General features: G+C 52.5%; 92 protein-coding genes and 1 pseudogene (2 of these 93 running past the window's edge). 18 read left to right on the plus strand and 75 right to left on the minus strand.

The window, feature by feature from the left end:
• The 26 genes from AC0YOA_RS00670 to AC0YOA_RS00795 all read right to left on the minus strand — a co-directional run.
• A protein-coding gene (locus tag AC0YOA_RS00670) for a sialidase family protein (protein WP_475784961.1) crosses the window boundary here: on the minus strand, positions 1 to 470 show its 5' portion. 526 nt of this gene lie to the left of the window's left edge; 470 of the gene's 996 nt are visible here — the first part of the coding sequence; it begins with the start codon at positions 468 to 470; its stop codon lies beyond the left edge, outside the window.
• Between the two features lie 665 nt (positions 471 to 1135).
• Positions 1136 to 2062, minus strand: coding sequence for a pectinesterase family protein (locus tag AC0YOA_RS00675; RefSeq protein WP_475784962.1), 927 nt, complete (start codon positions 2060 to 2062; stop codon positions 1136 to 1138).
• 143 nt (positions 2063 to 2205) lie between these two features.
• Entirely contained in the window at positions 2206 to 3105 is a 900-nt protein-coding gene (dapA, locus tag AC0YOA_RS00680; RefSeq protein ID WP_475784963.1) for a 4-hydroxy-tetrahydrodipicolinate synthase, read from the minus strand.
• 36 nt (positions 3106 to 3141) lie between these two features.
• Positions 3142 to 5151 carry an alpha/beta hydrolase family protein gene (locus AC0YOA_RS00685; protein WP_475784964.1) on the minus strand — a complete coding sequence of 670 codons (2010 nt, stop codon included), beginning with the start codon at positions 5149 to 5151 and terminating at the stop codon, positions 3142 to 3144.
• Positions 5152 to 5210: 59 nt separating this feature from the next.
• Positions 5211 to 8330 (minus strand): glycosyl hydrolase 2 galactose-binding domain-containing protein, encoded by a 3120-nt coding sequence (locus AC0YOA_RS00690; RefSeq protein ID WP_475784965.1) that lies wholly within the window; start codon positions 8328 to 8330, stop codon positions 5211 to 5213.
• Between the two features lie 60 nt (positions 8331 to 8390).
• A complete protein-coding gene (locus AC0YOA_RS00695; RefSeq protein ID WP_475784966.1) occupies positions 8391 to 10778 on the minus strand; it encodes a glycoside hydrolase family 95 protein in 2388 nt (795 codons plus the stop codon).
• A gap of 7 nt (positions 10779 to 10785) precedes the next feature.
• The gene (locus AC0YOA_RS00700; RefSeq protein WP_475784967.1) at positions 10786 to 12252 is read right to left on the minus strand and encodes a DUF5060 domain-containing protein; all 1467 of its coding nucleotides are present in this window, start codon (positions 12250 to 12252) and stop codon (positions 10786 to 10788) included.
• Positions 12249 to 13715, minus strand: coding sequence for a DUF5060 domain-containing protein (locus AC0YOA_RS00705; RefSeq protein WP_475784968.1), 1467 nt, complete (start codon positions 13713 to 13715; stop codon positions 12249 to 12251). The genes AC0YOA_RS00700 and AC0YOA_RS00705 overlap by 4 nt, the downstream gene beginning before the upstream one ends.
• 236 nt (positions 13716 to 13951) lie before the next feature.
• Positions 13952 to 15310: an ABC transporter substrate-binding protein gene (locus AC0YOA_RS00710; RefSeq protein ID WP_475784969.1), complete on the minus strand. Its 1359-nt coding sequence runs from the start codon at positions 15308 to 15310 to the stop codon at positions 13952 to 13954.
• Positions 15311 to 15404: 94 nt separating this feature from the next.
• Entirely contained in the window at positions 15405 to 16787 is a 1383-nt protein-coding gene (locus AC0YOA_RS00715) for an ABC transporter substrate-binding protein (protein WP_210045956.1), read from the minus strand.
• A gap of 221 nt (positions 16788 to 17008) precedes the next feature.
• The gene (locus AC0YOA_RS00720) at positions 17009 to 17701 is read right to left on the minus strand and encodes a hypothetical protein (protein WP_475784970.1); all 693 of its coding nucleotides are present in this window, start codon (positions 17699 to 17701) and stop codon (positions 17009 to 17011) included.
• Positions 17702 to 17767: 66 nt separating this feature from the next.
• On the minus strand, positions 17768 to 18649 hold the full coding sequence (locus AC0YOA_RS00725; RefSeq protein WP_475784971.1) for an ABC transporter ATP-binding protein: 882 nt from the start codon (positions 18647 to 18649) through the stop codon (positions 17768 to 17770).
• A 2-nt stretch (positions 18650 to 18651) separates the two neighbouring features.
• Complete coding sequence (locus AC0YOA_RS00730; protein WP_475784972.1) at positions 18652 to 21585, minus strand: ABC transporter permease; 2934 nt, start codon at positions 21583 to 21585, stop codon at positions 18652 to 18654.
• Positions 21586 to 21589: 4 nt separating this feature from the next.
• Positions 21590 to 22621 (minus strand): efflux RND transporter periplasmic adaptor subunit, encoded by a 1032-nt coding sequence (locus AC0YOA_RS00735; RefSeq protein ID WP_475784973.1) that lies wholly within the window; start codon positions 22619 to 22621, stop codon positions 21590 to 21592.
• On the minus strand, positions 22611 to 23312 hold the full coding sequence (locus AC0YOA_RS00740; protein WP_475766807.1) for an ABC transporter ATP-binding protein: 702 nt from the start codon (positions 23310 to 23312) through the stop codon (positions 22611 to 22613). The genes AC0YOA_RS00735 and AC0YOA_RS00740 overlap by 11 nt, the downstream gene beginning before the upstream one ends.
• Before the next feature lie 139 nt (positions 23313 to 23451).
• Positions 23452 to 24426, minus strand: a complete 975-nt coding sequence (locus AC0YOA_RS00745; protein WP_210045961.1) for a carbohydrate ABC transporter permease — start codon at positions 24424 to 24426, stop codon at positions 23452 to 23454.
• 39 nt (positions 24427 to 24465) lie between these two features.
• The gene (locus tag AC0YOA_RS00750; RefSeq protein ID WP_210045962.1) at positions 24466 to 25332 is read right to left on the minus strand and encodes a carbohydrate ABC transporter permease; all 867 of its coding nucleotides are present in this window, start codon (positions 25330 to 25332) and stop codon (positions 24466 to 24468) included.
• The gene (locus AC0YOA_RS00755) at positions 25329 to 27608 is read right to left on the minus strand and encodes a DUF5696 domain-containing protein (protein ID WP_475784974.1); all 2280 of its coding nucleotides are present in this window, start codon (positions 27606 to 27608) and stop codon (positions 25329 to 25331) included. The genes AC0YOA_RS00750 and AC0YOA_RS00755 overlap by 4 nt, the downstream gene beginning before the upstream one ends.
• Positions 27605 to 29731, minus strand: a complete 2127-nt coding sequence (locus tag AC0YOA_RS00760) for a YIP1 family protein (RefSeq protein WP_475784975.1) — start codon at positions 29729 to 29731, stop codon at positions 27605 to 27607. The genes AC0YOA_RS00755 and AC0YOA_RS00760 overlap by 4 nt, the downstream gene beginning before the upstream one ends.
• 25 nt (positions 29732 to 29756) lie before the next feature.
• Complete coding sequence (locus AC0YOA_RS00765; RefSeq protein WP_475784976.1) at positions 29757 to 30656, minus strand: carbohydrate ABC transporter permease; 900 nt, start codon at positions 30654 to 30656, stop codon at positions 29757 to 29759.
• Positions 30653 to 31573 carry a carbohydrate ABC transporter permease gene (locus AC0YOA_RS00770; protein WP_475767318.1) on the minus strand — a complete coding sequence of 307 codons (921 nt, stop codon included), beginning with the start codon at positions 31571 to 31573 and terminating at the stop codon, positions 30653 to 30655. Before AC0YOA_RS00770 ends, AC0YOA_RS00765 begins: the two co-directional genes overlap by 4 nt.
• A gap of 31 nt (positions 31574 to 31604) precedes the next feature.
• A complete protein-coding gene (locus tag AC0YOA_RS00775) occupies positions 31605 to 34643 on the minus strand; it encodes an extracellular solute-binding protein (RefSeq protein ID WP_475784977.1) in 3039 nt (1012 codons plus the stop codon).
• A 25-nt stretch (positions 34644 to 34668) separates the two neighbouring features.
• Positions 34669 to 35790, minus strand: a complete 1122-nt coding sequence (locus AC0YOA_RS00780) for an ABC transporter ATP-binding protein (RefSeq protein WP_475784978.1) — start codon at positions 35788 to 35790, stop codon at positions 34669 to 34671.
• A gap of 179 nt (positions 35791 to 35969) precedes the next feature.
• Positions 35970 to 36848, minus strand: a complete 879-nt coding sequence (locus tag AC0YOA_RS00785; protein WP_475784979.1) for a helix-turn-helix domain-containing protein — start codon at positions 36846 to 36848, stop codon at positions 35970 to 35972.
• Positions 36849 to 36867: 19 nt separating this feature from the next.
• Positions 36868 to 39015, minus strand: a complete 2148-nt coding sequence (locus AC0YOA_RS00790) for an MGH1-like glycoside hydrolase domain-containing protein (protein ID WP_475784980.1) — start codon at positions 39013 to 39015, stop codon at positions 36868 to 36870.
• A 217-nt stretch (positions 39016 to 39232) separates the two neighbouring features.
• Positions 39233 to 42400 (minus strand): S-layer homology domain-containing protein, encoded by a 3168-nt coding sequence (locus tag AC0YOA_RS00795; protein WP_475784981.1) that lies wholly within the window; start codon positions 42398 to 42400, stop codon positions 39233 to 39235.
• Positions 42401 to 42930: 530 nt separating this feature from the next.
• Between AC0YOA_RS00795 and AC0YOA_RS00800 the strand changes: the two genes are divergently transcribed.
• From AC0YOA_RS00800 to AC0YOA_RS00815, 4 genes are all read left to right on the plus strand, one after another.
• Positions 42931 to 44274, plus strand: coding sequence for an ABC transporter substrate-binding protein (locus tag AC0YOA_RS00800; protein ID WP_475784982.1), 1344 nt, complete (start codon positions 42931 to 42933; stop codon positions 44272 to 44274).
• A 161-nt stretch (positions 44275 to 44435) separates the two neighbouring features.
• Positions 44436 to 45518 carry a GerAB/ArcD/ProY family transporter gene (locus AC0YOA_RS00805; RefSeq protein WP_475784983.1) on the plus strand — a complete coding sequence of 361 codons (1083 nt, stop codon included), beginning with the start codon at positions 44436 to 44438 and terminating at the stop codon, positions 45516 to 45518.
• Positions 45508 to 46950, plus strand: coding sequence for a spore germination protein (locus tag AC0YOA_RS00810; protein ID WP_475784984.1), 1443 nt, complete (start codon positions 45508 to 45510; stop codon positions 46948 to 46950). The genes AC0YOA_RS00805 and AC0YOA_RS00810 overlap by 11 nt, the downstream gene beginning before the upstream one ends.
• On the plus strand, positions 46947 to 48098 hold the full coding sequence (locus tag AC0YOA_RS00815) for a Ger(x)C family spore germination protein (protein WP_475784985.1): 1152 nt from the start codon (positions 46947 to 46949) through the stop codon (positions 48096 to 48098). The genes AC0YOA_RS00810 and AC0YOA_RS00815 overlap by 4 nt, the downstream gene beginning before the upstream one ends.
• A gap of 142 nt (positions 48099 to 48240) precedes the next feature.
• Here the strand turns inward: AC0YOA_RS00815 and AC0YOA_RS00820 are convergent, their stop codons facing one another.
• Entirely contained in the window at positions 48241 to 50100 is a 1860-nt protein-coding gene (locus tag AC0YOA_RS00820; protein ID WP_475784986.1) for an LTA synthase family protein, read from the minus strand.
• A 212-nt stretch (positions 50101 to 50312) separates the two neighbouring features.
• Here AC0YOA_RS00820 and AC0YOA_RS00825 point away from each other — a divergent pair, with 212 nt between their 5' ends.
• The gene (locus tag AC0YOA_RS00825; RefSeq protein ID WP_475784987.1) at positions 50313 to 51419 is read left to right on the plus strand and encodes a GerAB/ArcD/ProY family transporter; all 1107 of its coding nucleotides are present in this window, start codon (positions 50313 to 50315) and stop codon (positions 51417 to 51419) included.
• 292 nt (positions 51420 to 51711) lie between these two features.
• Here the strand turns inward: AC0YOA_RS00825 and AC0YOA_RS00830 are convergent, their stop codons facing one another.
• From AC0YOA_RS00830 to AC0YOA_RS00865, 8 genes are all read right to left on the minus strand, one after another.
• Positions 51712 to 52323: a nitroreductase family protein gene (locus tag AC0YOA_RS00830; RefSeq protein WP_475784988.1), complete on the minus strand. Its 612-nt coding sequence runs from the start codon at positions 52321 to 52323 to the stop codon at positions 51712 to 51714.
• Between the two features lie 76 nt (positions 52324 to 52399).
• On the minus strand, positions 52400 to 53221 hold the full coding sequence (locus tag AC0YOA_RS00835; RefSeq protein ID WP_475784989.1) for a GNAT family N-acetyltransferase: 822 nt from the start codon (positions 53219 to 53221) through the stop codon (positions 52400 to 52402).
• 310 nt (positions 53222 to 53531) lie between these two features.
• A complete protein-coding gene (locus tag AC0YOA_RS00840; protein WP_475784990.1) occupies positions 53532 to 53738 on the minus strand; it encodes a hypothetical protein in 207 nt (68 codons plus the stop codon).
• 609 nt (positions 53739 to 54347) lie between these two features.
• Complete coding sequence (locus tag AC0YOA_RS00845) at positions 54348 to 55604, minus strand: cytochrome P450 (protein WP_475784991.1); 1257 nt, start codon at positions 55602 to 55604, stop codon at positions 54348 to 54350.
• A gap of 402 nt (positions 55605 to 56006) precedes the next feature.
• Positions 56007 to 56801, minus strand: coding sequence for a Nif3-like dinuclear metal center hexameric protein (locus tag AC0YOA_RS00850; protein WP_475784992.1), 795 nt, complete (start codon positions 56799 to 56801; stop codon positions 56007 to 56009).
• A 272-nt stretch (positions 56802 to 57073) separates the two neighbouring features.
• Complete coding sequence (locus AC0YOA_RS00855) at positions 57074 to 57724, minus strand: succinate dehydrogenase cytochrome b558 subunit (RefSeq protein ID WP_475784993.1); 651 nt, start codon at positions 57722 to 57724, stop codon at positions 57074 to 57076.
• Between the two features lie 88 nt (positions 57725 to 57812).
• Positions 57813 to 58997 carry an NAD(P)/FAD-dependent oxidoreductase gene (locus AC0YOA_RS00860; RefSeq protein WP_475784994.1) on the minus strand — a complete coding sequence of 395 codons (1185 nt, stop codon included), beginning with the start codon at positions 58995 to 58997 and terminating at the stop codon, positions 57813 to 57815.
• A gap of 248 nt (positions 58998 to 59245) precedes the next feature.
• Complete coding sequence (locus AC0YOA_RS00865; protein ID WP_475784995.1) at positions 59246 to 60013, minus strand: sugar phosphate isomerase/epimerase family protein; 768 nt, start codon at positions 60011 to 60013, stop codon at positions 59246 to 59248.
• 350 nt (positions 60014 to 60363) lie between these two features.
• Here AC0YOA_RS00865 and AC0YOA_RS00870 point away from each other — a divergent pair, with 350 nt between their 5' ends.
• Entirely contained in the window at positions 60364 to 61071 is a 708-nt protein-coding gene (locus AC0YOA_RS00870) for an MBL fold metallo-hydrolase (RefSeq protein ID WP_475784996.1), read from the plus strand.
• Between the two features lie 4 nt (positions 61072 to 61075).
• The gene (locus AC0YOA_RS00875; protein WP_475784997.1) at positions 61076 to 61645 is read left to right on the plus strand and encodes a TetR/AcrR family transcriptional regulator; all 570 of its coding nucleotides are present in this window, start codon (positions 61076 to 61078) and stop codon (positions 61643 to 61645) included.
• Here the strand turns inward: AC0YOA_RS00875 and AC0YOA_RS00880 are convergent.
• The 4 genes from AC0YOA_RS00880 to selD all read right to left on the minus strand — a co-directional run bounded on the left by AC0YOA_RS00880 (position 61633) and on the right by selD (position 65821).
• A complete protein-coding gene (locus AC0YOA_RS00880) occupies positions 61633 to 62403 on the minus strand; it encodes an SDR family NAD(P)-dependent oxidoreductase (protein WP_475784998.1) in 771 nt (256 codons plus the stop codon). The genes AC0YOA_RS00875 and AC0YOA_RS00880 overlap by 13 nt on opposite strands.
• 11 nt (positions 62404 to 62414) lie before the next feature.
• Positions 62415 to 63572: a cysteine desulfurase family protein gene (locus AC0YOA_RS00885; RefSeq protein WP_475784999.1), complete on the minus strand. Its 1158-nt coding sequence runs from the start codon at positions 63570 to 63572 to the stop codon at positions 62415 to 62417.
• Positions 63573 to 63665: 93 nt separating this feature from the next.
• Positions 63666 to 64727, minus strand: coding sequence for a tRNA 2-selenouridine(34) synthase MnmH (gene mnmH / locus AC0YOA_RS00890; RefSeq protein WP_475785000.1), 1062 nt, complete (start codon positions 64725 to 64727; stop codon positions 63666 to 63668).
• Positions 64728 to 64771: 44 nt separating this feature from the next.
• Positions 64772 to 65821 carry a selenide, water dikinase SelD gene (gene selD, locus AC0YOA_RS00895; protein WP_475785001.1) on the minus strand — a complete coding sequence of 350 codons (1050 nt, stop codon included), beginning with the start codon at positions 65819 to 65821 and terminating at the stop codon, positions 64772 to 64774.
• 450 nt (positions 65822 to 66271) lie between these two features.
• Between selD and AC0YOA_RS00900 the strand changes: the two genes are divergently transcribed.
• Positions 66272 to 67048 carry a permease gene (locus AC0YOA_RS00900; RefSeq protein ID WP_475785002.1) on the plus strand — a complete coding sequence of 259 codons (777 nt, stop codon included), beginning with the start codon at positions 66272 to 66274 and terminating at the stop codon, positions 67046 to 67048.
• 196 nt (positions 67049 to 67244) lie between these two features.
• Here the strand turns inward: AC0YOA_RS00900 and AC0YOA_RS00905 are convergent, their stop codons facing one another.
• The 7 genes and pseudogenes from AC0YOA_RS00905 to AC0YOA_RS00935 all read right to left on the minus strand — a co-directional run.
• Positions 67245 to 68852, minus strand: coding sequence for a gamma-glutamyltransferase family protein (locus AC0YOA_RS00905; protein ID WP_475785003.1), 1608 nt, complete (start codon positions 68850 to 68852; stop codon positions 67245 to 67247).
• A 218-nt stretch (positions 68853 to 69070) separates the two neighbouring features.
• A complete protein-coding gene (locus tag AC0YOA_RS00910; protein ID WP_475785004.1) occupies positions 69071 to 69718 on the minus strand; it encodes a FusB/FusC family EF-G-binding protein in 648 nt (215 codons plus the stop codon).
• A gap of 277 nt (positions 69719 to 69995) precedes the next feature.
• Positions 69996 to 70655, minus strand: coding sequence for a peroxiredoxin-like family protein (locus tag AC0YOA_RS00915; protein ID WP_475785005.1), 660 nt, complete (start codon positions 70653 to 70655; stop codon positions 69996 to 69998).
• Positions 70656 to 70809: 154 nt separating this feature from the next.
• Positions 70810 to 71778, minus strand: a complete 969-nt coding sequence (locus tag AC0YOA_RS00920; RefSeq protein ID WP_475785006.1) for a helix-turn-helix domain-containing protein — start codon at positions 71776 to 71778, stop codon at positions 70810 to 70812.
• Between the two features lie 32 nt (positions 71779 to 71810).
• A complete protein-coding gene (locus AC0YOA_RS00925) occupies positions 71811 to 72143 on the minus strand; it encodes a hypothetical protein (protein ID WP_475785007.1) in 333 nt (110 codons plus the stop codon).
• Positions 72144 to 72281: 138 nt separating this feature from the next.
• On the minus strand, positions 72282 to 72881 hold the full coding sequence (locus AC0YOA_RS00930; protein WP_475785776.1) for a methyltransferase domain-containing protein: 600 nt from the start codon (positions 72879 to 72881) through the stop codon (positions 72282 to 72284).
• Positions 72882 to 73010: 129 nt separating this feature from the next.
• A pseudogene (locus AC0YOA_RS00935) lies at positions 73011 to 73157 on the minus strand (putative RNA methyltransferase); the annotation flags it as partial.
• A 337-nt stretch (positions 73158 to 73494) separates the two neighbouring features.
• Between AC0YOA_RS00935 and AC0YOA_RS00940 the strand changes: the two are divergent.
• On the plus strand, positions 73495 to 74358 hold the full coding sequence (locus AC0YOA_RS00940) for a pentapeptide repeat-containing protein (RefSeq protein ID WP_475785008.1): 864 nt from the start codon (positions 73495 to 73497) through the stop codon (positions 74356 to 74358).
• A gap of 90 nt (positions 74359 to 74448) precedes the next feature.
• Here the strand turns inward: AC0YOA_RS00940 and AC0YOA_RS00945 are convergent, their stop codons facing one another.
• Positions 74449 to 75237, minus strand: coding sequence for an aminoglycoside adenylyltransferase domain-containing protein (locus AC0YOA_RS00945; RefSeq protein ID WP_475785009.1), 789 nt, complete (start codon positions 75235 to 75237; stop codon positions 74449 to 74451).
• An 82-nt stretch (positions 75238 to 75319) separates the two neighbouring features.
• Entirely contained in the window at positions 75320 to 76711 is a 1392-nt protein-coding gene (locus AC0YOA_RS00950) for a phospholipase D-like domain-containing protein (RefSeq protein WP_475785010.1), read from the minus strand.
• Between the two features lie 325 nt (positions 76712 to 77036).
• On the opposite strand from AC0YOA_RS00950, the gene AC0YOA_RS00955 reads away from it, so the two are divergent.
• On the plus strand, positions 77037 to 79106 hold the full coding sequence (locus tag AC0YOA_RS00955) for a methyl-accepting chemotaxis protein (RefSeq protein ID WP_475785011.1): 2070 nt from the start codon (positions 77037 to 77039) through the stop codon (positions 79104 to 79106).
• A 117-nt stretch (positions 79107 to 79223) separates the two neighbouring features.
• Here the strand turns inward: AC0YOA_RS00955 and AC0YOA_RS00960 are convergent, their stop codons facing one another.
• The 5 genes from AC0YOA_RS00960 to AC0YOA_RS00980 form a co-directional block, all read right to left on the minus strand.
• Positions 79224 to 80234: a zinc-dependent alcohol dehydrogenase family protein gene (locus tag AC0YOA_RS00960; RefSeq protein ID WP_475785012.1), complete on the minus strand. Its 1011-nt coding sequence runs from the start codon at positions 80232 to 80234 to the stop codon at positions 79224 to 79226.
• Positions 80235 to 80373: 139 nt separating this feature from the next.
• Positions 80374 to 81045, minus strand: coding sequence for a DsbA family protein (locus AC0YOA_RS00965; protein ID WP_475785013.1), 672 nt, complete (start codon positions 81043 to 81045; stop codon positions 80374 to 80376).
• A gap of 182 nt (positions 81046 to 81227) precedes the next feature.
• Positions 81228 to 82082 (minus strand): M56 family metallopeptidase, encoded by an 855-nt coding sequence (locus AC0YOA_RS00970; protein WP_475785014.1) that lies wholly within the window; start codon positions 82080 to 82082, stop codon positions 81228 to 81230.
• Between the two features lies 1 nt (position 82083).
• A complete protein-coding gene (locus tag AC0YOA_RS00975) occupies positions 82084 to 82515 on the minus strand; it encodes a BlaI/MecI/CopY family transcriptional regulator (protein WP_475766727.1) in 432 nt (143 codons plus the stop codon).
• A gap of 34 nt (positions 82516 to 82549) precedes the next feature.
• Entirely contained in the window at positions 82550 to 83374 is an 825-nt protein-coding gene (locus AC0YOA_RS00980; RefSeq protein ID WP_475785015.1) for a DUF6597 domain-containing transcriptional factor, read from the minus strand.
• Positions 83375 to 83501: 127 nt separating this feature from the next.
• Between AC0YOA_RS00980 and AC0YOA_RS00985 the strand changes: the two genes are divergently transcribed.
• On the plus strand, positions 83502 to 83954 hold the full coding sequence (locus tag AC0YOA_RS00985) for an SRPBCC family protein (RefSeq protein ID WP_475785016.1): 453 nt from the start codon (positions 83502 to 83504) through the stop codon (positions 83952 to 83954).
• Between the two features lie 74 nt (positions 83955 to 84028).
• Here the strand turns inward: AC0YOA_RS00985 and AC0YOA_RS00990 are convergent, their stop codons facing one another.
• From AC0YOA_RS00990 to AC0YOA_RS01040, 11 genes are all read right to left on the minus strand, one after another.
• A complete protein-coding gene (locus AC0YOA_RS00990) occupies positions 84029 to 85249 on the minus strand; it encodes an MFS transporter (protein WP_475785017.1) in 1221 nt (406 codons plus the stop codon).
• The gene (locus AC0YOA_RS00995) at positions 85236 to 86417 is read right to left on the minus strand and encodes an MGDG synthase family glycosyltransferase (protein ID WP_475785018.1); all 1182 of its coding nucleotides are present in this window, start codon (positions 86415 to 86417) and stop codon (positions 85236 to 85238) included. The genes AC0YOA_RS00990 and AC0YOA_RS00995 overlap by 14 nt, the downstream gene beginning before the upstream one ends.
• A 133-nt stretch (positions 86418 to 86550) precedes the next feature.
• Entirely contained in the window at positions 86551 to 87360 is an 810-nt protein-coding gene (coaW, locus tag AC0YOA_RS01000) for a type II pantothenate kinase (protein ID WP_475785019.1), read from the minus strand.
• Positions 87361 to 87575: 215 nt separating this feature from the next.
• Positions 87576 to 88607, minus strand: coding sequence for a zinc-dependent alcohol dehydrogenase (locus AC0YOA_RS01005; protein ID WP_475785020.1), 1032 nt, complete (start codon positions 88605 to 88607; stop codon positions 87576 to 87578).
• A gap of 77 nt (positions 88608 to 88684) precedes the next feature.
• A complete protein-coding gene (locus tag AC0YOA_RS01010; RefSeq protein WP_475785021.1) occupies positions 88685 to 89677 on the minus strand; it encodes a hydroxyacid dehydrogenase in 993 nt (330 codons plus the stop codon).
• Between the two features lie 33 nt (positions 89678 to 89710).
• Positions 89711 to 90739 carry a Gfo/Idh/MocA family protein gene (locus AC0YOA_RS01015; protein ID WP_475785022.1) on the minus strand — a complete coding sequence of 343 codons (1029 nt, stop codon included), beginning with the start codon at positions 90737 to 90739 and terminating at the stop codon, positions 89711 to 89713.
• Positions 90740 to 90765: 26 nt separating this feature from the next.
• Complete coding sequence (locus tag AC0YOA_RS01020) at positions 90766 to 92298, minus strand: type 2 periplasmic-binding domain-containing protein (protein WP_475785023.1); 1533 nt, start codon at positions 92296 to 92298, stop codon at positions 90766 to 90768.
• A 29-nt stretch (positions 92299 to 92327) separates the two neighbouring features.
• On the minus strand, positions 92328 to 93209 hold the full coding sequence (locus AC0YOA_RS01025; RefSeq protein WP_475785024.1) for a carbohydrate ABC transporter permease: 882 nt from the start codon (positions 93207 to 93209) through the stop codon (positions 92328 to 92330).
• Between the two features lie 24 nt (positions 93210 to 93233).
• Positions 93234 to 94154, minus strand: a complete 921-nt coding sequence (locus tag AC0YOA_RS01030) for an ABC transporter permease (RefSeq protein WP_379113277.1) — start codon at positions 94152 to 94154, stop codon at positions 93234 to 93236.
• A 96-nt stretch (positions 94155 to 94250) separates the two neighbouring features.
• The gene (locus AC0YOA_RS01035; protein ID WP_475785025.1) at positions 94251 to 95042 is read right to left on the minus strand and encodes a sugar phosphate isomerase/epimerase family protein; all 792 of its coding nucleotides are present in this window, start codon (positions 95040 to 95042) and stop codon (positions 94251 to 94253) included.
• A 30-nt stretch (positions 95043 to 95072) separates the two neighbouring features.
• Entirely contained in the window at positions 95073 to 96011 is a 939-nt protein-coding gene (locus tag AC0YOA_RS01040) for a sugar phosphate isomerase/epimerase family protein (protein WP_475785026.1), read from the minus strand.
• Positions 96012 to 96226: 215 nt separating this feature from the next.
• Between AC0YOA_RS01040 and AC0YOA_RS01045 the strand changes: the two genes are divergently transcribed.
• Positions 96227 to 97432 carry an ROK family protein gene (locus AC0YOA_RS01045; protein WP_475785027.1) on the plus strand — a complete coding sequence of 402 codons (1206 nt, stop codon included), beginning with the start codon at positions 96227 to 96229 and terminating at the stop codon, positions 97430 to 97432.
• A 237-nt stretch (positions 97433 to 97669) separates the two neighbouring features.
• Positions 97670 to 98830, plus strand: coding sequence for an L-dopachrome tautomerase-related protein (locus AC0YOA_RS01050; RefSeq protein WP_475785028.1), 1161 nt, complete (start codon positions 97670 to 97672; stop codon positions 98828 to 98830).
• 21 nt (positions 98831 to 98851) lie between these two features.
• Here AC0YOA_RS01050 and AC0YOA_RS01055 read toward each other — a convergent pair whose 3' ends face one another.
• On the minus strand, positions 98852 to 99298 hold the full coding sequence (locus tag AC0YOA_RS01055; RefSeq protein WP_475785029.1) for a hypothetical protein: 447 nt from the start codon (positions 99296 to 99298) through the stop codon (positions 98852 to 98854).
• A 406-nt stretch (positions 99299 to 99704) separates the two neighbouring features.
• On the opposite strand from AC0YOA_RS01055, the gene AC0YOA_RS01060 reads away from it, so the two are divergent.
• Genes AC0YOA_RS01060 through AC0YOA_RS01070 form a run of 3 tightly spaced genes read left to right on the plus strand, consistent with a single transcriptional unit; the run spans position 99705 to position 101402 of the window.
• Positions 99705 to 100595 (plus strand): ABC transporter ATP-binding protein, encoded by an 891-nt coding sequence (locus tag AC0YOA_RS01060; RefSeq protein WP_475785030.1) that lies wholly within the window; start codon positions 99705 to 99707, stop codon positions 100593 to 100595.
• Entirely contained in the window at positions 100592 to 100729 is a 138-nt protein-coding gene (locus AC0YOA_RS01065; RefSeq protein WP_475785031.1) for a hypothetical protein, read from the plus strand. Before AC0YOA_RS01060 ends, AC0YOA_RS01065 begins: the two co-directional genes overlap by 4 nt.
• 4 nt (positions 100730 to 100733) lie before the next feature.
• Positions 100734 to 101402, plus strand: coding sequence for an ABC transporter permease subunit (locus tag AC0YOA_RS01070; RefSeq protein WP_475785032.1), 669 nt, complete (start codon positions 100734 to 100736; stop codon positions 101400 to 101402).
• A 132-nt stretch (positions 101403 to 101534) separates the two neighbouring features.
• On the opposite strand, the gene AC0YOA_RS01075 is transcribed toward AC0YOA_RS01070, so the two are convergent.
• From AC0YOA_RS01075 to AC0YOA_RS01105, 7 genes are all read right to left on the minus strand, one after another.
• Positions 101535 to 102305: a phytanoyl-CoA dioxygenase family protein gene (locus AC0YOA_RS01075; RefSeq protein WP_475785033.1), complete on the minus strand. Its 771-nt coding sequence runs from the start codon at positions 102303 to 102305 to the stop codon at positions 101535 to 101537.
• Between the two features lie 39 nt (positions 102306 to 102344).
• Complete coding sequence (locus tag AC0YOA_RS01080) at positions 102345 to 103220, minus strand: SMP-30/gluconolactonase/LRE family protein (protein WP_475785034.1); 876 nt, start codon at positions 103218 to 103220, stop codon at positions 102345 to 102347.
• 28 nt (positions 103221 to 103248) lie between these two features.
• Positions 103249 to 104901, minus strand: a complete 1653-nt coding sequence (locus AC0YOA_RS01085; protein WP_475785035.1) for a response regulator transcription factor — start codon at positions 104899 to 104901, stop codon at positions 103249 to 103251.
• Positions 104876 to 106645, minus strand: a complete 1770-nt coding sequence (locus tag AC0YOA_RS01090) for a sensor histidine kinase (RefSeq protein ID WP_475785036.1) — start codon at positions 106643 to 106645, stop codon at positions 104876 to 104878. The genes AC0YOA_RS01085 and AC0YOA_RS01090 overlap by 26 nt, the downstream gene beginning before the upstream one ends.
• A 79-nt stretch (positions 106646 to 106724) precedes the next feature.
• The gene (locus AC0YOA_RS01095) at positions 106725 to 107600 is read right to left on the minus strand and encodes a carbohydrate ABC transporter permease (RefSeq protein ID WP_475785037.1); all 876 of its coding nucleotides are present in this window, start codon (positions 107598 to 107600) and stop codon (positions 106725 to 106727) included.
• Between the two features lie 10 nt (positions 107601 to 107610).
• Positions 107611 to 108507, minus strand: a complete 897-nt coding sequence (locus tag AC0YOA_RS01100; protein WP_475766683.1) for an ABC transporter permease — start codon at positions 108505 to 108507, stop codon at positions 107611 to 107613.
• 30 nt (positions 108508 to 108537) lie between these two features.
• On the minus strand, positions 108538 to 110244 hold the full coding sequence (locus AC0YOA_RS01105; RefSeq protein WP_475785038.1) for an extracellular solute-binding protein: 1707 nt from the start codon (positions 110242 to 110244) through the stop codon (positions 108538 to 108540).
• A 313-nt stretch (positions 110245 to 110557) separates the two neighbouring features.
• Here AC0YOA_RS01105 and AC0YOA_RS01110 point away from each other — a divergent pair, with 313 nt between their 5' ends.
• Positions 110558 to 111055 (plus strand): hypothetical protein, encoded by a 498-nt coding sequence (locus AC0YOA_RS01110; RefSeq protein WP_475785039.1) that lies wholly within the window; start codon positions 110558 to 110560, stop codon positions 111053 to 111055.
• A 1-nt stretch (position 111056) separates the two neighbouring features.
• Positions 111057 to 111677: a TetR family transcriptional regulator gene (locus AC0YOA_RS01115; protein ID WP_475785040.1), complete on the plus strand. Its 621-nt coding sequence runs from the start codon at positions 111057 to 111059 to the stop codon at positions 111675 to 111677.
• Positions 111678 to 111727: 50 nt separating this feature from the next.
• Here AC0YOA_RS01115 and ald read toward each other — a convergent pair whose 3' ends face one another.
• The 3 genes from ald to AC0YOA_RS01130 all read right to left on the minus strand — a co-directional run.
• The gene (gene ald / locus AC0YOA_RS01120; protein ID WP_475785041.1) at positions 111728 to 112861 is read right to left on the minus strand and encodes an alanine dehydrogenase; all 1134 of its coding nucleotides are present in this window, start codon (positions 112859 to 112861) and stop codon (positions 111728 to 111730) included.
• A 154-nt stretch (positions 112862 to 113015) separates the two neighbouring features.
• Complete coding sequence (locus tag AC0YOA_RS01125; protein ID WP_475785042.1) at positions 113016 to 114245, minus strand: PucR family transcriptional regulator; 1230 nt, start codon at positions 114243 to 114245, stop codon at positions 113016 to 113018.
• A 38-nt stretch (positions 114246 to 114283) separates the two neighbouring features.
• On the minus strand, positions 114284 to 115343 hold the 3' portion of the coding sequence (locus AC0YOA_RS01130) for a hypothetical protein (RefSeq protein WP_475785043.1). The gene runs 314 nt beyond the window's last position; 1060 of the gene's 1374 nt are visible here — the last part of the coding sequence; its start codon lies beyond the right edge, outside the window — the gene reads right to left on this strand; its stop codon occupies positions 114284 to 114286.

Here is a 115343-nt window from a genome sequence, read left to right on the forward strand (position 1 = left end):
GCATCCCAGGCTGGCTCCAGCGATGCCGGCGCCGCAATCGTGCCGTCAGACAGGATAACCGGTTTATTTTTCACCGGTCCTCTTCCTCCGACATCCCCCTCGACGAGCTGTTTCGGAAGACTCCAGGTAATTCCGCCATCCACAGAGCTCATGACCATCGTCGTCCATGACGATATGGTTTTTCCAATTTTATAATAGAGCAGGATCAATCCATCGTCCCGGCGGAAAAGCACGGGATTCCAGTGCGGCATATCGTCTTGGTCCGCCAGCTTCTCCGGGGACGACCAGACGCCGTCGGTTCTACGTGCTGCCCAGATGGCCACATCTCCGGCTCCCTCCCGCGAACCGCCGAACCAGGCCGCAATGACCGTTTCATCCGGCAGCACGACCAGCGTAGATGCGTGGCAGCTCCGGAACGGCTGCTCTTCTTCAAAAATAAACTCCCTCGTCAATTCTCCATATGGACTCATCGCATTTGCTCCTTTGCCCGGTCCAGGGTACGCGTCGTGCGGCCCCTCGACCATCTGGAGTTCATTATAACTCGGGGTAAAATCCTATTTTTAGGCGGAATCCGCTTCTTCTATAGGGATATCCTGCGCAAGACGGCTGGCCGGAGATGGCGGCTGGCCCTTGCTGACCCCGGATTGGCGATGCTGCATGGTTTTTCCCGCTTACAGCACCTCAACCTCCGGGCAGCCGGCTTGCAAGAAGGATTTTGCTTGCTGGAATTGGCCGCTGGCCCCTACTGATGCCGGATTGATGATGCTGCACGGTTTTTCCCGTTTACAGCACCTGAACTAGGGGGCAGCCGTTCTGTAAGAAGGATTTTGCTTGCTGGAGATGGCGGCTTCACCGTGCCATACTTTCGCTTTCTGATATTGTAAGAAGAAACAGCGTCGTCGCGGACTTATGCCAGCAACCGCAATTTTCTTCATCTTATTCCAAATACTGTATTAATTGGGCCTGATTTATATTTTTTACAGCGTTCAAAAAAGATCGGCAAGACCATTTTCTATTCCAGGCTCATGAGATACATCCTGTAAAATGGATCTTACACACGCGCCGCAGCAGATCCGCCGTCTCCCATCATGACTATCCGGTTCGATCAACCACCAATGTTTCGGGATTCCACTCTTTACAATCCGCTGTAATCCACTGTCATTGCATCGGGATCCCATCCATCGCTTCCGCCCAGCGCGGACGACTTCAGCCCGTCGGCCTCCGGCCCCGGCAGCCGTTTCGCCCAGGCTGCGCGGCTTTCCGGCCGGGCACCCGGACCGGTGCTGCCGAATTCGGCGAACGAGGCCGTCTTTTCCCGGCTCGGATCGCGCCAGTTGTCCCAGCCCGCCGGCCGGATGTGGCGGTCCATCCACGAGCGGACAAACGCGACCTTGGCGTGCGGCCGCCAAGGCCTGCCGAGACTGACGCTGTACTCCGGCGCTGCGCCGGTCAGCTTGCAGTTGACAAAGACGTAGCCATAAGCCTGCTCCTCGGCTGTGGAGGCAGCGGTCACATATCCGCTATGTCTTCGGATGCTGTGAATTTCACATCGCTCGAACACCGCCGTCGCCGATCCGAATATAAAATCGACCGTTCCCTCGATGTAACTGTCTGCGTAATATTGTCTTCCCTGCCCGGGCGTGTACAAGGTATCCTGGTTTCCCCGGATGCAGACGTCGCGGAAGACGGCCCGGTCTCCGGCCACGGCCAGCGCCAGCGCCTGCCCTTTGTACAATCCGGCCTGATTGGAGAAGGTGAGTCTTTCCGCGTGGAAATCATCGGCGTAAACATAGGTGCTGGCGCTGTTGTCGTTGCCGATCTTCATGCCATCCTGTCCGATCATGTTCGCGTAATCCGAATAAACGAGCACAGTGCCCTCGCGGCTTTCCCCGATCAGACTAAGCCCCTTCTTGCTTGCCGGAACGATAACCTTCTCTTCGTAAATGCCCTTGCGGATATAAATAACCGTCCTCCCGTCGGAATGCTCCGGTGCAGCCGCCACCGCCTCCTGGACGGTCCGGAAATCGCCTTCCCCGCGGCCATCCACCACTATTGTCGCCACTTATCCTGTCCCCTTTCCCGATCCCATCCTCTAAACGCCTAACCCGCTTACTCGCATTTTCCGGACAACGGAGCATCCCCGGTTATCCGACTCGAATTTGAATATGAAGCTGTATCCTGTTGTCATTCATTTATTGACAATTACTATTCCTCACGTATGCAGCCCAGCTCCCGGTAGTATCCAAGCACATGATCGAGCTCTGCGGAAGCATCCGGATTAAGCGGAGCGATCGGTGACCGGCATGGACCTGCCTCAAGTCCCATACGGTTCATCGCTTCCTTGAATACCGACGGCAGCGTCGCCTTCTGATACACTTGCGACAGCGGAGCCAGCAGCGCCTGCGCCTTCTCGGCCGCCTCCTCATCACCGTTTTGCCAAAGGTTATAGATGGATACAAGCAGCTCCGGCAGCACGTTGGCCGACCCGCTGACGCCGCCTTTTCCCCCAGCTCTCAGCGTCTGCAGGAGCAGAGCGTCCGAACCGGAGAGGACGGCAAAATCCGGCCCCGCAGCGGCAATGTACTGCTTAATCAAATCCAGGCTGCCGCTGCTGTCCTTGATCGCGACGATATTGCCGACTTTCGCAAGCTCCGCGACCGTCCGCGGCTCGAGATTGACACCCGTCCGGGCGGGGAAATTGTACAGCACGATCGGCAGCGATACCGAAGCGGCGACACTCCGGTAATGGTCGATCAGCTCCTGCTGGGTGAAGGGAAGAAAGTACGGCGCAATGATCGATAGCGCATCCACTCCGATCTCCTCCATCCGCTCGGACAGCGCCGCGACCTCTCTTGTGTTGATGCCGCCCGTTCCCGCATAAATCGGAACCTTTCCTTTCGCTTCTTCCACGACAATCTTCATGATCCGGATTTTCTCCTCTTGCGTAAGGGAGAAAAATTCCCCGTTCGTGCCGAGACCAAACAGCCCGTGTGCCCCAGCGTCCAGAAAGCGCCGGACAAACCGGCGCAGCGCGCCCTCGTTTATTTCCTGGTTCTCGGTAAAAGGCGTCATAATCACAGGAATAACTCCTTGCAGCAGCTTCACTTGCTTCAACCTCCATCATTCGATTCTTGGAACAGATCAGTTGGCCCGGTTAAGATCAGCTTCGACTGCGGCGGGTTCCGCTTTCCGCTTCAAACGGCCTTCCGCCTCCAGCCACCGGTCCATGTCCGGCAGGTCGAAATACCGCAGCATGCCGGGAAGTATATAGCTGAGCGAGTCTTCAGGCTCGCCCCATGGACTGCGGATCCATTCCGCCAGGCTGCCGAAGGAGCGGTCCATCCTGACGCTTTTTACCTTCGGCTGGAGCATTGCGGCCCAGCCCGCATATACCGCATACCTGCCGCAGCCGTATAATTCGATATCCTCTTCGTCGACCACGTCAGCCATTCCCGCCGCCAGATCCACAGCGCGCAGAACATCATAGACGCGCATGGCCGCCAGACTGTCACCAAGCCACATCAATTCATCCGTATGCTTGTCGAGAACACCAAACAGCTTATACGGATCTTCATCCGGTTCGTCCAGATGCGGCAGAAGGGGGCCAACCGCTGTAGGATTGAGCACCATAACGATTCTACCCGCCGAACAGGCCTGCCGGATCCATGAAGCATGCGGCTCCAGGCAATGTGTCCCGCGGTCCCAAACTGCTATGGTTACCGGACGTTTGCCGCTTTCCGGACAGTCGTCGCTGAAAAACAGGGCATGATTCAACAAGCCGCGCTGGCTCCACCATACGGTGCGACTTACCAGCATCCCGTCATAAACGCCGCCTCCGGCATGGCGGGGATTCATGTCAACGGGGCACCGGCCCGCATAAACGGCTGATTGCAGCCATTCCACAGCTTTTTGCTTCAGCATACCGCCCTGAAGCTGCCGTCTCTCCGACTCGATCTCTGCAAGCAGCTTCCCATTCTCATCATATGTGCCCATTGCTCCGTCCAGCTCTCCGATCACCTGTCCGCTCCGGGTGCACCACAGCTGCTCCGGCGGCAGCAGCTCAATGCTTTTCTCAGCCGGAGGCCCGGAAGTCTCCAGCAGATGCTTCGAGAAGAACCGGACGGCCGCGCGCACCAACGGGACAGTGAAGCGGTGCGCGTTCTCGTCCTCGTACAATTCCAGACGATCGCCCTGTCCGAACAGCTCCCAGAACCTTTTGTTCACTCCGACCGTATGACGCGGCCCCTCGATCGGGACGGAATCGTATGTTGTCGCAAGCACAAGAACCGGACGGGGCGCCATGGCAAGCACGATATCTTCATGATCGAAGCCGGACGCCGAGAAGCCGGGCCATTTCTGCTCCGCGTCCTGCGTCTTGCCGGTAAGCAGGAAGTACGGGCGGTTCATGATGAATCCGCCGGGTGCGGCAGCCGCTAAACGGCGGTCGTACATCATCAGGAGCGAGGTCTGCATCCCTCCGCCGGAATGGCCGATTGCTCCGATCCGGTTCGGATCGACCTCCGGCCGGGTGCATAAATAGTCGATCGCCCGGACTGCGTCGTGCAGCATGAAGCGCGCCAGGCTGTCGCCCATCGGCAGGAGCCTGCGGCCGGCATTCTCATGATCCCGCACGCTTGACATGAGGGCCTGCCTCGTGACCGGATCAAACAAGTTCAACCGCTCTCCCTGGCCGATCGGGTCAATCACCAGTACGACAAGTCCGGCATGAACGAGGTGATGGCAGGCGGTCTGATATTCGTCGCAATGCTTGGCCTTCTCGCGGTGGCCGCATAACAGCAGCACCGCGCCGCGCGGCCGTTCGATGCCCGCTGGAACGTATAAGTTCGCGGTTACATGCACATTGGGCCTCGATTCAAAAATCACTTTCTCGATACGGAAGCCGCTGCCCTCGACGATCCCGGAAATCCATGGATTCAGCGGAGTGTCCATCGGCGGCATGCCCCCGATGGACCGCTCGATGCCTTCGCGGACGGCAATCTGCCGGCGCTCCACGTCCGCAATCGTTTGAAGCTTCGCTCGCTCCCGCTCACCTTCCGCCGCCGCGCGCATCGCCGCTTCGTATACCAGCCGCGGCAGCTGGCTTCTCACATCGAAGCCTGCAACCCGCGAGTTCTCGAGTTTTTCCCACATGGCCGAATAGTCGCCTCCTCCTTGAAATCGCTGGAAACGCTTGAATCGCTGCACCGGATTTATTCCTGCCTTTCCTGACTGGACACCGACTGCACCGCAGCGGCTTCATGACCGCGGCCGGAACTCCCCAGCAAGGAAATAAGGAACCGGTCAAGCACCGGATTGCAGCCAACCCGTCCGGCAAGCGGCAGAGCGATGAAATAGATGACGCCCTTCCCGAGAAGCTTGCTTGCAACGACAGGCAGCTTAACCTTCTCGCCGGCCGAGCGCCGGTACAGATAGGTGAACACAATGGTCTCCAGCCCTTCCCCGGTCAGCTGACTGTCGGCAATTCCCTCGATCCGCCCGCAGCTCTTGTCATAGAAGTAAGAGAAATCGTCTTCTCTCATCCATTCCAGGCCGGGCGTTCCTCGTTCAATCGCCAGCGTGTATCTGGTTTTCATTCTGACCGCTTCCACATCGGCCCCTTCAATCTCCCAGGCATCCTGCTCGCCTCCGCTGCCGCTGCCGCGGATCAGCAGGAGTGAAGCGCCTTCCCTCACCCGCTTCAGCAGGGAAGCCTTGCGGACCGCGAATTCCTTGCCTGACGAGACGATAAGCGGAATATCGCCGCGCCAGTCCGCACCCTCATCCGCCCCGGTCTCCGTAACCGCCTCCGCGGAGAGCCGCAATGAGGCGGCAAGCCGCTTGGCATCCTCCCCGATATAAGCGGCCTTAACCCGAAGACCTCCGGCTGCAATATCCGGAAACGCTTCGAATGCCAGGCGTTCCCGGTTCAGGGCATTTCCGCTATCGTCAAGCAGGGAAGCGTCCACATACAGACAACGCCTTTCCGTGACCTGAGGAATGGTGAACCGGATCGTGCCCGCATACTTCGAGGCCGTATGCGGGACGGACTCCGCAGGCAGCTCATAATGCCCATAATCGCCAGCTTCGTCCCGCAGCGTCGCGAGAATGCGGCAGTTCTGAAGCACATTTGCCGTGTCGTTCAGAAGCCACACCTCGATCTCCAGCTGCTCCCCCTCGTACGCCTTCAGCCTGTCGCAGCGCAGATGAACGCGGACCGGCTCCAGACAGGAGCGGTAAATGAAATAGGCCGGCTTCGGGACCCGGTCGACGCCGACCAACGCCTTCATCCAGCCGGAAGGCCATGCGTCAATCAGCAGATGCACGGCGGTGGAAACGACATAATCGGCTCTTCTTCTCCATGCGTCCGTCATCCATTTCGTCGCCAGGCTTTGATGCCGCTGGCTGGCGCGAATCCATTCCCCGATCGTCCGCTGCTCCGTATACCAGTCGCCGTGCATGCCGTATGTCTGCGCTCGGACGATTTTCTCGGGGGTCCAGGGCTCATTCTCGCTTTCGCCGGCTGGAAGCCATGCCTGGGGATAATAAGTCCTCATGACATCCAGATTATCGAGCCCCTCCGCTCCGTATTCGCCGCAACCCGCCTTCCATCCCTCCCGAATGGGGGGCAGGAAGCCTTGGTGCATTTTGCCGACGGGCATAATATTGTCGGTGTACCACATGGTGTAGCAATGAAAATCGGGAATCCCCTCGCGGGTCGGCGGGTCGTAATCTCCGTCGGTGTTCTTGACGACGCGATCCGGATTCTCGATATAAATCGCCTGCCGGGCCGCGACGAAGAACGCTTCCAGTTCATCGCGGAACAGAAAGCGATGGCCTTTCCTTCTCTTCTCCGTCCGCGAAGGCTCATTGATCAGCGATACGATGACGGAGGACGGATGGCTCCGGATAAGCCGCTCCATCTCCGCAGCCTGCCGCACCGCTTCGACGAACTGATTGCGCCGGATATGGCCGAACGTCGGCAAGTCGCTTTGGTGCAGCATGCCAAGACGGTCGAAATAATCGTAAATTTCTTCCTGCACGGGACGCTGCGTCATCCGGAAAAAATTCATATTTGCCAGCTTGGCGATCAGGATGTCGTCGATCAGCTGCCCGTCATCACCGCGCATCACACACTGCTGGAGATGGCCCATTTCATTGGCGCCTCGCAGTATAATCGGTCGGTTGTTGAAATAGAGAGACCCCTTCGGCAGCGACTGTTCATCCAGTTGAAATTTCCGCATCCCGAAATGTCGGTCCCGACAATCGGTCCATTGGCCGCCGCTCCCCAGAGAGACGCGGGCTATATACAAGCAGGGCGATTCCAGCTCCCACAACCGGTAAGCCGGCAATTCGATCCTGTACCGGAAATAGTTCATACCCGGGCCGGCATACGCTATAACGAACGGAAAAGGACCGTATGTCTCACCGGTGAAATTGTCCGGCAGGATTTCGATGCATATTTCCCTGTCCTCGATCAGTCCGTCCGTCGCGTTCTCCGCATCCACCCATACCTCCGCATACGCTTCGTCTATATTGGGCCTGACGAATATGTCCTTGATGAACAGCGGCGGCCTTTCCTCCACATACACCTTGTTATACAAGCCGGCCCCCGGGGGGCAGTGATGCCAGCCGCTTTCCGGATCGTCCCACCCCGGACCGGTCGCCGCATATATTTTGTCCCCGTCCAGCAGCGTTCCGCCGACACCCATCATGGGATAATCGTTTTGCACCTCGATCACAAGCGTATTGTTCTCCTGCAGCAGCTCCGTCACGTCGAATTCGAAAGGGGCGAAGAAGCCCTCATGCGCGCCTACGCATTTGTCATTGAAATAGACAGCCGCCTTGTAGTCGACTCCCTTGAATGCGAGATAAACGCGATTGTCCGGCGAAGCCGGGCGGAAAGCGAATTCGGTGCGGTAATATCCCGTCCAACGCCCTTCTTCATCCGTCGGTCCCCGAAAATCGGGAATGTCCGCCGTCTCCCATTCGCCCGCGCCCTCCAGGATACGCCGGAACCGGCTGTCCTCCTCCGCCTTGTAACGGAATTGAAATTCGGCGAGCTCTATCCGTGATCGCTCCAGGCTGGCCTCTGGCGCCAGCTTCCGCAGAAATGGCGCATATTGGCCGCGAAGCTGCTCAAGCTGTTCCTGGAAAAGGACAAGCTGCTGCTCATACGAGGCTTCCTCCGGTTGATCCGATGCTTGCCGGCCAGGCGCAAAATAGGTTTTCTGATAAGCTAACGGCGGGATCTCCTTAAAATGTTCCCCATTAGACGGATGTTCGCGGGAAGCGATTTCCGCAAACGGGTCGTGCTGACGATGTCGCTCCATTTCATGCCCCCCTGGCGGAAAATTATAATTCCGGCAGCACTGCGCTGCCGGATTTCTGCGTTAAAGAGCTTCACTCCTGTCCATCTCGCCTGCGTTCCCCATAAACGCTGAAGCGCGCAGCTCACGGCGCACCGGGGTCAGGAAATAAGTTCTTCCCGCTTCGGCTTCGAATTCCGTGATGAACCCATCCGAGGTTCGTGCGACCTCCGCCTGATCCGTAGCGATATGCAGCGTCATCAGCGGATAAGCGTATACGACCCGGCATAATCCGCTCTTCGACGCCATAATCCGGCAGCCTGCAAGCTGTCCATCAGCCCATTCCAGATCGACTGTATAACCGCCACGCGCCCTTAGTCCCTGAACGCTGCCCTGCTTCCATGCGCCCGGCAGCGCAGGCAGCAGATTCAATTGTCCGCGGTGAGACTGCAGCAGCATTTCCGCGACGCCCGCCGTTCCACCGAAGTTGCCGTCAATCTGGAACGGGGGGTGATTGTCGAACAGATTCGGCAGCGTGGAGTTGGCAATCAGCAGTTTCAAATGCTCATAAGCCCTCTCCTGCTGTTCCAGCCGCGCCCAGAAATTCACAATCCATGCCCGGCTCCAACCTGTATGTCCACCGCCGTTTTCCAGCCGGCGCTCCAGCGCCCGCACCGCCGCCGCCGCCCATTCCGGCGTATCGCGGACATGGATCATTTCCCCGGGGTAAAGGGCAAAGAGATGGGAGATATGCCGATGTCCCGCTTTGGCCTCATCCCAATCTTCCAGCCACTCCTGCAGCTGGCCGTATTTGCCGATCTGCGGCTGCGGCAGACGGCGCAGCGTATCCTCCCATTTGCGGCAAAGCATCTCGTCTGTCGGCACCGTCTTCGCCGCCTCCAGGCACGCGCTTAGCAGCGTATACACAATTTGCGTATCCATGGATGGAGCCATGCAGAGCGAACCCACTGCACCATTGGAACGGATAAAGCGGTTCTCGGGTGAAGTGGAAGGTCCGGTTATGAGCCGTCCCTGCTCATCCTCCGTCAAGTAGTCCAGGAAAAAATCCGCCGCTTCGCGCATGACCGGGAACGCCTTCTCACGCAGAAACGCCTCATCCATGCCGAACCGGAAATGCTCCCATAGATGCAGGGAGAGCCAGGCAGCGCCCATCGGCCATACCGATGCCGGCATATGATTGCCTTCGATTTGCGTCGATCCCCACATATCCGTATTATGATGGGCGACGAATCCGCTGCAGCCGTATATTTCGGCAGCCGTTCTTCTGCCATTGGGCCTCATCCGCTCGATCAGATCGAACAGCGGTTCATGGCATTCGGACAGATTGCATGATTCGGCTGGCCAATAATTCATCTCCGTGTTGATGTTGATCGTATACTTCGACTCCCAGGACGGGGTATAGCTCTCGTTCCATATGCCCTGCAAATTCGCCGGATTGCTGCCGGGGCGCGAGCTGGACATGAGAAGATAGCGCCCATACTGGAAATAAAGCGAAATAAGCGGAAGGTCCTCTTTTCCATCCTTGAAGCGTTCCAGCCGCACATTGGTCGGGACCTTCTGTGCAAGGGCGCCGCTGTCAGGGGACCCGAGCTCAAGCCGGACCCGCCGGAATTTGGCGGTGTGCTCCGCAGTATGGTCCCGCTTCACCTCCATGAAGCCTTTGCTTGCCGCCGCCTCCACCTGCCGGAGGCATTCCGCTTCGGGGTTGTCGAAACGGAATGTCGTTGCCGCCGACAAATAGAGCGTGACCTCCTCGGCATGGCGGACCAGCAGAAAATCCCCGATCGTCTGCACCGTTCCTCCCTTGGCGGATGCCTTGAGCGCGGTGCAGAAGGAGATGCCGTTCTTCCCGCATTCCCCCTTCATCAGCAGACTGTCGCCGGTGGGCGTAGCCGTGCCTTCGTCGAAGGGGCGCCGGCTCAATTGAAACCGGAGGTTCAATTTGCCCGGCGTTTCGCTGGCGATCCGGATGACGATCACCTGATCAACCGAGCTGCTGAACATCTCGCGCTCATAGCGTACGCCGTTCAAGCGGTACCTTACATGCGCGATTCCCTGCCCGATATCAAGATCCCGGTAATAATCCGAGATCATCTCCTTCTCCCCATTATGGTAAATGTTCAAATCACCGAGCGGCTGATACGGATTCAGCGATTTTGGAATCGACATCATCCCCATCTGGGCCAGCTCCTCCGCCTCCTGCTGCCGCCCTTCCCTGAGCAGCCGCCTGACTTCGGGCAAATTCCGTTTCGCCTCGGGATTATCTCCGTTCTTCACGCCTCCGTACCACACGGAATCTTCATTCAACTGCAGCCTTTCCAGATAGACCTTGCCGAAAATCATCGCTCCCAGCCGTCCATTGCCGATCGGCAGCGCCTCATCCCAAATTTTGGCCGGTTTGTCGTACCAGAGCTTTGATGAATAGGGTGCGGATTCCATTGTTTTATCCAAGGCCGTGTCACTCTCCCGTTATAGCGTTACTATCCTCGTTGACCCTTTGAATCCGTAAAGCATAATAAAGCTCCGACGGCAGCTCGATACGCGATCTTCCTTCAAACCGTCCCTCTAAAGGGGTTACCGTCATGTTCCAGGTGTCGATCAAATCCGCTTTGTACGTTCCTTCGGGGAAGGCAAATTCCCGGAAAGCGAAGCGGTGCGGTCCGAAATACTGAAAATAAAAGTCGCCGGCGATTTCCAGCGTCGAGGCGTCGTAGCGAGCGGTGCAGTATTTGATCGAATCCGGCGCCTCCGCGAGCAGCCGCGCCAGAAATGCGATCCGCGGCACGCTTGCTCCATGGAGCTCTCCTCCATGCGACCACCAGAGAATATCGTCTGGATGGACGTAGGTTTCCCCGTGCGTCACGTAGCCGCCGCGGAACGTCCCTTCCCAAATCCGGCATACCATCTCTTCCGGCGTAAGACTGCCCCATCGGGTATGGATGTTGCCTTCATAACCGCATTCGTCGATCACGACCGGCTTGCCATAATTGCGCGTACACCCGGAAACGGCCTTGACATCATTGGTTTGAATGCTGGCATGGGTAACCCAGGGCTTCCCGTAATCGTACCGTTCGCGGCAGTTATGGATCGAACGCAGATGATTGCCGTAATCGCATTCCTGAACGATGCGGAAATACCGGTCCCAATCCTCCGGCTTTTTCTCTGTCATCAAATCATATTCATTGGCGAGCGACCACCATACATTCCGATATGCGGCCAGTCTGGCCAGCGTATAGCGCAGGTAGCGCTCATCCTGCTCCGCGTTCATCCGGTCGAAGCCCCAGCGCCCCTTGTCGTACGGGTGAAACAGGATCAGATCCGCCTGGATGCCGAGCTCCGACAGCGCCAGAACATTACGCTCCAGCTCCCCGAAATATGCGGGATTGAATCTTGCAAGATCGAATCCGTCCCTTGGCGATCCGTCGAACGGATAATGTTCCGGCTCATCGGGATTAAACAGGTACGACTTTGGAAACAGACACATGCGAAGCTTGTTGAAAGGCGAAGACTTCAGTGTCTGCAGCGTCTTCTCCCGCAGCTTCCCGTCTTGCAGATGCCAGACATAGCATGTTGTGCCCAGCGGAAAATAGCGGGTACCGTCCGCATATCCGAATAGTGTCTCGTCCTTGACCCGCACTGGGCCGTGATTGCCGGCCGAAGGCGGTGTGCAGTGAAATTCCCCGACAATTTTGTCCAGGTACCGGCAGCCGCTTACGGTCGTATATGTCCAGACGCCCTCCGTTTCAGGCATGAAACGGACCCGGTACACGCCGTCGCCGTCATAGAAGCCGTCGGCCTCGAACTCCTGCGTTCCTATTCTGAACCGGGCTCCAAACTGTATGTCGACAAACGGATTGCCATCGTCCGGCCCCGCCAGACTGAGCTCAAACACGCCCCAGCGCTCTACCTCTTTCGTAACCTTCAAGCGATTTCACTCCTTGCGAAGCCATGATTGTTTTTGCGGATGCGCAGAGCCATATATGGGCGGCCGGGAAGCTCGACTCGGAAGCGTCCCCGGATCGAACCGATAACCGGAGTTACAGTCATGTTCCAGGCATCGATCAGCTCGATGGAATACGAGCCTTCCTCCGGCAGGGCTACTTCATAATAGGCATGCTGATGCCGTCCGAAATAATACAGGAAATACTCGCCATTTCTTGCGGAGCCCAGCCAATCCTCAGGTCCTTCCTCCATAATTCGGCGCAGGAAAGCGATTCTGTCCATGCTCTCCCCGTATAGCGCGCCGCCCGACGATACCCAAGCCCGCGTTTCCTTATCGGTGAAGGCTTCACCGTGAGTGACATATCCCCCACGCGCCGCCGTTTCCCAGCAGCGGTGCGCCATCTCCTCGCCGGAGATGTTTCCCCATCTCCGGGAGCTGTTTCCCTCATAGCAGATTTCATCGATCACGACCGGTTTCGCGGCCATGCTTCGCCACTGCGTCGTCAACTCGGGGTCCCAGTGCTGAATGCTCTGGTGGGTAATCCAGGACTTCGTATAATCGTACAGCAGCGAGGATTCGTACATCTTGGTGCCGTTGTGGATGGAACGCAGATGCTGGTAAGGATCGATGCGCTGGACGAATTGAATAAGCCTGTCCCAATCCTCCACCGTCTTGAATTTATTGAAATCGTACTCATTGGATAAGGACCACCATACATTCCGGTAGGCCGCCAGGCGTGCAATGATATACCGCAAATAGAAAAAATCGGCTTCCCGGTCCATGCCGTCGAATCCCCACTCGCCTTTATCGTATGGGTGGAACAGTATCAGATCGGCCTCGATGCCAAGCCGCTGCAGATCTCCGAGCCTTTGCTCCAAATGGGCAAAGAATACCGGGTTAAACCGCGAGCGGTCCGCATCCTCCGGACAGGTTCCGGCAAAAGCGATATGCGGTGGTCTCATCCCCCGTGTCGGCAGTATGCACATCCGCACTTTATTGAAAGGGGAGTCCCGCAGCGTCAGCAGCGTCAGCTCCTCATTCTTGTCATCCCCATGGTGGGTCCAATGATAGCAGGTCGTGCCAAAAGGCATGTACGAGCTGCCGTCCTCATAGACAAACCGGTAATCGTCCTTCACCCGAACGGGGCCGTGATTGCCAGGTGACGGCTGGATGCAGAGAAACTCGCCGCGATGGCCATCCAGCCCGGTGAGGCTGCTTGATGTTTCGTATTTCCACCGCCCGGTTTCATCCGGCATGAAGCGGATGCGGTAAACGCCATCGCCGTCATAGAAGCCTTCCGGCTCAACCGTGCGGTTTCTGTATTGAAAACGTGCGGAGAACCGGACGTCCCGGTACGGATTTTCTTCCCCTTCGGACGGGACATTAAAGCTTAGCTCCAACATTGCCCATCGTTCCACTTCCTGCATAGTTTGCCGGACTTCCATCAATCGTTTCGCACTCCTTTCATCCCGATCGTTGCCCTCATTATACTGCGATCCTTTTCGCCGATTATAGGTGATGATCACTTAATCTATAGGTGATTTATGCTATCAGCCCGCAGCAGAGATATAAGCTTTCCCGCGGGCTAAAGGAAGACACGCTGTACGGATTCGGTTCCCGATGCCAAATTTCGATAAAACCCGAAAGACAACATAGGTGGAATCAGTCTCATATGGCTGCCTTACTGGTATTGGGTTCCATCGCCCCCTGCCTCCACGGCCGCCTTCGTTTCCGCAAGCTGCTTGTCAATCATTTCATTGACGACCCGAAGCGCCGTGGAGCTGTCCTTGGACTGGTCAAATATATTGGGCTGAAACACCTGCTGCACCGGAGGGTTGATAAACGTCAGACCCGGCTTGCGTGATGCGGGCATGGCGCTTTTCAGAGCAAAAATACCTGCGGTATGCTTATCCTTCATCTGCGGAATATTTTGCGCGAAGGCCTGCTGGACAGACTCGCTGTTCAGCGAGCTGATGAGCGCGTCCCTTGATCTGGCCTCCTGAACCTCATCCGACAGCAAATACTGGATCACCTGAAAAGCAAGATCCTTATGCTTCGACTCCTTCGTGATAAACAGACCGTTCGCGTTCGGCTGGTATTTGTACGCCGGCGCTTCCGGAAATACAGGAACTGATGCGATGTCGAAGTTCAAATCGGGATAATCGACGGACCAATTCAGCACATTCTCGATCACATCCACCGACATCGCCATCTGCCCTTTGGGGAAGTCGGTTGTCGTGGTGAACTGGTTGCCGGGGATTTCATAGAAGCGTCTGATGTTGTTGACGATTTTCAGCCATTCCGGCGAATCCAGATCCCCCTTGTCTTCATTCGGATCCAGCACGGGCTCGGACAGCTGATTGTAATACATATAATGGCTCGGGTGCTGCTGGTAGCCCTTGTAGGTGATATCGCCATCCTGGCGGGTCATCTTCTGGGCCAGCGCATAGATTTCGTCGTAGGTCATGCCGTCCTTCGGATAATCCACGCCGTATTTATCGAACAGGTCCTTGTTGTAGACGAGAACATAATCGTTTAATTCGAATGGCAGCGCGTACAGCTTGCCGTCCGATGCCGTTTTGGTCTTTTCCATGCTTCCCGGGTCCAGCTGGTTGATATCGAAATTATATTTTTTGACCAAATCCGACATGTCATATTCCAGGCCGAACTTCTCGATCATGCGATGGGTATTGCGGTACGTTTCCTCGAGTACGATGTCGGGTATGGTTCCTTTGGCCATCAAATCCTCATACCTCGTGCCATCGTTCCAATGGACATGCTTCAGCGTAATATCGGGAAACTTCTTCCTGATATATTGGCCGATCAGGCGGTCGAAGCTGGCTTCATCCTCATAGGTTTTATTCTGGGCCGTATAGAAGAACAGCACGTTATCACCCGAATCTGTCCCGTCTGCGGCATTGTTGCTTCCTGCGTTTCCCGGCGTCTGGCCGAGAGTGTCCGCGGGCTCGGTATTATTGAAGCAGCCGGCGGTTCCAACGAGCATAATAAGTGATGCAAGCAGCAGCATAATCTTTTTCATTTTATGTATCCTCCTGATTGTTGGCAGATCGAATTTTATACTTTCTTATATGGATATAAAGACCTCCCCATTCAGGAGAGGCCTTCGCAAACTGTTATTGATAGGCGGTTCCGTCGCCTCCGGCTTCTATCGCCGCCTTGGTCTCGGCCAGCTGTTTGTTGATCATTTCATTGACGACCCTAAGCGCCGTCGCGCTGTCCTTGGACTGCTCGAAAATATTCGGCTGGAACACCTGCTGCACCGGCGGGTTAATGAACGTCAGGCCCGGTTTGCGGGGCGCCGGCATCGCGCTTTTCAGAGCGAACAGCGCTTCGGTATGCTTGCTGCTCATCTGCGGAATGTTCTGGGCGAATGCCTGCTGGACCACATCGGAGCTCAGCGGCCCGATAATCGCCTCCTTCGCTCTTTCGGCCTGCACTTCATCGGAGAGCAGGTATTGAATAACCTCGAAGGCAAGCTCCTTGTGCTTGGACTGCTGGGTAATGAAGAGCCCGTTCAGGTTGGGCTGATATTTGGCGCCGGGCGCTTCCGGAAATACGGGCACAGACGCGATGTCGAAGTTCAAATCCGGATTTTCGACCGACCATCTCAGAACGTTCTCCAATACATCGACGGACATGCCCATCTGCCCTTTCGGGAAGTCGCTTGTCGTGGTGAACTGGTTGCCGGGAATCTCATAGAAGCGTCTGATGTTGTTGACGATCTTCAGCCAATTGTCCGAATCCATCGCGCCTTTATCCTCATTGGGATCAAGCGAAGGCTCCGACAGCTGGTTATACATCATATAATGGCTCGGATGCTGCTGAAGCCCTTTATAGGTGATATCCCCGTCCTGGCGGGTCAATTTCTTCGCCAGCTCGTAGGCTTCATCATATGTCATGCCGTCCTTCGGATAGTCCAGACCGTATTTATCGAAAATATCCTTGTTATACGCCAGTACAAAATCGCTCAATTCAAAGGGCAACGAATAAATTTTGCCGTCCGAAGCTGTTTTCACAACCTCCATGCTTGCGGGGTCCAGCTTGCTGATGTCGAAGTTGTACTGCTTGATCAGATCCGACATATCGTATTCCAACTTGAATTTTTTGACCATCCTGGAGGTATTGCGGCGGACCTGCTCGAACACGATATCCGGAATCGTGCCTTTGGCGATCAAATCCTCGTATCTCGTGCCGTCGTTCCAGTGGACATGCTTGAGCGTAATATCCGGGAACTTCTTCTTGATATACTGGCCGATCAGCCGGTCGAAATTCGCTTCGTCTTCATAAACCGGATTTTGTGCGGTATAGAAGAAAAGAGTGTTGTCGTCCGCCTCACCGCCCGTATCATCGGGGGTCGTCGGTGTATTCTCTGTTCCGGGGTTCTCTGCGGTATTGGATTGCTCCGGCGTTCCACCGCCATTATTGCTGCCTGTGCAGCCGGCTATGCTTGTGAGCGTCAAAATAACCAGCAGAGCCGAGATGAACAATTTGTTCATGAACATGGATTCCTCCCTTATAGGATCAATCTGATTTAGAAGCGCTTTCATTACAAAGTGCGTGCCGCGCTCAACTTGGCCGCATCCCCCCTTTAAACATGGATTGAAAAGGCCAAACTCCATTCATTGCGAGCTCCTTACTAAAATTACCACGGAATAAAAGCAGAATTATGGGCTTATATTTTCACCTTTATAGGCGGTTTGCTTCATCTGAGGGCGGCTTATTCAGCGCCCGCCGCCCAATCGATGGCCGCATCGAAAAGCTTCCAGCCCTCGTCGGTATGATAGATAATGTCCTCCGGCGACAGATAGAAAAACACGCGGCGTGCGGGCGCTGCATTCCCGATCATATTCTTCGCACCCGTATCGTAGGCGCAGATGAGCGCTTTCTTGTCGTCATCCGGAGCCGTCGCAATCACCGACACCTCGCCGCCCGGCACCACGAACTGGAAGCTGCCGTCGGATTTGTAGACATCCACGCTGCCGCTAAGCCCGGCTGCCATCGGATGCTTGCCGTCCTTAATCGTAACGGTCCTGCCGATAAATTTGCCGTAGTCGGTATTCTCCTGCGTGCCGGATACGTCGTTATAGCTCATCACCTTCGGAGAAGCATAGATCACGGGAACAGGGGTATTATACAGCTTCGTGCCGATATTGCCGGCGCTGCTGATGGTGGAATTGATATAAACAAGCGAATAATCCTTCGCTTTCTCATCCGTAATCTCCCGGTCGGTCATCTCTGTCACTTCATAGCCAAGCTCCGTCAGATGACCCTTCGTCAGCGTATCTCCGATGGTATCGCTGCCGACATAGATAACCGTTTTCTTCTCCGGCTCATCCGAAGCGGAGTTTGAGCATGCTCCCAATGCCACCGTCATCAACACGGCAGCGAGCATCAGAATCATACGTTTCATTGATTCGATTCCCCCATCCCAATTCAAGATTGACTAGCTTATTCCAGCGTATTTCTGCCCTTGACGCTATTGCGGCGGCGACAGCACGATCTTTCCTTCTTCCAAGGTCACCCGGATCTTGTTCTTGTTCTTCATGCCGATCGCATCGAGATAGGCAGACGGAATTTGCAGACGGCACGCCCTGTCCAATACCGCATATTCAATATGCGACTGCTCCGACTGCTCCGCCCCGGCGCCGCTGCCCAGCTCCTCCAGCTCCTGCGCATAGGATTTGCGCCGGATCATTTCCGAAGACGTCTTGCCGTCGCGGATCGCGATGACGCGGTCCACTTTCCCGGCCAGCAGCGGATCATGGGTGACGATCACGATCGTCAGTCCGAGGCTGCGGCACAGATTCCGGAACAGATCGAGGATCTGATTGGCCATATTGGAATCGACCGAACCCGTCGGTTCGTCGGCAAGCAGCAGCTTCGGATGATTGGCCAGCGCAATGGCGATGGCCACCCGCTGCTGTTCGCCGCCGGAGAGCTGGTTCAGCCGGTTTTTCCGCCGGTGGCTCAGACCGACTGCATCGAGCAGCTCAAGAGCGCGGATCTGCTTTCGCCGTCCCTTCAAGAGAATGGGCAGCTCGACATTCTCCTGCGCGGTCAGGTACGGAATCAAATTCCGGGCGTTGTTCTGCCAGACAAAACCGACGCTTTCCCGCTTATACAGGACCAGCTCATTCTCCGATATTTGCAGCAAATCCTTCCCGTCCACAGTCACCTGTCCGGCGGTGGGGCGGTCCAGCCCCCCAAGCACATTCAGCAGGGTCGATTTGCCGCTTCCGCTGTTGCCGATAATCGCTGTCAGCTCGCCGGCCTCCACATGCAGATCAAGACCCTGCAGGGCCACCACTTCCAAATCGGCCCGCTTGTAAATTTTCACCAGATTTTCACACCGGATCATCTTCAATCCTCCCCCAGTTTGACAGCCTGGTGAATCCGGATGCGGGACACGGTATACCCAAGGATGAATATGCCGATGATCACCATTCCAGTAACAATGGCATACAGCCGCAGCTGATCGCGCGCATCGAAGGTTACTTCAAACGGCAGCACCTGTGTCTTGGGATCGAAGGACATTTCGAACAGCCGCACGAACAAGCGGCTCGTCACATTGCCACTCAGCATCCCCATTCCGATAGCCGCACCCGAAATCAGCAGCTGTTCGACGATCAGCATGCCGATCAGCTGGAAATATGAGATTCCCATCGCCCGCAAAATGCCGAATTGCAGCGTCCGCGAGAGAAGCGAAAGCACCCAATAGAGCAGAAATCCGAGAAACGTAATGACGATCGAAATCATAAAATCAAGCGTCATCACGCCGTTGATGGCAAGCTGGAACGGGTCGTTAAGCTCCTGGATCCGCTCCTGATTGGCATCCCGCAGCGAGAGAATATCATAGCCTTTATCCACAACGTCGTTGTACACGGTTTCGCTTGAAGTCCCCGGCTTCAGCCTCAGCCATACCTCATAGGGCTCAAGCCCAAGACTGTTCTGAATATAGGACAGATTCCCGATGACGAGATTCGGCCTGCCGGACTGGCTGGAATCACCGTCCTCCGCAGCCGTCTGCGTCTGGGCGCCGGCGCCGGGATTCCAGGACGGCCAGTAATCGACGATGCCGTATACGATGAAATCAACGGCTTCCACGCCATACCAGCCAAGTTGAATGAGATCTCCCGGCTTCACGCCGTGCTGCTCCGCCATCGAGCGGGAGATAAGCACGGCAGACGGATCAGAGGCAATCAGATTCAGATACGAGCTGAAGGAATAGTCGAGCAGACCGTCTCTCATCCACCCGGTTTGACCGAATTCATAGGTGTCGATCCCCATCATTTCGACCTTATCCTGTTCCCTACGCTGCGGATTGGCGTCGCCTCGTCCCTTCTCCTGCGTATAATAAGAGACTTCCTTCTTGATAAACACCTTCGCCGCATGCTCCACGCCCGGTATTTGGGTGAAGGGGAGAAAAGAAGGCTCGCTGTACTGCGTCTTTTGCGGCGCCGCAGCGGAAGCGGCGCTTTCTGGCGATCCCCCCTCTCCCCCCTCCTCGTCATCCGTCATCCCGGATAACAGAATGGGAGGCGCGTCGCTCTCCCAACGGATCTGCAGAGCCATATCGGCCCCGGTCCCGTAATTAATTTTATCCGCCACATTTTTGTTGATGGTGCGGTTTGCGCTCGCGCTGAAAATGCCGGTCGCGATTGTAATGATCAGAAATACCATAATAAACTTGAAGGAAGCAGACGTGCGGCCGATCTGGATCAGCGTGTAATACAGCGACGCCGGCCACCACCGCCGGCCGATCAGATAAATCAGCTTGATCAGCCATGGATAAAGCCGCAGCAGCGCAAGGCCAAGCCCCAGCACGAAAAACGCAGGAATGAGAAACAGCAGCGGATCGACGCTCAAATCAGAGGTGTTGATCCCGGATGCAAGCAGACGGCTCAGCCTCGTTTCGTAGCTCTGCAGACCATATAGCGAAATGCCGATCAGTATGATATCAATGAAGTATTTGTGCCAGAACGACGGCTTGTTGGCCTGCGACTGCTGCTGTTTATGCGCCACGATCGAGAAGCGGGTCGCGAGCAGCACCGGAAGCAGTGTCATCAGCAGGGAGACGACCACGGCGAGCGAGGCGTATCCGAACGCCTCCCGATTGACCGAGGCGTCCAGCCTGGCGCGCTGCACGAATTCCAGAAACCCGCTGGATGCCCCCAATACCCGGGTGATCAGGACGCCCAGATACGGTCCAATGAGAAAGGCAATCACCCCGAGCACCAGTCCTTCGGCCGTGTAGCTTAATATGATTTGCGTGCGGCTGGCTCCCCGGCTGCGCAGTACGGCGATCTCCGTCTTCTGCCGGTCCGTTATCAGGTTCGCCACCATGTACAGATAGAAGCCGAGCATCAGAAAAACGGGCACATTCAGCGACCAGAGCAGTATCCTCAGCTTCGCCTGTTTCTCCTTGTACTGATTCAATGTCGTCAAGGCGGGAACATTCTTGGAATAGCTCTCATAATTCCCCGCCATATGGGCGCTTACCGACCGGTTGCCGGCAATGAAATCGTTCATGGACCGCAGGGTCATCTTCGTGTAATCGAGAGCGAAATACCAGTAGCTTGCCTTGATCGCCAGCTTGCCTCCGGCCGTAAATTCCCGGTCGAACAGATCAAGACCGATCAGAAAGCTGCTCTTGTAGCTGCTCGACGTGTTGTACCAGAACAAATCCCCGGCATCCTTCGGTTCGATGACGCCGACCGGCTTCACGCGGATGCTCTGCTTGACCTTGTCATCCCTGATCGTAAAGACATTGCCGAGAACGAGGTTCATCTCGGACAGCGCATCCGGTACGACAAGCGCCTCATATACGCCATCGACGGGCTCATCCTTCGGCATCCGTCCGTCCACAAGCCGGCTGTGGCTCCCGGCATCGCTTATCGCGGTGAAATTTGCCCAGCGCAGCTTGTTGACATCCATTTTCTCGGTGTCGGAGGGCAGGAAGCTGTACACCTCGGTCGACCGTTCGCGAACAAATTGCTGCACAGGTATGCCAAAGCTTGCACCAGCCTTGTCTTTCATATAATCATCGGTAGCCCGATAGCCGGAGCCCTGCTGTGCGCCCGGGCCGCTCGCGGTCAGCCAGTAGGTGCCTGGATACTGCCCGCTGTCCGTCTGCAGATTCCGCAGCTGCTGACTCAGCATCCGCTGCAGAATGGCGCTCGTATAGATCGGCATGCTGCTGGTCAAGGCGACGGATAAGACAAGGCCGAGCAGCAGGCTGAGCTCCAGCCATTTATTGCTGACCATTTTGCGCAGGATCATGATCAATAACGCCATTGCTTCAGCCCCCCAAAATCACCTTCTGCCCTTTCGTCAGGCCTTTTCTGATTTCCACCTGCGTATCGGTTACAATACCTTTCTCCACATCGATCTCTTTGCGGCTTTCCCCTTCCAGCACCTGCACATAATCGCGCTCCATGTAGGAACGGAGGCCAGATCTTGGAATGATCAATATCGCATCCCTGTTTTCCGTGACGATGGTGATGTCCGCCTGGTCGCCGATGTTCACGTCCGATGGCAGCCCCGCCACATCGATGAGAACCGATTTGGCGTTGCGGGCTTCGATCGCTTCATTATCGTTTTTGGGCGCCGTCGACGGGATTTGCACCACTTTTCCCTGATAGGTTTTGTCCTTGATCTTGACGCTGACGTTCATATTGATCTGTACCCCCGCCAAATTGCCGCGGTCCGACGCCTCGTACACAAGCTTCATCTTGCCCGGATCGGAAATCGTCACCAATTTCTTGTAGGCGGTAACCTGTTCACCAAGCTCCATCGGTTCGATATACGTGACAAGACCGCTGACGGTAGATATGAGTCTCGTATTCTGAAGCTGCTTGCGCAGCAGATCCATCTGGATTTGGGCGCTCTTCAGATCAAGTGTAATGGTCCGGACCGACGGATCCTTGGCCCCGTTTGCTGCAATCGCCTGTTCCAGTTCGATCTTGATTTTCTCAATGGCGATTTCCTGGAGCTCCACCTTCGCTTCCAGTTCGTCTGTTTCCGTGGACAGCAGAATATCGCCCGCCTTTACCGTTTTGCCCGAACTGACATTTATTTGCGATAATCTGCCGCCGGACTCCCTGAAGAACAGATAGTCCATTTTGTCCGAAACGAAGGTCGCCACTCCCGTAATTTGTTTGACGATATCGCCTTGCACCACATCCGCCGTTTCGAGATTCTGCTTGACGGGCTTGGCAAGCGGCGGCTTGAGCACCTGTTCTTCGGCCGGAAGCAGCGAACAGCCCGACAGGCACAAGCTAACGACGAACACGCCGAGTACGGCTCGAAGCCGGTTTCCTCTAATCGACAATGCGACCATCCTCCAATGCATAGACATGATCGACGATTTCCATAATGGCTGCGTCATGCGTCGTCATTATAATCGTCATTCCCTCGTGCTTGACCAGATCCGTAAAAACCCTCATGACCTGAAGACCCATTCGGCTGTCGAGCTCCGCCGTCGGTTCATCCGACAGAATAAGCGAAGGCTTATGGGCGATGGCTCTTGCAATGGCGACCCGCTGCTGCTCGCCTCCCGACATTTCGAACGGCCGGTGCTTCATCCGGTCCTTGAGCCCCACCAGTTCAAGCGCCTTGACCGCATAACTCCGGTGGCTGGCGGCGGGAATGCCCGCAATGCGCAGGGCGAACTCCACATTCTCATAGGCGGACATCATCGGCACAAGAGCGAACGATTGGAAAATCAGCCCGATTTTGCTGCGTCGCAGCTTGTTGCGTTTGTGCTCGGACAGCCCGCCGATTTCCGCATCCCCGTAATACACCGCTCCTTCCGTCGGCCGGTCAAGCGCTCCCAATATATTCAGGAGCGTCGTCTTGCCCGAGCCCGACCTTCCTTTGATCGCCACAAGACTCTGCGGCCGGATCGCAAGGCTTGCTCCCTGCAGAACGGTCACCGCACCGGTTCCGTGTCCGAACACCTTGGTAATTCCCTCCGCTCTTACCAGCGGGCCATCATGACGCGGCCCCGCAGCTGTTTTCATTTATCCTCCCCCTGACTGTAAATTTCGTGCCCGCTTGGAATTCCACTTCCTTCCACTGCCCTTCTAATTTATCGCGAAAGCGCTTCCTGCTTGTAGGCGGATTATTTCACCTTTATAGGCGATATTTCTCAACTATGGCTTATTCCACAAGTCCCGTTCTCTCAACGCCTTCAATGAACCAGCGCTGTGCGAACATATACAGCACGATCGGCGGCAGGATCATCAGGAACGTCGTCGCCATGCTGATCGGTTCGGTGAAGATCGAAGGCCCGCTGAGCTCAGCCTGATCCCGGAGCATGGTAGCGATGCGCGAAATCCCCAGGGACAGGGGCGGCGTCTCCACATTGGACAGATACATGCTCGGCAGGTAGAAGTCATTCCACGTCCAGACGAAGGAGAACAGGAATACGACGAGAATGGCCGGCTTGGCCAAGGGCAGCATGACCCTGAGGAATACCTTGTATACGTTTGCCCCGTCGATTCTCGCCGCTTCCTCCAGCTCCTTGGGCTGGGTGGAGAAGAACTGCCGGTAGATGATGACAAACAGCGCTCCCTTAAGCCCCAGTCCGAAAATCGCGGGAACGATAATCGGAATGATCGTGTCCAGGACCCCCGTCACTCTGGCAAAAACCAGATTGGGCAGGACCGTCAGCTGGAGGGGAACGATGAACGTCAGCAGCAGAAAGAAGAACAAGACCGATTTGAAAGGCACTTTAAGCCTGGCAAAGGCATAACCCGCGACCGCGCAGGAGCAGGTCTGCAGCAGCGCCACGGAGCAGGATAGCAGCATGCTCAAGCCCAGCGCCTGCGGATATTTCAGCCACGTCCACGCCTCCTGCAAATTGCCAAGGTAGATGGCATTGGGTATCCAGTTCACCGAGGGATCCAGCAGATCCGACCCGTTCTTGACCATCGTTGTCACCATGTGCAGGACGGGCTTCAAGTAGATATAGGCAGCGTCGATCAGAATGAGATAAATAAACGCTTTGTAAATCAGACCTTTATCCGCTTCTCTGCCGAAAATCAAATAACGGATCCTGGTCAGCCGGTTCAGGAAGGAGGAAGCGTCCGGGCGTTTTGTTCGCAGAGCGATTTTGGCCAATATTTTCTCCATCTTGTCTCACCTCTTCAATTCGTTTTTTTGCAGGCATGTTTATACGGACCGCCGCTGCGACCTGGTTGCTCTGCTGAAGAACAGGAAAATAATAGCCAGAAAGAAGCTGATAATAATGAAGTAAATCCAGATCAGCGCACTGTACTGCCCGTATTCGCTGTCTCGGACCTGCATGATGATCGGGTTGGTGGGAAAAGTGAACAGATCGACGACCGTATAGATCATGTTCAGGAAAATAAACGGCGTCATGGCCGGAAGCGTAATTTTCCAGAATGTCGCCCAGGGACCGGCCCCGTCGATGCGTGCCGCTTCGTAGGCCGAATTGGAGATGGTCTGCCGGCCGCCCAGAAAAATCAGAATCTGGACCCCGGAATACCACAAAATCAGCACGAACGAGCTGAGTATCCACAAGAGCGGAGTCGACCAGGTGGAAGACAGGTTCCCGCTGATCAGACCCGAAACATTGTATTTGGACATAAAGCCGAGACCGCCCTCGCCCTGCGTCAGGAGCTCGCTGACGACCTGCCCCGTCGACAGAATGACAGGAAGAAAGAAAATGGCCCGGAACAGCGAGCGTCCGGCGAATTTCTGGTTCAGCATAATCGCGATCAGCAGTGCAAAAATAACGATGATGGGCACCATGAACAAGGTTTTCTGCAGGAAAGGGATCAAATCGTTATACAGGAGACTGCCGTCCTCCAGCAGTATCGTTTTGTAATTTTTCAGGCCTACGCTGGAGCTTGTGATCCCTGTCGCCACCACCATCACCTTGCGGAAGCTCATATACAGGGAGAAGCCCAGGGGAAAGGCCATAAACAACAGGAACCCGATAAACCAGGGGGCTATAAATATCGTGCCGTCCACATATTCCATCAATGTCGCCTTAAGCTTGATTCTCCGGTTCATCGGCCTGCCGCGCCTCCTTCCATGACAATGAAGTTTTGCGCCGGGACGTCCACATTTCCGCTGCGGAACGGCTCCGTATTATAATTGACGATAATCCGCTTGCCGTTCTCGTAGGTTGTTTCCTTCACGTTCGGCGCAAGCGATCTGTGGCCTACGATGAAGAGGTTCTGCACATCTCCCAGCGCTTCGTTGAACCGCTTGTATTCCTCCGCCGCGACCGATGCCCAGTCGGAAAACTTCGTGCTGTAGAAACGGATGCCGTACGCATTCAGAAAATCGCTTGTTTCCGCATGGGTGAACACATAAGAGGGAACGGAGCCGTATTCGATTTCGCGCAGAAAGCCGTTGATATTCTCGTCGCGGTTATTCGAATAATCGAATGAATAGGTAATCAGGCCATGCGTCGCAATTTGAGCGAAAGGAACCGCCTCATCGGAGAACAGATCATAGGAATAATCCGAGACCATGTTCTGAATATGATGCACGTAAGGCAATGCGTAGAAATTCGAGCTGACTCCCTCAACACCGCCCAAATTCTCTTGAATGGACTTCAAAATATCGGTCTGCACGTCCCTCGCATCGTCCCGGGATGAGCCATATTGGGTGTTGTAGTCGCTGTACAGCTCACTTCCGATCCTGTTGACGACAAGGCCGTCTACACCCAGCTTCTTGTAATCCGCCAGATCATCGTTCATGGATTTCATGGCGAATTTGTCGCTGACGGCAGATATGCTGTCGGTGTTGTAGAGCATGCGGACATCGATATTCTGGCCGGCAAGATTCGCCACGCCCGCGAATTTCTTCTCGAAGCCTCCCGCGCCTGTATTGTTCAAGCCATATTCGGTGTCCAGGAATACCGGAGCCCCAAGGCTGTGGGCGTAGTCGACAAACTTCTTCATCCCGTCGTCGCCGCCGATGGCCGGATCGACCGGCAGCGTCCGTCCAAATTCGCTGTAGCCGCCCGTCTGCCATCCCGAATACGTGACGGACATATTTCCGATCCCTTTGTCATGCAGAGACTTAAGCATCTGCTCCGCTTCGAGCGTGGTGGTTCCTTTAATATAGCGGTTGGTCAAGGTTCCCTTCTCCTGGTCCCCGCCGATAACGGTAACATGGAGCGGTACGCCTGACTTCCCGGCCTCCGTCTTCGCAAGTCCCTTCTCTTCCATTAAATACTGGCGGTATCTTGCGGCCATGCCGACATAATCCGTGCTGCCCTTGCCGAGGATGTAATACCGGACTACGCGGTCGCTTCCAAACAGCTCGTCCTTGTTGAAATCGACAAAGCCCGGATCCTCGGCATTGTTCCTCCTGGTATATTGCAGGAAGCTGGACCGGTAATTCATCTGCGGGGCGATCCAGTTATAGCCGCTGAACACCCCGGCCGGCGACGCCACGATATTGGCATATTCTTCGCCCTCGTGAAGGACGGCGACGAACCCCTTGTCATCCGATTTCATTCCGAAGACGGGCATGGCGACCGGATTCCGGTTGTTGTCCAGTCCGTTATAGACCATATCCGCCCCGTACACGCTCTCGTCATAGACCTTATTGACGTTCAACGTATTGTCTTTGAATTTGATTAGAGCCCCCGTTCCGTCGGGAATGAGCATATAGCCCTCCCGGCCGTCCGTATGGACTGCGCCGAAGAAGGGGAACAGCCGGATCCAGATGAGACCCAGGCGGTCTTCTTTAATGCCCTCCCTTACAATCTTCGTCTGGACGTAATCGCCTTCAATCGTGACCTGCACCGGAATCGCAAAACCCGCCTCAGGCAGCACATACGTGAGCTGGAATCCTCCGGGAATCAACTCGAGATTATCAATCCGGTCGATTCCCGGCGAGAAGCTCATATCCTTCGGATTTACGATCGGCTCCGAGAAGTCCGCATATTGAAGCATGAAAGGTGAAGACAAATGCTGCTTCCACGTGCTCGACACCTTCTCCTCCGACCAATATTCCGGATCGGGGTACGAGTAGTACTCTTCATTGCTTCGCTTGTCCTCCACAATAAAATGTCCGGTAGCCCGGTTCATCTTAAGCCGTAAAACATCCGTCTCCGCCGCCAGCTCGAACCCGTCCTGCTCTGGCAATACGGACGGCTTGGCTTGAGCGGTTCCCGCCGCCGTATCCGTCGGCACCGCCACGGTTGGCGCAGCCAGCCCCCATTCGATCTTGACGCGGGCCGAAGCGTACAGGATGAAGGCCGCAATAAGGACGGCAATGAGGATGGCGAACAAGCTCCGCTTGCCCGACAGCGCTTTAAGCCCCATCATCTTAGCGACACCTCCTGATAAATTTCATAAAGGAATGATATAAAATCGCTTGTCAAGCCAAGCGTAATGAAGAGCAGAATGCCGATTACAATCATCGTAACGAGCGTCAGGAAAATATTGATCAGCGTTTCCCCCACGCTGTAATTGTGGATCCACTGCGTATTCCAGAACATGAGCAGACCGATCCAGATGACCAGACCCTGGGAGATGAAATGATAAATGGACGATTCGGATAAGGTCATCGCATTCGACAGGAAAGCGAGCGGAATGCCGATCAGAATGTAGGGGACGAGCGCATAAGCGCTGCCGATAAAAATATCTCTGAACCGGCCTTCGCCCCGGTAGATCGAGCTGACCAGGTAATTGGCGATGACCCAGGTGATCCATACGATGAAGAATTGGGTGAACACCGTATAGACATTGACGAAAGCCGTGAGTTGAAACGAGAAGCTGGTCACGTATTCGCGGATCAGCAGCGCCGAATAGGTGCCGGCAATGAGAATGGCGGCGCTCCAATAGGTGCCCTTGCCCTCATAGCGGATGGCGGTAAAGCCGTCGACCGGATGGCGCAGGATATAGAAGGCATGCTTGAAATGCGTAATGAGCGGATTGCGCGAGCGTTCCCGGCTGCGCCACTTCGCCCGCAGCCTTCTCGTTACCGGCCATTTTTCCAGCCCAACCATCAGCAGGAAGCCGATCAGGATGACGCTGGCAATCCACGAGAAGTTTTTCTGAAACCACTGCAGGCGCGTTTGCCAGAACGACTCGGAATATCCTTCCTGGTTGCCGACTGCCTTGAATAATTTTCCCGCTTCAACATACTGCTCCTTCTTGAAGGCTGCCTGCGCCAGGCCTTCGATTGCCGGAGGAAATTCGGCATTCATCCGCAGCACTTCCCTCCACAGCTGCTCGCTCTCCGTATAGAAGCCGGACAAGGTCAGCTTGTTCGCTTGAATGACCTTGCTGCCAAATTCCGACATCCGGAATTTCTGAATAATATTTTCCTGGTCATCCAGCACATACAGCTCGTTCCTGGAGTTGAAGTCGAGCGCTGCCGGACTCTTCATGAGCCCGATCTGGGAGGTTCCCGCCGATGACGGCCCGCCCCAGAAATAAAGCAGGTTCCCGTTGCTGTCGTAGTGGCTGATATACTTGAATTGCTGATCGACCACGGCAATATTTCCGTCGCTGTCCACAGCCACGTCAATCAGCTGAGGCGTCTTCAGAGCGGTCGGCGCCAAATCCCGCGTATCAGCCGCACGGAATTCTCCGAACGAGCCCTGGGAGCTGCGAAGCATATTATCCCCGCGCGAATTCAGCTTTTTCAATTGATTGCCCGAAATTGCGCCTCCGGTGACGGTATAGATGAATCCGCTGCCGTCGGTGGCCAGACTGTTGATCGTTTCAGGCCTTTTCTGCACTTCTCTCGCATACATTTCCTCGGTATACAGCCATCGCTTCAAGGCATCCAGGGCAGACAGCACGGTCTGGTTCGTTCCGAAATATCCCTGCAGACTGCCGTCTGGGTCCAACACCAGCAGCCCTTCGTAGCTGCCCTGCGAAGCGACGTACAGAAAACCGCGTTCATCGACGATCAGCTTCACGGGAGTGAATACGAAGGTGTCGGAGATAAAGGGCGAAGAAGGCTTGGCGATCTCCTGGATCATCTTCCCGTTTTTGTCCAGCTTGACGATTCTGCGGTTGCCCGTATCGGCAATGAATATGTCGCCAGCCTCGGTCACAAACACCCCTTCGGGCTTGTTCAGCGGGCTCTCCGGAACTGTGATGTAGCGGATAAGCTTTCCGTCCCTGTCCAGATGGACGATCCGGTTGTTGCCCGTGTCGGCAATAAAGATTTGATCGCCTGAATCGATATAAATGTCCTTGGGATGCTGCATGGACGATACCATCATGACGGACGGGTCCTGCGGATCGGCAAGATACAGATCTTCTCCGATCACATCGATCGGGATGTAGGCTGGCTGCAGCCAGACCAGGTTTCCTGCGCTGTTCTTCGTGAACGTGTCATATTTCACATTGGCGTAAGCCGTTGCCGGCAATAATGCGGCGCTCAGCATGATCAGTATAAGGGCCGACCACAGCCTGCCGCGTTTGTTATTCATGCTTTAGACCTCCGTATACTTCTTGTCACTTGATGCCCGAATGAGCCATGGTGGCAATAACCTTGCTCTGGAAGAGCAGGAATATAATCAAATTCGGCAGGAACATGATCAGCGCCGCCGCTGTCGCCGCTCCCTGTCTGGCCACATTGTTGGCCATGTTGGAGGTCAGCGTCGAAATAAAGAAAGGAAAGGTCTTCATCGTCTCGTCCTGCATGAAGAGGCTGGACGTCTCCGTATTTCCCCAGGCGTCCTGGAAAGCGATGATGCTGATTGTCGCGACTGCCGGCATGCAGATCGGAATGACGATTCTCAGGAAGATGGTAAACTCCCTGGCCCCGTCCATCTTGGCCGAATCGAGCAGCTCGTTCGGGAGCTGGTCGATGAACTGCTTCATGAGGAAGACGCCGACCGGCACCGCCACCATCGGCAGCAGATGGCCGAAATAAGTGTTCATGATCCCCAGTTTGCTGACAACCAGATAGCGCGGAATGGCCACGGTTTCCGGTGCGAACAGGAGGGTGAGCAGAATGGCGCCGAAGACAATCTTATGTCCCGGAAATTTATGCTTGGAAATCGGATAAGCGCACATGGCGCTGACGCCTGTGACGAGAATAACCGTAAGCACAGCTACAAATACGCTGTTGAAGATATATCGCGACATCGGGATAGCCGAATTTTTCGTAATCGCCCACAGCTCGATGAAGTTTTGAAACGAAGGGTTGCGCACCCACAGCGTTGGCGGATAGATGAACAGCTCCTGATAGGGCTTTAGGGCATTATTGAAAATATAGACGAGCGGCATCAGCATGAAAATGCTGAGAAGGACAAGAAGGAACGCCGAAATTTTCTCCGTCGGACTCAGGCGAAAATGCTTCGGGCGTCTCTTCCACAGCCGCAAATTCCAGGCCGCAGCTTGTTTCATCATTCATCCTCCTTGGTGCCGAACAATCTCCAGCAAAATTTGTTGGCCAGGTACATCATGAACAGAAGAAAGACGGATAACGCCGTGGCGTACCCAAGCTCCATGCGGATGAACCCGTAATCGTTAATGTGGTTGACGATCAAATGCCCCGAATACTCCGGCGTCGGATTCATGCCGGACAGCTGTGTGCCGATTCCGCCGGCCTTGAATGTGCCGACAATGGCCATGACCGCGCCGAACAGCATTTGCGGCTTCATGGAAGGAATCGTAATGTACCATATTTCCTCCAGACGGCTTTTAATTCCATCCAGCTTCCCTGCCTCGTACAGCTCGGCATTCACATTCAGGATCCCGGCCAGCATAGCGAGAAATCCGATCCCCATGCTGGACCACAGCGTCACGCCGATCATCGAGGTCATCAGATATTCCTTGCTCGTCACCCACAGCTGCGGCTCGCCGATCAGCCCGAGCTTGAGCAGGAAGCTGTTCAGGTATCCGATGCGGTCCCCGGTCAGCATCGGCTGCCAGACGATCGCCATGGCGACGCCCCCCGTCAGAGACGGGGAGTACATCGCCAGCGCAAACCATTTACGGGATCTGCCCGGCAGGATCGAGATCAGCCAGGCAAGCATAAAGGCGGCTATATAGCCCCCCGGTCCGACGATCACAGAGAACTTGAACGTATTGGGCAGCGCATATTTGATAAAGAGCAAATCCTGCGAAATCATATAGCGGAAATTGTCCCACCCGACAAACCGGGGAGGCTCCAGGGAGTTGAAATACGTAAAGCTGAGCCCGAAGGCTGCCGCGACCGGAATCATGATAAATACGGTGAAGCAGATCATGAACGGCGCAATGAACAAATAGGAGACGCGGTAGGACCACACGGTGGCGAAGAACGTCTTGTTCTTCCGCACCATTTCCTGAACGGCAGTCTGAGAGAGCCCCGCCTTACTTGCTTCCGCCTTTAACATACGGCTCCACTCCTTTCCACGGCTCTGTCACGGCCGGCAAGTTCAAGGAATGGACGGCCTTGCCGCTGCCGTCGATGAACTTGAACTCCGCAAGCTTCCGCGTCATTTCCCGCTCGATCTCCTTGATCGCCGTCTCCAGCGAGCTGCGGGAGTTGATCCCGTCCAGCACCGTCCGGTTCCATGCGTTCTGAAGCTCACGGGCCAAATAATAGGAACCGGGCACATTCGGCACCTCCTTGAACCATCTCCACTGCTCCAGAATGCTGTCGACATCCTCCGGCTTCCAGGGCAGCGACATAAAGGCTTCGATATTGGAAGTATTCCACCGGAAGGTCACGCCGTTGAGCGTTTCGATATCGTTCCCGAACCGCTCCTGAACGGCGGCAGAGGTCCACCATTTCAGGAATTCCCAGCCTTCCTCGGCCTTTTTCGAGTTTTTGAAAATAACGCCGCTCTGCACGCCCCCGCTCATCCAGCGGGTGATGGTGCCATCCTCCTGCTTGACGCCCGGAACCGGCGCTATTCCCCAGAGGCCATTCAATTCCGGTGCTGCCACCATCAATTGAATATAGGTGGTAATATCGGAAATCCCCATAGGCACCGTTCCGCTGCGGAAGCCCTGGAAGAAGCTGGCCAGCGACTGGTCCGCGGCATGGACGTTGTACAAATCCGTCCATTCCTTGAAGCCCTGGAATCCCTTCTGCGACGATAAAGCCGTCTTCAATCCGTCCGGCGTGAAGAATTCGGCGCCGTTCTGGTAGAAGAACGGGGTATAAGGCACCGGAGGCATATTCATGTTGTTTTGCTGCAGCGTAGGCAGCATCTTGTAAACTTCCTCCCATGTGCCGGGAACCTTCAGCCCCAGCCGGTCCAGAATATCCTTGCGGTAATAGAGCATTTCGAAGGTTTGCGTTTCCGGGACGCCGTAATAACCTCGGTTGTAATAGAACGGTATCCACGTACCCGGAGCAAAACGCTCATAAAGCTGATTGAAGTCCGGAAATTGGGCAAGATTGTACAATCCGCCCCGAAGGGCGTATTCGAACGGCAGATCCTGCGACAATCCGAGCGCCACGTCGGGCGCGATTCCGGCGGCGTTCATCAGGACAAGCAGATCGGAATCGGGAAGCAGGTTAACCTTCACCTTGATTCCGGTCTCCGCCGTAAACATTTCATCGGTCAGCTGCTGAATCAGATTGACATAGTCCCTTCCCCGCTGCACCCAGACGTTCAGCACTCCGTCGTCCACGCTGCTCAGCTCCGATTTGGGCTTGAACGTATACAGAAAATCGGAAATGGAACCTTTGAGCTCCTGGAAGAAGGTCGAGGTCATTCTCGGGATCTTCTTGCCTGACGGCACAACATAGATCCGGTCGAGCTGGAGCGGCTGAGCATTGAGCTGCTGCAGATAATCGGCTAGCTTGCCCTCCATATTCACCAGCTTATCCGCTTCGTAAGGAACACGATTGATATTGTCCAGAAGCTCCTTCAAATCCTTCACGACCGTGACGATCCCCTGCGTTACCGCATCGGAACGGCCGTTTACGGCCACAAGGCTCTGCTGGACTCCGGCAAGACGGTCGTACAGCTCCCCGAATTGGCCGACAAACCCTGGCAGGTCGCGTTCGACATTCCAGGTCCGGTTCGCGTCCACAGTGCCGCCGGTCAGCGCCTGGATATCCAATCCCCGTTCCTTCATATCGGATATGATATTCTCCAGCTCGACCAGAAGCGGCTTGAGCGGAGCTTGTGTCACACGCATCGTCAGCGTATTCGTACCTTTGTTCAGCGCAAATTCAAACGGCGCTCCCTCCTCGTCCTCAAGCGTAATGCCCTGCCAGCCGGTCGCATAAGGGAACCGGTAAGCCGCAAGCTCCGAGAACGGCACCTGTCCGTTAACGGAGATGGTCCTGAACGTGGAGCGGTTCGACGAATAGGACTGCTGGGCGCGCATGGCGATTTTGTACATGCCGCTTTCCGGAACATCGAAGGTCCACGTAATCTCCTGATTGCCTGTCGACCAGCGCTCTCCGTTGATAACGTTATAGACCATCTTGCCTCTCTCGTAAGGAGTGGACGAAATATTGTTGTCGTAGGCGAGCGGAATGGAGGAGTCGTTCTTCGAGGACGCCTGTTCCGCTTCTATGACAATGGGATCGCCGGAGGGCGATGCCGGATTCTCGGGCTGTTTGCTTCTGACCGTCTTGTAATCTTCAATTTTGAGCGGCGCATGCAGCTCAATCTTCTCGATTGCCACCGGATCGCTGCCCGAGAGCCGCATAATATGCTTCCCCGCGGACAAATGCCACAGCAGCGGGCTTTCGTAGGAGCCTCCCGAATCCCTCAACGGCTCTGTCTTCCACCCGCTGACATCGATCGACGGCGGACGGATTTCATCGCCGTAGTCATCCTTTTTCGCCGGCATCTGGTCCTGCCATTGCCGGTAGAGCTGCACGGACCTTGACTCCAGATAAGGGCTGACATGATCGAAGGTCAGGCCAAGCGTAATCGGCTTGCGGTATTTTTCACCGATGAACGGATGGTAGGATACATCGATCGCATACAGCCCATCCTGCGCAATGTCTACCTCATATTCGATCCATTCGTCGGACACGGCGCTCCAGATGAGAACATCGTCCTTGTTCTCGAAGGAGCCTGCTGCAACTTTCGCCTGCTCCGATTGTCCCGAATAATCGGTACCCGGTATGGCAATCGTTCCGCTCTGCCCGGCAACGATTCCCTTCTGCTTCCACTGCTCCAGCAGTTCGATATAATACGGCTCCGGGGCATCCGCCGCCGCAAGCGCTGAGCCGATATCCCCAGAAACAGGGTTGGCTCCGGCATCGGACCGGGCAATGTCCGGTTCCGGAGACTCCGCATCCGGATCGCCGGAAGCGGCGGTGTTCTCGCCGGACAGATCCGGCGATCCGGCGTAACCGTCAATGGCTGTGCCGAATAACAGAAGCAGGAACAGCATGATCACGATCCCTGCCCGAAAACGCAACAACGTTTTCAACTTGCATCCCTCCACATGCTAATCGTTACTGCATTAAATTTTCACCTGTATCGGTATCGAAATAAAGCGCTTTCCGCAGATCCAGAGTAAGCGTTACTTTCTCGTTATCATCATAGGTCTGATCGAGATCAGCGCGTGCGATGAACAGATTGGATGCCCCGATATCCGCATACAAAAAGAGATCAGCTCCCATAAACTCGCTGATTTTATGGCTGCCTGGAATTTGCGAGCGCGGGTGCGCATCGCGGTAGGCCGGGTCCAGATGCACATGCTCGCTGCGGATGCCGATCGTGACGACCCGGTTGACTTTTCGCTTCTCGATCAGCCTGTTCGACTGGCTTTCCGGGATGGCGAGCGCATACTGCTTCGTATGAAATTCCAGCTGGCCTTCCGGACCCTCAAGCAGCTTCCCTTCGATGAAGTTGATCGGAGGGCTGCCCATGAATCCGGCCACGAACATATTTGCCGGATTTAAGTAAATATTTTGCGGCGTATCGACCTGCTGAACGATGCCGTCCTTCATCACGACGATACGGCTGCCCATTGTCATCGCTTCGACCTGATCATGCGTCACATATACCGTCGTGACGCCAAGCTGCTTATGCAGCTTGATCAGCTCGGTCCGCATCTGCACCCTCAGCTTCGCATCGAGATTGGAGAGCGGCTCATCCATCAGGAACACCTGCGGGCTGCGCACAATCGCCCGGCCAAGCGCGACGCGCTGGCGTTGGCCGCCGGACAGCTCCTTCGGCTTGCGCCCGAGAAAATTTTCGATTTCAAGCGTACGCGCCGCTTTCTTGACCGCCAGATCGATCTCATGCTTGGGCAGCTTGCGCATGCGCAGACTGAACGCGATATTCTCATAAACATTCATATTCGGATACAGCGCATAGTTCTGGAACACCATCGCAATATCGCGATCCTTTGACGGCAAATGATTGACCAGCCTGTCCCCGATAAAGATTTCGCCCGAGGATATGTCCTCAAGTCCCGCGATCATTCTTAATGTCGTCGACTTCCCGCATCCAGACGGACCGACCATAACGAGAAATTCCCCGTCCTTGATCTCCAGATTAAAATCCTTTACGGCATATAATTTGTCCTTGCCGTAGCGTTTCTCCACATGGTTCAGCACAATGCAGCCCACTGCTCGCACACCTCCGTTTTTTCTTGCTTCGTACCCATCCGCCCTATATAGGAATGCAGCCCGGTAATGAGAACGGTTTCAAAACTATCATTATGTGTTCTCATTATATATGGGCCGCCTGCGCGAATTATAGGCGATGCTTGCCCATTCTATAGGTGAATCGCGCTTTGCAAGGGATGTTAATCGATTTTCGGTTCCTGGTAGTTCTGCCGGTACTGCCTCGGCGTAACCCCGGTTTTTTTACGGAACAACGCATGGAAAAACTTCATATCCAGATATCCGACCAGATTGGCCGTTTCGTGAATGGAGATATCGGTGGATTCCAGCAGATCGCAGCATTTCTGAATCCGGATATTCTGCAAATACTGGATGAACGTCAGCTCCGTCGACTTTTTGAACAGCCGCTGAAAATGGCTCACGCTCATATAGAAATGGTCCGCAACATGCTGGGCTGTAATATTCTTGGAGTAATTATTCTTGATATAATGCAGGACATCCTCAAGCTTGTTGCTCGGAGAAGGCGTGAAATCCCGCTCCATCTCCAGACGCTGCAGCAGCATCAGCATCTGGATGAGCGAGGTGGTCAATATGATTTCACAGCCCTGGTTCCGTTTCAAATACTCCCAGTGCATATTATGGAACATGCCCTGCAGCGTATTGTGCTTGTCGTGGAACTGCAGCCATCTTCCCTTGCGCTCATGGGGGTAATAGATCATGCGGAGCATCTCTGAATCCTCGGCGAAATAATGCCTCCAGTTCTCAATCGCTCTATTGCGGAAAATACAGTTATACACGACGAGCACTTTGTCGCGCTCCGGAGAGGATGGACGGAATACATGGGAGGTGCCAATCGGGATTAGAAACAAATCCCCCTGCTTGACGGGCAGCACTTGATCCTCAATATAATGGAAGCCGCATCCTTCTCCGACGATGCAGATCTCGACAAAATCATGCGTGTGCTGGCAGAGGGAGAACGACTCCTGTTGACGGTTCACGAATATATCGATGTCGAGGTCAAAGAACCGTTCGCCCCTGAGCTCCTTCACTCTTCCATTCACCTTGCTCGCCCCTTTTCGCTTACGATCGGATTTCCCGTAAAGGCAGTTCGAACCGGCTAAGCCGGCCGCTTGAGAAAACAAGCTTGCCATTAACAAACAAACGGTATCCTTCTTCGATATCTGCCGCATCCGGCGCGCTTCCGGGCTTACGGTACGTAATCCGGATTTCCGCCCCTGCGGCCCGGACCCGCTCCAGACAGAAATAATCCAGCCCCGTATCGATTGGATCCAGAACGAGCCGGTCGCTCTCTACGGACAATCCGGCCACATGCGTGATCAGCAGATCAATATAAAAGGAATGATTGTATTCCTGCTCGTCGCTGAGCGGCTCGCCGGTGGCACTGTTGTAATGCTCGACAAGCCCGGGCTGGCTCAAGTCCCGGTTGAAGAAATGCAGGAATGAATATTCGCGCAAATAATGGGCGAACTGGCGGTCAAACAGGTGATCGCGCCGTTTGCTCTCCTTCGCCAGCGCATCAAGGACGATGGAATTGGTATACGGCCATGTCGGCCCGTCCCATACGCAGCCGTTGCGGCCTTTGACAAAATGGCCCATCCAGCCGCCGTCCTTCGAATAGGCCGGGCAATCGGCGGATACGGACGGAAACGGGCAGCCCGTATCGAACTCGCCCCGCTCGAACAAATGACCGATCAGCGCGTCATGATCAGTGTCTATGATTTGCGCCCATGCCGGATAGAAGCCGACGATATTTTTGACCAGCGCCTTCTCGTCGGTTTCGTGATGAAGGTCGTAGAAGAAAGCGCTCTCTTCATCCCACATTTTTAACAGAATATCGCTTTTGATCGCCTCTGCCCGCCTATGGAATTCCTCCGCTTCGGGGTCCTCAAGCTCTTCGCACAGCCTGGCTACCGCAAGCGTATTCAAATAATGGTATACCGTCCGGTCCACTCTCTTCACATGCGTATAGGTTGCCGGATCCTTGGGGTTTCTCGGGAATTGGTGGAAGTACCAGTAGCTCGGCTGATATTCTTTTCCCGTCCTGGTGTGGCGGTATTCAATCATCAATTCGTCGCGGTCATTCCCGTGCGCCCGGCTCCAGGCCGGCAGCTGCGCCTTCAGGGACGGCAGCAGCGCCGCCATGGCCTCCCGGTTCCGGTGCACCAGATAGAGCTGATAGGCGGCCCAGCAGGAGAAATTGGCAAAGGCGTGCATGACGGTGTCGACGGTCATACAACAGAACATCCCGTCCTCGTTCGGATTTTCCTTCATATTATTGAAGGGGCCTTCACTGTAAGTGGAGTCGTGGTACCAGCGGGCATCCATCACGTGCAAGGGGACGGATAAATTGATTAGCTTGCAGAATTCCCAGCCCCCTTTGCTGAATGGGGATTTGCTTTTCTTGTGGGATCTGCCTTCATAGAACAACGGGGATTGCAGATTCCCGTACTTGGGTTCGGCCAAATTATGACGGAGCAGAAACCAGCGGTAAGCCCAGGTTCTGTTCAGCAGCTCATCGCTGCAGCTGAAGGCCGGCGCCCGGTCGAACCACTGGCTGTAAGCCTGTATATAATCGGAGAAGGCCTGCTCGACTGGCCGGTCGAGGGCATAGGCGCCAGCCCTCCGCTTGAGCAGCTCGGGCTCATCCTGCCCGTGGATGCCGAGGGCGGCCGCGATTGCGAAGGTTCTCGTCTCTCCCGGCTTCAGCCGGAGCTCGGTTAACAGCTTCGCATCGCTAAGTGTCAACGCCGCGTCGATATCGAAGCTTAGGTGCGGTACATGAAATGTGCCGTAAAGCCCGCCCTCTGGCGTTGTATGGAAGAGGTCACCATACGTGGAGAGGCGCAGAACAAGCTCCTCGGTATCCTTGTTGGTCCAGGTCTGAAAGGATACGGCACAGTCGTCCCATGAAATAAATTTCCGTTCTTGCAGCGAGAAGCGGACACCTTCGTATTCCATCCGCATATGGCTCGGATACCAGCGGGCGCGGCAGGGCTCGTAATTGTCGGCAGCGTCTGCCGATACGGAGTACAGCAAAGGAATATTGATCTTGTGAATAAAATCAAACCGGCCGCTAAAGCCGGGCCGGGGCTCCAAATAATCGGCCCATAAACGGGCTCCCGTCGAACCGAGCAATAAAGACCCGGGAAGCGTGCGGAGCGATTTGCTGACGCCGCCCAATTGCTCGTCCAAGCCGCTTGCGTTCATGAAGAATCCCCCATTTCACATTTTACAATGTCGTACATATCTTCAAAATCAGTATATATCACTTGCTTCCCTCTTCATTGGTGGATTCTGCTCGAACTATGGGGGAATCCTGCTTTTCATGGCGGATATTCGCCCCGATTCTGTCCCTATTCGCCCTATATCACATGTGAAATACCCCTGCCGGATGCCGGCAAGGGTATGATGGCCTTTCCTTAACTTACTGGACGGATATGAAGGTTGAATACGTTTTGCCGTCAGGCGTAATGGCTGTCAGCGTGAAGTCTTCCACATTATTGTCAATCGGGTTGCCGCTGCCTGGCTGGTAGACAATCCGGCCGCCGCCGTCGATGTAGAGAATATCCTTCATGGCCGGAGCGGTATTCGGCCTGAAGTGGATGTCGCCAATCAAATAGACAATGCCGAAAATATCGTTGTAGCGCGCCAGTTTGTCATTGTCGAAGCTGTCTCCGAATTGGTCCTTGACCGTGATCTTCTTCATCAAATTCGCGTTCCAGGGCAGCAGACCGTTCAGCTGCGCGCTGTCGACGACATTCGCCGACTTGTCCACCTTCACTTCCTGGATCGCCGGGCGTTCATATTTGACTTCCACTTCCTTGCTCAGCGTCCTCGCCCCTGTCGGCGAATCGAAAATGACGGTGACTGTCGATTTGCCGGCATTCAGGCCGATGATCCGGTTCACATCGTCGTCTCCGATCATATCGGGATTGGCCGATCCGATGCTTCTGACGATATTGGACGGCAGAGTCACCTCGCGTCCCAGCTCATCCTTGGCGCTGATTTCGATTTCTCTGGCAAATACGTCTTTATTTTCAAACAGGTAGGTGGCATCGGTAACGCTCCTGATCACCCCATGCTCGTAATAATATCTGCCTGCCGCAAACAATGCGTCATCCAGATCCATTTCATACGTTAACGCCTGGCTGCCGCCGAATACCTCGGCAACCGACGAAGCTGCGGCCAAGGTGCCGATAACCGCTCCGCCGGCGTCAACCCGCACCAATGAGGCCTTCAGCCGGTAGGTCCCCATCTTGAGAGGGTCTGCAACGAAGGTGACGCCTTTGCCCGAGCTGTCATTGATTTCACGGCGGATTGCCGGAGCAGCTTCGGTCAGAACGGCAGCGCCCTTGGTCGTAATCGCGCCGGACTCACCGCTGACCCGCTCCAGCTTGTAATCGACTTTGTAATCGGGGAGCGTCGTATTTAATTGGTCTCCGTACTGGTCGAGAATCTTGAATTTGACCTGGTGCTCGGTACCGGGAAAGAGCAGATTATTGCTGTCTCCGTCAAGCTCGACCGAAGCCGGCGTCCTCTCCCTCGCCTGCTCAATATTGAGGTTGAACGTCTCCATTTTGGAGGAATACGGCAATAGAATGGAAATAAAAGCAGGTCCATAGTTCATGACGCGGGCAATCCGGATTTTCCCCCTGTCGGAGCCGGTCGCCTGCACGGCCGTCTGGCGAACCGCATTGGGCGTCACGCTGTAATCGGTCCGCGTCGACGGATCGGACTCCAGCACCAGCTGATTCGAACCGGTTACCTGGAGCCGGCCGGTTGTCTCGGCATTGACGATATCCTCGGGAGACAATTCCTTGCCTTCCGCATCCTTGACGATAATCGGGATATATTCGTCTTCGTCACCGATCGTCAGAGTGTCGGAATAATCGAATTCGACCGAAGCCGGTATTTTGGAGAGCACGACTTTCAGGGTAACGGACGCAGGCTCGCCATAGATCCGGGAGAGCAGCATCAGGTTTACTTGCTTGTCGACCTTCACGTCGGGAGAAACCTCAAGCGACAGATCGACATAACCGTCATCGTCATAATCGAAAAACTTGTCCAGCGACGGTTTGTCGTTGAAAATTCCCGGTTCCGAGAACACCGTATCGATGCCTCTTTCTCCGCCCAGAAGCTCGGGATCGGTTACGCGGAAGCCGTACTGATCATAGGCGGCAAATAACAGATAAGCTCGGCCGCCGGGCTTGAGCGCGGTATCCGCTCCAAAAAACTTAAGATCGCCTGCTTCCACCTTTGAAACGACAGGCAGGTCCCCGACGGTGAAGACTTTGGTGACAGGCTTCAGAGAGGTGTCCGTTAACGGCTTCCGGAACAGAATAATCGAGATCCCTGCACCTTTGGGCAATCGGCTTACATCCAGCTGAAAAGCCTGTTTGCCCGGCAGCTGAACCGCATTCACGTCCGCTCCGGTCGCCTCGATTTCAAAATCGCCGGCCGTCCAATCGGATGTCTCGCCGTATTGGTTCGCCGCTTTGAAATCGACGATCACCTTGGAGCGCGGCAATATATCGGAAGGAGCGGCAAATGCCAGTGTTTCCAGCCGTTCGTCCTCCGCGTCGAATTCCGCTTCCGCCCGGTCAACGGTTCCTTCGTCCAGGCCGGACAGCTTAACTTGATATTTCCCGTGAGCCAGCTTATCGTCCAACGTAATGGTCGCGGACATGTTGTCTTCCTCCCACTCGGTTTCCCCGGAAACCTCATCTCCGCCAGCAGATGCGGTCAGCTTCGCCTTTTCGGTATCGACCTCCTGGCTGAGCTTGACGGCTACCTTCCTGGCACCGGAAGCCTTCGCTTCCAGAATGGATACTTTGCCCGCCTCCTGAATGCTTGCAAGGAACAAATTCCGCGCCTCGTAAGCGGCCAACGCCAGTTCATAGCGGGTAACGGGCGATGTACCCTCGAATGTGCCGCTGTCACTGGCGGGAAGCAAATTCTTCTCCAGCGCAAATGTGGCATACGTTCGCGCCCATGGACTGACTGTAGCGTCATCGGACGGATCGGCCTCCCTGGCCTCGGCTTCCATGCCGAGTCCCCGGATCAGAAACGCCGCAAGCTCCTGCCGGCTGACCTTGCCGGACGGGTTGTAGCGTGTGGTATCCGAGCCGTAGCCGTTGGTCAGCTCCGCTATTTTGAGGGCTTCAATATAGGGCAGAGCGTACCCATTGGCTTTATCGTCCGCTTTGACATCGGAGAAGCTGGAGATTGCCAGCTTATCGTCAACAGGCAAAGCGAATATAAGGGCCGCCACTTTTGCGAATTGCGCGCGGGTCATGTTGAGGTCCAATCCGAACAGGCCGTCGGATATCCCTTTGAATACACCCGCTTCGATCAGCGTGCCGAACTTCTCCTTAACATCCGCGGGAAGATCCTTTAAATCCGTAAAACGGTCTGCCGCGTTCTCCGCCGCACCCGTTTCCGGGCTTACGGCAGGCGCCTCTTCCTCTACCGCACTTGGTTCCGGGCTTACGGCAGGCGCCTCCTCCTCTGGCGTGTCCTCTTCCGCCGCTGCGGGCGAAGCAAATACGGATAACAAAAGCATGATAGCCAGAAGCCATTTGATACTTCTCATCGATTTCTACATCCTCTCAGGCAAAATATCTTCAGATAAGCGCTTACAAAAACCTATTTTTAAGAATCCCCCCTCAGGTACTGCAGGCCTCTTGAATTCCGCGCTGCTGCAGAATCTTGCATTGTAATGAATATAGGATAAATTGTATATGTCCCGTTCCGCGGCATTATAGGCTGACTCCATCGTTATTATAGGCTTTTTCACTCTCCCGCCGCTGCTGGCATTCTCTCATTTTGCCGGCTGGCGGGAGGAACGGATACATGATGGGATACGCCTATAATTTGAACAAATACCCCATTGCCGGCAATTTCCATTGTAGATATGTTTAATAGACTTCCACTGCCGTCCTTCGCCTTTTCAGGATATCGCGCAGCTGGTTGAACATGAATTCATGTCAGGGGGTGATCGTGATGAAGCTTTATTTTTGTAAGCGCTGACATATTCCGTCTATCAATCTATGACTCCGCTGGCGGTTGCCCGATGAGGAATCTTCCCGATGCATACAAACATTTTGGAGGTCTGAACGGATCATGAAAAAAATTATCAGTATCGCGCTCTTGACGGTTATGACGATAATGGGGGCGGCGGCTTGTACCGAAGAAAACGGCGCGGAAGTAAACAAAGCAAACATCGTAAACGAGGTATCTCAAGAAACGGCGGAAACATCCGCTAATGAGCTGACTATCTTTACGGCATGGCCTGCATTCTATGTCAACGAGGACATATACGAGAAACAGGTCGGCCAATATATCAAAGCCAAATTCCCCGATGTTACGTTCAAGCATATTGCCTGGAACGATGGTACGAGGTATGAGGATTTGATCGCCAAGGGCACGATACCCGACATTGTATTCGATGAGGTCGGCCGCAATACGTACAGGCAAATCCGCAGATTTAAGATGGAATACGATATGACCGATCTGGTCAAAAAATACAACTTCGACACCGGCACATTGAACCCGGCGGATTTTCAGCATTCCGTCAATACATCGGACGGCAAATTGTACTCGCTTCCGTTCAATTCAAACGACTGGGTGCTCGTATATAACAAGGATATTTTCGACCAGTTCGGCCTGGACTACCCCAAGGACGGGATGACATGGGATGAAGCCTATGAAATGACCAAAAAGCTTACCCGTCAGGTCGGTGATATCACCTATAAAGGCTTTCAGATGAACCCCGCCCACTATATGAGATTCAATCAGCTCTCAGAGCCCGCGCTTAATCCCAATGAAGACAAATCTTCCATGGTCTCGGACAATTGGTTGAGGATTTTAAGCAATATCAGGGCGTTCTACGAAATTCCCGGCAATCAGCTGGTGAAAACGAATGAATTCGTTACGGGGAAAATTGCGATGATTGTAGATTCACTGGAGAACGTCAATAAATTGCTCGACGAGAACAAGGATTTGAACTTTGACATCTCATCGGTTCCCGTATTTCCCGATGCGCCGAAGTCCAAATTCCAGCCCGATACGAACGGCATGTTTATTACGAATCAGTCCGCCGACAAGGATCTGGCGTTCCAGGTCATCCAATACCTGCTGTCGCCGGAGTATCAAACCGAATTGTCCAGGCAGGGTGTCATCTCGCCGCTTGCCGATCCGGCTGTTCAGGAGGCATACGGAAAGGACGTGCCCGGTTGGGAAGGCAAGCATCTTCAATCGATTTTCTATTTGGGCGGTGCTATGCCGCCTGCCCGCAAGCCGAACCTGACCTATATCTATGCCAATACGGATATGGTTTGGAAGCTCATTTCAACGGAATCCAAGGACAATCAGACTGCGCTGAGGATGGCTGACGAGGCCATGAACAAAGCAATCGAGGAGACGATAGTGATCCATAAGGAAGGCGGGATCAGCCCGCATGAGTAATGGGTAAACAGGTTGGCATTCCCCGATAGGGAGCGTACGAATAACGAGGTTAGCCGGCATCATCCGGTTAACCTCGTTTTGTTTCTGCATAAATTTCATGCGGCGGCAAATAATACCAATGACGTCCAGACGATCACAATGATCGGGGGAACAATTAAACCATGATTTCACAAAAGCAGCTGGTGTCTCTGCTGGTATTAATCATTTGCTTCAACAACTTCGGTGTTTTCAAAATGATGACAATGATCCATGGACAGCGGGATGCCTGGATTGGCGTACTCCTGTCGTCAATACCCGCCTTGATTTGGGCTTTCGTACTGGCCTGGATAAGCCATCGCATGTCCTCGAACACGATTCAAGATTGGCTGAAACAACGTGCGGGCTCATTCATAGCCATGCTGGTTACAGCGGTTCTGATGATCATTCTGCTGCTAAATTTGTATGTCAACATGACAGATCTGGTACATTGGGTTAACATCTGGTTTTTGCCCATTACACCAAATTTCATTGTTGTACTCATCCTAAGTGTTCCGGTATTGCTGGGCAGTTTGCTTGGGCTGCGTACTTTAGCCATTGCTACGGGCGTGTTGCTCCCGATCGTGGTCATCCTCTTTGTGGTTCTGCTCTTCGGAATATTCAAATTCCTTCATTTTGATGAATTGGTTCCACTCCTGGAGGGGGGATGGACACCGGTAAGAGGATCAATATATTCCTCATTAGTAAGCATGTCAGATTGGTTTATCCTGATCGTCCTTACTCCCTTCGTGAATACCAAATCCAAAATCAATTTTAAAACCGTTTATGTTCTTCTTATTGTCCATGTCATTACGCTTGTTGTTCCAATCGTAATTTCTCTCAGCGCATTTGGGATTATTGAGTCGATTCAGCAGCGTACCCCCATTTTCGAGCAATGGAGACTGGCAACCTTGGGAATGAATTTCTCGCATATCGATTCATTCTCCATCATTTATTTTTTTTCAGTCAGTCTCATCAGACAATCTCTTTTGTTATTTGCCGTCTGTTCGCTGATGCCTAGAAAAACAATGAGTCCTTCTATTGGAGGAATGGTAGTCATCTGGCTGGCCATCACATGTGTATGCGTGATGTCTACCGATGATTTGAATTTTATTCAGCTTTCCGTTCGTTGGCATGATCTTGCAATGGGCTTGGGATTCGGCGCTGCTGCATTGGTATTCTTTCTTTTAAGCTTCCGGAGAATGAGGGTGAAACCAAGTGCCGAATAAAATTCAAATCACAGAAGAAGCAGCCCGTTCTTTTTTTGCTCAATGTGAGGACGTTACTGTTAAAAAAGCTGCGATAACAGACCATCCCGCTGGGGGCCCGTTCATTATGTACTGCGACGGGTTGATCGACGATAAACAGATCAATGAGGTGGTTCTGCCGCTGCTGCACACATTGTCTGAAAATCGGGAAGAAAAAATCCCGGTATGGATGAATGCGGAGATACTGGATGACACAATCTCCTTCACCCGGATAGCGGAAGATATCTTTGCAGGCCATTTTGTGATCGTATTCCCTGACTCCGATCCTTTTGCTCTATCCGTTGATATCGCTATGCGCCCGGAAAGATCAACCGAGGAATCGAATACGGAATCTTCGGTCAAGGGCCCCCGGGACGGATTTACGGAGCAGCTCGGCACAAATGTCGCTTTGATCCGCAAACGGCTGCGCTCCCCCAAGCTGGCCTATAAACGCTATGTCATCGGTACGAGAAGCAAAACGGAAGTAGGACTTTTGTATTTTCATGATTTGGTATCACCTGAGATCATTGCAGAGGCGCAGCGAAGGCTGCTTTCGATACATACCGAAGGTCTGATTGGCTGCAACCAACTGGAAGAAGCGCTGTCAGAGTCTCCTTATCATTTAATCCCGCTGGTCAATTATATCGGCAGACCCGATTTTGCGGCTGACAGTTTGTTAAACGGAAGATTTGTCGTATTGATGGATGGGTCGCCTATGGCCATTATAGCCCCAATCAATATAGCAACCTTGTTAAAGTCGCCAGAGGATGAAACTGTATCGTTCTATTTCGCCGCATTTCAGCGCATTATCCGCTACAGCGGACTGGTAGTTTCGTTGTTTTTGCCAAGCTTGTTTATTGCATTAACGGACTATAACATCGAACAAATCCCACTCTCCTTTCTGGCCACCATAGCCATTTCCCGGATCGGAATCCCGTTTTCCACGCCGTTCGAAGCTTTTCTGATGGTTGGCATGTTTCAACTGTTCAGAGAAGCCGGTGTTCGGCTGCCAAAGGCTGTAGGCGGTACTGTGACGGTGGTGGGCGGTCTTATCGTAGGGGATGCGGCGGTTCGCTCAGGATTAACTTCTCCGACCATGATCGTCGTGATCGCGACAACCACGATCGCTGCGTATACGTTGGTTAACCAAACATTGGCCGGTTTCGTTGCCATTCTCCGGATACTGCTGATGATTCTTTCATCGCTATTTGGAATGGTGGGATTTTATCTGGGGTTTTATTTAATCATCATTTATGCATCCTGGTGCAAATCATACGGTATGCCGATTCTTTCCCCTGTCTCTCCTTTAAAATCCCGGGATATCCTCCCAGGGCTCCTTAAGAAACCATGGAGCAGGAAGAGGAAGCCGCAGGATGTGCAAGCCTATGTACCTGAAGGAGGCGGCGAGACTTGAAGTGGAAATGTAAAATGGCTGTTTGCATCCTTGTACTGGTGTTATCGACAGGCTGCTGGGATTCGAAAATCGTTCAAAATTACATGTATATCTCGGCTCTCGGAATTGATTACAAGGATAAGGAATATACCGTTTACTTTCAGTTCATGGATCTTGCCGGGATTTCAAAATCGGAAAGCGGCAGTTCAAGCCAACCCAAAAACACCACATGGATTGGAAAAGCAGCGGGTCCGACCCTCAACATGGCTTTTTATAATATGATTAAACTATCACAGCAGCCTATTCTCTGGAGCCACATCAAAATGATGGTTTTCACGCCAGCTGCCTTGGAAATTGGAATAATGCCTCTGACTAAGGGAGTAACCGGCCAAAGAGATTTACGTTATACTTCCCAGCTTTACGGTACACAAAGCAATCTGGAGGAATTGTTTTCTATTTCCACAAATTCCAATACAACCCTGATCAATTCCTTGCTCATGAGACCTGGACAGGTTTTGAAGCAGTATTCCTATTTCAAGCCTGTGAACCTGCAGGACTTCCTGTTGAATGCGAATAAAAATTACGCCACCTTTGCCATACCGGTTGTTGCTATCAAGGAAGGAACCTGGTCCAAATCGGAGTCCGGCAAGGATCAATCTACCCCCGTAATTGACGGCGTCATGATGCTGCGCGGAGAAAAATATAGAGGTTCTTTTGACGGTGCGACGGTAACCGGCATGCGCTGGTTGAACACAAAAGCAGTCTTCGATCCCCTGCTGCTAAAGAAGGGCGAACGGAATGTCGCTATCCTTCAGATGGAGCGACCGGAAGTAAAAATCCAATTTGCCAACCTGGATAAGAACCCGGTCTTCAGTCTGCATCTAATATTTTCGGCGACAGTAGTCGAAACGTTAAGCAGAGACAGTGAAGGCGAATTCAAACCACTCGCTGAGCAGCAAATCAAAGCAGATATTTTGGAGACATACAAGTCGACAATCGCTAAAGATGTGGATTTGTTTAACGTGGAGGAGATTTTTCACCGAAAACATCCGAAGCAATGGAAGGAATGGTTCCAGAGCAACCATTTCACATGGAACAAGGATTCCCTGACATCGGTAAACGTGAAGATCAAAATGAAGAATGCCGGCACGAATTATTTGGGAGAATAAGTACCTGCACCGCAATAAACAAAAACAGGACGAAGCGGCGCCAGTGCCCTGCTTCGTCCTGTTTCTTGTTTGTTCAAGCCGTTCAATACTGAAACGATCCTGTTCCGCTGGTCACGCAGCGGATTTATGGTCCATAGGCCGTCTACTGCTTCCGGTCAGGCAGCTGGATGACGTAGCTGTCGGACATATTCAGCAGCTTGAGCGCCCGGTCAAATTGATCCCGGGTAGCTTTGGAGGCGGGATCTCCGAGCCCGGGAACCGGATAATTGGAGCCATCCTCGAACCCTTCGCCCGGCAGGAAGATCGACTGGTCGTTGATCAGCGAGCCGGAGGGCAGGTAATAGCGCTGAGGCAGCAGATTGGTAGTCTGGTTCAGCAGATCCTGCCCAAAATGAATATGATTCTGCAGCGGCGCGCCGGTCAGATTTGCTACCGTCGGCAGAATATCCGATTGCGCCCCTGTCTGATTGAATATCTCCGGCTTTGTGACGCCAGGAGAGGCGATAATAAGCGGAATGTTCATCATATCGGCATAGCTGTACTCATGGCCGTAAATTTCCTCCATCAGATCCATGTCGTCATGATGGAGCGAGTACATGGGAAGGCCCATATGATCGCCGTACACGACGAGAACGCTGTTGTCCCAGACGCCGCGTTTTTTCAAATCGTCAATGAACAGGCCCACCGCGTAGTCGGCATAATTTTGCGCGCGGATATAATCGCCGACGAGTGTGCCCTCATATCGTTCGGGCAGCGTCATTTTGTATTTCCGTTCCGGAATGGTAAAAGGATGATGCGCCGTCATCGAGATGACCTGCGAGTAAAATGGCTTGCCGCTGTCGTTCATCCGCTCCAGCTCCTCGGCCGTCTTCGAGTACAGCACCTCGTCCGATGAGCCAAAGAAAATGGTATCGTCAGTTCCGAAAAAGCTCTGGTCGTAATAATGCTCGAAGCCAAGCGCCTTGTACAGGTTGTTGCGGTTCCAGAATTCGATGACATCCGTATGGAAGGTCGCCGTCTGGTAGCCCTGCGAGGCCATAAGCTTCGGCAGGCTCGGCAGCTCCTTGTTCGCGTACATCATCGTAGCCGGCCCCTGCGGCGGGATGTAGAAGGAAGTGTTCACGACGAACTCGGCGTCTGACGTGTTGCCCTCCCCCACCTGCTGGAAGAAATGCGGAAAGTAAAAGTTGTCATGGGCCAGCTTGTTCAGATTCGGCGTTATTTCCTGCCCGTCGATCTTGAGATCGATCAGGAAGTTCTGGAACGATTCCAGCTGCAGAATAATAAGATTTTTACCCTTAGCGGCGTTCCAGTACTGCGGGACAGCAGGCTCCTGCACATTCTTGAGCCTGTCGATGGCGTCCTGCGTAATCTCCTGCGGATCGATGATTTCTTCATTATTCTTGGCGAACAGCGAGTACACCTCATAATTCAGAATACCCATGTCCTCGGCTTTGACGATTTCATTCATGCTGGCGCGGTTTGGGTAGATGCTGAAGAAGCAGAGAACCAGAGACACCACGAACAGAACCGTAGCCGCCTTCCGGTTCACGCCGCGCGTCGCAATCCGCTTCCATATTTGCGCTGTCTTTTTGCGGAACAAGACGAAGCCAAGGACGATAATATCCAGAAAGATAAGCAGATAATAAGGATCAAGAAGCGAGAAAGAGCTGTTCTTCACCGCCGTGACTTGATTAACCTGCTCCAGGGCATGATAGGTAACGATAACGCCATAATATTTGTAATACATAATAACCGCGAAAATAATCGCTGTCACGAACAGGTTGGCCGTCATATACAGCCCGAGCTTGCGCTTGACGGCGAACATCTCGATCACGCAGAACAAGAGCCAGAAGAAGGGCAGCTCGGTCACCAGCATCTTCCACGAAAGACCCCCGTCGAAAATCGAAAAATAGGCAATCGCGCTTTTTAACAGCAGAATAATTGTAAAAAAAATGAACGGTCTTACGCGCAGAAGGCGCGCAGGATTGAAAAAAGACACAGAATACTACCTTCCTTTCAGTCGCCCTATGATGGCAGCATAAAAAATAAATAGGACCTGAGCAGTCTATTAATAGAATCCATTATGATCCTTCTGATAGAGGATGTCAAAGTGAACAAACTCCACATTTGTCTGCATCTGCATAATATCCGCCTGCCGGCAAATAATATCAATATGCGAGAGAACCGATCCATAGAGGGGGCCAGAAAAGCATGAATCATAAAGATTTTGTGAGCCCTTCTCAAATGGCCTTGCTGCTGCTTGCCTTTACCCTTGGCTCCTCCATCGTCTTTATTCCAAATCCGGTCATCCATGCTGCCAGCAATAGTGCCTGGATCTCTGTCGTCATCTCCGGAACAGCTGGCATTCCCGGACTTCTCAGCGTCCTTTATCTGTACCGGATCTATCCGGACAAATCCTCCATCCAATATCTGGGGGACATCTTCGGCAAATGGATCGGTACGGTCTTTGCCGTGCTGATGCTCCTTGCAATCGTACGAATGACCGCCAATATTGTCATAGGAGTAGGCGCTTTCTTTACTACCACCATGATGCTGGGAACTCCTTTGTATGAGTTTCATGTCCTCATTCTTCTTGTTGCCGCTCTCACGGCACTGGCCGGAATCGAAGTGACTGCCCGGTTATTCAATCTGTTCCTCCTGGTAATGCTGGCTACAATCATCCTCATTTTGCTTTTTGGCATGGGGAACTACCATCCGGCTAATTTGCTTCCTCAGTTCACGGGCGGCATATCGCCTATTTTGCATGGCGCAATCATCAATTTCGGTTTTCCCTATTCAGAGATTTTCACATTTTCCATACTGCTTTATTTTGTGCGTCCTGCCAGGAATGAACCGCTTGGCAGACTTCTGTTTTCCGTATACGCCCTTAACATGTTGATCTTTATCCTGGTCGTCTTATGCGCTACTATGACGTTTGGAAGCGGGGCAGGCCATCGTAATTTCACCTTGTACGTGATGGCACGCGTGACTCATATTTCCGGATTTGTCGAAAGGAGCGACGCGATTGCCGGTATTACGCTGATTGCAGGATCCTATATCAAAGCAACAATCGCTTTAATCTCGCTCAGCTCGGGGATCGCTCATCTTCTGAAGCTGAAGGACAGCAGGTCCGTCATCCTTCCCCTGGTACTGCTGTTGCTATTTATGTCACTGACCACGTACTCGACTCAAATGGAATCCAGTATAACCTGGTATCTCATCGTGCCTGCTATCAATATGTGCGCTACAATCCCCATTATTCTGGCGGCGGTTACCACCATGATCAAGCGCGGCTTCAGGAAGAAGGGCACATTGTGACGGTGATGAAGCCTGCGTCGGATCCGGGGCCTGGATTCAGAAGCTGGCGCTGTCCTAAGAGGCTACCGCTTTCAGGGGCTGGCCGACGGGAAAACGGATCTGACCGCATCCAGCTGCAAAGCAAAAACAGGACAAAGCTGCGGCAATCGCCCTGCTCTGTCCTGTTTCTGGTCTTATCTAATTCACGATCAATTTCATAGTGATGCCCTGTTTCATATGAAAGACCGGTTTGATCCTCATTCATGTGGCTTTATCAGCCTCGCGTTGGGCTTTGCAGATGGGACTTACCGCTTCAGGATCCTGCTTTGCCTTCAAAAACGACTTCGCTCAGCGGCCTGCGGCCATTAGGAACTTCCCTAAGCCGGACCGCTTCCGGCAATTCGTTTTTGTCGCCCTGATAGCCAATGGCTATTACGGCATGCAGCTCGTAGTTGTCCGGGATCTGTAATGCTTCCCGCGCCGCCTGACGGTCAAAACCGCCAATCGCATGAGTGGACAATCCCTTCAGGGTCGCCTGCAGCGCCAAATATCCCCAGGCGGTTCCGCTGTCGAAGGCATGAGGTCCATTGGGATCGCCATTTTCACGCAGCGTATCGGAGGCAATGACAACAAGCACAGGCGCACTGGACGCCCAAGTTCTGTTGAAATCGGTAAGGAAGCCATGGAACACTCGCAGATGCTCCTCCGTCTTCGCCACAATGAAGCGCCATGGCTGGTCATTGTAGGAGGACGGCGCCCAGTGTGCCGCTTCGAGCAGGGTGTTCAGATCCTCGTCGGATACTTGTCGATCGGAAAAAGCACGAGGAGACCAGCGGTTCAAGAACAAAGGGGCGATCTCATGTTCCGATTTCCGGTTTGCTTGAACCTCCTCGGTAAGCGAGTCGACGATTTGATAGTTGCTCATTGCTTAAACACACCTTTCCAATGGGATTTTGTCTAATTACATTTGTATTTTATCACATGTAGGAGCGGGAGAAGGCTTAAAGTTGGTACGAATAATAATCTTGCGCATGTACCGCCTTGAATCCCACAGATTCATATAATCCCAGAGCATGGTTGTTTTTCGTTTCAACCTCCAGATGTACCGAATGACCGGTTGAACGTTGATCCTGTATGACCCGGCGCAGCACTGCTCTGCCTATCCCCTTGCCCCTCTGATCAGGCAAAATGGAAAATCCATAGATCCACGCCTGCCCATCTTTCCGGCTCACACGAATTTTCCCTACTGTCTTATCGTTCACCTCAATCATAAACATATCGGTCTCTTCGTCGCCCTCAACCCTGCTTTCCATAGCTCGGGCATCTGCTTCGTCAATTCCGAACCCTGTGACCGATAAATGCACACGCATGTCAAAATCCTCTGCTGCCGCATGCCTGAGAGCAACCCCCTCAGCGGCATCCAGCGGCCTTTCCTGCCACTCCATTTGATGTTCGGAAAACGCATAAACAGCGCCTTGTTTCTTTAAAAAGGCTTTTGCCGTATCCGACCCTGCAGGAGCATTCAACAATATTTTTTTGTATCCGTTATGCCTGGCTGTTTCCATTCCCTGCCGGAACAATTGCTGGAGATATCCCTTCCGTCGTTCACCAGGCTTTACCATACCGCATACTTCAACTGTGGAACCAAAAGGGTACAAGCCTAGAAACGCCGCGAGTTTGCCATTCTCATAATGAATAAAGTCAAGCTGATCCCCTTCCCGATTTCTCAGCATTCCCCAATTAAGTTTGAGCTGCAACTGATCATGCGTTTCACATTCGTGCTGCAGTTGTTCAATATCTTGCAATTGCTTTGTCGTTAACATTGTATTCTCCTTGTTTATGAATTTTAAATAAGGACTGGTTCATTTACTCATTCCACTGGCCTTCCAGCTAAATTAATACAAGTTACTTGAATAAGCAAGAGGAGCGAATGAAAACATGATTTAATATTCGATTTTTCAAGGATACAGAAGTAATGAAAAATTCATATGCTGCCGGGAAAAGCCTGGAAGTCAGATATACTCAAAAAAGCATTAACCCAATTTATATAGGCTAGTGTCGCTGGGCATTCGCTGAGCATAAGATATCCCATTAGAAAATTCGATTACTGGAGGAAATGATATGTCTTTTAATTCATTTGATCATCCTGCGAACTTTTGGTGGAACCGCAGCATCCTTGGCGGCATTCTCGGCGGCGGCTTCCCGGGCGGCATTCTCGGTGGCGGGTTCCCGGGAGGCTTCCCCGGCGGCGGCTTCCCAGGGCATGGATTCCCCGGCGGCGGATTCCCCGGCGGCGGATTCCCCGGCGGCGGATTTCCCGGTGGCGGCTTCCCGGGGCATGGATTCCCCGGTGGTGGCTTCCCCGGCGGCGGATTCCCGGGCGGTGGCTTTCCCGGCGGCGGATTTCCCGGCGGCGGGTTTCCCGGCGGCGGATTCCCCGGCGGTGGCTTTCCCGGCGGTGGCTTCCCCGGCGGCGGCTTTCCCGGCGGCGGATTCCCGGGCGGTGGCTTTCCCGGCGGTGGCTTTCCCGGCGGTGGCTTCCCGGGCGGTGGCTTTCCCGGCGGTGGATTCCCCGGCGGCGGGTTCCCGGGCGGTGGCTTCCCCGGCGGCGGGTTCCCGGGCGGTGGCTTTCCCGGCGGTGGATTCCCCGGTGGTGGTCCCGGCGGCGGCGGCCCCGGCAGGTATCTCCCCAGCGGTGAGGAATTAGATAAACAGGTTGAAGTACCTGTTATTAGGGAGCAACAACCCGGCCCTCGTTCAGCCGCGCCCATCCTATAATAAAAAACACCTGTTTCGAATGGTTGTGATGGCTCGTCGCTCTCACATTAACCATGGAACAGGTGTTTTCCTTACTTATGCCGAAGAAAAATTGATTTTAATTAATATACATAATATTTAATATAGTTAATTTTTAATCTAATTAATTATACCATCTAGAAATGGAAGTCCTCACTTTCGTCTGATATGACTCATCTCGAAGCCGCTTCCAGGTATTGATGGCATCCGTCTCAAACTATACCTTAGCTTCTGTTCAGGAACTTCAAATTCAATTTTGTTAACCAGGAAATCCAGGCTCGCCTTCATGATTTCGACTGTTACGCCTTCGCCCGGGCAGCGATGCCCCTTGTCAGGATCGCCTCCGCCCTGGGGGATAAATTCAAACCAGCCGCCTTTCCATTCCTTAAATCTCTCCGGCCGGAATTCTTCCGGGTTACTCCAGATTCTGGCGTCATGATTAATACCGTAGATATCAAGAATGGCAAGGGTTCCCTTCTTGAATTCATAATGCTTCCATATAAAGTCCTCACGCACCCTTGCCCCCAATATAGGGACAAACGGGTAATAGCGACGAACTTCCTGTGTGAACATTTCGAGATCGTCCCCGCTGCCGGCGCGCAGTTTTTCTTTCCATTCCGGATGCTTATACAGCGCTAAAGCTGAAAATGTGATAAAGGTTGCTATCGCTACAATCGGCCGCAATACGTTTATGAGTTCTACTGCAGCTATTTGGGTGTCCAGCTGACTTCCATCAAGCGCCTTGTAGAAAGACATCGAATAGAGTGCTGAATCCTCCTGAGCCTTCAGCTTGCCTTCCCGGACATCTTCAATCAACGATCTGATCCAATCCTCAGTCCGGTTTCTTGCCAGCCTTCCTCGCAAGTGACGCAGGCCGACCGCTCCAAAAGCATCAACCATCGCACTGAAGTCGTTTGCCCTTTCTTTGACTTCTGATTCCTGCAGCGGAACACCTGCCCAAATGCAAGCTGTCCGGCATAGAATTTCCTTCGCTTCTTTAAAAAGCACCACTTTATCGGCGCTTTCCCACTTGCTGGAGGCAGTCTGCCACTGCTCCATGGCAAGCTCGGCAAGCCTTTTCTGATGCGGCGGGGTCAAGAGTGATAAAAAAAGCAGCCTCCGGTGGATGTGCGCTTCGCCATCCATTGTCTGGACGCCATTCGCGCCAAACAACGATTCCTGCAGACGCTTGGGCAAGGCGCCTTTGCGCACAAACCGTTCCGGATCGTAAAACACTTTCACCGCTTCTTCTCCGCTCATGCAAATGACCTTCTGTCCGAGCAAATGCGTTACAAATATATCGGACTTATATTTCTCCATCCGATTTGGAATGAACAAATACCCTTCCCGCATCAGCGCAAGCGTGTGATCAAGACCATGCTCGTGCGGAACCTGCTCTTTCGTTAACATAATCGGTTCATCTCCTGAATTTCAAGTAAGCGGCTCCAACGCTGCTGCACTCCATTGTTTTCCTTGATATTTTGTTATACCCCACCGCGCCCGGAAATTATTCATGATCGGTGCATCCGACCGGTATAAAGAAAGCTAAGAAAAAGCGGCTTCTGCGTCCCTTGTTGGCTTCGTTAGCATCTTCCTCGAAAATATCAAAAAGGGATAAGACATCTTTATTCGGACATTTAAGAAGAACCGGCTTCGCCGTCCTTTGGCGGCAAAGTTAGTTTCTTCCCTCAAACCTTATAGAAATTTATAGCCGTGAAACTTATAAATTCTATAAGGTCAAAAAAACGATACCATAACTGGCATCGTCCTTGAACGTATTCCCTTTGGCCCGGTGAACGATTCGGGCTGTCGTCAAATGCGCTGAACCGCAAGCGTGCTCTCCATGAAGGCTATCTGAAGCTCGGGGAATGCCTCGTGCAGCATCTCCACAACGGTCAGCATGCCAGCCTCCTCGCTCTTCTGATGACCGGTAATGATCAGCGCTTTTGCAAGTCCCATATCGGAAGCGTCCCTTACATATTCATTCGTCTCCCATTCATTCGTCTCGCCAACGATCAGCAGATCGATATCACGGTTTCCAAGAAATTCAATATGCCGGCGGCCTCCGGGCGCTCCGGGCATCAGCCCAAACCGCCTCACCGGCAAGTCGGGATCTCCGGCTATCAGCATGCTGTCTATGCCAAGCCTGCTTTTCATATGCGAGGCGATGCTGCGGACAGTGTGCCGCTCGCTCGAAGGAGGCGTAAGCAGGTTTATTTCTGCCGGATCCGAGTATGCTTCCCACTCCAGCTTCTTCAGCATTCCGGTGAGAATGCCGTCCGGTTTGTAGGAATGGACATAATCATGCAGCCGGAAGATTGCGACGCCAGATTCCTCGATAAGCGCACGTTTTCTCTCATAAACCGCATTCCCGCTAAGCCAGGCACCCTCATCCGTATGATTGTAATAGGTCGGTTCATGAGTAATGATCAGATCTGCGCCTGATTCAACGGCCTGCTTGATAATCGCATAAGTGGTCATGAACACAACAGCCACTTTCCGGACCTCGGCATCCATGCGCCCGCTCTTCAGCGTATCGACGGTCGGATCGAGACATCCGACAGGGCCCGTGAGCCGATCCAGCACCATCTGTACAGTAATAGTCATAATGGATTCCTCCTTGGAATGATTGCTTATTTAATTAGTTTACGTTTATTGGCCCATGATAAGCAAGGGCAGGTCAGTTTAGCCAACACGAAACCGGCTGAAGCCGTCCTTAGGCGGCTTGGGCCAGTTCCTTCCCTCCGAAATATAGCAAAGTAAGGAGGAATTTTATACCTGCTTATATTTAAAAAAAGCCGCCTTTAGGGCGACTTATCGGATGGCAATAATTTTCAGACCCGATGGACCCCCGTTCCGGAGACGGTTTCCTATCCGCATCATGCCAAACCAGCCGCTTCTTTGAATTCATCGCCAGTGAAGGCAAGGAGGGAAAGAATGAACAACGCCGACAGAAGCACGAATACGGCCATACAAATAAAAGAGGAGATTTTTTGCGCTCGCGGGGTAATCGTGATGCCCCAACTGATCAGAAAAGCCCATAGACCATTGCTGAAATGGAATACCGCCGACAATACGCCGATAACGTAAATGACAAAGAACGCGGGATTCGTGGTGATTTGATGCATCGTCGAACCAAGTTCCTCATGCGTGATATTGCCCATGTAAACTTGAAAACGGATATTATAAAAATGCCAGCACACGAAAATAAACGTAATTACACCGGTAATACGCTGCACCGTGAAAGCCCAATTTCGTCCGTACGAATATTGCCCCGAATTCAGATTGGACTGATAGGCCATGTACAAGCCATAAATGCCGTGAAACAAAATCGGTAGATAGATCACAATAAACTCAAGCACTGGCAAAAGCGGCAGGCTGTTGATGAAATGCACTGCGCCCGCGAATCCTTCAGGCCCGCGCTCAAACGCTTGATAATTGGCCAATGTGTGTACAAGAATGAAGCCCCCGAGCGGAATGACCCCAAGCAGCGAGTGCAGCTTGCGCCAATAGTACGAGTTTCCTTTCATTTTCCTATTTCTCCTTTATAGAGGCTGCTTCCCTTTTCGCTTGATTCAAAAGGGATCTGAACAGAAGGGATGACAATTTCATTGCCCTTTATTTCTGCAGGCTTGCCGCGTCCCAGATATATTTTTTTATACGCCAGCCCAGCTTGCCTGTTATAACAAAGTCGATTCCCCATTTTTGTGCCCAGGTCAATCCTTTCCCAGGACCCAAACCAATGCAGAACGCATCCATATAACTGGTATGCACAGGTGCGGAAAGTCCTTCAAGATCAGCCGCCAAAATCTTGCCGAGCCTTGCCGCTTGGGCGATCGCTTCCTTGCAGGTCATCCCGTCTGCCCGCCCGGTGTGCGGATCTACAGCTTTGGCACAGTCGCCGATGCTGTATACCCCTTGCATGCCTTGAACCCGATAGCTTGAATCGATCATCACATACCCTTCCCCAGTGACCGGCAGGCCAATTTTACTCAGCATTGGGTTGGGCTGCAGCCCCAATGTCCATACGCATAAACCGACAGACTGCGTCTCACCGCTGGCCAGTGTTAGTTTCCCCCCAGTTTCCCGGAGCACCCGGCTCCCGTGGACGACCCTTACTCCACTATCCAGGAGCAAACGCTCCAATTTCAATCCAACCTTGGCAGGGCCCTCCGGAAAAAGCCTTTTATTCGTATTGTATAAGTTGATTTTCACCTTATAAAGATCAAGTCCGAGCTGCTCGGCATCTTTACGAACATAATAAGCCATCTCAGAGGCCGTCTCCATACCGCTTATACCTGCTCCCGCGATGGCAACGGTCATCAATCGATCACGCTCTCCCGGATTGGCTTCCGTCGCAGCCAGTTTCAAATTTGCACGCCAAACGTCCCGGATTTTCAGCGCGCTGTCCATTGTCGCAAGCGGCAGCCCCCCTTGCTCGGGGTCGGGCTGCCGGACGATACTGCCGGCAGCTACGACAAGCATGTCATAGTTCATTGCATGCTCTGTTCCGGTTGCATTGCGCAGCAGCAGCTTTTTCTCTCCCGCTTCGATCTTCACAACTGCAGCCTGTACAATTTCTACCCCTTCGGGAAACATTTTTGCAAAAGGGATCTTGATGTCTTCATTCGTCACAGCTGGCCTGAACAGCAGTACCTTGCGCAGATGATAGGGATTCTTGTCGATCAGGACGAGCCGTAGCTGATGTTTTCCTGATTCATCCCTGAATGCTTTGCGAATCTCCTTCACCGCATGAATGCCCGCATGTCCGCCGCCAACGACGACGCATGTCAATTCTTTCATCTTAATCACTCCTTAAATGCGTTTGCAGATAAAACGATACAGGAGTAATTTTTGTGACATCCATGACGATAAGTTTTAAATAAAAAATAACGCGAAATATTTGGTATATAATGGGAGTTCATATGTACAGGAGAAGAAAAAGTGAGGGAGTCTGCTGAGCGTTCGATGCTGAGGAGGCAGGGATACGGCTAAAAAGATTGGCGCCCTGCAATTTAGAGCTGCAGAGCAACCAATCATTTGAATCTCATCTACTTGCTGAAAACCCGTTTCATAAAAGCCAGGCTTGCTGCAAACTCTGTGTCGGGATCATTGACCTTGCATTCCGCCGAGATCATGCCGCTGTATCCGGCAGCATGCAGGGAAGCTGCAAATTCGGCGTAAGGATATTGACCCGTCCCCGGAGAGAGACGCCCCGTATCGGCCAGATGGATATGGGCGAGCCAATCCTTGTTATCGATGAGCGTACCGAGAGGCTCATTCTCCTCATCCATATGATAAAAATCAGCCAACACCCGAATAGAGGGATGATTCACCTGTTTGGCGAACATGACCGCTTCGGATACGCTGCCCACAATGTTGGACTCCTTCGAATTCAGCGGTTCAATAGCAAGCGTGACGCCGGTTCCGGCAAATTCTGCGGCAATCCACTCCAGCAATTGCACAAACTGCTCCTCCGCTTGCTGGCGCTCCCAGCCGTCGGGGATATTACGGGAGCGTCCGCTGCCGAGTACGGCAATTTCCGCGCCGACTCTGTTCATGGCAGATGCGGCTTTATGGATATAACGCTGAATGCGGTTTACGTCCACTTCCGGACCTACGACTTTAATATCGCCTGGAAAAAAAACATTGAATGCCCGGACCGGAATCGGACTGTCCGCATAGACGGGAATTTTCTCGGCCGCTGCAGCCTCATTTTCCAAATCAAGCGATACAAGCGCGCATTCGATATAATCGAAGCCCAGCCGCTTAAGTCTCTCCCCTTCCTCAATACCACTGCACCAACCAAATGTGTACATATTTTTCCCTCCTATTATGAAAGCGTTTCAGTATAAGCTTACTGCGAAATGTCCAGGTTAACAAGTAATACTGCAACCGTTAGCTGCAGATTTTCGCAGCTCGGTTGTCAGTAAATCTGCAACCGTTAGCTGCAGATTTTCGCAGCTCGGTTGTCAGTAATACTGCAACCGTTAGCTGCAGGTTTTCTTAGATCGGTTGTCAGTAATACTGCAACCGTTAGCTGCAGGTTTTCGCAATCGGTTGTCAGTATCTCCAACAGGCAACCGCATGGCAAAAAACACTTTGCGCAAACTAACGATAAATGTTAATATACTAATATCATTAGTTTAAGAAAAGGAAGTGTTGATTCATGCGGATCCTTAAGTATGGTACGGTTTATCAATTAACATTTTTACCCCGTGCATTTCCTGTTAATTGTTATTTGGTGGAGGAAGAAACGGAGCTGACTTTAGTCGATGCCGGAATGCCTTTCAGCATCAAAGGCATTCTGGAAGCAGCGGCAGGGATCGGCAAGCCTCTCACCCGGATTGTCCTTACGCATGGGCACGGAGATCATGTCGGCGCTCTCGATGGCTTGAAACAAGCCTTGCCCGAAGCCAAGGTGTATATATCTGCACGCGATGCCCAGTTATTGGCCGGGAATAAATCCTTGCTGCCCGGAGAACCACAATCGCCGATTCGCGGAAGTGTTCCCAAATCCATCCGGACGAAACCCGATGTCCTGCTCGAAGAAGGCGACCGCATTGGGTCGCTTCAAGCCATTGCGACACCCGGGCATACCCCCGGACATATGGCCTTCATTGATGTGAGGAATAATGCGCTCATTGCCGGCGATTCCATGCAGACCCGTGGCGGCGTCGCTGTCTCCGGCAAAGTAAAATGGCGATTCCCCTTCCCGGCCATGGCAACCTGGAACAAGCAGGCTGCCCTGGACAGCGCAAGAAAAATGCGGGCATTAACTCCATCTCTGCTGGCTGTAGGCCATGGCAATGTCATTGTGAATCCTGCTTCAGAGCTGGATCAGGCGATACAACAAGCCGAGAAAGCATGGAGGTGATCAGATGGCTGCCCGCCCTGGCATCAATAAAATGGTTGTGCTGCAAGCTGCAATAAAGCTTGCAGATGAAATGAGTCTCGAACAAATTACATTGGCGCTTATCGCCCAAAAATTAAAAATAAAGACCCCCTCGCTTTATAATCACGTGGAGGGCATGCCCGGCCTTCGCCGGGATCTGGCGCACTGGAGTCTCGGCCAAATGAAGGAATATCTTGCGGACGCGGCTATCGGCGTATCCGGCGAGGATGCATTGATGGCGATGGGACTTGCTTATCTGGCTTTTGCCCGCAAGCATCCCGGCCTGTATGAGGCCTCCTTTTGGGGACCTGAGCGCAATGATGCTCATGCAGTACAACTGGGCGAGGAGATCATCCATTTAATCCTTCGCGTTATGGAGGTGTATGAGCTGTCCGAGGATGAAGCGCTTCATGCGGTTCGGGGACTGCGAAGCATTTTTCACGGATTTGTTTCCCTGGAGATCAATAAAGGCTTCGGTCTCGCCCTTGACCGTGATCAAAGCTTTCGCTATATCCTCCGAACCTTCCTTAGCGGATTAAAGCGTCAGAAGCCATAAATCGTCATGCCTCCATCGACGTAAAGCGTCTGTCCTGTCATGTAGGCCGCTGCGTCGGAAACAAGAAAGACGGCGGGGCCAACCAAATCCGGCAGCTCGCCGATCCGCTTCATCGGCGTACGGGACAGCACGTCCTGCAAGAAGACTTCATCGGACAGAATTTTTTCTGTGAGCGGCGTCTTAAAGTACCAGGGACCGATGGCATTGATGCGAATGCCGTATTTTCCCCACTCCAGCGCGAGGATTTTGGTCATTTGGATCAGGGCAGCCTTCGTTGAGCCGTAGACGACTCCCGTGCGCAGCGCAACATGGCCGGCGACGGATGAAATATTGACGATCGATCCGCCTCCGGCCGCCTTCATATGCTCCCCAACCATCTGCGAGAGAAAAAACGCCGATTTTAAATTCGTTTGCATAATCGTATCCCATTCATCCTCGGTCACTTCCAGCGCGGGGGTACGGATATTCATACCGGCATTATTGATCAGAATATCGATTTTTCCTGCCCAGGCTTCCGCTTCCCTAACGGCTTCCCTCAGACCCGACTGGTCCTTCAAATCAACCGGCAGCGTCAGCGCCCGGCGACCAAGCGATTCAATGATTTTCGCCGTACGCTTCAAATCCTCCGGCGTACGCGCCATCAGCGCCACATCCGCTCCAGCCTCTGCCAGCCCGACGGCCAGGGCTCTTCCGATGCCGCGGCCCGCTCCCGTAACGATTGCTTTTTTTCCCTCTAATTGAAAAGACGGCAAGTACATATGATTTCCTCCTATTCTCTCTCCAACAGGCGTTCCTTGATTAATGCGGATACATGCTCAATTTCATCGATGGTCGTATAGCGGCCAATCGAGAATCGTACCGTGCCGGCCGCGATATCCGGAGACACGTTCATAGCTTTTAGAACAGGAGATATATCCGCATCTCCCGTATGGCAGGCTGAACCCGTAGTAGCGGCAATTTCCGGTACCCGATCTAATAGCTCTCGACCTGTTTTCCCGATAAAACTGACATTCAACGTATTGGGCAGCCGTTCCTCCGGATGTCCATTCAGAACGATTTGATCATGAAATGTATCTGACAATTTCCTCCAGAGCAGGTCATTCAATTCCTTGATTCGAATCTGATCGTGAAGTGCCGCAGCAAGCTCTGCCGCTTTGCCCAAGCCGACAATATAAGGAACATTCTCGGTACCGGCCCGTCTGCCGGATTCGTGATTCGCGCCATGGATATGAGGTGTGAGTTCAGTGCCTTCTTTTACAAATAACGCACCGATTCCTTTTGGCGCATACATCTTATGACCTGCAATTGTGATGAGATCAGCCTGAAGTGCGTCCGCTTTGACAGCAATCTTCCCTGCAGATTGTGCAGCATCCGAATGGAGCAGAATACCCCTGCTGCGAGTGATTTTGGCAATCTCATGAATGGGTTGAATGGTTCCCGTTTCATTATTCGCATGCATCACGGAAACAAGAATCGTGTCTGCTGTTATGGCGGCAGCGATATCGTCCTGATGGACGCGCCCGTATTGATCCACGTCTACATAGGTGACGCGTGCCCCGATGGATTCCAGGAAGCTGCACGGACTCAGCACCGAAGGATGTTCGATTTTCGTCGTGACAATATGATTCCCGCGGTGGCGGTTGGCAAAATAAGCCCCTTTGACAGCAAAATTATTCGATTCGCTGCCGCCGCTCGTAAAAACGATCTCCTGCGGCTTGCAGCCGAGCAGGCCCGCTACCCGGCTTCTGGCAAGATCGACGGCATCTTTGATTGTATGCGTTGCCCAGTGAGAAGAAGAAGGGTTCCCGTAATGGTTCTGTAAATACGGGAGCATTTCATCCAGCACTTCCTGATCGATAGGCGTGCTTGCATTATAGTCGAAATAATAGCGGTTCTGTCCGGTCCCGTTTTGCACGACTGCCGTCATTCCTATCCCCCTCCTCAATCCGAAAAATCCCAGCCCGATTATCCCGTTCTTAAGAATTCGGGCTAGGCTAAGTCCAGGCTGCCCACTACCTTCTTACTTTTCATTCAATTGTAATTTAACACTCATTGCTTCGCTTATAATCTCTTCAATTTGGGTCATAGCGTCATCTACCGATGCAGCCTTCACGTAAGAAGTGACTTCTTCTTCATGAGTGCTCGAGGAATGGGAATACATAGGATCATAGTAATGAACAAGAAGCAGTTCCACTGCCGCTGCATACTGCTCATTCATCAGGCAGGATTCAATCTCCGCTGCGATGGGTGTATGGATTCTTGATTTTATTTGCTTGAAGGCCCTCATACATGCCTCAGCATTATCCCAAGGCTTATAGTCTTCGATAATTTGCCGTACACGAGCTTCAAGCGGGAGCTCGATTTGAATGTGGTGCCCGCTTGCACGCCTGTCCATAATGAGATCCGGGAGGGTAATTTTTCCAATGCGTCTGCTCTCCGCTTCGAACAGCATATAAGCAGGCTCGCTGTATGCGCGCAAATCATCCATAAGCAGCGCATCAAATGTTTTTTGATTATGGGCTTTTAATCCGATTTCCCCGAATATGGAGCCTCTGTGGCCGGCTAAACCCTCAAGATCAAGAACCGGATAGCCTTTATCCTTTAATTTTCGCAATATAGCGGTTTTTCCGCTGCCTGTATTCCCATGAATAACAAAAGCCTGCTGATCCAGCTGCAGCGTATTTAATTGCTCTACGACCCACTGCCGATAGGCGCGATAACCGCCTGTCAACCGATAGGCATGTATCCCCATCAGAGACAGCAGCGTCGCTGTGGTTTTACTGCGCATCCCGCCCCGCCAGCAGAATACCGATTTATTCTGGGGAATTTCAGCAAATTGCTTAATGAAAGCAGGCAGTTTGGCAGAGACGATTTCCAGACCTCTTTCCTTTGCTGCCTGTACGCTGACCTGCTTATAAAGCGTACCGACTTCTGCGCGTTCCTGGTCGTCGAACAAAGGAATGTTCAGGCTGCCGGGTATCGTCGCGTCGGCATATTCCGAGGGAGATCTCACATCAATCATGACGAGCTCCTTCCGGTCCCGATACGCCGACCATTCCTCAATCGTGATGTCTTGAAACATGTTTTTAAGACCCCTTCATGCTGTTCGATTTGTACTTAATAGCATTAAATAACGACAATGCGGCCAGCGCCTTCGGCCCCTGCCTCTCCGATAATGCTCGCTTCGACCCCCGCTGCCATGAGCTCTTGCAGCATTTCCTCTGATTGTTCAGCCGCCACAGCGATCAGGAGGCCCCCCGATGTTACAGCATCGCAAAGGATCCAACGGTCGATTTGATCCATCGCTTCGGGAAATGCAACATCATTTTCGATATAGGCAAAATTATTTTTTGTGCCGCCCGGAACAAATCCGGCTTCAGCCAGCTCTCTGACCCGGGGAAGCAGAGGAACCGCTTCTTTTACGATGGTAATCCCGACTTCGCTGCCTTTTGCCATTTCCAGAGCGTGTCCGATCAGACCAAAACCCGTTACATCCGTACACGCACTTACGTCATATTTGCTCATGATCTCGGCTGAGGATTTATTCAGTGTGGCCATAACGCGGGTAACCCGCTCAACTTCTTCGGCACTCAACTGATCTTTCTTGATTGAAGTCGTCATGATGCCCACGCCAATCGGTTTGGTCAGAATCAGCTTGTTTCCAGGCTTTGCGCCTGTGTTCGTTTTGATCTGATCAGGATGGATAAGTCCGGTCACCGCAAGTCCGAATTTAGGCTCTTTATCATCAATTGAATGTCCGCCAACAAGCGTAGCGCCGGCTTCTTTCACTTTATCTGCAGCCCCGCGGAGGATCTCCGCCAGAATCTGTTTATCCAGCGTGGCAATCGGGAATGCAACGATATTTAACACCGTTAACGGTTTCCCGCCCATGGCATAGATGTCGCTTATTGCATTTGCCGCGGCAATTTGACCAAAGGAATAAGGGTCATCCACGATAGGAGTAAAAAAATCCACCGTTTGAACCAATGCCAATTCATCGCTTATTCGAAATACACCGGCGTCGTCGCTGGTCTCGATACCAACAAGTAGATCAGGGTTGCGCTCTGCCAGGGGGAGGCTCCCGATGACTTGCTTAAGGTCAGCCGGTCCTATTTTGCAGCCGCACCCGCCTTTACTCGATAAGGAGGTTAATTTTACGGTATGATTGATATTCATTATATTCTTCCCTTCTCTGACATCTAATTGTGATGATCTGTATCATAAATGGTACCTGATTGCGCAAGAAAAATGCAAATGCAGATATCCTGCCCTCTCCTTATTATATGATATAATCCAGTGTAGTCATATGAACCTTATAGAATACTGGAGGATAACATGTCAACAATCAGGAATTCGAGTTTACGCACACCCGTCCACACCCGAAAAACATGGATGATGATTAGTTTATTTATCGTGATTACCATCGCCGGATTAACCTATGTAAAATGGGCGCCGTATTATCATAAGGCGATGTCAGCGGCAGATACACATTCGATCGGCTCATCCATTCTGAATGGCTTTCATGCGGATGACACTGTTTCGATATGGCAGTCTGCCGCAACATACGCGATGACTTATTTTAAAGCGGTCTGGAAGGCAGCCCTGCTGGGGATGATCGTCGGATCGATGATCCAGGTGCTGCTGCCGGCGAATTGGCTGCTTAAGCTGCTGGGCCGGGCTTCTTTTAAAAGCACTTTGATTGGCGGGGCCTCGTCTCTTCCCGGTATGATGTGCTCCTGCTGCGCGGCTCCTATTGCATCAGGGATGCGCAAACAGCATGTGTCCGTCGGAGCGAGTCTGGCTTTCTGGATGGGTAATCCCCTGCTTAACCCGGCTACACTCATTTTTATGACTTTCGTTTTATCCTGGAAATTTACTATTCTCCGTTTGGTTTTCGGTATTGTTATTACCTTCGGCATCAGCTATCTGGCAAACCGTTTCGCCAAACCTGATAACAAGACTGATGAATTGATTTCAAATCATCTGCCTTCAGTGGAAGCAGACAACCGCCCGCTTTGGTCGCGCTGGATTACAAGCTTCGGACGTATGCTCATACAAGTTATTCCGGCCTATCTAATTTCAGTCTTTATCCTTGGCATTTTACAAAGCTTTATGTTTCCCGAGTGGTTGAATGCAGGCTTTGCAGCGATAATCTTCTTTGCCATCGCCGGGACGTTTTTTGTTATCCCAACGGCTGCCGAAATTCCAATCATCCAATCCTTTCTTTCTTTTGGAATAAGCTCAGGCGCCTCAGCGGCGCTGCTGATTACCCTGCCGGCAATCAGTTTGCCGTCATTGCTGCTCGTCTCCAGAGCCTTTCCGCAAAAAGTGCTCGTATTCGTAACGTCCTCGGTCATTGTTTTAGGGATAATTTGCGGATGTGTCGGAGCTTTGTGGCTATAGCCGAGGCAGGTCAAGCTGCCGTACCTTCGTTATCATAGTCCCCTGTCATACAAGGTGCAGACCGCTGATAGATTCAATATCCGCCCCTGCCGTGAACAGAGGAGGACCGCCGCCTTATCAGCGGCGGTCCTCTTCTGCATACCGGCAAGTTAAGCATGCAGCTTCAGCTTAAACTAAGCAATCAACATTACCCCGTTCACCATACGCTCACCGCTCCATCTGTTCTCGGTTCCGTACCTCCCACCAAAATACCCTCCGGCGTTCTCCAAATAATCTGTCCACGGCCGAATCCCAGGCTTGGAGCATATTGAATACGATGACCCATTCGTCCCAAAGCACCCGCCATATGTTCGGGAAATGAATGCTCCAGATCCACCATATTGCCTTCCTTCCACTGCCATCTCGGAGCATCCAGGGCAGCCTGCGGATTCAAGTGAAAATCGATGGTGTTCATCACGACCTGCACATGCCCCTGCGGCTGCATGAATGCTCCCATGACCCCAAACGGCCCAACAGGCTGATTGCCTTTTGTCAGGAAACCGGGGATGATCGTATGATAGGTTTTTTTCCTGGGTGCCAGGCTGTTGTCATGTGCCGGGTTCAGCGAAAAAGTATGACCGCGATTCTGCAAGGCGATTCCCGTTCCCGGAATGACAATGCCTGAGCCGAATCCCATGTAATTGCTTTGGATAAAAGAAACCATGTTCCCTTCCCCGTCTGCGGTGGACAAATAAACCGTCCCGCCTTTGGGTGGACTGCCCGGCACCGGAAGCAAGGCTTGTCCGCCAATCAGCTTCCTTCTCTCATCCGCATAAGCGTCCGATAACAAAGCCTCGACCGGCATTTTCATTTTGGCGGAATCGGTTATATATTTCAGCCCGTCGGCAAAGGCAAGCTTGATGGCCTCGATCTGCTTGTGATACGTGTCCGGAGATTCCCTGGATGTGAATTCGAAGCCTTTTAATAAATTAAGAGCCATGAGTGCAACGATTCCCTGACCATTGGGCGGTATTTCCCATACATCGTATCCCCGGTAGTTTACTTTGACCGGTCGTACCCATTCAGGCTTGTAGCCCGCCAAATCTTCTTTCGTCAGATAACCGCCGTGCTTCTTAAAGAAGGCATCGATCTTCTCGGCCAACTCGCCGCGGTAAAATGCTTCGGCCTTCGTTTCGGCAATTAACTGCAGGGTAGCCGCATGATCTTCCGATTTCCAGACTTCACCGATCCTTGGGGCTCTGCCCTCCGGCGCGAATGTCTGAAACCAGTTTGCATATTCTTCTCCCTTCACATTTCTACTGTAATTATTGAACCCGTTGCTCCACCCTATCCCCAGAGTCGGGGTAACGGGGAAACCGTTTCGGGCATAATCAATGGCAGGCTGCATCACTTCGCTGAATGGAAGTTTTCCGAACCGCCCGGATAATTCCGCCCACGCGGCAGGCGCCCCGGGTACAGTTACCGGCACCACCCCATATGCAGGCATTTCCGAAAACCCTGCCTTGAGCAGGGCTTCGATGGATATGCTGTCCGGGGCAGGTCCGCTCGCATTTAATCCGTGCAATTCGCCATTCGTCCAGACCAGAGCAAATGCGTCAGAACCAATTCCATTCGAAGTAGGCTCAACCACCGTCAAACAAGCCGCGGTCGCTACAGCCGCATCGATGGCATTTCCCCCTTTTTTTAGAATGGCAAGCCCCGCCTCTGCCGCAAACGGCTGCGATGTAGCCACCATGCCATTCTTCGCGAACATGGCATTTCTTCGGGAAGGATACGGATAATAAGCTGAATCAAAATCCATCATAATAACAACTCCTTCTTTTCCCAATTTCAGATCCATATAGGATCATACCATCTCAACCTTAAAACCGCGTAAATAAGATGAAACGGCTTCGCCGTCCTTATGCAGCGCAGTAAGTTTCTTCACTCAAAAATATAAGCAAAGTATAGGTCAAATTTTATATTTCTTATATTTAGAAAAAAACGGCTGCCTTTTGCAGGCAGCCAGGTTCGTGAAGAGTGTCATTTTTTAACGGAATCAATAAATTTCTCCAGAAATGCAACATCCGTAATGCTGGTATTGCAGTGATGATTGTTCAGGCACAAATAATTGCCGAACGCCTTGTAATAATCCGGAGATGATTTCGCCGGTCTTGTTTTGACTGAATAAAAGGCAAGTTCTTCATAATTGTTGCATAAGAAGCAGTAACTCTTCTTATTGGTGGGCGTGAATCTGCCTTCGACACCAATGAATTGTCCAACTGCATGATAAACAATGAACAATTTATCCGTCGAAATGTCCGTCCAGCTCAGATAGGTCAAATACCGGAAATCAATCTGCGACAAATCAGGAAGCTTTAATTTTTTGTTCTTGGGGAACAGCTTCTGAATCTGCTTGTTCGTAATTTGCGGAAATTCTACTATATACGGTTCCAATGAACCCAGAAAATTCTGAAAATCCTCCGCTGTTGCTAGTGTAGGGAATTTCTCCAGCAGCTGTCTCTGGCTGTCGGTCAGGTCGGGAAACAGCTCGAATATTTTGGCTTCTGTACTGTCCCGTACCGATTCCAGCACTTTCAGATCAGAAACGGTTCGCAGAGCCTGCTTCAGCAGTCCGGCTTGCTTCTTGATCACGTTATATTGATGGTTTCTAATAAATGGTACACACATTGATGCTCAGCTCCTTATTTTATAGGGATTGAAAATAAGGTAGCAAAGCCCATTATTAGAAACGATATATGCTGGTTTGGGCGATGTTGTTATTCGTTATCGCGCCTCACGCAAAGTATCGCCCTGTAACAGGCTTTGCATGAGTGGAGCCAATCCGGCAATCTCTAATTGCCATCCATACCAACCCCCATCTCCTGAAGTTGATACCAGTATAAAGGAAAATCCCATTCAGCACAATTCATGGCGGTCGCGCTGATCCGTTGGCGATTCCCCTCTCCTATAAGGAGCGCAGAAGGTCCAATACCTCACCAGGCTCCATCCGCGACCGGTAGTCCGGGTTTACGCTCGCCATGCGGATTATGCCCTGTTGGTCGATCAAGTAGGTTGCGGGAACGGGAAGCTCCCAGGAATCGTCTCCGTTAAAGGCATCCGGAGAAAACCCGAGTGACCGGTAAATGCCGCGCAGCTCCTCCGCAAGCTTGAATTTAAGCTGGTATTTCTCTGCCACCTGATTGCGCAGATCACTCAATATGTGAAAGCTTAATTCGTTCTTCTCCTGCATGCTTAACGAATGATCCGGCGCTTGCGGACTGACCGCAAGCAGCCGGGCGCCGGCTTCACGAATGCTGTCCATGATTCGCTGGTATGCCCTGAGCTCCAGATTGCAGAACGGGCACCATTCCCCGCGGTAAAAGGTAAGAATAACAGGACCCTTCGCGATTTCATCAGATAAGGTGACCCCGATGTCTGTCTGATTGCCCAAGGTGAAGTCAGGGGCCACCGACCCCACCGCCAAGCCCTTGGCGATGCCCGATTCCCTGAGCTCCCGGACCGATTGCTCGAAAGCCTCCACGACCTCCTTCGGAAGAACCTCGATGCCATGTCTGGCCATGGCTTCCAGCTCATTTTGCAATTTCTGCTCCTGTTGGTTCGTCATTGTTCATCTCTCCAATCCACTTAATATGCTTTCAAGCGTACCAGTTCTCCCAATCAAGCCTCTACCGCTGGACGGAGCCCGGTGCTGGTTAGCGGGATTATCCACAGCCCATACGAAAAAAAACCACTCCGAAGAGTGGTTGGAGACAAGCGGTTTATGAACGCCGAACGAATTCGCCGGGGTTAACGCCGTATTTTTCCCGAAATGCTTCCGCAAAATAGCTGGGATTCGAATACCCCACCTCGCAAGACACCTCAATCACGCTGGTGCTGCCACTGCGGAGCAGCCGGTACGCTTTCTCCAGTCGTTGATCCCGCAGGTAACCGAACACCGTGCTGCCGTACATTACTTTGAAGCCGGTTTTTAATTTATAATCATTCAGGCCGATCAGCCGCGACAGCTCCATCAGCGAGGGAGGCTCCGCCATTCGCTCCAGAATGATCTCCCGGGCATGTTCAATCTTTGACCTGTCGGTCTTGGACAGTTTGGTTGAAGGCGGTTTGCCGTCCAGTAAGAAAGAGCCGAACGCCGAAGACATCAGCTCAAGCATTCTGCACTCCAGCTCAATATTGCGCACAGCCTGACCTCTGGCGGCTTGCAGCATATGACTCAGGAGGATAATCGTCGCCGGATCTATGGTCTGCTGGAACATACGGTACGGCTTATCCCCGATGATCCGGTCAAATTCGAATGACCGCGCACCGCCAGCCTCTTCCATAAAGTGATGAAAGGTTGAAACAGGGATCCCGATGCTTAACATTTGAAAAGCTTGATCCCCGCCAAAATGCATGCTGGCCTTCGCAGGATTGACGAACTGCAGAGTGTAGCTGCCGGGGGCTACCTCAAACTCCGCGCCGGAGACCCGGATTTCTCTGGCGCCCTGCAGGCAGTAGCTCAGCTCCACCATTGCTGTTTCCGTGTGAAGATCCACGGTATGATTGCGGTTCAGCCTGAACTCCGCGATAGCCACTCCCAGGTCGTTACGCGGCACCAAGCGATGAACGGAGCCCTCTCCCATCTGCGGATGGAGCTTCATCCGCTCCGTCCGGTTATCCGTCTGCCTGTACAATTCAAATCCGTCGAAGAAATGATTGAAATTATGATGAAAGTCGGTACTGCCCATAGCTCCCCCACCCTCATTAAAATAATAATCAATTATACGCGCTTGCTGTCCGGAAGACCACATAGGTTAAAGGATTGCAGTCCATCAGGATGTTCATGGAATTTCCCGGTTCCCGTCGTCAGATCTGTATCCGTCCAGAAGTTTTTTCGGCGCGCAGCTTCTCCATGCCTGTTCGAGAAGCACTTGCAGCTCCGCCGGCTCGACAACCGGAAGGTTAACGAGAACGTATGGATAGCTGCGGTAATAATCCGTAATGTGAAAAACTCGGGATTTACCTGCATCAGAATATCCCTGGTTTCAAAGTCCGTTCTCAGAACCAGCGTTTCCCCGTCTTCAAGCAGCCGGGCAAGCAATTTTCCACGCACCCGTAGTGCCGGAGTCCCGTAGGCTGAACCCTCCTCCACTCCAGGCAGTGCAAGAGCGGACGTGCGGACTGTCTTGAGATAAGCCGATTGATGAATAATGATCCCCTCCCAAAATTGAATTCATCAAGCCCTCCGGAACTATTTCTGTCCAATCAGGATGGTCAAGTCAACCGTGATCTCAGTCATATTCATTTCAGGAATTTGCTGCAATCGTTCTGCGGCAGTTCCCCATGACAGCGGGGTCATATGGAGCAGCGGCTCAATAAGAGTATGATCCAGGGGGAACCGATACCGGACCCGCTCCATGTCCATACGCGCAAACTGCTCCCTGAAACGCTCAATCGTGCTGTTGTTTGAATACGGCAGTTTCTTCGGCTTATGGGACAGGAAGTCTCTCAATTCTTGAAGATATTCCCGTTCCGGGATTACCTTGATGACAAATCCGTCGTCCGACAGCATTCTCTTAAATTCGGCGTAATTGGATGGCGACAAGAGATTCAGGATAAAATCGAATTGTTCATTGGCAAATGGACATTTCGCGATATCCGCCACGCACCAGACCAGATCCGGATATTCTCTCGAAGCGCTGGAGATTCCCTCTTTGGAAAGGTCCATGCCTACGCCCAATAGATCAGCTGGGATGTTTCGTGCCAGCTTCCCCTGAATGCTGTGCAAATGAGAGCCTTCTCCGCATCCGGCGTCCAATACACGAACCTCTTTGTTTGCCGTATTAAGCACGGTTCCGATCCTGCTGCTTATCCGTTCATTCAATGGCTCGAAAAAGCCGCTTCTGCAAATCGTCCTTCTGGATTCAAACAAGCGTTTATTGTATTTTGTTTTGTAGCCCTGGAGAGCCAAATTTATATATCCCTGCTTCGATAGATCAAAACAATGCTGTTTGGAGCATATCAAGCTCCTGGATTGAACCATTCTCATCGGATTGTAACAAATCGGGCATCTGAAAATGCCTTCACAGGCTGAAATAAGACCTGCGTGTATACTGTTTTTGGACACAAAAAAGCACCCCGTTCATTCGTAGTCGGTGAATGAAAGAAGGTGCAGTCAAATAAACCCAACCCATTTTCCTTAAAAATGGCTGGGATTCACTGATCTGCACCTTACATTACCGGTAACGAATGAATTGGATAATCATAAAGGTTACTCTCCTGTCAAGTTATGCGGGGACTTTCCCCGCCACTTATTATAACAGATTTATGCCGCCGTCCGGAATGCTTGTCCATCAAGCACTGCTTCTGGCGGAATCTCCCGGGGTACAAGCATTGACGGGAAAAATATTCAGTACTAGTATAAAAGAATTGAGAAAAAATTATGAAACGAAGGAGTCCGTATCTTGACAGAGAACCTTGAATATCCAGGACCGCTGCAAGGCGGTAACCGTCTTCATCTGCAAGCGGACTGCGAGAACTGCTTTGGCTTATGCTGCGCGGCGCTGCCCTTCGCAGCTTCCGTAGATTTTGCGATAGACAAAGACGCCGGGCAGCCCTGCCCGAATCTGCAAAGCGACTTCCGCTGCGGCGTTCACAAGAACCTCAGGCAGCTGGGCTTTCGCGGCTGTACGGTTTATGACTGCTTCGGCGCGGGGCAAAAGGTTTCCCAAGTCACCTACCGCGGACGTGACTGGCGGCAAGCACCGGAATCCGCGCAGCAAATGTTCGAAGTGCTGCCGATTATGCGGCATCTCCATGAGCTGCTCTGGTATCTGACCGAAGCGCTGACGCTGCAGCCGGCCCGCTCGATCCGCGGCGAACTCAGCTCCGCGCTCGGCGAGACCGAACGCCTCACGCTTCTTAGTCCCGACTCGCTTCTGGAGCTGAATGTGGCGGCACACCGGGCAGACGTGAATGCTCTGCTCCTGCAGACCAGCGAGCTGGTGCGGACAGAAGCCCGCCGCCAGCAGAAGAATCCGCCAAAACGCCAGAATGTCTATGGACGGGGCGCCGACCTGATCGGGGCGAAGCTTAGAGGAGCCGATCTCAGAGCAGCCAACCTGCGCGGCGCCTACCTTATTGCCGCTGATCTACGAGAAGCTGACCTGAGGGCTGCCGACCTGATCGGCGCTGATTTCCGCGACGCTGACCTGAGGGGAGCCAACCTTACCGGGAGTATCTTTCTCACCCAGGCCCAGCTTAATGCGGCGAAGGGCGACCCTAATACCAAGCTGCCGCCGCTGCTCACACACCCCGCGCACTGGTAAGCTTGCGATGCATCAAGCGGCCGAAGGCAGCAGCAGCAGTCCCCCGGACAACAACGGATTGGACATGTCCATCACCGTCAATCCAATGGCCTAGAGATTCCCATCCCCGTCAAACAGCAGCCTGCATTGATCGACCGCAAATTCTACGAATTCCCGTGTTTGCAGCAGTGCTGCCCCCTCTTCCGCCTCAGGGGATTCCCGCCATACAAGAGCTTGCTGGACAAACGGTTTCCACTGCGGCCATTCCTCCTGCGCCCATAACGCCGCCTGTTTCTTGGAAGCGTGCTCTCTTGTCTGCAGTGTATAGCAGGAGCGGCACATGGTCAGGATGGCATAGGCTTGTGCCCCGCGGCGGGACTCCAGATCCATGATCCTGCTCCGCCAAGCCATTGCGTTCATGTAGATGTTGGACAGAAATTCTTCCCTGGAAACCGGTCCGATGATGGCTTCTGCCGGAGGTCCGATGATGACACGCCCATATTCACGCACCAGGTACCAGTTTACAAGCCATGCCGCTCCCGCCTCTTTGAGGTGAAAAGGTTCACCCGGACTGATGATGCCAATCATGCTGGAACGACTGCGGAAGGTTTGCAGCGCGGCTAAACTAAGGTAAGCGACCTCAATCCGGTCATCCCAGCGGCCGTGGCTGCGGGCAAAGTCCTGATGCATCCTGCTTACTTTGTCCGCTTCAGCATTCTCGAGCCCTGTGGAAATAACGGCCAACAAATCAATATCGCTAATCTCGGCATCAAAATCCCCGCTGACCAGAGAGCCGTACAAATACAAACCGACGAGCTTATTGCCTAAGACGCGCTGCATTTCTGACAGGAGTTGTCTGATCACTTGATTGACCTCTGAATACGGTGTTGGAGCATGCACAGCCAGCCCTCCTTCATTTCCTCTGCTTCCAAAATTATCTTTACGATAAAGGGCAACTGTAAGCGCAGCAGCGGCAATACTGCTATTGTCCGTAAGCTGCCGGATCCATGCTGAATGCAAGACCCTGCCAATTGAAATCCCCGCGATCTCTACCGAGGCGATTTGCGTGAGCAATATCCCGATAACGCCGAAGCGCGGCGCGGTCGTCCACTTGCCCGGTATCCTGACCTAGATGCTCGGACAGAAGCTGGCAGCGCAGCTCGCGCACCACCTGCGGATCATGGAATGAAGCATTCATCTCCGTATGGCCGAATAGTGAATTCGAGTGAAGATTGCAGGATCCTATTGTCGCCCATTCATCGTCGATCAGCATGATTTTGGCATGTACGTAGATGCTGCTGCGGCCGCCCCGCCCATTGGGTCCGGCAATCCCGGCAAGCGCGAAATTCTCGTATCGGCCCAGTGCAGCGATCTGCTCGAAGAAGCTTTTGCTGTCGGGACGCTGGCGGTATTTGCGCACATGTTCCTCCGGCTCGGCCGGAACAAGCAGAACGATATCTACGCCCCGCTTCAGAGCCTCTTCCAGCCTCGCGGCGACTTCCGGTACTGGGATAGCTTGATTCTCGATGTAAATCGTGCGGCGAGCGGCGTTAATGGCCTGAACGTACTGGTCGAAAATGGTCCTCTCGCCGCTGGCTATATCGTAGGGACTGCCTCCGGGGGTCGGGCAGCCGTCGCTGTAGCGGCCTGCATACACGTGCCGCTGGATTTGCAGCAAACTGCCGCCCCGCGAAGCGGATACGCTCGTCGGGAAGGGCATCTTCTCGTCGCCGCTGTGGCCCCATACACCGTCTTCTTCCGCACGCTCGCTGGCTTCATTCCATCGCTGGACAAAATTGTGATGCACGTCGGTCGCGGATGGTCCCGCCACTTCGACATAGACGTCATGACGCTGACCCTCCCCTGCATGGCCGGGTTCAACGGATCTGAAAGTGGGATTAATCCCGCCGACAAATGCCGTCTCGTCAGGTTGGCCGGCATCAATCAGCCAGCTTTTTTGATGCTGGCAGTAGTACCCGTGAGCACGATCCCAGCGGATGCGAAAACGCGAACCACGCCTACCAAGCCCTTCGCGTTCAGCTTGAGATCCCCAGAACGCTTGCCCGTACCCGCTGCTCTCCGGATTAGGGCGCCAGAAAATGACGCGAACATCCAGCCCCCGTGCCACCGCACGATCCAGTACGTCGAACAGGCTGCCGCGCCCATCCGGCATCTGGAAGTCCGGTGCCATAAAGGTGACCGTAAGCCATACACTGTGCCGCGCGGCTTCAACCGCCTCGCAAATCCGCCGGAAGGCAGGTCCGCTGTCCACAAGCGGTCGGATCATATTGCCATTCCGTAAAGGATAAGAGCCTGTGGCGATGAAAGGGATTTGCATTTGGGAACCGGTAGCTGTGACATCGGTTTGATTCATAACGGCCTCCTTCTAATGTGCCTGCTTGCCTATTTAACCGGCAGCTTGGCCGAACCTGTATTCTGCGTTTTTTTACATACCCCGATTCTCTCCCTATCATCTTATCCTATGAAATTGCAATATTTCTACCCTTCTATATGAGGGATTCCGTGAGCACTCCGGAGCTATCCAAAGTCCTGAATATAGATATTATCTATAATTATATCTATAAAATTAGATTTCTTTTTACACAAACAACCAAAATATTTAACACCTCTCATATAATTCGGCGTTAATCTAGGAAATAGGAACTACATAAGCAGATGAAAGTGAGGCTGTTCGCTCTATGCAATCCCAATTGCAATATAACGTATTCAGATCGGTTGGCGCCAAGCTGTTCCTTTTTCTGTTCTCCGGCATAATCATAAGCGTTCTGTCTGTAGGACTCGTGGCTTATGATATTTCCAAAGGGATCATTGAATCCCAGGTATACTCCGCCGGACAGCAGACCCTTGAACAAACCTCCGATAAACTGAATGTCGTCCTTGGCCAATTCGAGGCATTGGCACAGCAGCTGGCCATCGATCAGGCCGTTCAGCAGCAGATGGATGTCCTTCTTAAGGATCGGCAAAGCTCCTATGCCGTGTTCCAGGTCTTCACCTCGCTTATTGAACGCCTGCAAACCTATGCCATGAATAATGCAGCCATTACGGACAGCTACCTGATTCCCGTCAACGATACGATTACAGGCAATCTGGCAGCAACCTCCTCTCCGATCATCGGTACTTCCTCTATCCTGCTGGATCACATCAAGGAGCAGCCCTGGTACCAATCTGTCATTGAGGCAAAAGGAAATCCGGTGTGGATTCCCATTACCCCAAGCGTACCCGAGAATATATCAAATTCCTCGCAAGCAGGACATACGATTGGCGTCGCTATTCTGCTGCAAAGCTCGGCGAGCAAAAAGGACACCTTCATCCTGCTGATCGAGCTCAGGCTCAGCGACATCATAAAGTGGTTTGAATCGGTTTCGATCGGCAGCGGCGGCAAAATGATGATTGTGGATGCGGACAATCATTATGTGTACTCTCCCGCTGACCAGTTAATTGGACAACCATCCGATATCGGAACCGGCAATAATCAAACAGGAGTAACGTTTCATACAGAAGATGGCCGGAAGCTGGTCACCTATTTCGGATTGATCAAGCTGAATAACTGGCGTTTAATCGGAACCGTTCCCTATAAGGAATTGATGAAAGGAGCCGATCAGATTGCCTGGTTAACCTGGGGGATTGCGGGATTGGCTGCTCTTCTTGCACTCGGAATGAGCTGGCTGGCCGTCAGGCTTATCGCAGCGCCTCTCGCCAAGCTTCGCGATCTGATGATTGAAGGGAAGAAAGGCAACTTAAGCGTGCACTCCACGATTCGCTCCCGTGATGAAATCGGTCAGCTTGCCCAAAGCTTCAACGATATGATGTCCCAAATCGGCGGCCTCGTAGGAGAAATGAAAGTCTCCGCACAGGAAGTATTCGATTCTTCCGCTTCTCTTGTGGAGGTGGCGGACAGAACATCCCATTCCGCTAATGAAATTGCGGTACTGACGGGAGAGATAGCCGCCGGCTCAGTTAACCTTGCTTCCGAAGCGGAATCCGGCAGCAATCTGGCCCAAAATCTTCAGAAGCAGATGACGCTTCTTCTGGAATCCAAAACACAGATGGAAGCAGCCGCTTCGGATGTGTCGGCAAAAAGCGAGCAAGGCTCCTCCTTCATGATCGCCTTGATGGCAAATACAGATATTTCGGAGAATAAAATCCGCATTATGGCTGACAAAGTGACTCAACTGGAAAAAAGCACCCTCACTATTCGCAGCATTCTCACATTTCTGAATCAGATCACGAGTCAAACCACGATATTGGCCCTTAATGCATCAATCGAGGCATCCCGTGCCGGAGCTTCAGGAAACGCGTTTCGGGTTGTAGCGGGCGAAGTGGGTAAGCTTGCGGAGAGCTCGAAGCGATTTATTGAGCAGGCGAACGAAACGACAGACGGGATCGAACAGGAAATACTTCAAACGGTCAGACTGTTCGCGGAAATCTACCCCCTGTTCACCGAGCAGGTCGATTCAGTGAAAGAGGCCGCCCGCAGATTTCTGGAGGTTCGAACGCTGATCGGGGAGCTGTCCCAGCAGCTACACAAGGTAAACTCTTACATTGAATCCCTGGATCTGACCCAGTCCCAATTAACGGAAACTGTGGGTAATGTAAGCGCGGTGGCCGAACAATCATCAGCAGCAACGGAGCAGGTCGCATCTGCCAGTACGGGTCAGAGCGCTGTGAGCGAAAGCTTGTCGTCACAGTCCGTCAAGCTGCAGCAGGTGTCGCAGCGGCTGGAGAAGGCGCTGTCCCAATTTTACTAGGATTCATGGGCTGCTTTATTCAGGACAACCGCTCTCAACGCAAATAAGGGGTCCTGCTGACCCCATATTTGATCCTATTGTTTTAACCTATCCTAGACGGCAGGAATGGAAATTCGGTCAGGAAATGCGGATGACGATTTTACCGAAAGCTCCGCTGCTCAAATGCCTGTAAGCCTCAATCGCTTCCTCAAATGGATAAACGGTGTCAATCACCGGCTTGATTTTGTACTTATCGAATGCCAGATTCATCTTCTCCAGCGCTTGACGATGTCCGACCAGAATGCCCTGCACCTTGGCCTGCTTGGACAGCAGCGAGAACAGGTTGACCTCGGCCATCATGCTTTTCAGAAATCCGATAATATAGATATATCCCTGCGGAGTAAGAGCGTCGATCGAACGATTGATGCTGTCGCCGCCCACGACCTCGAGGATATGCTGAGCGCCTTTGCCAGCTGTTAGCTTCAGCACTTCCTTTTCCCAATCTGGCGTCGTCACATAATTGATAATATCTGATGCGCCCAAAGCTTTTACCCGCTCACCCTTCGCATCGCTGCTGGTGGTGGCAATAACCCGCGCACCCAAAGCCGCGGCGATTTGCACGCCAAAAATCGATACGCCGCCCGTGCCTTGTATCAGCACGGTTTCGCCCGCCTGCAAATTGCCGTATTCCACCAAAGAAAACCAGGCGGTGAGCGCGGCAATCGGCAGCGTCGACGCTTCTTCGTCCGTCAGGTTGGAAGGCGTCAATACGGCGGCGTCCTCTTCCAAAATCATATATTCCGCGAGACCGCCATCATTCGGTCCGCCAATCGCATAGGGGGCATCATTATCGTTCGGAGCCCCTTCGATCCATTTGGTGTACAGATGGGATATGACCCGGTCGCCTGCCTGAAACCGTGTCACCTCCGAGCCAATTTCCTCAATAACCCCGGCCGCGTCGGACACGGGCACAAATTTCTTGCTCATCATATCCGGCAAATAAATACCGTCGATAATGGCTTTATCTCTAAAGTTGAGCGATACGGCTTTCACCCGCACCAGCAGCTGTTTCGGGCCCGGCTTAGGGGTGCCGATATCCACCAGCTTAAGATTTTCCAAACCGATGCCTTGCTTTTGCCATGCTTTCATTTTATAATTCCTCATTTCATTTATAGAGTTAATATACTTATTATCGTACCATATTGCCGGAACGAAGCACAAAACAAATAAGCCCGCCGTATAGGCGGACTATCGCCGGCGGCCAAAATGATAATCGCTGCTTTTTATCCTATTGCCCGTCCTCTATAAGCTTGACCAGAGTATCATAATCAAACGGATTCTGCAGCTTCACATTATTCACGATAATGGTCGGGGTCTGCTCGATCTGAAAGTCTTGAACGAGCTCCTGGTCCCTGCCCACCTGCGGCAATGTCGCCTGCATGTCCAAATCTTGCTGCAGCTTGGCGACATCGATCGGCGGCTCAATCTTATTTGCGATCTCCAATATTTTGTCCGGCGTTATCCAGGGCGCGTCATGATTGTCGGTCGGCTGCGCCTGAAACAGGGCTTTGTGAAACGGCCAGAAGCTTTCCGGATTTTCGGACCATACCGACTCGCCCGCCATGGCTCCCAATTGCGATTCCTCTCCATGGAACAGGACATTGATATAGGAGAATTTCACGATTCCCGTATCAATATAGTCTTTTTTCAGCTTCGGATAGATTTGATCCGACCATGCTTTGCAGGATGGACATTTATAATCTCCGAATTCCATGATGGCAACCTTGGCATCCACGCTGCCTTCAACGGGTTGATTGGCTATATCCGGAGCGGAAGCCAGAGATTCTGTCACTTCAGCCTTCCTGGAGGCTTGATTCAGCACAACCAGCAGAACACATAAAACTACAATGACTAGTGTAAACAGAACCAGATTTTTTGGTCCTTTCTTGGCTTGAGCCATATAAACATTCCTCTCCTTGAATATAAAGTGCAAAAACTTGATAGGTACCGGTTCCTTTCCTATTATTCTACGAACTGTAGTTTAATTCGAGACGGTTTACCTTTTTCCTTTTGCCTATGAATAAAATCCAATAATCTGTCATTATTTAAATCAATGGGGTGAACAGCCCGGCTTGGGTGCCTTCAGATACATGGTCCGGCCCCTAACATTGCCAGCATCAGCACCATGATCACGATGGAAATTGTTACTGCCCTTTTGTGGATGATGGGTATAACAAGATCTCCCTCCGGGTTGAGAATTTGTTGAATACGGTAGTTGACAGCCCCATCTGCAAAATGGACGCCGATCCGGGGCATTGGCTCGTGTTTGAGTTTCAGCAATGACATCAAAGCGCTTCCCAGAGGAGCGGTCCCGTTCATCCGGCTGATCGCGTACCTGTCTGCCAACAGCTCTGTCCAGACGGTATAATAACGGGTCAGACCCTTAATCAGGGGCACATACGCAAAACCCCGGCTGGCCATCGTTAAAACCAGCATTTGCAATGGGTGGCGCTGCTTGCAATGGTAAATCTCATGAAACAGGATGGCTTCCATTTCCGCCGTTGTGAACTTTTCGATGGCGCCCGAGGACAGCAGAATTGCCGGCCGCAACACTCCAAAGGACATTGCCGCAAAAGCAGGCGAATGAATAACATAGATCCGCATATTTTCCTGCCGGTAGTTCCGGTTCCATATAAGCGTCAAATCCCGATGGACATGCTTCCGGATATGTCTCCGCAGACGAACATAAACCACCATCTGGCTCATGCCAAGGTATAGGATAACGGCCATCGAGTAAAGGGTGAAGCCGTTGTACAGCCTCTCATAGAACACATGATTATGAAAAACAGCTCTTACCGCGTTTGCAATCCATTGCGACAAATCAGAGCTGTATGCGACATCCCGGAGCTGATGGATCAGACTGTAGCCCATCTGCAATATAAGCCAGCCCGCCGTGAGAAAAATCGCAGCTAACGCCATCTTGGGTTGCCTTGGCATCTTAATTCCCTTCATTTCGTTTCAATTCATCCAGTCTTTGTTGAAGTTTCTCAATCCATTCCGGGTCCGCTTTATCGAGCCGGTCAATAAAGTGATTGGCGACCAAGGAGCCGAAATCATCCAGCAGACCATCCGTAACATACTTCGTCTGCTCCATGATGAATTGTTCCCTGCTTTGCACCGGATAAAAAAAGGTAAGCCTGCTGCGGCCTCCGCCGCTCGTCTCCTTGCGCAGATGCCCTTTTTCGGACAAGCGGATCATAACGGTCATAACCGCGTTAAATGAAATCGGCTGCTCAACGCGGATCAGCTCATGTGCCTGCTTGATCGTCAGTTTTTCTTTTTCCCACATGGTATTCATGATTTTAGCCTCGAGGGAGCCAAAAAACCGCAGCAGCCCTTCCTCGTTCAAATTCAGCCTGTTTATTCTCAATGATATGGATGCCTCCCGAACCTGCTATAACAATCTATCGATGTCTGACGTTCCTGACATATTCCTCCGGCGGCTGGCCGATCATCGTTTTGAAGTCCTTGATGAAATGGGCCTGATCGTAATACCCCAAATCCTGCGACAGCCTGGTCCAGTCTGTGACGCCGCCTCTCTCCATAAGCTCCGCCGCTTCCTGGAGCCGGTAGCGCTGAATCACCCACTTCGGGCTGACGCCGACATAACGGCTGAACAGACGCTGCAGCGTTCGCTTGTTCATGCCGAATAAAGACACGATATCCTCGACCCGCACCATCTCTCGATCCCTTATGATGGCGTCGACAATCCGGTTCACAAGCTCAACATTACCGTCCGGTTCCGGGAGCCGTTCGCGCAGAAATTCCCAGGCGATCCGGGCTTGCTCTTCCTCCTTCACCTCGCTGAATAGCCGTTCCTCCAGCATCCCGGGGGCGGAACCGAAAATTTCGCGGAAGGGTATGACCTGATTGGTAAGAGAAGATACAGGCTGGTTCCAGAACGGATAAAATCCTCCTATCCGGAATTTGACGCCGAGCACCTGCCCTTCTCCTTCCAGCACTCTGGTAAAGGTAGTGTCCGGAACACCATATAAGAATGTTTCGATTCGTTGACCGGTCCTCTCGAACGCCAGCTGGATACTGGGGAATGATAAAACCGTCTGGCTGTGCGGGGCTTGTCCCCGCAGATCCCAGCGGAGGATCCAGAGATGCTCAATGTAAGGAGCCAGGTCCTGCCCAGGCAGCAGCCGCGACAGCGAAAAGCTGCGCATGCCCGATTCGGCATTCAGAATGCCCTTGTTTGACGGCGCTGTATCCGGTTTCAACATTATCGCTCACCCCTCTGGCCATTGTCGCGTTTTTACAATACAGTCTGATGCAGTCATCCTATTATAAAGTAGCAGTTAACCGTTGTTTCCGCAATGCGACAATACTGAAATGGAGAGTGTTATACCTATGGAACCGCTCAAATACGAATTCTATGTCGGGGCTAAGCCCGAGGACGTCTGGCAGATTTTCGTTTCGCCGGAAGGCACCAAAGCCATATTTTTCGGCTGTATTCTGAACTCAACCTTCGAAATCGGGGCTCCCTATGAATATGTTGGACCTGGCAACGACGGGGAGAATACGGTGCATGTGTACGGCAAGGTGCTGGAGTTCGAGCAGAACCGGATAATGAGCTATACCGAGCATCCCGGCCCGTCTTACCGCGAGAACCACGCCGAGCTTGAGACGAGGGTTACGCTGACGCTCGAGACAGTGGGCAATTGCACGAAGATAACGCTGATTAACGACTTGTGGCCGGACAACCATCCTTCCTATGAAAGCACGAAGGGCAGCTGGGCGATGATTCTCAGCAATATCAAGACATACGCCGAAACGGGGAAGACCCTTGATTTTGGCTGGTAAATGGACAAATAACCCTCTCAAATGAGAGGGCACGAAGAGCAGCATCTCCGCTGCTCTTCTTTATGTTTAGTCATTCAACTTCCGTTTCCGGTTAACGTCCGCACCGCTGCGCATCGGAATAAACGGGATGGTGAGAAGGCATAAATGAGGCCGATCACGGCGAACAGAAAAGCGCTGACCACGAAAGGAAGAGTGAGATGACCGCCACCTGCGAGCCAGCTTCCCAGCAGCGGTCCAAAGACGATCCCAAGTCCCTCCACGGACGAGAAAATCCCCCAACCCATTCCTTTGGAGTTCTCCGGCACGTAGCCCGCCAGCAATGAATTCCAGGCCGGAAGCAGCGCGGCATAGGCAATTCCAAGCCCGAGTGCAACCAATTCTGCGGCCAGGAATGTCTTCACTTGAGTCAAGCCATAGAGAGCAAGGGCGAAGGCTCCGAAGCTGCCCGACAGGAACCATTTGCCTCCGAGCTTGTCGTATACCCTGCCCAGCGGAATGAGCAAAACAATCACGCTTGCGCCGCCGGTCATTAACAGGATTGAAAATTGGGTATGGGAGAACGCCAGATGATCAACGGCAAAAGAAGATATAACGGGTACAAGCATGCCTCCGGCCAGCGTTTGCAGCAGCATTCCGGGCAGCAGGAACCCGCCCGTTCTCATTTTACGCCAAAGACCTGTCAATTGCTGACGGAGTGGAGCTTTGTCCTGAGCAGCTGCATTGATCTCTATCGCTGCTGTCCCGACCAGCGCCCAGCCCGCGATACAAAGGCAGAATATAACTGAGAAGGCCGTGCCATAGCCGATATCCATCACATATCCGATCAGGACGGGTCCCAGCCCCAGCCCGGCCAGCCAATAGATATGTAGCTTTCCCATCTGCGCCGCGCGGTTCTCTTCCTCAATCTGGCCAAGGCAGATGAGCCATAGAGGCGAGAAGCCTGCGCCGATCAAACACGCTCCGGCCAGGAACGCCCAGACGCCCGGTGCCGTCATCAGGAGTCCAATACCCAATAAGGACATTAAGAACCCGACATTCAGGACCATCCGCGGCGGCAGCTTATCGAGCAAATATCCGACGAAGCCTTTTAGCAGAGAATCAATTAAATACTGCAGCGATACGGCCGTTCCGATGACGGAAAGAGAGAAACCGAGGCGGGACGAGCCGTAAGACGGAAGCAATACGACAAGTAATGCTCCCCGGATGAGCTCCACGAGAAACAGCGCCAATACAAATCTGTGGAACAGGTTTTTCATGCCCGCTCCCAGTCTTGCCTGCCCGTTAACGATATCCATGGACCCGGACCGCCTTTCGGCTCGCCCGAACCGTAACTGCAGGAATAGGGAGATCAGTCTGCTGCGTTACCCGGATGACCTCGTCCGCAATCGTGCGGGCGGCCTCAGGGCGGTAGAGAGCTTGCATCGCTGCGCGGATCCGGTACCAATTCGGCAATTTCTGCATCAGCAGGAGTTCTTTTGTCAACTCGCCGGGGCTATTCGCAATCCGAACGGCTCCCCTTGCGGATAGCGTCTCCGCATTGCCCTGCTCCTGCCCGGGCAGCGGACGGTAGACGATTGCGGGCAGGGACAGACTCAGGGCTTCAGACAACGTGAGTCCTCCGGCTTTGGTCAGCAGGCAGGTGGAAACGGCCATCAATTCTTCCATATAACTAACGTATCCCAGAATGATCACCCGGGGATCCTCTCCGAAGATGGCCATCAAATGGTCATGCAGCTTCTGGTTGCGCCCGCAAACGATGATTAAATGAAAGTCCGTGCTTCTGAGCGCCTCTTTGGTTACCCGCTCGACATCCGCCAAAACGCCAAAAGCCCCCGCACTGACTAACGCAAACTTCGAACGCGGATTCAGACCATGCTTTCGGATCAAATTTTCTTTGGACAGAGGCTTCTCGAAAGCCTCCCGGACAGGGATGCCGGACACGATAATGCGGCTGCCTCCGATTCCAGCTGCGAGCAGCTCCTGCTTCAACGCTTCAGTCGCGACGAAATAACGGTCGGTATGCTCATGCAGCCATCTTGTATGGAGTACGAAATCGGTAATGACGGTAAACGTCGGAATGGTGAAATCTTCCTCATCCTTTAAAATCTCCGTCCCGAGGAATGGAAAAGTGTGGACTACCGCATCCGGCTTGATCCGCTTGATGATCTCCTTGAGCTTGCCTTTGCCGATCTGGTGAATCAACTTGTTGTGAGTCTCATCCGCCTTGACCCGGTTCGTCCTGCTGTACATATAGCCGTAAGCGCCGGGAAGCCAGGACATGCTTTTTATATAACAGAACCGGGAGAAAGCGTTCCATACAGGGTGGGCCTCCGCGAGCGGATCAACCAGATGAACCTTGTGGACTCCCATGGATGCCAGCCGGTTCTTGATCGCAAGGGACGCCTGAATATGCCCTTCGCCGAAAGAAGAATAAAGAATTAAGATGCACGGATCTTTTTTCATGGGATCAGCTTCCTCTCGGGATAATCAGACTTCATATCCCTACTTTAATCCCCGATCATAACCCCTATGTGAACAAATTTTTAAATGATTGTTAAGCTTTGCTTTCATTTGCAGAAACAGCTTGACCGGTTGGTCATATAAGTGACAATAATGCTCCAATGGCTCCACAATACTCGCCATTCTCAATAAACAAGGGTGAGGCCCCTCTCAGCTTCGTATACCGTTTTACAACATCCTGAAGAAGGTCATTCCCGATGAAAGAGGAGCCGATGAAAATAACAGATGAAACTCTGCATTGGCCGGCAGCCAGAACGCTGACTGTCGCTGCCGTTTCCCCCACCAGACCCATTACGGAAGCGAGCCGTTCTTCCTCCGTCAAATCATCTATGGATGCCAACTGCAGAACATGACCGAAATTACTTGCTGTCAAATCACCCGGAATTGGAGGCTCAGCCCCCTCGTAAATATGACTTACCTTCAGATCTATCCGATCTCGGGCGCCCTTGGCTGCCAGTTGTACAATTGCTTCATAGTCTGATAACCCGGTTAACAGCCTCGATAATCCCAGTATGGTTCCGCCCCCGACTCCCGTCCCCCCAATCCGCTGCTGCTTGTCGCCTTCCACATGGTGAATCGATGTGCCGGTACCCACGTTGGTCAGGATGTAGGACTCCTCGGATATCGCGTTCCTGGCGAGAAGAAAACGCACCCCGCTGCAAGTTGCCTCGAACTCGACCATCTCTGCGGCTTTTTTATTTATTTTCGATTGTAATAACGCTGCTTTGCCTCCGGTCATGCATATCCTGGCGTTCCCCAGCCCGTTGATCCATGCGGCTGCCTCTTCCATCCGGGCTACGGGGAATTTTTTGAATTCGGGCGAGGCATTTTTCATCCAGGCGACCTTGATCAGCGTGCCGCCGGCATCAATTCCAATATTCATCATGAAGTTCACTTCGCTTCCTTTTGCTCTGGCATGAATAGTATTCCTAATACTGGATCCATAGCTTTATTGTAGCTCTTAGGGCGAGCTCTAAGTCAATAGGACCACGATAGCAAGAAAAAAAGCCGCTGATTCAGCGGCCCTTCATGAATTATATTCGTTTATTCGGCGGTCGGCGGTATGCCAGCCGATCCGGTCAACCAGCCTCTGTCATGTGATTATATCACTTCGCAGTCAACCATGACGTGAATGGTATCTCCTTTATGCTCATTCCTCAGCTGGAAAGCCCGGGCGATCTCGGCAAGCGGAACGATGTGGGTAATCATTTCCCCCGTGTTGACCAGTCCGTTACGGACCAGCCGCAGTCCTTCATCGAAGTAGCGCCTGTTGTCTATGTCGCGCTTAGGTTCCGTAGACAGAATATCCAGCCGTTTTTTGTGGACCTTGAAGAAATCCACCGGTTTATGACAGGTGCCGATGCAGCCGTACATCACAATACGTCCGTTCTGCGCGGCTGCGTTAACCGCATCAACCATCCCTGCTCCTTCCAGCAGGCAAGGAATGACCACGTCAAAGCCGTCCGGAAAATCTGCCCCCACGATATCCATTGTATCCGCATGCTCATGAGGGATTTTATACGTATGAGTGGCGCCGTATTTGCGTGCAAGCGCCAATTTCTCCTCAAACAGATCCGTCACGACCAAATTCCTCGGGCTAAACATATGGATCACCTGCGTCATCACCAATCCGCTCACGCCCTGCCCTGTGATCAGCACATTCTTATTGGGGGAAATGTCCCCAAGTTCCGCCGCATGGATAATACCGGGAAGCACCTCGATCAGCGAGCCCTCGATCAGGGGCATGTCTGCGGGCAGAACCTTAAGGGAAAAAGGGGTGCAGCATACATATTCGGCAAAGGCCCCCCAGACATACCGCAAAGCAGCATGATCTCCTTCCTTGACACCAATGACATGGGGTCCGACCTTATCTACAATCCCTGCAACTTCATGTCCCAGCCTGGTAGGGTATGAAATAAATTCGGGCTCGCGCGCACCGCGGAATACTTCAACATCGCTTCCGCAAATCCCGACCCACTTGACCCTGATGCGCACTTCGCCTTCCTTGGGTTCCGGGATCAAGGCGCGCTTGATGCTAATCTCTCCGATCGCATCCATAACAGCGCACATCTGAGTTCCGGGACCCTCGTATTCTACCAGTTCCATGGGAGGAACGGCCATTTTCGTTACCATCTGTATATGTCTCCTTCCGATAGGACAGAATGCTGTCATTCTGGAACTTCAACTACTTCTCCGGCTTCTGGGGCCAATCAGGCCATCACTTCCCACATTTTTTCGGTTACTTCATAAGCCGTCTTTTCTCCGCGCTGGCTTCTGATGATATCCTCGACCACTTCCCCCATCAAAGCCAGATGTCCTTGAACCGAGGCTCCGGCAATATGGGGAGTCAGCAGTACATTCGGCAGCGACCGGATCGGATGATCCGCAGCGAGAGGCTCCTTCTCAAACACATCCAGTGCGGCAAAGAAACGCCCGCTTTGCAGCTCTTCCATAAAAGCTTGCTCATCCACCACAGGACCTCTGGACGAGTTGATGAAGACCGCGCCATCCGGAATAAGCGCCAATAATTCCCGGGTAAGCATTCTTTCCGTAGCGGGCAGCTTCGGCGCATGCACCGAAATGATCGGACAGCTCATGACCTCCTCCAACGCTGCCTTTCTGGCGTTCAACCGGGCAGCCCCTTCTTCCGTCAAATAGGGATCATAGATAAGAACACTGACCTGAAACGGTGCAAGCAGCTTGATGAAGGCGCGAGCCGTAGAGCTGGCGGAAATAATCCCGACGGTACTGCCTGTAAGCTCGCTTCCCTTCATACCGGCGATCTTCCATTTCCCTTCCCGCATCGAAGAATCGAAGGCCGGCAAAAACCTCAGTGATGCAAGCAGCGCCGCCAGGCAGTATTCCCCCACACTTTGCGCGATCCTCGGGGCCGCCGAGAAGACTTTGACCCCCCGGGAGAAAATCTGCTTCGGCACAAGATTCTTCACCGTTCCGGCCGCATGGCCAATGACGCGGAGCTTGACGGCCTTCTCCAGCATTTCGTCTGTAAGACCGGGGGAGCCCCAACTGGTAATAATCGCTTCCGCATCGGCAACCAGAGCTGATAGCTCTTCCTGTGTATAATCGCGTCCTGTCTCATTCCATACCGGTTCGAAATATTCATACAGTCTCGCACGGCAATCCTCCGAGCAGACTTCATCCAGACGTGATTGCGGTGAAAGCACCAATGTTTTCAACTTCATGGCAATAGTCCTCCTTCATTTTCCCCTCAAGGATTAAAGCTGCACAACCTGACCGGTCCGCATCGATTCAAAGCAGCCATCCATGATCTTCATGACCTGGATCATTACCCGGCCTGAAGCCAGCGGCTCACGTTCCTCTCGTATGGCATCGGCGAATTCCTCCAGCTGCCATCTGAAATTAGAGAAGGTGCTCTCACAGGCTTCCAGCAGTTCTCCGTTCAAACGCAGCTCATATTCGTCCTTCAGGTGCAAGAGGCCGTTCGAGCCGATTAAATATCGGTCATAGATGCTGTTCTGCGTAGACCAGATACGCTGTCCTGTCAGACCGACTTCATCGGTAGGCCGGCTGCCCGCATTGAATGACATCAGCACATTCGCCATCCGGCCTTCGCCAAAATTCAGGGAAATGGCAACCTCATCCTCCCCCGTCCAATTCGGGTTGTTGGAATGCCCCTGAGCATAGACGGATTGCGGAGCTCTGCCATAAGCCCATTGAATGTAATCAAGAATATGGCTTCCCCAAAGCGGGATAATAAAGCCGCCGATTTTCGATTCATCCTTCCACCAATCGGCTGCAGGCTTATCCATATGTGCCAGAAGCAGCGCATTGATATTGATCAGATCACCTATTGCTTTCTCTCTCACCTGGCGGATCGACTCCATTACCGGTTTATAAAAACGGCGGCTTTGCCCGATCATCAAGGTGACGTTATTGGCTTTTGCGGCCTCAACCATCTCCTTGGCTTCCTGCACATTCATCGCCATCGGCTTCTCGACCAGCACATGCTTGCCAGCCTGGAGCGCCTTAATTGAATACTCCGCGTGCATATCATGCGGCAGAAGCAGCAGGAAAGCATCGATATCCGGATCGCTTATCGCATCGTCATAGGACGTGTACGTTTTTACCCCCTCCCACTGATTCGCTTCCTGCCGCAGTTTACCTTCATCACGGGTTACCAGCGCAGCCAAATCCATTATGTCAGCCAGCTCCCTGACCGCCGGAAGATGTGATTTTGATACACGCCCCAATCCGACAACGGCCAATCGCAGTTTTTGCAGCATATGCCTTTCGACTCCTTCAGATTTGTTTATTTGCCGTTTTTCCTATTCTGGTAAGCCTCGTTGAACTCATCGATCATCTTCATGTAATTCGCATCCGCTTTGAACGAATTAACCAGAGCATCCCATGATTCGATCGGCTCTTTGCCCATGATCACTTTAATTTTCATATCGTCCATCTTCTTCTTAAAATCCGGACCTAATGTCAAATCGATGTCGGACAACAGACCGATTGATACATCCGCTATTCCGTAGTTCGCGCGATCGTCAATGATTTTTTTGTTGCGCTCGAACATCGCCTTCGGCATGCCCACGCGGTAAGCCCACAGGTACGGATCGTATCTTGTGAAGATTTTACCGAACGAGCTTTGCGATGCGCTGTCCTTAACCGCTTGTTCGGTTGCCGTTTTGAAGCCGTCGACGATCGTGAAGTGAATATCCTTAAGACCATAGCAGGCCAATTCAAAGCCTTCCTCGGATGCCCCATAATCCATTAAAGCCAGTATTTTTTTCATTTTAGCTTCAGGGACCGTTTTCGGGATCACATAAAGTCCGGCATACCCGCTGCCTGTAGAAACCATTTTACCTGCCGGGCTTTCAAGATATGTCATCGCCACGAAATCAGCCTTCGGATCAAGCTCCTGCGCCCCTTCCGTGGCACGGTAAACGCCTTCTGTCGTGTCCATTTGGACGCCGGCCTTGCCCGCTTTGGCCATATTCTCAAAATCGGTCGTCTTCAGAACAGCGAAGTCTTCAGGAATTATTTTTTCCTTGTACATTTTGTTGAGATAAATAAGTCCGTCTCTCGTCCCCTGCTCCAGATCGGTGTCAATCAGCTTGCCCCCTGATTCTTTCCACTTCCCGTTGCTGTTGTTGAAAATATCGATGACTTCCTCCCAGCCCTTGCCGTTATATCCGTATGTGTCGGCTTTGCCGTTCTTGTCGGGGTCTTGCTCAACAAACGCCTTTAAGGCCGTATAGAACTCATCCATGGTATGGGGCATTTTCAACCCTACATTATCCAGCCAATCCTGGCGGATATTGAAGAAGCTGCTTCCCTGAAGCGGACGCACGGACGGCAGGATATACTGCTTGCCATCGACTTTTACGCGGTCCATTATTTCCTGCGGGTATTCCGACAGGTTTTTGTAATCCTTCAAATATGGCGTCAAATCCCAAAATGCGCCTTGCTTGATCATGGTGATCGCCTGCGTTTGCTTCATGTCCTTGAGCTTCATCAGATCGGGCATATCGCCCGAGGCCAGCATCACGTTCTGCTTCTCTTCCCATGCGTTTGGCGATGCCCAGGTAATATTGAGCTTGGTGTTCGTGCGTTTCTCGAATTCCCTCGTGACCGGGTTGTCTGCCGCCGGAGGCTCAGGCGTATTGAACTCGGTAAAAATACTGATCTCCGTCGGCTTTTCTTTGTCTGCGGGAGCATTTGCTCCGGAATCCGGGCTGGCGGTACCGCCATTGCAGCCTGACAGGAACGATGCAATCATGACGAATGCCAGCGCTGCAGGCACCGCTTTACGCTTAATGAACTTCCCTTTTCCATTCATACCAAACCCTCCTATTAAATATTCATAGATTATCCCTTCACCGAGCCCAGCATTACACCTTTGGCAAAATGCTTTTGCAGGAACGGATAAACACACATGATCGGAACTGTCGCGATGACGACCGCAGCCATTTTCAACGTTTCCGTAGGGATATTTTGTTCAGCCATCATTTCCGCCGCAGAGGCTCCCCCGGCCTGGGTGGATGAATCGATCAGCATATTGCGCAGGACGAGCTGAAGCGGCCACTTGGTGTAATCGTTAATGTATAAGATCGCGTTGAAGAACGTGTTCCAGTAAGCCACCGCGTAAAATAATCCAAATGCGGCAAGCGCGGGAAGCGACAGCGGAAGCACGATCCGAAAAAAAACGCCGATATCGGTGGAACCGTCGATAACAGCGGATTCCTCCAGCTCCACCGGAATGCTGTCGAAAAAGCTTTTCATCAGGATGACATACCATCCGCTGGTAAGCACCGGCAAAATTAATGACCAAATGCTGTTGATCAGTCCCAAATCGCGGACCAGCAGGTAAGGAGGGATTATGCCCGGACTGAACAAAAGCGTAATGAGAATCATCAGCAAAATGACTCTTCTGCCCTGCAGCCGCTTGCGCGACAAGCCGTAGGCCAGCGCAGCTGTCACTACCAGACTGAGCGCGGTACCGACAACAGCCAGAAACCCGCTGACTAAAGTCGCGTTCTGGAAAGAGGAGGTGGACAACAAGTATTGGTAAGAATCCAATGTCCATTTTTCCGGAAACAGGACATATCCCTGCTTCCGGATGTACTCCGCCGGATCCGTAAATGATACGGCAAATACATAATAAAGCGGAAAAAGCATGATGATGGAGATCACAGCCAGCACCAAAATATTGGCTGAATCAAATAAACGATCTCCGATGCTTCGTTTCATAATCTCACCCCCGCTGTTTAGCGATTAATAAACGCCTTCTTCACCGAAGCGTTTAGCTATCTTATTGGCTCCTATAACCAGAAGCAGTCCAACCAGGGATTTGAATAAGCCGACAGCGGTACTGAAGCTGAACTGTCCTTGCTGGATGCCCGTACGATAAACATAGGTTTCAAACACATCCGCGACATCGGAGACCGCGCCGTTCATCATCAGAAATACTTGCTCGAATCCGACATCCATGATGTGCCCAAGCTTCAATATGAACAAAATGATAATGACACTGCGAATAGCCGGCAGGGTTACGTGCCAAGCCTGACGCAGCCGGTTGGCCCCGTCCATTTTGGCCGCTTCATACTGCTGGGGATCCACGCCGGCGATGGCGGCAAGAAAAATGATCGTCCCCCATCCCGCTTCTTTCCAAATATTCTGAATGGTGAGGAGCAGCCAGAAATTGTTTTCATTGGTGAGAAAGTCATACTTGGCAAACCCTAAGCTGACAAACATCTTATTGATAATGCCCGACGATTGCGACAGGAGCAGGAATGTAATTCCCGCGATAATGACCCACGAAAGAAAGTGAGGCATATACACGACCGATTGAATCCACTTTTTGTAGACCTCACTGCGCAGTTCGTTGAGCAAAAGTGAAAGTAAGATCGGCAGCGGGAAAAAGAACACCAGGTTCAGCAAGCTGATCGCCATCGTGTTTCGGAACAGCAGATAAAAATCCTGGTTGGAAAAAAAACGGACAAAATGATCAAACCCGACCCATGGGCTATCCATAACACCCATGAAAGGGGAATAATTCTGAAAGGCGATGACTACTCCCCACATGGGAATGTACTTGAATATCACAAAAAACAAGACTCCGGGAGCAATCAGCAAATAAAGAAATTTGTCTCGTTTAAATCCGTTTCTCCTATGCTTCCATCTGCTGACCGGCACGGATTTGGCAGTAGTGCCTAATTGCCATTCATTTTGGGCTGCCACGGTACTTAACCTCCTTTTTAAGAGACTCTGGCGCTTTGGGAATATATAGATTTATGACTCAAAAAGCGACTTCGCGTAAGCAAGATCTTCCGCGATATAACGGTCCTTGTTCTCCAGATCCGTGTACTCCGCAGTCAGGCAGACAACGCCCTTGTAGTTTCGCTGTTTCACATAGCTCGCAATTCGCGGCCAATGCGCCATACCATGCCGGCCGGTAGTGAAATGACGCTTCCACTCGGCTGTTTCGGCTTCAGGTCCGTTGCTGCGGTAATAATAACCGTTTTTCAGGTTCACCATTGCCAGATGAGGCCAAACAATCTCCAATCCATATTCAGGCTGCTGGCCTGCGAACGCGTCGTGCGCCGCATCCCAGACGACGCCGACATGGTCGGAGCTAAGCTTATCCATCAGCCGCATAATACCGTTGGAATCGATCACAAAGTTTCCGTAATGCTGCTGGACGCCAACCTTCACGCCATACTTGACGCATAGCGGGACAAGCTGCTCCAGCTTTCGCCGGGTTCGCTCCTCCGCTGCCTTATACCCGTCCTGTTCGATGTTGACCATTATCCGGATGACCGGCACTCCAGCCTCCGCACATGCGGCAAAGACAGATTCATCGGTTGAGGCGGCAACGCTGAATATTTTGACGCCGTGTCCACCGAGCAGCCTGGAAATCTCCGGCAGCGTTCTCTGGACGGTTTCAGGCTCAACCTGAAACCCGGTTCGCACGGGAAGCTCGATGCCGTCAAAGCCGATACCGCTTACGAAACGGGCCAGCTCTTCAGGCGGTTTGTCTTTCCAATGCTTGACAAAGAGTGAGAATGAGAATGGATTTTCCACAGTAGTGCTGCACCTCCTTCTGCCGATTTTTTAAACGCCGACATTTGATTTGGCAATACTTAGCAAATGCTGCACATCATTGTAGCATTGCTGCGCCAGCACAGCGTGTACGGGGAGATCGGAACCAGGTTTGCTGACACTTTCAACCGTCAGATAACCGCTGTATCCGATCTGCTCCAGACCATGGAACACTTCGTACCAGTCGATGCCGCCCTGATTAATGAGCCGGTGACAAAAATATTGTTCTTCATGCTCGCCTTCTCTCGGTATAACTCTGTGATATCGGCCGATATGCGGAACATAATCGCTATATTCGAAGGCCCAGGGATACTGCCTTCCTTTCAACAACACGATATCTTTGATATGAACATTAAAGAGGTATGGCTTCAAACGTTTGATCGTTCCTGTACCGTAATCGGCCGGCACCTGATACAGGTTGACCGGGTCCAATATCAGCCCCACATTGCTGCGCCCCACCGCTTCAATAAAGGCGATCGATGAATCCGCATGATCACATAAGGTTCCATGGTGCATTTCAATAACCGTCCGTATATTCCGCTGGCTTGCGGCATCGGCGCATCGTTGAAACCACTTCACCGCTTTTGCATAATCATCCCTGGAAACCTCACTGGAATGCTGGAATCCCGGATTCAATCTCATCATGCCGCAGCCAATCGTTGATGCAAAATTGAGGTAGCGCTCCCATTTCTGAACCTCCGCATGATTCTCCTCCTCTGTGTTACAGGCGAAATTCCCTGCAAATAAAGACAGATTGACAGGCTTGAGACGATTGCCCTCAAGCAGCTCTTTAATCTGCTCGGCCCGCTCTTGCGGAATATGTCCGTCCGCCAACTCGCCTACACCGCGAATCTCGACACCTTCATAGCCAATCGCAGCCGCATCCTTCAAAAAATGTTCGATAGTGGAGTCATCATACATATTACCGCCCAATACGATCATCGCTTTCATCCTATCCCCTCCGTAATAGCGCTTACATTTCTGAAGGTATCATAATTTATGCCGGACACTTATGTCAATATATAAATTAAGTTTTGGTTTTGAGTGAAATATTGAAACTGATATGGCGAGTAAAGGCAATTCTGCCTTGATCTTTGTTCTGTTTTTTATTAAACTAAACATTAGGTTCAATTAAACCACATAATGATATAGCGATGGTGACGTTCATGATAATTCCTAACAAAAGCGATCAAAAAGGCAGCAAGACCAGCATCATCCAGGCCTTGCGCATGCACGGATCCATGCCCCGGATTAAATTGACCAAAGTAACTGAACTGAGCAGAGCCACCATCTCTTCTACGATTTCCGAGCTTATGGATTGGAATCTTGTAAAAGAAACGGAGAAAGCCCCCTCCACAGGGGGACGCCCTGCCATTTCACTGGAGCTCGTCCCGGGGTCCCATGCTATTATGGGCGCCGATTTAAATGATCAGGTATGGACGCTTGGCGTATTCGATTTACTCGGCAATGTCCTGCATACGACGAAAATACCGGTCAGCTCGTCTCAGCCTGAAGCCGCGATTGATGAATTGACGGATCAAACTTCAAAGTTTGTGAAGGAATTCGACAAAGAGGTCATTAAATTGTTCGGTCTGGGTGTGCCGGGCCTTGTTGATACAAGACGAGGTATTATCAGGAGCGCATCGGATTTGGGCTGGTCTAACGTGGACATTGAGGAAATGGTAAATAAAAAGCTTGGTTGGCCTACCGTGGCCATAAACAGGCATCATGCCCGCGGGCTTTCCGAATGCCGGTTCGGCTCTGGAAGCAGCTACAAGCATATGATTTATGTCGGGGTCGGCTCCGGCATAGCTGCCGGAATCTTTAATGACCGGCAGCTGGTGTCCGGTTCCTTCGGCGGAGCCGGTGAGCTCGGACATATTACGGTTGAACCTGATGGACCCGTATGTCCGTGCGGGAATAACGGTTGTCTGCACCTCTATTCTACGGCTTCCGCAATCGAACAGGAAGCCCGCAAACACCTTCGCTCCGGTCAGTATGAAAGCTTGCTGAACGGCGTCATTCCAGGTTACGACCTCCAGCTGCTTCAGGCAAAGGACGTTTGCCTGGCCGCCGACCAGGGCGATGAATTGGCGATGAGAGTCGTGAATCATGCCGCCACCTATCTGGGCATTGCACTGGCTAATCTGGTTAATTTGCTGAATCCCGAAGCTATCATTCTTGGGGGCTCCATACCCAGTATGTGCAGCACTTATGTCCAAACCGCCACAAAAGTTATGAAGCAGCGGTCCATGACGGCTCTCTCTGCCGGAATCGCGGTGGACACCGCCATATTGACAGAGGTCGGCGGCGCTCTCGGCGCAATCAATTATGCGCTTGATCGGCATTTCTCATTTACAATGATCCAGTAAAGACATCCCGTATTATAGCGGCTTCCACACTCTCCTATGTCACGGGCAGCCTTGGACATTAATGGAGCTTGGACGAATCGTATCATATCGGCCAGGTCTTGCAGATATGCCAGCTGCAGGGCTCTTTGGTCAACAACAAGATCATTTGAATAACCGGAGCCAGCATCTTCTTCCGCAATAGACATATATCTATAAGACCAGGCTATTATCGTTGACCACTTGCGGGAGGTTATATTGATGCAATCCCATCCCAGTCCTATAGGACAATATCAAATGATCTTTCATTGGAACCGATTGGATTGGAATTTTCCCGACCCTGCCATGAAGCAGGACTTCGAAGCCAATCAATATTGGAAAAAAGCGCCGGCATGCGGAGTAAAAGTGGATCAGCAAGGGCGCTATTATGTTTCGGTGCCGCGCTGGGCCGCGGGTATTCCCGCTACCATAAACCGAATCGTGATCAAGGACGGAAAACCGCTCCTCGACGCTTTTCCAAGCTGGGAGTGGAATCAGGCGGGGAATGTCCATGCTCTTCAATCCGTACTGGGTTACGAGATTGATGAGTTTAACCGGATTTGGCTGCTGGATCAAGGAAAGATCGCCTACGAGCCGTCTCCCGAAGGGTCGCAAAAGCTGGTCGTCTGGGATTTGAATACCAATCGGATGATCGATTCCATTAACATCCCGGATGAGATCGCATCTTACCGGACTTCGTTCCTGAATGATCTGGTCGTGGATAACAAGAACGGCTTTGTCTATATAACCGATTCCGGCAGCGGGTGGCCCGATCACCCGCTGGACGGGGGAATCATTGTGTACAACATGAGGACGAGAACGCTCAGACGGGTCCTTGACCGGCATTACAGCACACAGGATTATCCCGGTTTTAGATTTCAAATTGACGACAAACCGATATACAAAAATCAGCCTGTGCGAATCGGTGCAGACGGCATCGCTTTATCCGCGGACCGCTCCACCTTGTATTACTGCCCGCTCACAGGTCGCAATCTGTATGCTATTGATACCTCGCGATTAAGAAATTACAATACGCCCTTGGCGGAAATCAGCCAGGCTGTGCGGGCCATCGGCAGCAAGCGAACAACCTCCGGAGGAATTCACGCGGATAATAGAGGTAATGTGTTCTACAGCATGCTGGAAGGCAAGGGAGCAGGCGCCTACAGCCCTTTCAGCAATACCTTCCAGGATTTTGTGTCCGATGACCGCATGCTTTGGGTGGACGGGGTTGCTTTTGACCAGAAAGGTTCTCTTCTCTTCAACAGCAACCGGATTTACGGGATGTTTGGGGGCTATGAAATGGATTGGACCTATCCCTATAACCTGGTCATCTGGAAAGCCTTTGTCGGAAATGGTGTAAAGTCATACTTGTACGCCCATTGATAACATAATCTTCCGTAGAAGTTAATCAATCAAATCATGCTCCTTCAACGTCGCCTCCTCATCACCTGCGATGTAAGCAAAGATTCTGGGGGTATCCCCGATAAATTGAAGCATGTAGGTCTCATCAAAATCGATGCTGATCTCCTTCCCATCCTTTTGACGGCAATAGACGGCTCTCCAGTGGATAGCAGCGGCCGCATGCAAATCATCCATCTTGACGGTATGGATTGACGTGATGCTCATTGACTTTGTCCCGATACGCCGTTGATTCTCGAACGCGGGCTTCAGTGCTTCCGCATATTGTTCATCATTCTGGAAAACTTGAACCCCTTTGGGGTTGGCCTCCAGGAAGCTTTCTGTATAAGCGGCAGTCATGGCCGGCACTTCTATGCTTTCGGGGTCAGCAAGGGCATCATTAATACGCTGCTCATACGCGCGGAAGAACTGTGTTACGGTTTGAGTTCGCATGTTTCGAGCCTCCTCTTGAATTAATTCCTTCCTGACTTATTACCCATATTCCAGGGATAAGGATCCTCTCATTGAATAATCTTATCAAGACCGCCCTTTGAAAAAGAGCGGTCTGATCCGGGTTGCGATAGTCAGGGCAAGACTCGCTTTTTTGATATTGTTCAATATTTTTGCAAGAAACGGATCCCTGATATTCCTGCGCCTTCATCCTGCCAAGTCCATCCTCCCCCTCGAATCTTCAATACTCGGTTCACCAGCCGAAGAATGCCCTGCATTACCTCTAATTGATGAAATATAAATTAAATATATTTCACAACCCATTGACTTCTTTATCCTGCAGATCTATCATAATTTATGTAATAATAAAGTAAAATAATTTCATAATTTAGTTCGAGGTGAGCAATGCATGTTGATTGTGGAGGGACTGACCAAGGTTTTTACCAATGGCAAAGGAATAGCGGATGTATCATTCACGGTGAACAGAGGCGAGGTATTCGGATTTCTCGGGCCTAACGGTGCGGGCAAATCGACGACTATCCGTCATATTATGGGATTCATGAAGCCGGAACGGGGAAAAGTGTCCATCAAGGGGCTCGACACATGGACGAAGCAGGGAGTTGTGCAGAAGCTGGTCGGATACCTGCCGGGAGAGATCGCTTTTATCGAAGGCATGACAGGAAAGGATTTTCTTGAATTCATGTCCAGGATGCAAAGAGTCAATAACTCGGCCAAGCGGAGCCGTCTGATCGAAAGACTGCAATTCGACATCAATACGCCAATCCGCAAGATGTCCAAAGGAATGAAACAAAAGGTCGGTATCGTGGCGGCGTTCATGCATGATCCCGAATTGATCATTCTGGACGAACCGACTTCCGGCCTCGATCCGCTGATGCAGCAAATATTCATTGAGCTTGTGCTTGAAGAGAAAGCGCAAGGGACCACGTTCCTCATGTCCTCCCACAGCTTCCCCGAGGTTGAGCGAACCTGCGGCCGCGCCGCCATAATCAAGGATGGCAGGATCATAGCGGTTAAAAACATTCATGAGCTTCAATCCATGCAGCGCAAGCTGGTCGAGATCGTGTTTGAGCATGAGGAGGATGCCGGGAAGTTTGCGTCAGCGGGCAATATGCCGGTCGAATCGCATGACGGCCGCCGGATCACCGTCGCCGTGCAGGGCAATTATAACGATCTGATCCAGGAAACAGCCAAATATCCGGTTCGCAGCCTTGATGTCAAAGCGCAAAATCTTGAGGATGTTTTTATGCATTATTATGACCGGAAGGAGAGCGTCCGATGAACCTCCCTCTTTTCAAGCAAATGATGAAAATCAATCTCAAAGGCATAAGCAATTACGCCTTCGGCTCGGCATTCTATATTCTGCTCATGTTCTGGCTTTATCCCGGAATCGCTGAGAATACAGGTGCTCAATGACCTGATGGAAGCGATGCCCGATGGTCTGGTGAACGCGTTCGGCATTCAGGGCGGATTCGGAAGCATGGAAGCTTTCATCTCCGGAGAGTATTATGGGCTCATCCTCCCCCTCCTGCTTGCTATATTCAGCGTTATGCTGTCGACGCAGCTAATGGCAAGGCTGGTTGATCAAGGCTCCATGGCGTATCTGCTGTCAACCCCGACGACCCGGCAGCGCATTGCCGCGACCCAGGCTGGCGTGCTGGCTGCGGGACTTCTGCTGATTATGGTCGTTGCTACAGCGGCGGGCTTTCTTGGATATGCCTGGTTTATCGGCGATCAGTTCGAATTTGACGGATCCCGTTTCATACTGATGAATGCGATCGCTTGGACGCTGTTTATTGCGGTCAGCGGGATCTCCTTCCTCGTCTCCTCGCTTGCCAACGATGAGAAGAAAGCATTGGGAATTTCCGGTGTCCTTACCTTCGGCATGTTCGGTCTGGATATGCTCGGCAAAATAAGCGACAGCGTCGAATGGCTCAGGTTCGTTTCAGTCTTTTCACTATACAAGCCCGGCGAAATTGTAAATGGCGGCGGCGACCCGCTGTTGTCCTCGATTATTCTGCTTGTGATCGGCATAGCCGGCTTCGCCGCCGGTATCGCTGCATTCAGCAAACGGGATCTGCCGCTCTAATTAAAATCCCCCCAGACTGACGATGCCGGGAGTCTTATTATAGACTCCTTGAAGCATTGTCCGCCTCGAGGGGATTTTTCCGGGTTTAAGAAGGCCCGGTCCTTCCGCTCTATTTTGTTAATCCGCGGCTTGTCAGCTGCTTGTGGATAGCAGCATCGGCTGCATGCCCGGCCAGTGCCGCCACATATCGATAAGCGGCGCCTTCCAGTCATTCTTGCGGTCGATATGATCGACCCGGAAGTACAGGGAATAGCGGATGCGCTCGGATGCGTTCATCCCCCCTGCATGGATAAGTTGATAATGTGTAAGGATCAAATCTCCAGGCTCCCCCGTAATCTGCACCGGCTTGGGTAGAGGCACATTGGTTGACCGGTGGATCGTCTGAAACCCTTCATCCTGGAATAAAATCTCGGGTCCATGCTCGCGGAAATAGGCCTCATATGCCCGATGAGTTCCCGGATACACAGTAAAATTCCCCCTGTGCTGCCCGGTTTGATCGCTTAGGATAAGTCCGACAAGGGCAGTGAAGTTCTGGGCAATGCCATCTTTGACGCGAAGAACGCCGTCCAGATGCGCACCATGATGATCATCCACAGGATGATCCGGATAATCAGGGAAACGAAGCGCAATTTGTCCGAGCTGAACAGGATGATAGCTGTCTTCCCCGACAAGTGAATCGACAAGCGCTTTGGCTGGTGTTTTGTTAAACAAATCCGTAATGATCTGCTCCGTCTCCAGTTCTCTGCAGTAGTTGGCCCCGCGATGATCAGCCGGAATGCCTTTGCCGATCGAATGATTAATCGCCTTCATGGCCTGCTCTACCATGATCCTGGGCACCACGCCCGGCACCTTGACATAGCCCTGCTCCAGAAGCTGCTTCTTCTGCTCATACGTTAATTGCATTTGATTGCCTCCTTGGAATTTAGGATCATCATTTCATGGTCATGAGCCGAACGGATAGCTCGGCAGCCCTTGTACCCCTGGCTTCAAGCGGAAAATTCCGCCTGACAGCGGCCGCTGTCGAAGCTCTTCTTCGGGCAGCCCCGTCCTTGCCGTCGTAATGTAGAGCTCATCAAGCAGGTCTCCGCCAAAAACGCAAGAGGTTACCCGCGCGGCAGGCACCTCCACTTTAAGCAGCCGCTCTCCGGTTTCCGGATTGAAGCGGGATACGCAGTAACCGTCCCACTGTGCGATCCAGAGCATGCCCTCCATGTCCGTTGTCATGCCGTCCGGCGATCCCTCGCCCTCCGGAATCGTGATGATGACGCGCCCTTCTCCAAGCCGCCCGGTATCGAGGTCAAAGGGATAAGCCCTGACCTGTCTCGTCGGTGAATCGATATAATACATCATTGTGTGATCAGGACTCCACGTGATGCCATTGGAGCAGGTAATGCCTGGCACCTTCTTCTCGATGTCTCCATTCGGATATAGGCAGTATAAAGCACCGCCCGGACTCCGCTCGGTCAGCTCCATCGTACCCGCCCAGAACCTTCCCATTGCATCGCATTTTCCATCGTTAAACCGGTTGGCCGCTATCCCCGCCTCCGGGTCGCCAATCGGGTGCAGCAGGCCGCTTGCGGGATCGAACCGGAAGAAACCGTCCCTGGCGGCAATAACAAATCCGTTATTCCGGTCAGGCACGACCGCCCCGACATACTGGCCAATCTCGTATTTCAGGTCCGTTCCCGACCCGGGATCGAAGATATGGATCTGCGATTCCATAATGTCCACCCAGTAGAGCAGCCCTTTGCCGGCATCCCAGCTGGGACCTTCGCCAAGCGTCGCCCTGGCGTCCAACACCAATTCCAAATTGTCCATGTCGCATCCCCTTCTCAAATACAGATAATTATTGCACTGCGCGGTCGTCACGAAAATGCTGCGGTGTCATCCCGTAATGATTCTTGAATACCTTGGAGAAATATGTGGCGTTCTGATAACCGAGCGAATAAGCGACATCCATGATTTTATGGTCGCTGCTTCTCAGCAGCTGAGCGGCTTTCTCCATCCGCAGCTTCAGCAGATAATGACCGATGCTCTGGCCGGTTTCAAGCTTATAGACTCTGGATAGATATGCGGGATGCAGAAAAACATGATCGGCAATGGATTGAATCGACACGTCCTCCGATAGCTTCCGGTTGATGAAAGCATGAATGCGCTCAACGATTCCTGAACGATTGTCTTTCATTTCCCGCTCCAAATGATTCTGGATCCTCTCGAAGACCCGCACTGCCCAGCCTTGCAGATTGGGCGGTGCGCGGTGCAGCGGATTACAAATGGGCTCGGCGTCTTCCCCGAGGAGCTCGGCTAATGAGAGGCCGCTCTTATGTACGATATAGGCGGCAGAGCTGGACAACAACAGAAAAACCTCCAGATGATGCTCGGCAGACACTTCCTGAAGCTGTTCCACTTCCCCGAATATTGCCCGAAGCTTCACCTGTACCGCATCCCAGCGCCCGGCATCCAGCAAATGCTGCAGGAGAGGCGGCTCATACAGGCTGGATAATGATTGCATCCGGGTCCTTGCTTCGCATTCGCGGGCAGCCATGATCATAATGATCTCCCGGTCCCGGCCCAGACGCTCGCGGACCATGGCGAGCAGCTGCTGGTAAAGACCAGCCATATCCGCCGGGAAAATCGCCCATTCTCCAACGACGATCGAGATCCCTCCTTTGAGATAAACCTTCACTTTGCCCTGGATCTGTATGGCAAACTGTTCGAGCAGTTTCTGCCGGACTTCTTCCCCGTTTGCCAGCCCAGTAAGTTCACCGTATTTTTCGGCAGTCAACTTTACGCAGAACACCAGGTGATCGTTAACGTCCTTGCACGACCATAGCTCAAACACGCCTTGGCTGAGCTCTTCCGCAATATTGCCGATCGCATATTCCAGCAGCGACAAGCTCTGAAAGTCATGGCGGGCGAACTCCTCTTCCAACCGCACCAGTATCATGGAGAAAGCATCGCCCGATCCGAACGATAATTCAAACAGCTCCAGTTTTTCATGCAAAGCGTCAGATGTCATCCTCTTGCCCTGCAGAAGCTCGCTGAGCAGATTACCCTTAAGCAGGGGAAGATGGTCACGAAGCGCCGATTGCGCCCGCTGGAATGAACTGATGCTTTCCCATTCACTCTGGATTTGCCCGATAACGCGTTCCACCACCTGCATGAGATCGCTCTCGCGTATGGGCTTAAGCAAGTAGTCCACGGTATGATTTTGAAGCGCCTGCTTGGCGTAATCGAAATCCGCGAATCCGGATAGAATAAGGCACTTGACCCTGCTCCACCGTTCTGCAATCCTTTTTACGAGTTCCAGACCAGACATGCCGGGCATGCGGATATCGGTGATGACAATATGAATCGGGTGTGCCTCCAGAAGCGTCAGTGCTTCGGGAGCGGAGCAGGCTTTATGAATTTCTGCGATCTGAAGCGTCTCCCACGGCATAGTCAGCATCAAATTATCCACGACCGCTTCTTCGTCATCCACAATAAGCAGCTGATACATCGCTCTCCCCCTCCGCTTGATATCTCCTCCAGGCAAGGACGACCCTGACCCCTCCGGTCGGCAATACATTGATATCCAGACCGGAACCCTCGCCGTATTGGTAGCCAAGCCGTTGATGGACATTCCACATGCCGCATCCCATCTCTTCGTCCATGCTCCGTTTCAAGCTCCCTTTGAGCTCGCGTAAAACCTCTTGACTCATGCCAACTCCGTTATCCTCCACGATTACATAATGATAATCGGCATCCTGCCGGCAATGAATCCGGATCGTCCCGCTGCCGGGTTTATTTTCTATGCCGTGGACAACTGCATTTTCCACAATGGGCTGGATAATCAGCCGGGGTACCGTCAGCTCCATCATATGCGGCGGAGCATGAATCTCATAGTTGAACCGTTTCATCCGCATTTGCTGAATTTCCAGGTAATTCTCTACGAATCCCAGCTCGCCGCGAAGCGAAACGCTCTGCTTCTCGACACGGGTAGTATAACGGTAATACTCGCCAAGATTCAGCGCCATAGTCTCGGCAAGATCAAGCACGCCCAGCCGGATCATGCTTTGAATATAAAACAGGCAGTTATACAGAAAATGGGGATTGATCTGTGACTGCAGCTGCTTCAGCGTTGCCTCGCGCGTCTGGATCTTCTCCAAATATGCTTTTTCCACCAGCACCTGAATCTCCTGCGCCATCTCATTGAATCTGGAGAACACGAATGAAAATTCGCTTGCCCGGCGAGGGTACATCCGTATGGAGAAATTGCCCCGCTTCATCTCCCTGAGGCTGTGTATAAGCTGTTTTATCGGAATCTGGACATTGCGATACAGCATCAGCAGCGCAAGTATGCTCAGGATGAGAAGCAGGCAGACGGACATGTAAAATAAGTTCCGCACCTCATGAATCGGATTCAGAATCTGCTCAATGGGCACGTAATCGACGACATACCAATTCAGGCGCGAAATGAGCGCAACACTGATCATATAATTCTGACCGTCAAGCGTTATCGTCTCGGCCTCTGCATCCCGAAAAGTCCTGCCCACCAGGGCTTGCTTCAGCGCATGGACGAGCTTCTCATCCGATGAGCGGTTCGTTATCAGCCCCTGGGAGGGGTTGAACAGGAACGGATCGTCGCCGCCATTGCGCTTGAAATCATCCATCATCTTGCGAAGATTATCCACAGGGAAGGTGGTCTGAATGATGACATTGGCTTCCCCGGGATGAAGGTACATGGAGAATGGCTCTACGGTATACCTGCTGAAATAATCGTTATTCTGCCCAAGCTCCCTGCTTTTCGGGTGCAGCTTCCAGTCTGTCGTCGACACGTCCTGCATGAAAGCCTTGCGGTCGAAGGGAGCTTCCGAGCCGGTTGTGATCGCCAGATCGCTCGCAGGCAAGTACAACGTGATCCGGTTCTGATAGCTCGATGAGATGCTGCCAAGCAGGAGCTTCTCATAAATGGTGTTGATCGTTTTATCCCGGTCATACCCGCTGCTTGCGTTTATTGCGTTTTGAAATTCAAGCACATCGGAATCCCGCATAAGCTGCATGGAATACATCGACAGCTGCTCGATCTGTGTATTTACCTGATTCATGAAGACGGAGAGCTGCTTCAGCTTGGATTTGCGGATTTCATCCTCGACCAGCCGTGTGCTCCGGTTATTCACATACGTGAATATGATAAGAATCGGGATGAGCAAGCAGCAAATGAGAATGGCGATTTTTCCGAAGATGCTGAACTTAATCCGCATGCCCGCAGCCACCCTTCCGTTGAAAGTGCTTTCACGTCCAATTGTACCAAGCTATCCTTGCCTTCGTATAGACCCTTTCTTACTCTTTGACCGAACCAAGCGTCATTCCGTGTACGAAATATTTCTGCAGAAACGGATAAACCACCAGCACCGGCAGAGCGGAAATGAAGATCAGCGACGCTTTGAGCGTCCGGTCGGATAAATTCGAGAATTCCCTCGGGTCCATACTGAGCTTCGTGAAATCCGTTGAGGCAACGACCGTCTGCAGGAAGGTGGACATCGGGTAGTTCCGGAAGTCGGACATATAAATTAATCCGTCGAACCAGGAATTCCAATTCCCAACGATCGTAAACAAACCGATTGTAGCCAGAGACGGCAGGGATATGGGCAGGTAGATTTTGAGAAGGGTCATAAAATGTCCGGCACCATCAATCAGCGCCGCTTCCTCCAGCTCCTTCGGTATACCGCGGAAAAAGTTCATCATCAGCACAATATTGAAAACATTCACAGCCGACGGAAGAATCAGCGCCGCAAGCGTGTTGTTTAACCCCAGATGGTAGACGACGAGATAAGACGGAATCAGCCCTCCGTTGAACAGCATGGTAAATACAATGATCCAGGCATACAGCGAACGTCCGCGGAATACACGGTCTTCTTTGGAAAGCGCATAGGCCGCCGTGCAGGTAAGCGTCATAGTCAGCAATGTGCTTAACGTTGTCCGTTCCACCGCGATCCAGAACGACCGGATAAAATTCGCATTGTCGAAGGTTTTCGCATAGGCGCTCAGGGTGAATTTCACCGGCCAGAACGTAACCATTCCCGCATCGGCCGGCTCCTTGGAACTGAAGGAAATAGCCAGTACATTGAGCAGCGGCGCAATACAAAGAAGGGCGAGGAATGCAAGAAAGACCATGTTAAGCCAGGTGAATATGCGATAGGATGGCGTGCTGTGCATGGTATCCTCCTTAGAAAATTCTGTAGTTGGCCACTTTCTTGGCTGCCCCGTAGGTCATCACGATCAGGATGAAACCGACCACGGACTTGAAGAGCCCCACAGCAGTCGCAAAGCTGTAATTGGAACCCTGCAAACCCACCCGATAAACGAATGTGTCGATGATATCCCCCTTTTCATAAACGAGCGGGGAATATAGGTTGAAGATTTGATCAAAGCCTGCATTTAGTATATTGCCCAGAGATAGCGTCGCCAGGACGACGGTAATCGGCAGCAAGGATGGTATGGTAATCCGAATGGTCTGCTGCCAACGGTTCGCCCCGTCAATGCTTGATGCCTCATAAAGAGACGGGTTTATCCCTGTGAGCGCGGCCAGATATACAATCGTCGAGAATCCGAATTCCTTCCAGATATCGCTGATCACCACAGTCGCCCGGAACCAGTTGCCATCACTGAGAAACATGACCGGTTCCACGCCGAACACGGATCCGAGCAGACGGTTAACCAGTCCCTGCATCGAGAGAATATCGGTCAGTATTCCGCCTAATATGACCCAAGAGAGGAAATGCGGCAGATACACCAATGACTGGATGGTGCGTTTGAAGACCATTTTCCTGACTTCATTGAGCAATAGAGCAAACACAAAAGGCACGAACAGGCCGCCAACGATTTTCATAAAAGAAATCACGAAGGTATTCCAGATAACCTGAACGCTGTCCCTGTAAGTAAACATATATACGAAGTGGTCAAAGCCGACCCAAGGTGAACCCGTAAAGCCAAGCCATGGCTTATAATCCTGGAATGAAATAACCAACCCCAGTATCGGCACATAGTTGAAAATGATCAGGAATACAAGCGTTGGCAGCAGAAGGATGTGCAGCTGCCATGTTTTTTGCAGATAAACCTTCATCAGCGTCAGCACCTTATCCTTTAAATATTCTTACTTCACACTTACCGCCTGCCACCATTCATTGACTTCTTTCGTGATCTCGTCCCCGCCCCCGGCTTTCCATTCCTGAACAAAACGGTCAAACTCATCGACCGGCGCTTTGCCGTATACGATTTTGATGAATGTCTCCTTCTCATTCTTTTCCAGGAGCTCCGCCTTCGAGCTCATCGTATTGGTGCTGGCGCCTGTAAAGTTATTCGCAATACTCTTCCCGATCAGATCGTCGTTGATGACCAGTCCCTCCAGTACCGGTTTGGGATCCTGCGCCCTCGATTGCAAGTATGGCGTGGAGACATCCCCTGCAAGTACCTTTTTCACCAAATCGTCTTTGGAGAATTGTCCCGCGGATACTCCGCCAACGATCGGAACAGGCGCATTCTTGCCCGGCAGCGATTCCTTCGGCAGGAGCTTGCCATCCTGCAATTTGTAGTCGTAATCCTCCGAATACCCGTATTTAAAAGGGGAATCCGGATCAAGGAACGCCGGTCCGTATAGGACGTCAAAATAACTGAAGAAGGCTTCATATTCCTTGAATTCTTTGCTGAATACCATAAAACCGTTTGCGCCTGCGGTTGATTTGCGGGCAACTTGGCCGCCGGCGCCTTCTGGGAATTTGATAGGCGCATAGGTGGCTCCCTTCACATTGGCTGTCACGTCCTGCAGCGGCCAGCCGCCCATCCATGCAGGTCCGGCAATGATGCCCGCCTTGCCCTTCTGCCACCATTCGGCTGCTTTGTAGGCGTCATTCAATGACAAATCCTGAGCCAGGTAGCCTTTGGCATACCAGTCATGCAGCTTGGCAAGTCCTTGCTTGATTGATGGCTGCACGGACGAATACTGAAGCGAGCCGTCGGAACCCTTCGTCCAGATGCCTGGAATCTCATTGCCGAAGGAACCAAATACCCAATCCGTCGAGGCCATCCAATCAAAGAGTGAATCCTTGCCGGCCACTGCGAGCGCGATCGTATCCTTCTTGCCATTGCCGTCCGGGTCCCGGGTTACGAACGCCTCCATCACCTTCTCCAGCTCATCGAACGTTTGTGGAATTTCCATCCCGACCTTCTGCAGCCAATCTGTCCGGATCCACAATATATTATCGAACTGATGGGTCCAGATGAACGGAATGCCATACCGCTTTCCATTAATCGTAACGGAGTTCCATACATCGCTGTTCTCCGCGTACAGATTCTTGAGCCGCTCGGAGGCGTATTTGCCGAACATCTCGTCAACAGGCTGGATATTGCCGGAATCGACGAGATCCTTCAGAAGCACCTTGTCGCCGAAGTTCAGCACATCCGGCAGCGTCTCGCCGCTTGACATGGCCAGCTTGATCTTATTTTCCAGTGTTTCACCCTGCTTGGCGACAACCCACTGGTATTTCAAATCGATTCCAAGATTGTCGTGGGCCCAGCGGATCATCGGGGTATTGTCAATCGAATCCCCATTCACGAACTTCGTGTCTCCGCCGATCCATGCACCAGTAGTAATCGTTACCGGCGGACTGAATTTGCCGTCCTTCATCGTGGAGCCCCCCTCATTGGACGGCAAGTTCTCCGCATCTCCGGCAGCATTCCCATCTGCCGCAGGAATGCTCTCTGCTCCCGGCGGTTCCCCCTTCGCACAACCGGCCAGCAGCAAAATACCGCTTAATAAGAGAACCGAGGCAATTGTAAAGACTTTTCCCTTCCATCCCTTCACGCTGATTCCTCCAATTCAGTTATTTCTATCGAATCTATTCTGAATTGTAAGTAAACGCTATCGGTTTGTAACCTATAAAAAAACTGACCTGGGTGTAAAAATCATGACTTCTTAGTGTTGAGGCGCTTCCCGCTTCAATTAGAAGAGTCCCGATTTGTATATAGTAGTTCTGCGATGCAATGTGCCACTATTAATAAAGTTTCCTTTAAGACGCCTATTGACACAGGAAGCTTCACAAGTTATATTCTGATTAATCGATCAAATATTTATTTTATCGATCAAATAATTTATCAAAGAATGGATGGTGCTCCACATGAATGAAGAAAACGGGGAACAGCGGGGAACCGGGGAGCCGGACTGGAATGCAAAGCTGCTGCCGCTCATTAGTGCGTTGGCCGGTATTGTCGTCTTGTGGGCGACCTGGTTTTTCTACAATAATGCGCTGGACGATCCCGGATTTCCCTGGTATCGTTGGATACAGCCGGTCCTGATGCTGCTTGGCGGCGTTATGTGCCTTATTGCGGCGGTATTATTGCTGATGCGCAGGGATTCCGGCCGGGATCTACTGCGTATGGCCGTTGTCATCATTCCGGCTATACTCGCTATAAGATTGCTGATTGTCGGCATTCTCTTCCTCGTGAAGCTTGTCAGCAAGCTTTTCGACGGGACAGTAAATGACTGGTTTAGCGGTATAAATGATTTGAATCCCGTCAAAATTGGCATTAACATTGCTGTAGTGGCGGTCGTTATCCTGTTTGTCCTGTGGGGTAAGGCCGCCTCTAAAGCCAAACAGACAACCAAGGAGAAATAGCATGACCAAAAAAGCGGACGAAAAACAATCATTCATCACCGAGGCGAGACGCACACAAATTGTCGATGCAGCGATCACCACGCTGGATGAGATCGGCTACGTCCATGCAAGTCTCGCCCAAATCGCCAAAAGAGCCGGAATCAGCACCGCTTTGATCTCTTACCATTTTAAAGACAAAAACGATTTGATGGACCAGACGCTGATCATGCTGGTCACCGATGCCGCAGCTTATGTATTGGAAAGAACCCGGGCTGCAGCAACCGCCCGGGAAAAGCTGCACAGCTTTATCGCCGCAAGTCTCGCTTATCAGGCTACGCGTCCCAAGCACAACACCGCGTTGATCGAGATTGTTTTTCATGCCCAGACGCCTGATAATATTCCCTACTATAAGCTGAGCGACGATGAAGAGGAGCCGCTTCTTCATGAGCTTCATCAGATCTTGTACGATGGGCAATCGAGCGGGGAATTTCGTGAATTCAATGTTCATGTCATGGCGAGCGTTATTCAGGGGGCCATTGGAGAATATATGGCGCATTCGGGCATTGCCGGCAAAGTCGACCTGGAGTCGTATAACGCGGAGCTGGCAGTTCTATTCGATAAAGCGGTTCTTGGCAATAAATAAGGACCGCCAACCAGGAAGGTCAGCGGACCTGACTGTAAATCATACAGCGATCAGGCTGTCGGGCGGGCTGCGGCCACTTCCATGACCGGAACGTACCTGAGCTTCATCTCGCGGGCGACCGCTTCGTGGGTAATGGAGCCGCAGGCGGTATTGATGCCGCGGGCCAGCGATTCGTCAGACGCCGCGGCTGCAGCGATTCCCTGACCGGCGATCTTCAGCGCGTAAGGCAGCGTCGCATTCTCCAACGCGAGCGCCGAGGTGCGGGGAACGGCGCCCGGCATGTTCGCCACGGCATAATGAACAACTCCGTGCTTCACATATGTCGGATCGGAGTGGGTCGTAATCCGGTCGACGGTCTCGATGGAGCCGCCTTGATCGATAGCCACATCGACGATGACTGAACCGGGCGCCATCCTCTTGACCATTTCCTCGCTGACCAGCCTCGGAGCCCTTGCGCCTGGAATGAGAACCGCTCCGATCAGCAGGTCAGCCTTGTGAACCGCCCGTTCCAGCTCGTATGGATTTGACATCAGCGTCGTGACCTGGCCAGTGAACAGATCGTCGATCGTCCGCAGCCGTTCCGCGCTCACATCCAGCACCGTAACGCGGGCTCCCGCTCCCAATGCCCGTTTGGCGGCATTCATTCCGACCATACCTCCTCCCACGATCACGACTTCGCCCGGCTGAACTCCGGGTACGCTTCCCAGCAGGATCCCCTTGCCTCCATGCGTCTTCTCCAGAAATTGCGCGCCGATCTGCACCGCCATGCGTCCCGCCACTTCGCTCATTGGCGAAAGTAGTGGCAGCGAGCGGTTGTCCAGCTGAACCGTCTCGAATGCGACGCCCCATACTTCCCGATCCAGCAACGCACGGGTCAATTCCGGTTCCGGAGCCAGGTGCAGATAAGCGAAGAGAATCAAATTTTTCCGAAAATAACCGTATTCCTCCGGCAGTGGTTCCTTGACCTTCATGATCATATCCGCGTGGCCCCATACCTCTGCAGCCTTGTCCAGAATCCTCGCTCCCCGGGTTATGTATTCCGCATCGGCAAAGCCGCTGCCGGTACCGGCCGAACTTTCCAGCAGTACCTGATGTCCTTGCCGGGTCAATGCACTCACACCTGCGGGCGTTAAAGCTACCCTGCTCTCGTTATTCTTGATCTCTCTGGGCACGCCAATTATCATTTGAATCATCCTCCAACTGGTAAGTTATAATGATTTGAACCCAGTATATAGGAGAAGAAATTTTTCCACATCGTGGCGCACATAGAAAATGCCGGACAGATTTTGTGAAATTCCACAAACCTTCGCCCGGCATAGCCGTCTGATTGAATGATCTTCAACCGCCGCTCTGCAAATACAGGAAAGCGGCGACTTTGTCCGCCATGCTTTTCAGATTGATGCCGCTGATTTCATTCATCCGCACCATCCGGTAGCCAAGCGTATTCGGATGGATATGCAGCCTCTCGGCCGCTTCGCGGACGCCGCAGTCGCAGTCAAGCAGCACGGAGAGCGTATGGGTCAAATCCGCCTGATGCTCGCGGTCATATTCACGCAGAAGCTTGACATGGGAATTCACAATACCTTCCGCTTCAATCGTCTCCGCTATAGCGGGCAGGTAATGCCGGTAGCCCAGCTCTTCATAGACGAGCTCCTGGACTGAAGCCCGCGGAAACCTTCTGCGGATGCCGATCACCTTGAGCGCTTCCGCATAGCTGCGCGGGGCCAGGCTGTACTCCCCTGCCGCCAATCCGCCGGCTCCGACCGTTGCCTGCACATCCGGAAACGCCCTGGCAAGCCGGTCGGCCAAATGTTCCAGCGATGCCTTCCATTCTCCCGGGCTGCTGAGCATCTTCGCATCACCGGCAAGGAACACTACGCGCTCCCCGACTGCTGCATAGGCAAGACTGTAGAGGCCTGTCTCCTCCTCAATCACTCCGGCGGCCTGATTAAGGAGCGGCCATACGGCCGAAGCGTCGAGATTGAAGTCGACTGCAGCAATGCGGTAATATTCGGGCAGCGGTCGCTTCAGGCAGCCGGATTGGTGCCGGATCTCGGCCTCCGTAGCAAAATACCCTTCAACGAGCCGGCTCAGGAACATATCCTGGCTCAGATCGGAGCGCCAGCGCGATTCCGTCTGACGCTGCAGCTCGCCCGCGATGGAACCGGCTGCCCGGCGCAGCTTCTCCATATCTGACTCTGACAGAGGCTGGTCTGTCTCAGCCGCCCAAATATAGCCGATGACGCGTTTGCCGCTTCTAACGGCGATGGCCACGCGGGAACCAAGGCCAATCTCTTCATTCGCTTCGATACGCTGCGGACCTTCTTCCTTCTGTAATCTCCGGATGACTCCGCCCTCATGGAAGCTGCGGATGACATGCTCGGGCACCCTCCGGCTCATAATCGTCGCGATCCGGATCGCATCCGTGCTTCCGCTGTGCATGCTGTATGCCAGCACGCGGTGCTCCGCATCCTCGATTGTAACCGGGCATTGCAGCATATGGCTGATCTCGTCGGCCCGGCGCTCCAGCCAGCCGATGTTGCCTGCCGGAGATTCTGCAAATGTCATCGCCCTCACCTTTCCTCTCGCTGAATGTTTCTTGCTGCTTATGACCTGAGGCTGATTCCATGCTCCGACAGATGCGCGCGCAAAAAGGAGAAGACGAATACCTGGGTAGGACGTCCTCTCCCCGCTTTGCGCACTTCCGCCTGCTCTGCCAGACCGGCGTCCGCCCATTGCACCAGCAGACGGTTCGCGCTGCGTGTCGTCAAATCCAGCAGTCCCGCCAGCTCGCCGGCGGTATAGTCCAGCTTGCCATGCCGCGATGCGGAGGCGAACAGGCGGCTTAAGTACGCTGTCGTCAGTCCCGCCTCCTCCGCCGTCTTCAATAACGACGAGTCGCCAAAGCTGAGATCGTACTGAATCGGCTCGGACATTTCGAGCGGCCCGATGAAGGTTTGATCCTCACGGACGATGAAACAGGTGCCTCCACCCGCATCTTTCGTGCTGCGCAGAGCGGCCCGGGCGTTCGTTCCTGCCGCATTGGCCGATACGCCGAAGCCGATGCCGACGCTAAGCGACAGTCCGAACCGTTTCTGGGCTTTCGAGGCAAGCGAGATATATTTGTACCCGCCTGTTTCCCGTTCGAACAGTCCGCGGGTCGTGAAGAACAGGAATTCATTGGGACCAAGCGGCGTCAGGCAGCCGTCCAGCTGTTCGATAAAATCGAGCATGGTCCGCTCCACGTCGAGCCGCAGCTTCTGTACCTCGTGCTCGGAGCTGCAGCTGCGTATGACAGCGTCGAAGTTGTCGATGACAACCATGCCGACAACGATTTGCGATTCCTTGCTTCTCCTGGTTTCCGTGGACAGCAGGGCACGCTCCAGGGCAACGACGATATCGTTGTCGGCCGGCTCCATATAGGCACAGGGAATACCGATCGTCTCCAGACGCTCGGCAACGCGGCGGTTCGCCGTCAATGCCGCCGAGCTTGTCCCATCCTGATAATGCCGGAGGTGGAACTGGTACATCTCATCTGCCGAGGACCCGTCTGTCTGGCGAATGCTTATCATTCGCATCGAACCAGGTTCGGTCCCATTGATCATGTGCCTGATCATGTCCTCCGGAAAAGTATCGACCGTCACGCCCTCAAGCGTGGCCGATCCC

Source organism: Paenibacillus sp. JT22N12 (assembly GCF_056269365.1).

What these genes read in the sequence shown, in the direction of transcription:
- AC0YOA_RS00755 (WP_475784974.1), bottom strand. Translation starts at nt 27,608, where the DNA reads ATGATGGGGCTTAAAGCGCTGTCGGGCAAGCGGAGCTTGTTCGCCATC.
- AC0YOA_RS01060 (WP_475785030.1), top strand. Translation starts at nt 99,705, where the DNA reads ATGTTGATTGTGGAGGGACTGACCAAGGTTTTTACCAATGGCAAAGGA.
- AC0YOA_RS00690 (WP_475784965.1), bottom strand. Translation starts at nt 8,330, where the DNA reads ATGGAGCGACATCGTCAGCACGACCCGTTTGCGGAAATCGCTTCCCGC.
- AC0YOA_RS01040 (WP_475785026.1), bottom strand. Translation starts at nt 96,011, where the DNA reads ATGAAAGCGATGATCGTATTGGGCGGTAATATGTATGATGACTCCACT.
- AC0YOA_RS00710 (WP_475784969.1), bottom strand. Translation starts at nt 15,310, where the DNA reads ATGAAAAAGATTATGCTGCTGCTTGCATCACTTATTATGCTCGTTGGA.
- AC0YOA_RS00955 (WP_475785011.1), top strand. Translation starts at nt 77,037, where the DNA reads ATGCAATCCCAATTGCAATATAACGTATTCAGATCGGTTGGCGCCAAG.
- AC0YOA_RS00835 (WP_475784989.1), bottom strand. Translation starts at nt 53,221, where the DNA reads ATGTTAACGACAAAGCAATTGCAAGATATTGAACAACTGCAGCACGAA.
- AC0YOA_RS01025 (WP_475785024.1), bottom strand. Translation starts at nt 93,209, where the DNA reads ATGAAACGAAGCATCGGAGATCGTTTATTTGATTCAGCCAATATTTTG.
- AC0YOA_RS00760 (WP_475784975.1), bottom strand. Translation starts at nt 29,731, where the DNA reads ATGAATAACAAACGCGGCAGGCTGTGGTCGGCCCTTATACTGATCATG.
- AC0YOA_RS00840 (WP_475784990.1), bottom strand. Translation starts at nt 53,738, where the DNA reads ATGCCCCGGGAAGCCGCCACCGGGAAATCCGCCGCCGGGGAATCCGCC.
- AC0YOA_RS00805 (WP_475784983.1), top strand. Translation starts at nt 44,436, where the DNA reads ATGATTTCACAAAAGCAGCTGGTGTCTCTGCTGGTATTAATCATTTGC.
- AC0YOA_RS00885 (WP_475784999.1), bottom strand. Translation starts at nt 63,572, where the DNA reads ATGACGGCAGTCGTGCAAAACGGGACCGGACAGAACCGCTATTATTTC.
- AC0YOA_RS00915 (WP_475785005.1), bottom strand. Translation starts at nt 70,655, where the DNA reads ATGACGAACCAACAGGAGCAGAAATTGCAAAATGAGCTGGAAGCCATG.
- AC0YOA_RS01010 (WP_475785021.1), bottom strand. Translation starts at nt 89,677, where the DNA reads ATGAAGTTGAAAACATTGGTGCTTTCACCGCAATCACGTCTGGATGAA.
- AC0YOA_RS01065 (WP_475785031.1), top strand. Translation starts at nt 100,592, where the DNA reads ATGAACCTCCCTCTTTTCAAGCAAATGATGAAAATCAATCTCAAAGGC.
- AC0YOA_RS00875 (WP_475784997.1), top strand. Translation starts at nt 61,076, where the DNA reads ATGGCTGCCCGCCCTGGCATCAATAAAATGGTTGTGCTGCAAGCTGCA.
- AC0YOA_RS00750 (WP_210045962.1), bottom strand. Translation starts at nt 25,332, where the DNA reads ATGAACCGGAGAATCAAGCTTAAGGCGACATTGATGGAATATGTGGAC.
- coaW (WP_475785019.1), bottom strand. Translation starts at nt 87,360, where the DNA reads ATGATGAATATTGGAATTGATGCCGGCGGCACGCTGATCAAGGTCGCC.
- AC0YOA_RS00985 (WP_475785016.1), top strand. Translation starts at nt 83,502, where the DNA reads ATGGAACCGCTCAAATACGAATTCTATGTCGGGGCTAAGCCCGAGGAC.
- AC0YOA_RS00740 (WP_475766807.1), bottom strand. Translation starts at nt 23,312, where the DNA reads ATGAAAACAGCTGCGGGGCCGCGTCATGATGGCCCGCTGGTAAGAGCG.
- AC0YOA_RS00725 (WP_475784971.1), bottom strand. Translation starts at nt 18,649, where the DNA reads ATGATCCGGTGTGAAAATCTGGTGAAAATTTACAAGCGGGCCGATTTG.
- AC0YOA_RS00910 (WP_475785004.1), bottom strand. Translation starts at nt 69,718, where the DNA reads ATGTGTGTACCATTTATTAGAAACCATCAATATAACGTGATCAAGAAG.
- AC0YOA_RS00730 (WP_475784972.1), bottom strand. Translation starts at nt 21,585, where the DNA reads ATGGCGTTATTGATCATGATCCTGCGCAAAATGGTCAGCAATAAATGG.
- AC0YOA_RS00960 (WP_475785012.1), bottom strand. Translation starts at nt 80,234, where the DNA reads ATGAAAGCATGGCAAAAGCAAGGCATCGGTTTGGAAAATCTTAAGCTG.
- AC0YOA_RS00965 (WP_475785013.1), bottom strand. Translation starts at nt 81,045, where the DNA reads ATGGCTCAAGCCAAGAAAGGACCAAAAAATCTGGTTCTGTTTACACTA.
- AC0YOA_RS00995 (WP_475785018.1), bottom strand. Translation starts at nt 86,417, where the DNA reads ATGAAAAAAGATCCGTGCATCTTAATTCTTTATTCTTCTTTCGGCGAA.
- AC0YOA_RS01090 (WP_475785036.1), bottom strand. Translation starts at nt 106,645, where the DNA reads ATGCGGATTAAGTTCAGCATCTTCGGAAAAATCGCCATTCTCATTTGC.
- AC0YOA_RS00920 (WP_475785006.1), bottom strand. Translation starts at nt 71,778, where the DNA reads ATGGGCAGTACCGACTTTCATCATAATTTCAATCATTTCTTCGACGGA.
- AC0YOA_RS00705 (WP_475784968.1), bottom strand. Translation starts at nt 13,715, where the DNA reads ATGGAAGTCCGGCAAACTATGCAGGAAGTGGAACGATGGGCAATGTTG.
- AC0YOA_RS01110 (WP_475785039.1), top strand. Translation starts at nt 110,558, where the DNA reads ATGAATGAAGAAAACGGGGAACAGCGGGGAACCGGGGAGCCGGACTGG.
- mnmH (WP_475785000.1), bottom strand. Translation starts at nt 64,727, where the DNA reads ATGTTTCAAGACATCACGATTGAGGAATGGTCGGCGTATCGGGACCGG.
- AC0YOA_RS00990 (WP_475785017.1), bottom strand. Translation starts at nt 85,249, where the DNA reads ATGGATATCGTTAACGGGCAGGCAAGACTGGGAGCGGGCATGAAAAAC.
- AC0YOA_RS00830 (WP_475784988.1), bottom strand. Translation starts at nt 52,323, where the DNA reads ATGAGCAACTATCAAATCGTCGACTCGCTTACCGAGGAGGTTCAAGCA.
- AC0YOA_RS00950 (WP_475785010.1), bottom strand. Translation starts at nt 76,711, where the DNA reads ATGAATCAAACCGATGTCACAGCTACCGGTTCCCAAATGCAAATCCCT.
- AC0YOA_RS00880 (WP_475784998.1), bottom strand. Translation starts at nt 62,403, where the DNA reads ATGTACTTGCCGTCTTTTCAATTAGAGGGAAAAAAAGCAATCGTTACG.
- AC0YOA_RS00845 (WP_475784991.1), bottom strand. Translation starts at nt 55,604, where the DNA reads ATGTTAACGAAAGAGCAGGTTCCGCACGAGCATGGTCTTGATCACACG.
- AC0YOA_RS00860 (WP_475784994.1), bottom strand. Translation starts at nt 58,997, where the DNA reads ATGAAAGAATTGACATGCGTCGTCGTTGGCGGCGGACATGCGGGCATT.
- AC0YOA_RS01005 (WP_475785020.1), bottom strand. Translation starts at nt 88,607, where the DNA reads ATGGTAACGAAAATGGCCGTTCCTCCCATGGAACTGGTAGAATACGAG.
- AC0YOA_RS00795 (WP_475784981.1), bottom strand. Translation starts at nt 42,400, where the DNA reads ATGAGAAGTATCAAATGGCTTCTGGCTATCATGCTTTTGTTATCCGTA.
- AC0YOA_RS00970 (WP_475785014.1), bottom strand. Translation starts at nt 82,082, where the DNA reads ATGCCAAGGCAACCCAAGATGGCGTTAGCTGCGATTTTTCTCACGGCG.
- AC0YOA_RS00850 (WP_475784992.1), bottom strand. Translation starts at nt 56,801, where the DNA reads ATGACTATTACTGTACAGATGGTGCTGGATCGGCTCACGGGCCCTGTC.
- AC0YOA_RS01080 (WP_475785034.1), bottom strand. Translation starts at nt 103,220, where the DNA reads ATGGACAATTTGGAATTGGTGTTGGACGCCAGGGCGACGCTTGGCGAA.
- selD (WP_475785001.1), bottom strand. Translation starts at nt 65,821, where the DNA reads ATGAATATCAATCATACCGTAAAATTAACCTCCTTATCGAGTAAAGGC.
- AC0YOA_RS00765 (WP_475784976.1), bottom strand. Translation starts at nt 30,656, where the DNA reads ATGATGAAACAAGCTGCGGCCTGGAATTTGCGGCTGTGGAAGAGACGC.
- AC0YOA_RS01015 (WP_475785022.1), bottom strand. Translation starts at nt 90,739, where the DNA reads ATGCTGCAAAAACTGCGATTGGCCGTTGTCGGATTGGGGCGTGTATCA.
- AC0YOA_RS01125 (WP_475785042.1), bottom strand. Translation starts at nt 114,245, where the DNA reads ATGACATTTGCAGAATCTCCGGCAGGCAACATCGGCTGGCTGGAGCGC.
- ald (WP_475785041.1), bottom strand. Translation starts at nt 112,861, where the DNA reads ATGATAATTGGCGTGCCCAGAGAGATCAAGAATAACGAGAGCAGGGTA.
- AC0YOA_RS00715 (WP_210045956.1), bottom strand. Translation starts at nt 16,787, where the DNA reads ATGAACAAATTGTTCATCTCGGCTCTGCTGGTTATTTTGACGCTCACA.
- AC0YOA_RS01020 (WP_475785023.1), bottom strand. Translation starts at nt 92,298, where the DNA reads ATGAATGGAAAAGGGAAGTTCATTAAGCGTAAAGCGGTGCCTGCAGCG.
- AC0YOA_RS00905 (WP_475785003.1), bottom strand. Translation starts at nt 68,852, where the DNA reads ATGATGGATTTTGATTCAGCTTATTATCCGTATCCTTCCCGAAGAAAT.
- AC0YOA_RS00980 (WP_475785015.1), bottom strand. Translation starts at nt 83,374, where the DNA reads ATGTTGAAACCGGATACAGCGCCGTCAAACAAGGGCATTCTGAATGCC.
- AC0YOA_RS00865 (WP_475784995.1), bottom strand. Translation starts at nt 60,013, where the DNA reads ATGTACACATTTGGTTGGTGCAGTGGTATTGAGGAAGGGGAGAGACTT.
- AC0YOA_RS01115 (WP_475785040.1), top strand. Translation starts at nt 111,057, where the DNA reads ATGACCAAAAAAGCGGACGAAAAACAATCATTCATCACCGAGGCGAGA.
- AC0YOA_RS00770 (WP_475767318.1), bottom strand. Translation starts at nt 31,573, where the DNA reads ATGGTGCGGAAGAACAAGACGTTCTTCGCCACCGTGTGGTCCTACCGC.
- AC0YOA_RS01070 (WP_475785032.1), top strand. Translation starts at nt 100,734, where the DNA reads ATGGAAGCGATGCCCGATGGTCTGGTGAACGCGTTCGGCATTCAGGGC.
- AC0YOA_RS01100 (WP_475766683.1), bottom strand. Translation starts at nt 108,507, where the DNA reads ATGAAGGTTTATCTGCAAAAAACATGGCAGCTGCACATCCTTCTGCTG.
- AC0YOA_RS00745 (WP_210045961.1), bottom strand. Translation starts at nt 24,426, where the DNA reads ATGGAGAAAATATTGGCCAAAATCGCTCTGCGAACAAAACGCCCGGAC.
- AC0YOA_RS00900 (WP_475785002.1), top strand. Translation starts at nt 66,272, where the DNA reads ATGATCCAGGTGCTGCTGCCGGCGAATTGGCTGCTTAAGCTGCTGGGC.
- AC0YOA_RS00870 (WP_475784996.1), top strand. Translation starts at nt 60,364, where the DNA reads ATGCGGATCCTTAAGTATGGTACGGTTTATCAATTAACATTTTTACCC.
- AC0YOA_RS01075 (WP_475785033.1), bottom strand. Translation starts at nt 102,305, where the DNA reads ATGCAATTAACGTATGAGCAGAAGAAGCAGCTTCTGGAGCAGGGCTAT.
- AC0YOA_RS01045 (WP_475785027.1), top strand. Translation starts at nt 96,227, where the DNA reads ATGATAATTCCTAACAAAAGCGATCAAAAAGGCAGCAAGACCAGCATC.
- AC0YOA_RS00720 (WP_475784970.1), bottom strand. Translation starts at nt 17,701, where the DNA reads ATGAAACGTATGATTCTGATGCTCGCTGCCGTGTTGATGACGGTGGCA.
- AC0YOA_RS01085 (WP_475785035.1), bottom strand. Translation starts at nt 104,901, where the DNA reads ATGTATCAGCTGCTTATTGTGGATGACGAAGAAGCGGTCGTGGATAAT.
- AC0YOA_RS01050 (WP_475785028.1), top strand. Translation starts at nt 97,670, where the DNA reads ATGCAATCCCATCCCAGTCCTATAGGACAATATCAAATGATCTTTCAT.
- AC0YOA_RS01095 (WP_475785037.1), bottom strand. Translation starts at nt 107,600, where the DNA reads ATGCACAGCACGCCATCCTATCGCATATTCACCTGGCTTAACATGGTC.
- AC0YOA_RS00685 (WP_475784964.1), bottom strand. Translation starts at nt 5,151, where the DNA reads ATGTGGGAAAAACTCGAGAACTCGCGGGTTGCAGGCTTCGATGTGAGA.
- AC0YOA_RS00855 (WP_475784993.1), bottom strand. Translation starts at nt 57,724, where the DNA reads ATGAAAGGAAACTCGTACTATTGGCGCAAGCTGCACTCGCTGCTTGGG.
- AC0YOA_RS00790 (WP_475784980.1), bottom strand. Translation starts at nt 39,015, where the DNA reads ATGAACGCAAGCGGCTTGGACGAGCAATTGGGCGGCGTCAGCAAATCG.
- AC0YOA_RS01055 (WP_475785029.1), bottom strand. Translation starts at nt 99,298, where the DNA reads ATGCGAACTCAAACCGTAACACAGTTCTTCCGCGCGTATGAGCAGCGT.
- AC0YOA_RS00800 (WP_475784982.1), top strand. Translation starts at nt 42,931, where the DNA reads ATGAAAAAAATTATCAGTATCGCGCTCTTGACGGTTATGACGATAATG.
- AC0YOA_RS00825 (WP_475784987.1), top strand. Translation starts at nt 50,313, where the DNA reads ATGAATCATAAAGATTTTGTGAGCCCTTCTCAAATGGCCTTGCTGCTG.